Annotated in this window: 109 protein-coding genes, 2 tRNA genes and 1 other RNA gene (2 of these 112 cut by a window edge); 60 read left to right on the top strand and 52 right to left on the bottom strand. The window is 56.1% G+C overall.

Annotated features, from left to right (window positions below):
- Positions 1-759, top strand: partial view of a HAMP domain-containing sensor histidine kinase gene (locus IQ265_RS28855; protein ID WP_228038196.1) — the 3' portion only. It extends 396 nt beyond the left edge of the window; 759 of the gene's 1,155 nt are visible here — the last part of the coding sequence; its start codon lies off the left edge, out of view; the stop codon is at positions 757-759.
- A 206-nt stretch (positions 760-965) separates the two neighbouring features.
- Here IQ265_RS28855 and IQ265_RS20125 read toward each other — a convergent pair whose 3' ends face one another.
- The 3 genes from IQ265_RS20125 to IQ265_RS30700 form a co-directional block, all read right to left on the bottom strand.
- On the bottom strand, positions 966-1,511 hold the full coding sequence (locus IQ265_RS20125; protein WP_194056854.1) for a hypothetical protein: 546 nt from the start codon (positions 1,509-1,511) through the stop codon (positions 966-968).
- 464 nt (positions 1,512-1,975) lie between these two features.
- Positions 1,976-3,820, bottom strand: a complete 1,845-nt coding sequence (gene ilvD / locus IQ265_RS20120) for a dihydroxy-acid dehydratase (protein ID WP_194056852.1) — start codon at positions 3,818-3,820, stop codon at positions 1,976-1,978.
- Positions 3,821-4,050: 230 nt separating this feature from the next.
- Positions 4,051-4,446 carry a hypothetical protein gene (locus tag IQ265_RS30700; protein ID WP_228038195.1) on the bottom strand — a complete coding sequence of 132 codons (396 nt, stop codon included), beginning with the start codon at positions 4,444-4,446 and terminating at the stop codon, positions 4,051-4,053.
- A gap of 563 nt (positions 4,447-5,009) precedes the next feature.
- Here IQ265_RS30700 and IQ265_RS20110 point away from each other — a divergent pair.
- Positions 5,010-5,456 carry a Fur family transcriptional regulator gene (locus tag IQ265_RS20110; RefSeq protein ID WP_194056850.1) on the top strand — a complete coding sequence of 149 codons (447 nt, stop codon included), beginning with the start codon at positions 5,010-5,012 and terminating at the stop codon, positions 5,454-5,456.
- A 135-nt stretch (positions 5,457-5,591) separates the two neighbouring features.
- Here IQ265_RS20110 and IQ265_RS20105 read toward each other — a convergent pair whose 3' ends face one another.
- Entirely contained in the window at positions 5,592-6,398 is an 807-nt protein-coding gene (locus IQ265_RS20105; protein WP_194056848.1) for an SDR family NAD(P)-dependent oxidoreductase, read from the bottom strand.
- Between the two features lie 747 nt (positions 6,399-7,145).
- Here IQ265_RS20105 and IQ265_RS20100 point away from each other — a divergent pair.
- On the top strand, positions 7,146-8,486 hold the full coding sequence (locus tag IQ265_RS20100; RefSeq protein ID WP_228038193.1) for a lipid-A-disaccharide synthase: 1,341 nt from the start codon (positions 7,146-7,148) through the stop codon (positions 8,484-8,486).
- 134 nt (positions 8,487-8,620) lie between these two features.
- Here IQ265_RS20100 and IQ265_RS20095 read toward each other — a convergent pair whose 3' ends face one another.
- Positions 8,621-9,523, bottom strand: coding sequence for an ABC transporter ATP-binding protein (locus IQ265_RS20095; protein ID WP_194056845.1), 903 nt, complete (start codon positions 9,521-9,523; stop codon positions 8,621-8,623).
- 105 nt (positions 9,524-9,628) lie between these two features.
- On the opposite strand from IQ265_RS20095, the gene IQ265_RS20090 reads away from it, so the two are divergent.
- From IQ265_RS20090 to IQ265_RS20055, 8 genes are all read left to right on the top strand, one after another.
- Positions 9,629-10,045, top strand: coding sequence for a nuclear transport factor 2 family protein (locus IQ265_RS20090; protein ID WP_194056843.1), 417 nt, complete (start codon positions 9,629-9,631; stop codon positions 10,043-10,045).
- Between the two features lie 145 nt (positions 10,046-10,190).
- On the top strand, positions 10,191-10,859 hold the full coding sequence (locus IQ265_RS20085) for a hypothetical protein (protein ID WP_194056841.1): 669 nt from the start codon (positions 10,191-10,193) through the stop codon (positions 10,857-10,859).
- Positions 10,860-11,074: 215 nt separating this feature from the next.
- Entirely contained in the window at positions 11,075-12,847 is a 1,773-nt protein-coding gene (locus IQ265_RS20080; RefSeq protein ID WP_194056839.1) for a hypothetical protein, read from the top strand.
- A gap of 259 nt (positions 12,848-13,106) precedes the next feature.
- Positions 13,107-14,360, top strand: a complete 1,254-nt coding sequence (locus tag IQ265_RS20075) for a SpoIID/LytB domain-containing protein (protein WP_228038191.1) — start codon at positions 13,107-13,109, stop codon at positions 14,358-14,360.
- Between the two features lie 172 nt (positions 14,361-14,532).
- Entirely contained in the window at positions 14,533-14,754 is a 222-nt protein-coding gene (locus IQ265_RS20070) for an NfeD family protein (protein ID WP_194056837.1), read from the top strand.
- Between the two features lie 121 nt (positions 14,755-14,875).
- Positions 14,876-15,169 (top strand): hypothetical protein, encoded by a 294-nt coding sequence (locus tag IQ265_RS20065; RefSeq protein WP_194056835.1) that lies wholly within the window; start codon positions 14,876-14,878, stop codon positions 15,167-15,169.
- A 2-nt stretch (positions 15,170-15,171) separates the two neighbouring features.
- A complete protein-coding gene (locus IQ265_RS20060) occupies positions 15,172-15,816 on the top strand; it encodes a sigma-70 family RNA polymerase sigma factor (RefSeq protein ID WP_194056833.1) in 645 nt (214 codons plus the stop codon).
- A gap of 153 nt (positions 15,817-15,969) precedes the next feature.
- Positions 15,970-16,446 (top strand): hypothetical protein, encoded by a 477-nt coding sequence (locus IQ265_RS20055; protein ID WP_194056831.1) that lies wholly within the window; start codon positions 15,970-15,972, stop codon positions 16,444-16,446.
- Positions 16,447-16,540: 94 nt separating this feature from the next.
- Here the strand turns inward: IQ265_RS20055 and IQ265_RS20050 are convergent, their stop codons facing one another.
- From IQ265_RS20050 to IQ265_RS20040, 3 genes are all read right to left on the bottom strand, one after another.
- Positions 16,541-17,239: a cyanoexosortase B system-associated protein gene (locus IQ265_RS20050; RefSeq protein ID WP_194056829.1), complete on the bottom strand. Its 699-nt coding sequence runs from the start codon at positions 17,237-17,239 to the stop codon at positions 16,541-16,543.
- 39 nt (positions 17,240-17,278) lie between these two features.
- On the bottom strand, positions 17,279-18,160 hold the full coding sequence (gene crtB, locus IQ265_RS20045) for a cyanoexosortase B (protein ID WP_194056826.1): 882 nt from the start codon (positions 18,158-18,160) through the stop codon (positions 17,279-17,281).
- A gap of 171 nt (positions 18,161-18,331) precedes the next feature.
- Positions 18,332-19,516, bottom strand: a complete 1,185-nt coding sequence (locus tag IQ265_RS20040; RefSeq protein ID WP_194056824.1) for a DegT/DnrJ/EryC1/StrS family aminotransferase — start codon at positions 19,514-19,516, stop codon at positions 18,332-18,334.
- Positions 19,517-19,863: 347 nt separating this feature from the next.
- Here IQ265_RS20040 and IQ265_RS20035 point away from each other — a divergent pair, with 347 nt between their 5' ends.
- The 5 genes from IQ265_RS20035 to IQ265_RS20015 all read left to right on the top strand — a co-directional run bounded on the left by IQ265_RS20035 (position 19,864) and on the right by IQ265_RS20015 (position 25,160).
- Positions 19,864-20,208, top strand: coding sequence for a Dethiobiotin synthetase (locus tag IQ265_RS20035; protein ID WP_194056822.1), 345 nt, complete (start codon positions 19,864-19,866; stop codon positions 20,206-20,208).
- A gap of 295 nt (positions 20,209-20,503) precedes the next feature.
- Positions 20,504-20,815: a co-chaperone GroES gene (groES, locus tag IQ265_RS20030; RefSeq protein WP_194056820.1), complete on the top strand. Its 312-nt coding sequence runs from the start codon at positions 20,504-20,506 to the stop codon at positions 20,813-20,815.
- A gap of 273 nt (positions 20,816-21,088) precedes the next feature.
- Positions 21,089-22,723: a chaperonin GroEL gene (gene groL, locus IQ265_RS20025; protein ID WP_194056818.1), complete on the top strand. Its 1,635-nt coding sequence runs from the start codon at positions 21,089-21,091 to the stop codon at positions 22,721-22,723.
- 538 nt (positions 22,724-23,261) lie between these two features.
- Positions 23,262-24,410 (top strand): ParM/StbA family protein, encoded by a 1,149-nt coding sequence (locus IQ265_RS20020; protein ID WP_194056816.1) that lies wholly within the window; start codon positions 23,262-23,264, stop codon positions 24,408-24,410.
- 294 nt (positions 24,411-24,704) lie between these two features.
- A complete protein-coding gene (locus IQ265_RS20015; protein WP_194056814.1) occupies positions 24,705-25,160 on the top strand; it encodes a plasmid segregation centromere-binding protein ParR in 456 nt (151 codons plus the stop codon).
- 118 nt (positions 25,161-25,278) lie between these two features.
- On the opposite strand, the gene IQ265_RS20010 is transcribed toward IQ265_RS20015, so the two are convergent.
- Positions 25,279-25,587: a hypothetical protein gene (locus tag IQ265_RS20010; protein WP_194056812.1), complete on the bottom strand. Its 309-nt coding sequence runs from the start codon at positions 25,585-25,587 to the stop codon at positions 25,279-25,281.
- Between the two features lie 230 nt (positions 25,588-25,817).
- On the opposite strand from IQ265_RS20010, the gene IQ265_RS20005 reads away from it, so the two are divergent.
- Together IQ265_RS20005 and IQ265_RS20000 are read left to right on the top strand one after the other, a co-directional pair.
- Complete coding sequence (locus IQ265_RS20005) at positions 25,818-28,118, top strand: FdhF/YdeP family oxidoreductase (RefSeq protein WP_194056810.1); 2,301 nt, start codon at positions 25,818-25,820, stop codon at positions 28,116-28,118.
- A gap of 44 nt (positions 28,119-28,162) precedes the next feature.
- Complete coding sequence (locus IQ265_RS20000) at positions 28,163-28,804, top strand: Uma2 family endonuclease (protein WP_194056808.1); 642 nt, start codon at positions 28,163-28,165, stop codon at positions 28,802-28,804.
- Positions 28,805-28,807: 3 nt separating this feature from the next.
- Here IQ265_RS20000 and IQ265_RS19995 read toward each other — a convergent pair whose 3' ends face one another.
- The 4 genes from IQ265_RS19995 to IQ265_RS19980 all read right to left on the bottom strand — a co-directional run bounded on the left by IQ265_RS19995 (position 28,808) and on the right by IQ265_RS19980 (position 33,564).
- A complete protein-coding gene (locus IQ265_RS19995) occupies positions 28,808-29,644 on the bottom strand; it encodes an SWIM zinc finger family protein (protein WP_194056807.1) in 837 nt (278 codons plus the stop codon).
- A 96-nt stretch (positions 29,645-29,740) separates the two neighbouring features.
- A complete protein-coding gene (locus tag IQ265_RS19990; protein ID WP_194056805.1) occupies positions 29,741-30,118 on the bottom strand; it encodes a type II toxin-antitoxin system VapC family toxin in 378 nt (125 codons plus the stop codon).
- Complete coding sequence (locus IQ265_RS19985; protein WP_347404990.1) at positions 30,115-30,324, bottom strand: DUF2281 domain-containing protein; 210 nt, start codon at positions 30,322-30,324, stop codon at positions 30,115-30,117. Before IQ265_RS19985 ends, IQ265_RS19990 begins: the two co-directional genes overlap by 4 nt.
- A 51-nt stretch (positions 30,325-30,375) precedes the next feature.
- On the bottom strand, positions 30,376-33,564 hold the full coding sequence (locus IQ265_RS19980; protein ID WP_194056803.1) for a DEAD/DEAH box helicase: 3,189 nt from the start codon (positions 33,562-33,564) through the stop codon (positions 30,376-30,378).
- Positions 33,565-33,676: 112 nt separating this feature from the next.
- Between IQ265_RS19980 and IQ265_RS19975 the strand changes: the two genes are divergently transcribed.
- The gene (locus IQ265_RS19975) at positions 33,677-34,327 is read left to right on the top strand and encodes a superoxide dismutase family protein (protein ID WP_347404989.1); all 651 of its coding nucleotides are present in this window, start codon (positions 33,677-33,679) and stop codon (positions 34,325-34,327) included.
- A 274-nt stretch (positions 34,328-34,601) separates the two neighbouring features.
- Here the strand turns inward: IQ265_RS19975 and katG are convergent, their stop codons facing one another.
- Together katG and IQ265_RS19965 are read right to left on the bottom strand one after the other, a co-directional pair.
- On the bottom strand, positions 34,602-36,926 hold the full coding sequence (gene katG, locus IQ265_RS19970) for a catalase/peroxidase HPI (protein ID WP_194056883.1): 2,325 nt from the start codon (positions 36,924-36,926) through the stop codon (positions 34,602-34,604).
- An 87-nt stretch (positions 36,927-37,013) separates the two neighbouring features.
- On the bottom strand, positions 37,014-37,574 hold the full coding sequence (locus IQ265_RS19965; protein WP_194056801.1) for a redoxin family protein: 561 nt from the start codon (positions 37,572-37,574) through the stop codon (positions 37,014-37,016).
- A 726-nt stretch (positions 37,575-38,300) separates the two neighbouring features.
- Between IQ265_RS19965 and IQ265_RS19960 the strand changes: the two genes are divergently transcribed.
- Complete coding sequence (locus tag IQ265_RS19960) at positions 38,301-39,704, top strand: mechanosensitive ion channel family protein (RefSeq protein ID WP_194056799.1); 1,404 nt, start codon at positions 38,301-38,303, stop codon at positions 39,702-39,704.
- 36 nt (positions 39,705-39,740) lie between these two features.
- Here the strand turns inward: IQ265_RS19960 and IQ265_RS19955 are convergent, their stop codons facing one another.
- Entirely contained in the window at positions 39,741-40,304 is a 564-nt protein-coding gene (locus IQ265_RS19955) for a Uma2 family endonuclease (RefSeq protein ID WP_194056881.1), read from the bottom strand.
- Between the two features lie 95 nt (positions 40,305-40,399).
- On the opposite strand from IQ265_RS19955, the gene IQ265_RS19950 reads away from it, so the two are divergent.
- Complete coding sequence (locus tag IQ265_RS19950) at positions 40,400-41,053, top strand: Uma2 family endonuclease (protein WP_194056797.1); 654 nt, start codon at positions 40,400-40,402, stop codon at positions 41,051-41,053.
- 121 nt (positions 41,054-41,174) lie between these two features.
- Here the strand turns inward: IQ265_RS19950 and IQ265_RS30695 are convergent, their stop codons facing one another.
- The 3 genes from IQ265_RS30695 to IQ265_RS19940 all read right to left on the bottom strand — a co-directional run bounded on the left by IQ265_RS30695 (position 41,175) and on the right by IQ265_RS19940 (position 43,051).
- A complete protein-coding gene (locus IQ265_RS30695; protein ID WP_347404991.1) occupies positions 41,175-41,318 on the bottom strand; it encodes a hypothetical protein in 144 nt (47 codons plus the stop codon).
- 214 nt (positions 41,319-41,532) lie between these two features.
- Positions 41,533-42,180, bottom strand: a complete 648-nt coding sequence (locus tag IQ265_RS19945; protein ID WP_194056795.1) for a Uma2 family endonuclease — start codon at positions 42,178-42,180, stop codon at positions 41,533-41,535.
- 142 nt (positions 42,181-42,322) lie between these two features.
- Positions 42,323-43,051, bottom strand: coding sequence for a tryptophan-rich sensory protein (locus tag IQ265_RS19940; protein WP_194056793.1), 729 nt, complete (start codon positions 43,049-43,051; stop codon positions 42,323-42,325).
- 184 nt (positions 43,052-43,235) lie between these two features.
- Here IQ265_RS19940 and IQ265_RS19935 point away from each other — a divergent pair, with 184 nt between their 5' ends.
- From IQ265_RS19935 to IQ265_RS19920, 5 genes are all read left to right on the top strand, one after another.
- Positions 43,236-44,738 (top strand): FAD-dependent oxidoreductase, encoded by a 1,503-nt coding sequence (locus IQ265_RS19935; RefSeq protein WP_194056791.1) that lies wholly within the window; start codon positions 43,236-43,238, stop codon positions 44,736-44,738.
- Positions 44,739-45,349: 611 nt separating this feature from the next.
- Positions 45,350-45,481 carry a hypothetical protein gene (locus tag IQ265_RS29525; protein ID WP_255523725.1) on the top strand — a complete coding sequence of 44 codons (132 nt, stop codon included), beginning with the start codon at positions 45,350-45,352 and terminating at the stop codon, positions 45,479-45,481.
- Positions 45,478-45,708 (top strand): DUF2283 domain-containing protein, encoded by a 231-nt coding sequence (locus tag IQ265_RS19930; RefSeq protein WP_194056789.1) that lies wholly within the window; start codon positions 45,478-45,480, stop codon positions 45,706-45,708. Before IQ265_RS29525 ends, IQ265_RS19930 begins: the two co-directional genes overlap by 4 nt.
- Positions 45,709-45,762: 54 nt before the next feature.
- Positions 45,763-47,040: an SUMF1/EgtB/PvdO family nonheme iron enzyme gene (locus IQ265_RS19925; RefSeq protein ID WP_194056787.1), complete on the top strand. Its 1,278-nt coding sequence runs from the start codon at positions 45,763-45,765 to the stop codon at positions 47,038-47,040.
- A gap of 35 nt (positions 47,041-47,075) precedes the next feature.
- Positions 47,076-47,285 carry a hypothetical protein gene (locus IQ265_RS19920; RefSeq protein ID WP_194056785.1) on the top strand — a complete coding sequence of 70 codons (210 nt, stop codon included), beginning with the start codon at positions 47,076-47,078 and terminating at the stop codon, positions 47,283-47,285.
- Between the two features lie 267 nt (positions 47,286-47,552).
- Here IQ265_RS19920 and IQ265_RS19915 read toward each other — a convergent pair whose 3' ends face one another.
- Entirely contained in the window at positions 47,553-47,987 is a 435-nt protein-coding gene (locus IQ265_RS19915) for a hypothetical protein (protein ID WP_194056783.1), read from the bottom strand.
- A 349-nt stretch (positions 47,988-48,336) separates the two neighbouring features.
- Between IQ265_RS19915 and rsgA the strand changes: the two genes are divergently transcribed.
- The 3 genes from rsgA (at position 48,337) to gntK (ending at position 52,795) form a co-directional block, all read left to right on the top strand.
- Positions 48,337-49,398, top strand: coding sequence for a ribosome small subunit-dependent GTPase A (rsgA, locus tag IQ265_RS19910; RefSeq protein WP_194056781.1), 1,062 nt, complete (start codon positions 48,337-48,339; stop codon positions 49,396-49,398).
- A 473-nt stretch (positions 49,399-49,871) separates the two neighbouring features.
- The gene (locus IQ265_RS19905; protein WP_194056779.1) at positions 49,872-51,224 is read left to right on the top strand and encodes a gluconate:H+ symporter; all 1,353 of its coding nucleotides are present in this window, start codon (positions 49,872-49,874) and stop codon (positions 51,222-51,224) included.
- 14 nt (positions 51,225-51,238) lie between these two features.
- The gene (gntK, locus tag IQ265_RS19900; RefSeq protein WP_194056879.1) at positions 51,239-52,795 is read left to right on the top strand and encodes a gluconokinase; all 1,557 of its coding nucleotides are present in this window, start codon (positions 51,239-51,241) and stop codon (positions 52,793-52,795) included.
- 197 nt (positions 52,796-52,992) lie between these two features.
- Here gntK and IQ265_RS19895 read toward each other — a convergent pair whose 3' ends face one another.
- Entirely contained in the window at positions 52,993-53,172 is a 180-nt protein-coding gene (locus IQ265_RS19895; RefSeq protein WP_194056777.1) for a hypothetical protein, read from the bottom strand.
- Between the two features lie 499 nt (positions 53,173-53,671).
- Between IQ265_RS19895 and IQ265_RS19890 the strand changes: the two genes are divergently transcribed.
- A complete protein-coding gene (locus tag IQ265_RS19890; protein ID WP_194056775.1) occupies positions 53,672-53,989 on the top strand; it encodes an isochorismate lyase in 318 nt (105 codons plus the stop codon).
- A gap of 382 nt (positions 53,990-54,371) precedes the next feature.
- Here IQ265_RS19890 and IQ265_RS19885 read toward each other — a convergent pair whose 3' ends face one another.
- Positions 54,372-54,950, bottom strand: a complete 579-nt coding sequence (locus tag IQ265_RS19885) for a hypothetical protein (protein ID WP_228038186.1) — start codon at positions 54,948-54,950, stop codon at positions 54,372-54,374.
- 324 nt (positions 54,951-55,274) lie between these two features.
- Between IQ265_RS19885 and IQ265_RS19880 the strand changes: the two genes are divergently transcribed.
- Complete coding sequence (locus IQ265_RS19880) at positions 55,275-55,607, top strand: hypothetical protein (RefSeq protein WP_194056773.1); 333 nt, start codon at positions 55,275-55,277, stop codon at positions 55,605-55,607.
- On the opposite strand, the gene IQ265_RS19875 is transcribed toward IQ265_RS19880, so the two are convergent.
- Positions 55,604-56,965, bottom strand: coding sequence for a phospholipase D-like domain-containing protein (locus tag IQ265_RS19875; RefSeq protein WP_347404988.1), 1,362 nt, complete (start codon positions 56,963-56,965; stop codon positions 55,604-55,606). The genes IQ265_RS19880 and IQ265_RS19875 overlap by 4 nt on opposite strands.
- Positions 56,966-57,252: 287 nt before the next feature.
- On the opposite strand from IQ265_RS19875, the gene IQ265_RS19870 reads away from it, so the two are divergent.
- From IQ265_RS19870 to IQ265_RS19855, 4 genes are all read left to right on the top strand, one after another.
- The gene (locus tag IQ265_RS19870; protein ID WP_194056769.1) at positions 57,253-58,287 is read left to right on the top strand and encodes a M42 family peptidase; all 1,035 of its coding nucleotides are present in this window, start codon (positions 57,253-57,255) and stop codon (positions 58,285-58,287) included.
- A gap of 61 nt (positions 58,288-58,348) precedes the next feature.
- A complete protein-coding gene (locus tag IQ265_RS19865) occupies positions 58,349-58,813 on the top strand; it encodes a CBS domain-containing protein (RefSeq protein ID WP_194056767.1) in 465 nt (154 codons plus the stop codon).
- Between the two features lie 284 nt (positions 58,814-59,097).
- Positions 59,098-59,763, top strand: a complete 666-nt coding sequence (gene nblB, locus IQ265_RS19860; RefSeq protein WP_194056765.1) for a phycobilisome degradation protein NblB — start codon at positions 59,098-59,100, stop codon at positions 59,761-59,763.
- 482 nt (positions 59,764-60,245) lie between these two features.
- Positions 60,246-60,695, top strand: coding sequence for an ATP-binding protein (locus IQ265_RS19855; protein WP_194056763.1), 450 nt, complete (start codon positions 60,246-60,248; stop codon positions 60,693-60,695).
- Positions 60,696-60,723: 28 nt separating this feature from the next.
- On the opposite strand, the gene IQ265_RS19850 is transcribed toward IQ265_RS19855, so the two are convergent.
- Positions 60,724-61,023 (bottom strand): DUF6439 family protein, encoded by a 300-nt coding sequence (locus IQ265_RS19850; protein ID WP_194056874.1) that lies wholly within the window; start codon positions 61,021-61,023, stop codon positions 60,724-60,726.
- A 124-nt stretch (positions 61,024-61,147) separates the two neighbouring features.
- Between IQ265_RS19850 and IQ265_RS19845 the strand changes: the two genes are divergently transcribed.
- From IQ265_RS19845 to IQ265_RS19835, 3 genes are all read left to right on the top strand, one after another.
- Positions 61,148-61,519, top strand: a complete 372-nt coding sequence (locus IQ265_RS19845; RefSeq protein ID WP_194056761.1) for a DUF2203 domain-containing protein — start codon at positions 61,148-61,150, stop codon at positions 61,517-61,519.
- A 100-nt stretch (positions 61,520-61,619) separates the two neighbouring features.
- A tRNA-Tyr gene (locus IQ265_RS19840) sits at positions 61,620-61,701 on the top strand.
- Between the two features lie 13 nt (positions 61,702-61,714).
- A tRNA-Thr gene (locus IQ265_RS19835) sits at positions 61,715-61,786 on the top strand.
- A 222-nt stretch (positions 61,787-62,008) separates the two neighbouring features.
- Here IQ265_RS19835 and IQ265_RS19830 read toward each other — a convergent pair.
- The 4 genes from IQ265_RS19830 to IQ265_RS19815 form a co-directional block, all read right to left on the bottom strand.
- Positions 62,009-62,938, bottom strand: coding sequence for a lysophospholipid acyltransferase family protein (locus tag IQ265_RS19830; protein WP_194056759.1), 930 nt, complete (start codon positions 62,936-62,938; stop codon positions 62,009-62,011).
- A 92-nt stretch (positions 62,939-63,030) separates the two neighbouring features.
- Complete coding sequence (locus tag IQ265_RS19825) at positions 63,031-63,501, bottom strand: YchJ family protein (protein ID WP_194056757.1); 471 nt, start codon at positions 63,499-63,501, stop codon at positions 63,031-63,033.
- Positions 63,502-63,562: 61 nt separating this feature from the next.
- Positions 63,563-64,630, bottom strand: coding sequence for a DUF4268 domain-containing protein (locus IQ265_RS30690; protein WP_194056755.1), 1,068 nt, complete (start codon positions 64,628-64,630; stop codon positions 63,563-63,565).
- Between the two features lie 243 nt (positions 64,631-64,873).
- Entirely contained in the window at positions 64,874-65,902 is a 1,029-nt protein-coding gene (locus tag IQ265_RS19815) for a GDSL-type esterase/lipase family protein (RefSeq protein WP_194056753.1), read from the bottom strand.
- Positions 65,903-66,156: 254 nt separating this feature from the next.
- On the opposite strand from IQ265_RS19815, the gene rplU reads away from it, so the two are divergent.
- Both rplU and rpmA read left to right on the top strand, forming a co-directional pair.
- Positions 66,157-66,549: a 50S ribosomal protein L21 gene (gene rplU, locus IQ265_RS19810; protein WP_194056751.1), complete on the top strand. Its 393-nt coding sequence runs from the start codon at positions 66,157-66,159 to the stop codon at positions 66,547-66,549.
- A gap of 55 nt (positions 66,550-66,604) precedes the next feature.
- A complete protein-coding gene (gene rpmA / locus IQ265_RS19805; protein ID WP_194056749.1) occupies positions 66,605-66,880 on the top strand; it encodes a 50S ribosomal protein L27 in 276 nt (91 codons plus the stop codon).
- Positions 66,881-67,019: 139 nt separating this feature from the next.
- Here the strand turns inward: rpmA and IQ265_RS19800 are convergent, their stop codons facing one another.
- The gene (locus tag IQ265_RS19800) at positions 67,020-67,451 is read right to left on the bottom strand and encodes a hypothetical protein (protein ID WP_194056747.1); all 432 of its coding nucleotides are present in this window, start codon (positions 67,449-67,451) and stop codon (positions 67,020-67,022) included.
- A gap of 495 nt (positions 67,452-67,946) precedes the next feature.
- Here IQ265_RS19800 and ssrA point away from each other — a divergent pair.
- Positions 67,947-68,350: a transfer-messenger RNA gene (gene ssrA, locus IQ265_RS19795) on the top strand.
- A gap of 872 nt (positions 68,351-69,222) precedes the next feature.
- On the opposite strand, the gene IQ265_RS19790 is transcribed toward ssrA, so the two are convergent.
- Positions 69,223-70,527, bottom strand: coding sequence for a YegS/Rv2252/BmrU family lipid kinase (locus IQ265_RS19790; RefSeq protein WP_194056745.1), 1,305 nt, complete (start codon positions 70,525-70,527; stop codon positions 69,223-69,225).
- A 55-nt stretch (positions 70,528-70,582) separates the two neighbouring features.
- Positions 70,583-73,039, bottom strand: a complete 2,457-nt coding sequence (locus tag IQ265_RS19785) for a CHAT domain-containing protein (RefSeq protein WP_194056743.1) — start codon at positions 73,037-73,039, stop codon at positions 70,583-70,585.
- A 228-nt stretch (positions 73,040-73,267) separates the two neighbouring features.
- Here IQ265_RS19785 and IQ265_RS19780 point away from each other — a divergent pair, with 228 nt between their 5' ends.
- Positions 73,268-75,415 carry a prolyl oligopeptidase family serine peptidase gene (locus tag IQ265_RS19780; RefSeq protein WP_228038180.1) on the top strand — a complete coding sequence of 716 codons (2,148 nt, stop codon included), beginning with the start codon at positions 73,268-73,270 and terminating at the stop codon, positions 75,413-75,415.
- A gap of 82 nt (positions 75,416-75,497) precedes the next feature.
- Here IQ265_RS19780 and eno read toward each other — a convergent pair whose 3' ends face one another.
- The 5 genes from eno to IQ265_RS19755 form a co-directional block, all read right to left on the bottom strand.
- Positions 75,498-76,793, bottom strand: a complete 1,296-nt coding sequence (gene eno, locus IQ265_RS19775; protein WP_194056739.1) for a phosphopyruvate hydratase — start codon at positions 76,791-76,793, stop codon at positions 75,498-75,500.
- 680 nt (positions 76,794-77,473) lie between these two features.
- Positions 77,474-77,875: a DUF2188 domain-containing protein gene (locus IQ265_RS19770; protein ID WP_228038178.1), complete on the bottom strand. Its 402-nt coding sequence runs from the start codon at positions 77,873-77,875 to the stop codon at positions 77,474-77,476.
- A gap of 174 nt (positions 77,876-78,049) precedes the next feature.
- Positions 78,050-78,970 carry a hypothetical protein gene (locus IQ265_RS19765; protein ID WP_194056735.1) on the bottom strand — a complete coding sequence of 307 codons (921 nt, stop codon included), beginning with the start codon at positions 78,968-78,970 and terminating at the stop codon, positions 78,050-78,052.
- A gap of 464 nt (positions 78,971-79,434) precedes the next feature.
- Positions 79,435-80,568 carry a saccharopine dehydrogenase NADP-binding domain-containing protein gene (locus tag IQ265_RS19760; protein WP_194056733.1) on the bottom strand — a complete coding sequence of 378 codons (1,134 nt, stop codon included), beginning with the start codon at positions 80,566-80,568 and terminating at the stop codon, positions 79,435-79,437.
- A 161-nt stretch (positions 80,569-80,729) separates the two neighbouring features.
- Positions 80,730-82,139, bottom strand: a complete 1,410-nt coding sequence (locus IQ265_RS19755; protein ID WP_194056731.1) for a hypothetical protein — start codon at positions 82,137-82,139, stop codon at positions 80,730-80,732.
- Positions 82,140-82,616: 477 nt separating this feature from the next.
- Here IQ265_RS19755 and IQ265_RS19750 point away from each other — a divergent pair, with 477 nt between their 5' ends.
- From IQ265_RS19750 to IQ265_RS19740, 3 genes are all read left to right on the top strand, one after another.
- The gene (locus IQ265_RS19750; protein WP_228038176.1) at positions 82,617-83,531 is read left to right on the top strand and encodes a potassium channel family protein; all 915 of its coding nucleotides are present in this window, start codon (positions 82,617-82,619) and stop codon (positions 83,529-83,531) included.
- 310 nt (positions 83,532-83,841) lie between these two features.
- On the top strand, positions 83,842-85,968 hold the full coding sequence (gene glgX, locus IQ265_RS19745) for a glycogen debranching protein GlgX (protein ID WP_194056727.1): 2,127 nt from the start codon (positions 83,842-83,844) through the stop codon (positions 85,966-85,968).
- Between the two features lie 707 nt (positions 85,969-86,675).
- On the top strand, positions 86,676-87,659 hold the full coding sequence (locus tag IQ265_RS19740) for a glycosyltransferase family 8 protein (RefSeq protein WP_194056725.1): 984 nt from the start codon (positions 86,676-86,678) through the stop codon (positions 87,657-87,659).
- Positions 87,660-87,789: 130 nt separating this feature from the next.
- Here the strand turns inward: IQ265_RS19740 and IQ265_RS19735 are convergent, their stop codons facing one another.
- Positions 87,790-88,203 carry a Fur family transcriptional regulator gene (locus IQ265_RS19735; RefSeq protein WP_194056723.1) on the bottom strand — a complete coding sequence of 138 codons (414 nt, stop codon included), beginning with the start codon at positions 88,201-88,203 and terminating at the stop codon, positions 87,790-87,792.
- Positions 88,204-88,267: 64 nt separating this feature from the next.
- On the opposite strand from IQ265_RS19735, the gene purS reads away from it, so the two are divergent.
- The 4 genes from purS (at position 88,268) to IQ265_RS19715 (ending at position 90,339) form a co-directional block, all read left to right on the top strand.
- A complete protein-coding gene (gene purS / locus IQ265_RS19730) occupies positions 88,268-88,564 on the top strand; it encodes a phosphoribosylformylglycinamidine synthase subunit PurS (protein ID WP_228038175.1) in 297 nt (98 codons plus the stop codon).
- A gap of 121 nt (positions 88,565-88,685) precedes the next feature.
- Complete coding sequence (gene purQ / locus IQ265_RS19725; protein ID WP_194056721.1) at positions 88,686-89,381, top strand: phosphoribosylformylglycinamidine synthase subunit PurQ; 696 nt, start codon at positions 88,686-88,688, stop codon at positions 89,379-89,381.
- 225 nt (positions 89,382-89,606) lie between these two features.
- A complete protein-coding gene (locus tag IQ265_RS19720) occupies positions 89,607-89,906 on the top strand; it encodes a hypothetical protein (RefSeq protein ID WP_194056719.1) in 300 nt (99 codons plus the stop codon).
- A gap of 106 nt (positions 89,907-90,012) precedes the next feature.
- A complete protein-coding gene (locus IQ265_RS19715) occupies positions 90,013-90,339 on the top strand; it encodes a (2Fe-2S) ferredoxin domain-containing protein (protein WP_194056717.1) in 327 nt (108 codons plus the stop codon).
- Between the two features lie 35 nt (positions 90,340-90,374).
- Here IQ265_RS19715 and IQ265_RS19710 read toward each other — a convergent pair whose 3' ends face one another.
- From IQ265_RS19710 to IQ265_RS19700, 3 genes are all read right to left on the bottom strand, one after another.
- Positions 90,375-90,659, bottom strand: a complete 285-nt coding sequence (locus IQ265_RS19710; protein ID WP_194056715.1) for a hypothetical protein — start codon at positions 90,657-90,659, stop codon at positions 90,375-90,377.
- Positions 90,649-90,945: a BrnT family toxin gene (locus tag IQ265_RS19705; RefSeq protein ID WP_194056713.1), complete on the bottom strand. Its 297-nt coding sequence runs from the start codon at positions 90,943-90,945 to the stop codon at positions 90,649-90,651. The genes IQ265_RS19710 and IQ265_RS19705 overlap by 11 nt, the downstream gene beginning before the upstream one ends.
- Before the next feature lie 205 nt (positions 90,946-91,150).
- Entirely contained in the window at positions 91,151-92,008 is an 858-nt protein-coding gene (locus tag IQ265_RS19700; RefSeq protein ID WP_194056710.1) for a fatty acid desaturase, read from the bottom strand.
- Positions 92,009-92,178: 170 nt separating this feature from the next.
- Here IQ265_RS19700 and IQ265_RS19695 point away from each other — a divergent pair, with 170 nt between their 5' ends.
- The gene (locus IQ265_RS19695; protein ID WP_194056708.1) at positions 92,179-93,498 is read left to right on the top strand and encodes a TetR/AcrR family transcriptional regulator; all 1,320 of its coding nucleotides are present in this window, start codon (positions 92,179-92,181) and stop codon (positions 93,496-93,498) included.
- Here the strand turns inward: IQ265_RS19695 and IQ265_RS19690 are convergent.
- The 4 genes from IQ265_RS19690 to IQ265_RS19675 all read right to left on the bottom strand — a co-directional run bounded on the left by IQ265_RS19690 (position 93,495) and on the right by IQ265_RS19675 (position 95,882).
- Complete coding sequence (locus tag IQ265_RS19690; RefSeq protein WP_194056706.1) at positions 93,495-93,998, bottom strand: DinB family protein; 504 nt, start codon at positions 93,996-93,998, stop codon at positions 93,495-93,497. The genes IQ265_RS19695 and IQ265_RS19690 overlap by 4 nt on opposite strands.
- Positions 93,999-94,011: 13 nt before the next feature.
- Positions 94,012-94,557: a GNAT family N-acetyltransferase gene (locus IQ265_RS19685; RefSeq protein ID WP_194056704.1), complete on the bottom strand. Its 546-nt coding sequence runs from the start codon at positions 94,555-94,557 to the stop codon at positions 94,012-94,014.
- A 29-nt stretch (positions 94,558-94,586) separates the two neighbouring features.
- Positions 94,587-95,336: a YdcF family protein gene (locus IQ265_RS19680; RefSeq protein ID WP_194056702.1), complete on the bottom strand. Its 750-nt coding sequence runs from the start codon at positions 95,334-95,336 to the stop codon at positions 94,587-94,589.
- 222 nt (positions 95,337-95,558) lie between these two features.
- The gene (locus IQ265_RS19675) at positions 95,559-95,882 is read right to left on the bottom strand and encodes a hypothetical protein (RefSeq protein ID WP_194056700.1); all 324 of its coding nucleotides are present in this window, start codon (positions 95,880-95,882) and stop codon (positions 95,559-95,561) included.
- 275 nt (positions 95,883-96,157) lie between these two features.
- On the opposite strand from IQ265_RS19675, the gene IQ265_RS19670 reads away from it, so the two are divergent.
- The 3 genes from IQ265_RS19670 (at position 96,158) to IQ265_RS19660 (ending at position 99,662) form a co-directional block, all read left to right on the top strand.
- On the top strand, positions 96,158-97,630 hold the full coding sequence (locus tag IQ265_RS19670; RefSeq protein WP_194056698.1) for a PLP-dependent aminotransferase family protein: 1,473 nt from the start codon (positions 96,158-96,160) through the stop codon (positions 97,628-97,630).
- Between the two features lie 133 nt (positions 97,631-97,763).
- The gene (locus IQ265_RS19665) at positions 97,764-98,534 is read left to right on the top strand and encodes a class III extradiol ring-cleavage dioxygenase (protein ID WP_194056696.1); all 771 of its coding nucleotides are present in this window, start codon (positions 97,764-97,766) and stop codon (positions 98,532-98,534) included.
- A gap of 108 nt (positions 98,535-98,642) precedes the next feature.
- On the top strand, positions 98,643-99,662 hold the full coding sequence (locus IQ265_RS19660) for a glutathione S-transferase family protein (protein ID WP_194056694.1): 1,020 nt from the start codon (positions 98,643-98,645) through the stop codon (positions 99,660-99,662).
- On the opposite strand, the gene IQ265_RS19655 is transcribed toward IQ265_RS19660, so the two are convergent.
- Entirely contained in the window at positions 99,642-100,559 is a 918-nt protein-coding gene (locus IQ265_RS19655; RefSeq protein WP_194056692.1) for an ion channel, read from the bottom strand. The genes IQ265_RS19660 and IQ265_RS19655 overlap by 21 nt on opposite strands.
- 360 nt (positions 100,560-100,919) lie before the next feature.
- On the opposite strand from IQ265_RS19655, the gene IQ265_RS19650 reads away from it, so the two are divergent.
- From IQ265_RS19650 to IQ265_RS19640, 3 genes are all read left to right on the top strand, one after another.
- Positions 100,920-101,507 carry a TetR/AcrR family transcriptional regulator gene (locus IQ265_RS19650; RefSeq protein WP_194056690.1) on the top strand — a complete coding sequence of 196 codons (588 nt, stop codon included), beginning with the start codon at positions 100,920-100,922 and terminating at the stop codon, positions 101,505-101,507.
- Positions 101,508-101,584: 77 nt separating this feature from the next.
- On the top strand, positions 101,585-102,472 hold the full coding sequence (locus tag IQ265_RS19645) for an NAD-dependent epimerase/dehydratase family protein (RefSeq protein WP_194056688.1): 888 nt from the start codon (positions 101,585-101,587) through the stop codon (positions 102,470-102,472).
- Positions 102,462-102,923, top strand: a complete 462-nt coding sequence (locus tag IQ265_RS19640) for a DUF1772 domain-containing protein (protein ID WP_194056686.1) — start codon at positions 102,462-102,464, stop codon at positions 102,921-102,923. The genes IQ265_RS19645 and IQ265_RS19640 overlap by 11 nt, the downstream gene beginning before the upstream one ends.
- A gap of 81 nt (positions 102,924-103,004) precedes the next feature.
- On the opposite strand, the gene IQ265_RS19635 is transcribed toward IQ265_RS19640, so the two are convergent.
- Together IQ265_RS19635 and IQ265_RS19630 are read right to left on the bottom strand one after the other, a co-directional pair.
- Complete coding sequence (locus IQ265_RS19635) at positions 103,005-103,829, bottom strand: TlyA family RNA methyltransferase (RefSeq protein WP_194056684.1); 825 nt, start codon at positions 103,827-103,829, stop codon at positions 103,005-103,007.
- Positions 103,830-103,840: 11 nt separating this feature from the next.
- Positions 103,841-104,278: a hypothetical protein gene (locus IQ265_RS19630; RefSeq protein WP_194056682.1), complete on the bottom strand. Its 438-nt coding sequence runs from the start codon at positions 104,276-104,278 to the stop codon at positions 103,841-103,843.
- A gap of 138 nt (positions 104,279-104,416) precedes the next feature.
- On the opposite strand from IQ265_RS19630, the gene IQ265_RS19625 reads away from it, so the two are divergent.
- The 3 genes from IQ265_RS19625 (at position 104,417) to IQ265_RS19615 (ending at position 106,820) form a co-directional block, all read left to right on the top strand.
- Positions 104,417-105,217: a FecR family protein gene (locus IQ265_RS19625; RefSeq protein ID WP_194056680.1), complete on the top strand. Its 801-nt coding sequence runs from the start codon at positions 104,417-104,419 to the stop codon at positions 105,215-105,217.
- Positions 105,218-105,345: 128 nt separating this feature from the next.
- Complete coding sequence (locus IQ265_RS19620) at positions 105,346-105,642, top strand: hypothetical protein (RefSeq protein WP_194056678.1); 297 nt, start codon at positions 105,346-105,348, stop codon at positions 105,640-105,642.
- Positions 105,643-105,830: 188 nt separating this feature from the next.
- Complete coding sequence (locus IQ265_RS19615) at positions 105,831-106,820, top strand: glutathione S-transferase family protein (RefSeq protein ID WP_228038171.1); 990 nt, start codon at positions 105,831-105,833, stop codon at positions 106,818-106,820.
- Between the two features lie 11 nt (positions 106,821-106,831).
- Here the strand turns inward: IQ265_RS19615 and IQ265_RS19610 are convergent, their stop codons facing one another.
- The gene (locus IQ265_RS19610) at positions 106,832-108,397 is read right to left on the bottom strand and encodes an endo-1,4-beta-xylanase (protein WP_194056676.1); all 1,566 of its coding nucleotides are present in this window, start codon (positions 108,395-108,397) and stop codon (positions 106,832-106,834) included.
- Between the two features lie 228 nt (positions 108,398-108,625).
- Here IQ265_RS19610 and IQ265_RS19605 point away from each other — a divergent pair, with 228 nt between their 5' ends.
- Entirely contained in the window at positions 108,626-110,317 is a 1,692-nt protein-coding gene (locus IQ265_RS19605) for a hypothetical protein (RefSeq protein WP_194056674.1), read from the top strand.
- Between the two features lie 246 nt (positions 110,318-110,563).
- On the opposite strand, the gene IQ265_RS29520 is transcribed toward IQ265_RS19605, so the two are convergent.
- From IQ265_RS29520 to IQ265_RS19590, 4 genes are all read right to left on the bottom strand, one after another.
- A complete protein-coding gene (locus IQ265_RS29520; protein WP_255523683.1) occupies positions 110,564-110,695 on the bottom strand; it encodes a hypothetical protein in 132 nt (43 codons plus the stop codon).
- Between the two features lie 72 nt (positions 110,696-110,767).
- Positions 110,768-111,022, bottom strand: a complete 255-nt coding sequence (locus IQ265_RS19600) for a Txe/YoeB family addiction module toxin (RefSeq protein WP_194056672.1) — start codon at positions 111,020-111,022, stop codon at positions 110,768-110,770.
- Positions 111,019-111,270, bottom strand: coding sequence for a type II toxin-antitoxin system prevent-host-death family antitoxin (locus IQ265_RS19595; RefSeq protein WP_194056670.1), 252 nt, complete (start codon positions 111,268-111,270; stop codon positions 111,019-111,021). The genes IQ265_RS19600 and IQ265_RS19595 overlap by 4 nt, the downstream gene beginning before the upstream one ends.
- A 56-nt stretch (positions 111,271-111,326) precedes the next feature.
- Positions 111,327-112,429, bottom strand: the 3' portion of a protein-coding gene (locus tag IQ265_RS19590; RefSeq protein ID WP_194056668.1) for a GH1 family beta-glucosidase. Its footprint extends 262 nt past the window's final position; only the last 1,103 of its 1,365 coding nucleotides appear in the window; its start codon lies off the right edge, out of view; its stop codon occupies positions 111,327-111,329.

Below are 112,429 nucleotides of genomic sequence, written 5' to 3'. Positions count from 1 at the left end.
GCGCCGTTAGCGGTGAGAGAGCGAGATATTATCATTGACTCCATTGAGCAAGCTGTCAATGACGCGGCATCACAGTTTTCTCAGACGCTAAGAGATATTCAAGAAATGTTTATGGTAACCCTAACCCATGACCTTAGGGGACCAGTTAACGTTGTCAAAATGGGAACTCAGCTCATTTTGCGTCGATTTGATCGTGGCGATGCCTACTTAGATGTCACCGCCAGAATGATTAGCGCCATCGACCGCATGGACGCTATGATTCAAAATCTACTCGATGCCAGTCGGCTGAGAGCCGGGCAGAACTTAAAGCTCGAATTTGAAGAATGCAGTTTAGATCAGCTGCTGCAAGAAGTTGTAGAAGATCTAAACTTTATCTACGGCGAACGGTTTGTTGTCGTTTCCGATGCTGATGTTAAAGTCAAATGCAGCCACAAGCAAATTCGCCGGGTAGTTGAAAACTTGGCCAACAATGCGATTAAGTATGGTGCGCCCAATGCACCTATTACCCTCACGCTGCGGCAAACCGACTTACAAGTCAGGCTGGTTATTCACAACGAGGGCGACCCCATTCCCGCCGAGGCTCAGTCTATTTTGTTTCAGCAATTTCGCCGAACGACCGCTGCCGAAGATAAGTCAGGCTGGGGACTGGGTTTATTTTTAGCAAAGAGCATTGTTCAAGCCCATCAGGGAACAATTGAAATTAAAAGCGAAGAGAATGAGGGAACGAGTTTTATTATTATGCTGCCTAAACAGGCTTAGAACGTGATTCAAGCAGGATATCGGCAGCATTGGTCACTGTAGGGCGCACTTGCAAAGCCACGTACCAACAGGAAAGATAGCAGTTGCCACCTTATTTTTGTGAATTCCGTATTTTTTAGAATGCAGAAATTAGGTTAATAAAATGTGCCCTGCGATCGCCAAGTGCGATCGCAGGGCACATTAGCTTATACAACTACATCAAAGGCCTATCGACGGTTGTTTGTGCGATCAGCGGTAGTCTTTTCTACGCGATACCAGGCGTCTTGGCTGGCATGTCTGGCCTTATCCCAATGCAGTCGGCTAGTACCATACTCTCGATCGTAGCGCTGTTTTAGATGGGGTTCGGCATCCTGGTAAGACATGCCCTGCTGAGAGTAGGTAGAGTAACCCTCATAGCCAGTACGATAGGCCGGGCTGTAGTCGTCGTAGGTGTAAGCTGAGTCTACGTAGGGGCGAGTTTTGTAGTTGGTGCGCCAGTACTCATCTTCGACCGTGGGGTCAAAGGTTTCTGCCACACTCTTGCCGAGCAAACCGCCAGCGGCGGAGCCAACTACAGCGCCAATGGCACCGCCAATCGGGCCACCTACTGCGACCCCAACAGCGGTACCAATCACGCCGGCCCCGGCGGCCCCAACGCCTGTGCCCACAGGGTGAGAACCCGGCTCACCCGTCACCGGATCGGGATTGCGATCAGGATTCGATTTAGGATCAATGTCGTTGTCACGGTTAATATCGTTATTGTTAATGCTCATTTCATTAATTTCCACGCTAAAAATTTGAGTTCAACCGTGGTTATCAAGGGCAATGACGACTGTTGAACCCTACTGTTACGTTAGTTATTGCTATCTAAAGCGAAATCGTCTAGGGGTCTGAGATTCCCTAAACCTTGGGGATGAATTTGCGAACGCTAGCCTTGTCGGTTGTGTAGCCAAATCGCCAAAACGGTTAGGGCAGAACTAATGCTCCTGAAGCGATGGCTATACGCCATTGCGCTACCCCAGTTTTTAACTGAGACCAAGATTGGTGTCCTAAACGCAATGGCCATCGTTACACTTACAACGCCAGCGTCAACAACTTAACTGACGCTGGCGTTGTAGGGTGATGGAAAACGTGATGAGCTTAGATTTTTAAACTGTTCCTGCTCAACTGCTCAAGGCGATCGCTCGTCATCCGGCAGCGCGCCCGCCCTTGCATCAGGGGTTCGAGCCTGCCCCGGCTACTCCAGCAGCTCCAGGTTGCGAACGCCGCCCTGATCGGCACTGGTAGCCAACAGCGCGTAGGCCTTGAGCGCCGCTGTCACCCGCCGAGGGCGGGGTTGGGCAGGCTTCCAGGCATCTTTGCCCTTAGCCTCCATCGCCACGCGGCGGTTAGCCAACTCCTCCACCGACAGGTCCACATTGATGGTGCGGTTGGGAATGTCGATCAAGACGCGATCGCCCTCTTCCACCAGGGCAATGTTGCCCCCCGCTGCGGCCTCCGGCGAGGCATGACCAATCGAGAGGCCCGACGTACCGCCTGAAAAGCGCCCGTCGGTGAGCAGGGCGCACGCCTTGCCCAGCCCCTTCGACTTCAGGTAGCTGGTCGGGTAGAGCATTTCCTGCATTCCCGGCCCCCCCTTCGGCCCTTCGTAGCGAATGATCACCACATCGCCGGGCTGTACCCTGTCGTTAAGAATGCCGTTAACGGCGGCATCCTGGCTTTCAAAAATGCGGGCCTTGCCCTCGAATACCAGAATGCTCTCGTCGACCCCAGCAGTTTTGACGATGCAGCCGCGCTCGGCCAGGTTGCCATAGAGTACGGCCAGACCGCCCTGGGTGCTGTAGGCATTTTCGACGCTGCGAATGCAGCCCTTTTCGCGGTCTAGATCGAGGGAGGGCCAGCGGGTCGATTGGCTAAAGGCCTGTTGGGTGGGAATTCCAGCCGGACCCGCCTTAAAGAACGTGTGAACGGCTTCGTCATCGGTACGTATGACATCCCAGCGATCGAGGGAGTCTTTCATGGTGGCGCTGTGGACGGTCGGCACCTCGCTGTGCAGCAGCCCGGCGCGATCGAGTTCGCCCAAAATAGCGGGGATGCCGCCCGCCCGGTGCACGTCTTCAATGTGGTACTCAGGGGTGTTGGGGGCCACTTTACAAAACTGGGGCACCCGCCGCGAGAGGCGATCGATGTCGGTGAGGGTAAAGTTAACCTCGGCCTCGTGAGCGGCGGCTAGCAGGTGCAGAATGGTGTTGGTGGATCCGCCCATGGCAATATCTAGCGTCATGGCATTTTCAAAGGCCTTAAAGCTGGCGATCGAGCGGGGCAGCACCGACTCGTCGTTTTGCTCGTAGTAGCGGCGAGTGATATCGACGATGGTGCGGGCGGCGGTGAGGAACAGATCCTTGCGATCGAAGTGGGTGGCAAGGGTGGTGCCGTTGCCCGGCAGCGACAGGCCAATCGCCTCGGTGAGGCAGTTCATCGAGTTGGCAGTAAACATGCCTGAGCACGAACCGCAGGTGGGGCAGGCGGAGCGCTCGTACTCGTCGGCCACCTCATCGCTGATGCTGCTGTCGGCCGCCACCACCATGGCATCGACCAGGTCGAGCTTGTGCTCCGAGAGCTTAGTTTTGCCCGCTTCCATGGGGCCGCCCGAGACAAACACGGCGGGAATATTCAGCCGCAGGGCGGCCATCAGCATGCCGGGGGTAATTTTGTCGCAGTTAGAAATGCAAACCAGGGCATCGGCACAGTGGGCGTTAGCCATGTACTCAACCGAGTCGGCAATAATCTCTCGCGAGGGCAGGCTGTAGAGCATGCCGTCGTGGCCCATGGCAATACCGTCGTCCACGGCGATGGTGTTAAATTCTTTGGCCACGCCACCAGCGGCCTCAATTTCGCGGCACACCAGCTGCCCCAAATCTTTTAGGTGCACATGGCCGGGCACAAACTGAGTAAAGGAGTTGGCGACCGCAATGATGGGCTTTTCAAAGTCCTCGGTTTGCATGCCAGTGGCACGCCAGAGGGCGCGGGCACCGGCCATATTGCGGCCATGGGTGGAGGTTTTCGATCGATAGGTCGGCATGGCTCATCCTAGCTGTTTAAGGGGGTGGTTATAGTCTGGCGCTCAAGCTTAGCGGTACCAACGAGACCATAAACCGCAGTAACTACAATAGCCGACTCTGTAGTGCGATTTGTGGCTGAGAAAACTAACGTTAGCGGGCTCCCGCTCAGTGCTTATCCAAGCGTTTCATCGCCACAGGCTCGACGGGCTAAGGGCGCATCCTTAGCCGAGAGGTTTTTAGGTGGAATAGCTTAGGTCGCGCTTCGCGAAGCGATCTGTTCCGGAGTCGCTCGGCGGCTAATTTTCAACATTTGGTTTCCGCCCTTTTGAAACTCGTAAGCAACCGCTTCAATTTGAATACTAAACCATTGGCGAGGCAGTGAATTGATCACCGACTCAACATAGGGTGAAGGTTGACCATTGAGTTTAATCAAGGGGAAAATTCTTACTTCTGCGGCAACCCGCAGCAGCTCGTAAATTGAAGCAATGTGAAACTCAAGCGATCGCTGCTCTGAGTAAAGAAAGAGCAAATGCGAACAGAGGCACAGCTCAAATTGGTTGTCGGCAAAGGCTAGGCTAGGCAAAGCCTGATCTAGATATCGTCCGGCAGCTTTACCCGCATCGTAGTCCAGCAAAAACGTTTCCATCGCCCCCAGGCGAGCCTGACCAAGCTGATCGGCGCTGTGAAAGTTGTGCCAAACGTATTGACTAGAATTTTGCTTAACCTGCAGAATAATTGGCTCGTAGGTAGCTCGAACCCGCTGCTCAATCTGCTCGGCAGAAAACCGATAAATGGATCAATAGAAGTAACAGAATGCCCTAATCGAGTCATTTCAGCGTTAAAGCTGGCTGGCCCATCGCCACACCCAAGAATAGTGGCGCTTAAATCGGCTTCAGACAGGCTAAACATCGATCGATATTCGTCCAGCGTTCTGCCCCAGGGAACAACATCGTCAAGTTTCACGCAAGATCACCTTGGACCATTACATTCAGCCTAACCTGCCCAATGCCGCTGCAGTGAGTTCTGGCAGCCGCTGTCCCAGCCTGACAAAGCGCAGCGATGACCCAGTACGGCAAGAGCGGCGTTGATTGGCCCCTCAACCTATCTATCGCCAGGCGACGCCAGAACCGGTACCCTTTGTTTGTAGTTCTAGGCACTATTCTTTCAAACAAGTTAAAGTGGTACTGAGTATGAATAACCGCCAATTCTATGGAAGAGCAGGCCGCGATTAAAACTCCAATTACCTCCCTGGAAGATGCCATTGAGCGCTGCCAGGCGCTTGGCATGCGGCTGAGTCGGCAGCGACGCTACATTTTAGAGCTGCTTTGGCAGCACCAGGGCCACCTCTCCGCCCGCGAAATTTACGATCGCCTCAACCAGCAGGGCCGCGAAATTGGCCATACCTCCGTTTACCAGAACCTCGATGCGCTCTCGGAGCAGGGCATTATCGAATGCGTTGAGCGCGCCGACGGTCGCCTTTACGGCCACCTGAGCGACTCCCACAGCCACGTCAATTGCCTCGACACCAACGAAATTATTGATATTCAAGTCACGCTGCCCGCCGATCTGATTCAGCAAATCGAGGCTCGCACCGGGGTCAGCATTACCGACTACCGCATCGACTTCTTCGGCACCACCGCCAGGGCGACAGAATAGGGATTGTACCTGGCTAACCCCCGTTTGGAGGGGCATTGCATGCAATGCCCCTACGGGGTGCCTGTTTTGAGCGGGGTGCTTCCCGGCCGTGGGGTGGGCACTGCCCACCGCTCGAATAGCGCTAAGCAGGTCTGACTAGGTCGAACGCACGGGTCGCCGCTGGGGCTGCCCCGCCCGAGACGGAGCCAGCAGCTGAATCATCGGCTCGACTAGCCAGGGGGCTAGCCGCTGGGCCAGCATCGCCGCGTGGCTCTGCCAACCCACCAAAATTTCGGTCTGCCCCCGCCGCAGCCCCCGCACCATAGCCTCGGCGACCTGGTCTGGCGTCGCAGGCTGCACGCCTCGGAACCAGTCAAAGCCTTTCACCATGTCGGTATCGGTCAGCGAGGGCAGCAGCGCCACCACCCGCACTCGGTGGGGGGCCAGTTCACTCCGCAGGGCTTGGGTAAAGCCAACGATCGCGAACTTAGTGGCTGAATAGGTCGCCATGGTTGGGGCCGCCACCTTGCCCATTAGGCTAGAGACATTGACAATGCAGCCCTCTCGACGGGCCGCCATGCGGCGGGCTACCAGGCGAGTGACGGTATAGAGGCCAATCAGATTGGTAGAAATTTCGGCCTGCACCTGGGGCAGCTTAGCCTGCAGGAATGGGGTTTGATGGGCCACCCCAGCGCAGTTGACCAGCAGGTGCACCGGACCGTGGTGCTGCCAGGCGCGGGCAATAACAACATTCGCTTGAATGGGGTCGGTCAAATCGACGGGTAGCACAATCGCCTCGGCCCCAAGCTGCCGCACCTCGTCGGCAACGGCTTCCAGGCGCTGAGCGTTGCGGGCTACCAGCAAAATGCGCTGCATACCCTGGCGGGCCAGGGCGTGGGCAATGGCGCGGCCAATTCCGCGCGATGCTCCGGTAATTAGAGCGGTTTTTCCGTGAAAAAGCATAGAAACCTCCTGCTGAGTCTGGCGTGTTGCCGTCAGCGTGACTAGAGCTGGGGTGCTGCAGTGCGCCTTGCCAATAAGGACGGTACTAGCAGCACCTGTGGGTAAAATCGGTGCAGAATTTTCTTGAGAAAGGCTGAGTTTGCCTGAGTAGGGGCGATCGCCTGCAAATAGCGGTGTGCTCGGTGCAGCTAGCCGGAAGCCAGGCCGCTGTGGGGCTGTGGGGTCGCGTCGTCACGCGCCGAGTGCAGCCCTGCAGGTGCGGAGCCTTTACCTAACGCGTGAGGAACGGGCGCTGTGCGTTTGGGGCATGGATTTTGCTCTCCTGAGTGAAAGACCATCCGAACCATGACTCAGACGTTAGCACCGGGATCAGAGAGCGACAACAATCCTGAATGAAGTCGGCGAATTGTAACAGCTCTCATCACGATTCTCAGAAACAGCGTTTGGAGAAACATTCTCTGACCGCCAATATTTTTTATGCTCCGCAGAGAATTTCTTTACAGCCAAGTCTTTGGGGATCAGGCCACCTCTATGAGAAGGCCACAGCCAGAAAACCCGATTCTGAGAAAGTTGGCCTGTAGTTTAAATTACGTATTGTTGTATTGCGAAACGTAGAGAGGGCTGGAGCGATAGTTTTGCTGCTGCCCGAGCACAAGCCCTGGCCCCGCACTTTTGGCCCTGCGTCCTTGCCCCCGAAATAGCGTTGGTTCTAGCTAAAATAGGGCGTTGTCAATAGACCCCGATTCTATGGGCTTGGATCAGGCCAATGCTGCCGGGCAGCGCGAGGCATCCTTAGTAGAAATCGCGCCGCCGTTTCCCAGCGATATTTTGATTTTGTCCAACGGGCCGGGGGAAATTTCGACCTGGGTACGCCCGGTGGTCAGGTCGCTGCGAGACCGTCTGCCCGACCCCAGTCAGGTTCGCATCTCGGTGGTGCTGTCGCCCTGCGCCAATGCCTCCGGTCGCGAAGCCGAAATGGCCCGTCAGCTGCCGGGGGTCGATCGCGTGCAGGGGCCAGAGCACTTTTTTGCCTTTTTGCTAGCGGGCAAAACCGCCGAACGCTGGGACTGGCACCCGCGCGGGGTGGTGCTATTTTTGGGCGGCGACCAAATCTACCCGGTGGTGGTGGGCCGTCGCCTGGGCTACCGCACCGTGCTCTACGCCGAGTGGGATGCCCGCTGGCACGGCTGGATCGATCGCTTCGGCTGTATGACCGCCAACATTGTTGAGGCGGCCCCCAGCGAGTTTCGCTACAAGTGCGAGGTGATTGGCGACCTGATGGCCGATGTGCAGGGAGATGCGGTCAGCCGGGAGGCGGTGAGCGATCGCCTTGCCTTAAACCCCGACCACGACCTGATCGGTTTCATGCCTGGCTCTAAGAAAAATAAGCTCAGTATGGGGTTGCCCTTTGCCTTGGGCACCGCCGAGGCCATCCATCGGCAGCGGCCCAACACCCAGTTTGTGATTCCGGTTGCGCCAATGCTGTCGCTAGAGGCGCTGGCTCAGTTTGCCGATGCGGCCCAAAACCCAGACATTCAGCTGATCCAAGGGGCTCCTACCGCAGAGCTGGTGGAGCCAAATTCACCCCTGCCTCGACTGCGTACCCCCAGCGGGCTGGAGGTACTGCTGTGGCAGGCCAGCCCCGCCTACGACCTGATGAGCCAGATGCGGTTTTGCCTCACCACCGTAGGAGCCAACACCGCTGAGTTAGGATCCCTCGGCGTGCCGATGATGGTGCTGCTGCCCACCCAAAAGCTAGAGGTGATGAAAGCCTGGGACGGCATTCCGGGGCTGCTGGCCAACCTGCCCCTGGTGGGCGATAGCCTGGCCAAAATCATCAACAGGCTGGTGCTGCGCCAAATTTATAAGGAAGGAAGACTGTTTGCCTGGCCCAACATTTGGGCCAAGCGCGAAATTGTCCCCGAGCGAATTGGCCCTCTCAAGCCAGCGGAGGTGGCGGCGGAGGTAGTGGGTTACTTAGAGAATCCTGCCGCTCTAGAGGCGATGCGGCAAGCGCTGCGATCGGTGCGTGGGGAAGCGGGGGCAGCTGGCAAGCTGGCGGCGATGGTGATCGAAGAGCTAGGGTGACTTCTGGGAAACTTTCTCCGTCACGGTGGGCAGTGCCCTACAGCGGCTATGGTCGCTGGACCAAGCGGGGATCTGATTTTCTGAGAATCTCCTCAGGTCTTGATACTCCAACTACCGTTCTCAACCGCCATGCCTTATGTCTGGGGCGGCTGTCGCGTCACTTCGAGGTAGACGTGCTCTAACTTGACCGGGCTACGGGCGATCGAGTCGAGGGGAATGCCCTCAAAGCGATCGATTAAGTCCTTGAGGTCGAGCTGTTCGGGCACCCAAAAGGCGAGGTCGCCGCCGTAGGTGCGGTGGGTGTAGCCAAGCCGACGGGCACGGGCGATCGCCCCCTTAGGATCCTTTGTTTCTACTGTGACAATTTCGCGGGCCGGAATGCGCGATCGCAGCTGCTCCAGCGTGCCCTCGGCCAGCAGCTTTCCCTGGTTCAAAATGCCAATTCGCTGGCACAATCGCTCCACCTCGTCGAGCAGGTGGGAGGTCAGCAGCACCGTCACCCCCATCGATTTAAACTGGCGAATCAGCTGCCAGAGTTCTTGCCGCGCTTCGATATCTAGCCCGGTAGTGGGTTCGTCAAGAATCACCAGTTTGGGACGGTGCAGCATCGACGCCGCCATACTCAGCCGCCGCTGCATGCCGCCGCTGAGCCGCTCGACCGGGGTGTGCTTTTGCTCTAGCAGGTTGACCGCCTCCAGGCACACCTCTACCCGCCGCAGGCAATCCTGGCGAGAAAGCCCGTAGAGACGGCCAAAAAAGAAGAGGTTGTCGCTACAGGTCAGACTGCCGTAGAGCAGATTGCTCTGGGGCGTCACCCCCACCAGCGCTTTGGTCGCCTCACCAGCCGGGCGATCGCCAATGGTGACCGAGCCGCTGTCGGCCTTCAGCAAGCCGCAGATAATGTTAATGGTGGTGGTCTTCCCGGCCCCATTGGGGCCAAGCAGGCCGTAGATTTCTCCAGGCTGCAGCTCAAGGCTGAGGTTCTGCAACACCGCCTTAGAACCGTAGCGCTTACAAAGATTTTCAAGCTTTAACATGCAGGGTGCAACTTTGGGGCCGAAGGTGGCTGCCTCCCCCTGCCGTTGGTTATGCTCAAGACAGGAGGCAGGGAAACGCCCCTGTATCTTATCAGTGAGGACTCTATGGCTGGCGATCGCGAACTGGTCTTGGCCACAAACAGCGCCTTCTACCGCTCCTTTGAGAAGAAGGACATAGAAGCCATGGAGGCCGTCTGGTCGAAGGGCATGGGCTGTCTCTGCATTCACCCAGGGCGCGATGCCCTCAAGGGCTGGCCCGACATCCGCGATGCCTGGGAGCGCATTTTTAAAAACACCAGCTATCTCGAAATCGACACCGACATTCTCACCGTCGAGGTCAGCGGCGACCTGGCCTTTGTAGTGCTGATTGAGAATGTGCTGCAAATCAGCGGCAGCGAGGCTGGCCTCGATCGCTTCACCAGTCGCCGTTTGGAGGCGCGATCGATGGCCACCAACGGGTTTGAGCGCCTGGCCGGAAAGTGGTACATGACCCACCACCACGGCAGCCCGGTGGTCGATTGAACCCCAATCTGCCATTTTCGGCCCACAGTCTATAGATCTATCCTCAGCTAGATGCCCTCAAGTTAATTTTTGCCGCTACTTTAGCCCCAGTTAACGTGGAGCCGATATTCTAGGTTTAGATCTTTGGGGATTTTGGAGAACGGCGATGAGTAGTTTTAGCGCTAACTTTACCAATCGCGATTACGAGGTCAAAATTGGTGATTACTTTAGCCGCGGCTGGGAGATTTTTAAGCAAAAAGCCCCGCTGTTTGTTCTATTTACCCTGATGCTGTTTCTGATTCAGGTTGTCGTTGCCATCCTCCCCTATCCGCTGGGGTCGAGAACCGATGAACCCGTGCCTGGGGGCATTCTCAGTTTTGCGTTTAATGTTGTTGCCCCAGCCCTAACCGCAGGCTATTACTTTGTGGCGTTTCAGCTCGCCCGGGGTCGCAATGCGGTCTTTAGCGACTTTTTTCAAGGATTTAACAAGTTTTTGCCTATCTTTCTCACAGCGCTGGTAGCGGGTATTTTAACCGCTCTTGGGTTTGTGCTGCTTGTCATTCCAGGCGTTTATTTGGCCGTGGCGTACCTGTTTGCTCAACCCTTTATCATCGACAAGAGTGCTGATTTTTGGCAGGCAATGGAAACCAGCCGCCAGCTAATTACCAAAAAGTGGTTTTCATTCTTTGGCCTCCTGTTCATGCTTTTCTTGCTCAACGTGGCTGGGGTCATTGTGTTAGGAATTGGTCTGCTGGTGACCGTGCCCCTTTCGTTCTGCATTGTGGCAGCGGCCTACGAAGACATTGTGGGCCTCAACTCGGTAGCCGAAATTTAGTCAGGGGCGCGATCGCCCCAGAACCTGTACTAACGGCCTCAACCTGGCCTGGGTTGAGGCCGTTTTGATTTAGTCTTAGGCATAGAACTCAGTAGGCTATTCCGCAGGCAGATGCGGCTGAGTCGCCACTGGCCGGGCGTCACCAAGTTGCCGCTGAGTCGCCGCTGAGTTGTATTGAGGAGCACCGTCAGCCCTTGGCAGTTTTTGGCAATCCCATGCAGATTAAAACTTGGCGTCTGTCGCCTACGGCGTTTTGGATGGCGGTATGGTTCTTGATCGCCCTGGCCATTCGCCTGTCGTTTTTAGTCAGCAAACCCCTCTGGATGGATGAGGTGGCCACAACCATCTTCTCCCTGGGCAACAGCAGTCGTTCTGTTCCGCTCGATCAGGTGATATCGCTAGAGCAGCTGCTGACGCCCCTGCGGCCGCGCCCAGAGGCGACGGTGGGTTCCGCCATTGGCTACCTGATGCGGGAAGATAACCACCCGCCGGCCTACTTTGCCCTGGCCCACCTCTGGATGAACCTCTTTCCGGCCGTGCAGGGGGTGGCCTCTCCATGGGCGGTACGAGCCCTGCCTGCCCTACTCGGAGCCCTGAGCGTACCGGCGGTTTACCTGGCCGGGTGGCTGGGGTTTCGTTCGGTTTTGGCGGGCCAGATCAGCGCCGCCCTGATGGCCGTGTCTCCGTTTGGGGTGGCGATGGCCCAGGAGGCTCGGCACTACGGTATGGCCACCCTGATGGTCTCGCTGGGGCTGGTCTGCTTTGCCGTCGGGGCCTGGAGCCTGTATGGTGCCGACCACAAAGAACCCCTTACCGCGCCCATTTCACCGGCCTTTGGGCTGCTGTGGGTGGGGGTCAACGCCCTGGCCTTTGCAACCCACTACTTTACGGCGTTGGCAATGATGGCTCAGGCCCTGGTGTTCGTAGCGCTGGCCTGGCACCAGGGGCGATCGCAGCCTCAAGTGCTGTGGCGACGACCCTGGCGACGACTGTACTGGGTCATGCTGGGCACGTTGGCCTCCTGTCTGGTGTGGCTGCCGGTGCTGCTCAACTTTTACGGCAGCAGTCAGTCTTCAAACCTGGCGATTGACCTCAGCCAGCCCATGCGGTGGCTCGATCCGATCGCGCAGATGCTGGTCGGGCTGATCTTTATGGTGATTACCCCCATCACTCACGCCCAGGGCGCGATCGGCATTGCGGCCGTTGTGCTGTCGGTGCTGCTGCTGCTGCCCGTGCTGCTGTGGCTGGTGGTGCGACTAATCAAGGCCAGGCCTCTGGTTAGCCAGTCGGCCTCGGGACGGTTTGGGCTGCTGGTCATGGGCGGTTTTGTGCTGGCGGCGATCGCCCTCTTTTTTGCGGTCACCTATGGCCTGGCAATGGATATCACTCGCGGTCACCGCTACAACTTCGTCTTTCATCCCGGTGTCATGGTGCTGATAGGGGGGCTACTAGCGGTCTACTGGTCAGAAACGCCGGAGACATCGGCCCGTATTCCCTTCACCCCGTGGCGCATTTCGGGGCGGCGCAGCGTGCAGGCCATCTGGGTTGCGGGCCTGGTCAGCGCTCTTTTCGTCGTCAGCAACCTGGCCTTTGCCAAATACTATGCACCAGCCCAGTTTGTTCGCACTGTACAAGCCGAGTCTACCCACCCGGTACTGATTGGCTTTCCTAACCCCATTGAGACAAAACCGACGGTGATCGGCATTGAGTTCCTGAGCATTGGCTGGGAAATTCAGCGCCACTTTAACCCAGCGGCTCCGGAGAGTCAGTGGTCGGTACCGCCCCGTTTTTTCATCTGGGCCTTACCCAGCAACCCTACGGTTGCCCCCGAAACAAAGCTGGCTGACATGCTCTCGACCCCACCGCGCCCCTTCGATCTGTGGTTTCTGCACATCAACTCAGATCTGAGCGGCTATGGATGCGCCCAGGTGAATCAGGCCAGCAGCGGCAGCCATCACTACACCCACTACCTTTGCACGTCGCCATAGCTATTTCTTATGGGTATTCCTATCTCCTAACGCCAATAATCTCAACGCAAACCCCTGCCACAGCAGGGCTTGCAGGCCTAAATTGCTAGGTCAAAATCAGCAATCGGCATCATTCCCCCGGCTGACTGTGATCTCTACCTTTAGGCATAGGTTACGAATGTAACATGACCGACGTATTTATTAACGATTATCCTTAGATAGAACAGGGTGCTGACGACGGTTTTGTTAGCGTAAAGCGTGGAGATTAGGTTAAACCACCATGAGAGAACTCTGGAAGGCTCGGCTGCCAAAGCTGAGGCCAGTGCGCCTCAAATCGGTCAGACTGCAGTCGCTTACTCTCAAGGCGTTGCGACGGTCAAGGGACGGTTCTCAAGGGCCTGCGCCTGCGGACAAGCCTTCCACCCGCATCAAGATATTTAGCGGTCTAGCCTTTGCCAGTCTTTTGCTGGTGCAGGTTTCGGCCTCTCCACTGGGGAACCGAGACAATGACAAGACCGGCACCCTAAAACCCGCCCTGTGGCAAACGACGGGCATGGTGCGCCAGTCGATTGTCGATTTGTACCGGGCGCGGCGGGTGCTAGTGCAAGCGACTCTGCCCCCCGAAACCGCCACCGACGCCACCGAGGCCCCAAACGAGACAGCCAAGGCAGCGGCTACGGCACCCCCCTCGGCTCAGCCCGCCGCCCCCAGCGGTAGCGCTACTCCCCAGGCTAGTTCGCGGTCGGTGCCCCAGCCCTCTGCGCCGCCCGCCCCTGCCGCCGCCAGCAACTTTGACCCCGGCAAAACCATTGATACCAACCTCGAAATGCGAGTTGCGATCGCAAAAAATGCCTCAAACCTGGAGGTAGCCACCTCCGTCGACGGCTATCTGATGGATCTGGGTGGTCAAAATTACTGCAATTTGCCTGCTCAAAGCAGCCTGGTGCTAAAGCCCCAGGGGTCGGGTATGGCCGCCGGCAGCTGCACCCTCTCCAACACGGTGTGGCTAGAACCGGGCGAAGGCGGTTACGTGTACGTGGGCGACAGCTGGTACAAAGGTCGAGTTCTGCTACTGACCGATGGCGCGGGCCTCATGGCCGTCAACTTTGTGCTCATGCACGACTACCTAAGCAGCGTCGTCGGCAGCGAAATGTATGTCAACTGGCCCCTCGAAGCGCTCAAGGCCCAGGCCGTCGCCGCCCGTTCTTATGCCCTGGTGCACCACGTACGCCATGCCCAACGCGCCTACGACCTCGACAACACCCAGCGCTACCAGGCTTACCTGGGCATTGCCAAAGAGACCAACACCACCCAGGCCGCCGTCGCCGCCACGACCGGCGAGTTTATTAGCTACAACGGTGGCATTGTCGAGTCGCTCTATGCAGCCTCCGATGCGATTGTGCAGGCGGCCCACGGCGGCAACGGCATGAGCCAGACCGGGGCGATGGAACTGGCCAGCAAGGGCTACAACTACAACCAAATTTTAGGCAACTACTACCCTGGCACCAGCCTCTCTCGCCTGGTGGTCGAGTAAAGGCAAACGGGCGCTTGCCCTGATCAATCTGAAGGCATCCAATTTGTATTGGTTTTTGTAAAGCTCGCGCTCTTAAGGGTGCGAGCTTTTTGTGTCGAACGTACTACAACATGTCACACATTGGGTTCTGTCGCCACTAGTGAGTGAGGCAAGACAAGGAGGCCCAATCGCCATGAGCATCTCAACACCTCTCAGTGCTGTGCTTGAGCGCAAGTTTTACCCAGGCGTAGGCGTCATTCACTCGGTGGCGCAGCCCGGGTTGAAGTGGGTGGTGCGCGTCAACGGCGTGTACTGGACAGCCCGCGCTGCCCTGTCAAGCTACAGCTTTCAGGCGGGCGATACCATTCGACCGATCGATCGGCAGGGCAACACCCTGCTGATTGAACCGGCCTAGCTACAACCAGTGGCAGGCCGCGCAAAAAGGTTGGCTCAAAACGAGTCACGTTTGGGCACGAAAGCCTACTACCCCGCAGATGGTTCAATTTTTCTACGTCGTTCGTTGAGGACATAGACCGATGGTTGTCAATTTTGCGATCGCAGATGCTGCGGATATACCCGATCGCCTGCGATTTAGAGGCTGGTTTGCCAGCGCAGTTCGCTTTACTCAGCAGGTAATCAATAGGGTAAAGGCCTTCGTCACAACCCAACTTCAGCCCAACTTTGAGAGCCCAGACCCCAAAAAGGATCTGCGCGAACTAACTAACAGTTCTGATTTTGCCCTGGAGGATACTACAGCCCTAAAGCCTATCAACCTTGATTGGTATCAGTTTTTTACCGTTAGCCCCCCGCTCACCCAACGAGGAAACTAGCCATGACTAACGCTACTAATACACCTTTTAAGCAGCCCTCCGGTCAAGGGCCAAACCACGACCTGGTGTACGAGTTCATGGCAGCGGTTAGCTATCTGCTCATGCCTAACGAGTTTAAAGGAACTTCCCTGTATAAGTTTTTAATTCGTTTCGCTAAGCAGTGGCATATTGCCAATGTCGACCTTGATGAGGTGGTAGTTGAGGGCGTTAAGCGAGGCATTGAGTACATTCAAAAGCACGGTCAACCCATAAAAAAGCCTGAGTCCTGGCTACGCCAGGTATGCCTCAATATTCTTAGAAACAAAGTTGATGCCGTAATTAAGGAGGAACGCAAAACCAAGCAGTTGACAACGCTAGCCCACCATGCCAAAAGTCCGCTCGTTGAGTCAGAGCTTATCGAGCAGCTCGAATATCTTGAGATGGCTCTAAATGAGCTTTCTCAAGCAGATCAGGCGCTAATTAGAATGAAGTTTATACAGCGAAAAACTTACGAACAAATTCGCCAGCACTACAAGTATATGGCTGAAGGAGCAGAGGGGCCTGTACCCTCGGCGCAAACCCTTAGAAAGCGCGAATCGCGCGCGCTTAAGCGACTAAAATCGCACTTCTTTAAGCTGTACGAAGGAGGTGCAAGTCAAGCTTCTTGAGTTATCGGCTTAAAGTGGCCGGGCTGTCTTCAACTCATCCGAAATTCACGAATAAAAGGTTGTTTCTTAACCAAACAGATAGTACGTTGAAGTAACCTAGCACTCCGATTGATTAAGTAGTTCATAAGAACGTGGAGCGTTCGACCAAACACCATGAAAACTCCCACTCTCGATCAACAATTCCTTTCTTACCTCAGCCCAGAGCAAAAGGGTCAGGTGTGGAATTACTACCTGTTGATCACAAATCAAAACATGAATCCTGACCAGCAGATCGCCCAAATCTCCCAGATTTGGAGCTGCGCTGAAAAGGATGAACGACTGATGGAATGGCTGGAGTTCATCGATTATTTTTATACCGATGTTGATGAAGGTGACTTACCGTCTTCTGCACAGCGAACTTACCTGAGCGAATACTTGACTGAGAAGGTTGGCCTACCACCCAAAGACAGTAGTTTCTATGCTCCTGTGTTTCTAAGGTGCCCCGAGGGTAAAGGGTACGTAGCCGTTTCAAGAAACTTTGGCGAACCCCATGACTCAGCCAGCCTTCCACAGCAACGATGCAACAACTGCGGCTATAACCTTAGTCAGCATACTGATGTTACAGACGGCGTGTCGCTACCTGAGGCCTGAGTGCCAGGGTACCATCGGGTACCTCAAAACAGTTGAGTCAGAACGATATCTGCCTGCCCTAGACCTTAGGGCAGGCAGCTTTTATCAACGGCAATTAGCTGAACACAGTGGCGTCGAGCTGGCGCTGAACTGACTCTACAAGGTCTATCGCTAAGGGCTGGTAGTCGGCGATCGCCCCCAGAGGCTCCATCGGCAGCAGCACAGTCACCGCCACCCACGGCGTCAGGGTGCGGCGGGTGAGCTGCGACCACTGGTTGGCCCAAAACCAGTGACTCGGTGACGGATGACCACCGCCAGGCAGAGCGTACCACTGCACTACCGCAAAGCTCTGGCGGTCGCCCCAGGCTCGAAAAAATCTTGCGTTGACAGAGCCAACCTGTAGCCGCCGCCGCGACTCAACCCGCCAGTTTTGCGCCCCGGCCAGGTCAATCCACTCCAGCTGGGGCTGGTTGCTGTGCCAGGGTTGGGGGTGCAGCAGCACCGCAAACTGCTGCCCTGGAGCGCTTTGCGCGGTAGACGCTGGGGCTCGATATTCCGCCAGCGTCCAGGTTTGGCGGTTGATGGCAATGGGCTCAGCGAGGGTGAGTTGCCAACCGGGCAGCGGCAGTCCGTCTGTCTGTAGTGCCCGCAGCTGATCGAGCTGGGCCACCTGGGGTGTCGTCGTCCAGGGCCACTGTCCACTGAGGTAGGCAGGCAAAATGGCCATTCCGGCCAGAGCGGTCAGCACAACCACCAAAGCCAGGTTGACCCAGCGGCTGGGAATGAGGCTAGAAGCTGTGGGCTGAGTGGTCATAGGGTGCGATCGCGCTAAACAACAAAACCAACAACGGGTCTACACTGACGACGAGGGCGACTGCACTACCAAGTTAAGGCTGGTTGGCACCCGATTTTGAATTAGCCGCAGCAGCAGAATAATAGTCAGCAACATCAGCGCCGAGTAGAGGTCGCCGCCCCAGCTCTCGTGCAGCCATTCAAAGGCCCCGTCTTGGCCCATGCCGTGGAAATAGCTGAGCAAAGCATTACGCAAAATGTTGCCCACCACGCTAACCGCTACCGTGCCGCCCAAAAACAAGCTGGTTCTGAGCCGCGACCTGTAAACCCCCGTCCAGTACAACAGCATGAGGGCGACGTAGAGGCTGGTAAAGAGCATTTTCAGCCCGGCGCAGTGGGGGGCGACCTCGACCGTTTGACCGTTAACAAACAGGTAAATACTCTCGACCGTGACCGGCACGCCCAGCTGCACCAGCAGAAACCCCGCCACCGAGGCGATGAACTGCTGCAAGGGCAAAATGTAGGGCTCAATCAGGTAGGGCAGCTGGTTTGGCGTTGCCAGCGCCACCAAAACCAGACAAATCGCCTGTAAACGCAGCCCTGCGATCGCTTTTAGGCTCAGGCACAGCCCCACCAGCATGACCGGCAGCGATAGATTCATCCAGTCGGGCAGGCGGGTAAGGTACATCAAACCGGCCAGCCCCACCAACCCCAGCCCCAGGGGATGGCAGCGATTGGGCAGCTCGGCCCAGGCTTTGCGCTTATCCCAAGCGATGTAGGCGGCAAAGGGCAGCCCCAGCAGCCCGTGGCTGAAGTATTCGTGCTGAATGCTGATGGTTTTGTGCAGCCAGCCATCGATCCAGTGCACCAGCAGCGGCCCGTAGAGAATCGCTAGCAGGGCGGCAATCGCTAGATTGGGGGTGAGGTAGCGGCGGGGGAGCATGGGGAGTGGATGGGTAGGCGGGTAGGTGGGTGGGTGGGTGGGTTGATGGGGATAGGAAGGAAATGAGGGGGTGGGGAGGATGGAGTGTGGGAAAGGGAAGGCGGTGGAGAAGATAAATCCAGAATCTAAAATTCAAAATCTAAAATCTAAAATCTAAAATCTCCTCATCCCTCATCCCCTCATCTCTTGCAGGAGGCTAGACAATCGCAGGGCAGAAACTGCTTCCACCATAGCGTCTACAACATAGTCAACCTGCTCAGGGGTCATGCCGGGGTACATGGGCAGCGAGAGAATTTCCTGGCTGAGGGCTTCGGCTTGGGGGAAGTGGCCGGGGCCGTAGCCGAGGGCGCGAAAGGCGGGTTGCAGGTGGCAGGGAATAGGGTAGTGGATGCCGGTTTGCACGCCAGCGGCGGTGAGCTGGGCCTGGAGTTCGGTGCGGCCCAGGGGGCACGTGCTAGTGACGCGCACTACGTAGAGGTGGTAAATGTGGCCGGGGCCAGCGTCGTTGCGTACGGGGAAAATGCCGTGGTCGGCCAGGGGGGCAAGCCTGCGATCGTAGTGTTGGGCCAGAGTATAGCGGGCCTGGTTCCACCCGTTCAGGTAGGGCAGTTTGACGTTGAGTACGGCGGCTTGCAGGGTATCGAGGCGGCTGTTGGTGCCCTGGGGTTCGGTGTGGTAGTACTTGCTGGTGGCTCCGTAGTTGCGCAGCGATCGCGCCGTTTGAGCCACTCGCTCGTCGGGTGTGACGAACATACCGCCGTCGCCTAGAGCACCGAGGTTTTTGCTGGGGTAAAAGCTAAAGGCCGCTCCCAGCCCCAGGGAACCAGCGGTGTAGCCGTCGCGCTGAGCCAGGTGGGCCTGGGCGGCATCTTCAAAAATAATCAGCTGGTGGCGATCGGCTAGCTCCAGCAAACCCTGGGGCGACACCATTTGGCCGTAGAGGTGCACGGGCACAATGGCGCGGGTGCGGGAGGTGATGGCTTGCTCAGCGGCGGCTAGATCCATGAGGGCGGTGGCGCGATCGCAGTCAACCAGCACAGGCGTTGCCCCCGCCCGCAGCACCCCAATTAGCGTGGCGATAAAGGTGTTGGCAGGCAAAATCACTTCATCCCCTGAAGTAATGCCGCAGGCTGTTAGCCCCAGAGCGATCGCGTCGGTGCCGCAGCCTACCCCCACCCCAAACCGAGTGCCGCAAGCCGCCGCAAAGCTGGCCTCAAAGTTAGCTAACGCCTGCCCCAGCACAAAGTCTCCCTGGGTAATGACCGCGTTCATTACCCCTTGAATAGCCTCCTGTAGTGGCCCATGCTGCCAGGTCAAATCCACAAAGGGAATAGTCAGCGGAGAAGGGATGGTCATACGCACCTGTCGCGGTCTGGGTTAACAACTGATATCGGCCAGTCATGCTCAGCTTGCCCTAAACCTAAGACGCCTTATCAACCCGCTAGGAGTCACCAAGCCAAGTTATAGCGATCGCCAAAATGGATTAGACATGACCAATACTCTCGAACCAATGGCTCTACGTCGCTGCGCTGCCTCAGTTTCTGGCCAGGCCCAGGATTGGTGCCCTGAGTGCCATGGCTACCGCTACAAATACGGCTGAAATACGACCCAGGCAGTAAACTGGGGCAGATATCGCTTTGGCTCGATCGCTACCCGTCAGCACGCGCGGGGCTCAATCACCCCACTCAGCTACCGTTATCCCTATGGATTTTGAAACCGCTCAAAACTTTGTGGTGCGCCAAACCCTCGGCACCAGCGACGACTTACCCGATACCTTCATCGCCTGCCTGCGCCAGGGCAAACCGCCCATCCCTGGACAGGTAACCTCTCTTTTGCTCGCCCTCAAAGTGCTGTTTGAGGGGCTCAAAACCGAACCCACCCTCGATCGCACCCTCACCAAAGCCCTGTTCATTCTCTCCTACGAAAGCCGCCAGCTCTATGCCCAGGGGCAGAAGGCGGGCGTGGTTTGGCCGCCCATGCTCGACGAAGACCTGGGGCGAATTGGTAAAGCCGCCCAGTCAATCGTGTTTGGCGAATGGATGGGGTGAGGGGGAGTAGGGGMGYSSRCWMGYMKRCGAGTGGGGAAGTAGGCGAGTGGGCGAGTAGGCGAGTGGGCAGTCAGGCAGGAAGCAAAGCTCCTCGACATCTTTACCTTGCAGTGCATATACATCTACCCGCCTACTCATTTACCCATCCACCCATCTACATAAGTACGGCAAACCACACCTCCCAGAGAATTGCAGAAAAAACTTCCGGGCGGCTAAATTAGCACTCAGGAAGCGTGAGTGCTAACGCATCCTGTCCATTCAACCATTCACTACGCAAACCTTTTGGAGGTACGTTATGGCCGCAGTCACCCTGAGTGTGTCTACTGTGAAGCCTCTGGGCGATCGCATTTTGGTCAAGGTCAGCGCCGCTGAAGAAAAAACTGCCGGCGGCATTTTGCTGCCCGACACTGCAAAAGAAAAGCCCCAGGTGGGTGAAGTAGTGCAGGTCGGCCCCGGCAAGCGCGACGACAACGGCTCGTTCCAGGCGATGGAAGTCAAGGTCGGCGACAAGGTGCTCTACTCCAAGTACGCCGGTACCGACATCAAGCTCGGCACCGACGACTACGTGCTGCTGCGCGAGTCCGACGTGCTGGCTGCCCTCGGCTAGACCGATTTTGGATTTTGGATTGGCGATTTTGGCTAGGTAGGGTGGGCACTGCCCACCATCGACCAGAGCGATCGCCCATCAACCCGAAGGGTGCAACCGCAATGCACCGCTCGAAAAGTGCTTTAAGAAGATGTCTCATCCACTCGAAACATCCCTTTAAGCAAGCTCAGCGGGTTAAGCGAAGCCGTAACGCACCCTAAAAAATCAACCCAGATTCTCAATCAAACGCAGTTAGTTCAACAACTCACCTTTTGTTGGGAGGATTATTTACCGATGGCTAAAACGATTACCTACAACGAAGATGCCCGTCGCGCCCTGGAGCGCGGTTTCGACCTGCTGGCTGAAGCCGTCGCCGTCACCCTCGGCCCCAAGGGCCGCAACGTGGTGCTCGAGAAAAAGTACGGCGCACCCCAGATCATCAACGACGGCATCACCATCGCTAAAGAAATCGAGCTAGAAGATCATATTGAAAATACCGCCGTCTCTCTGCTGCGCCAGGCCGCCAGCAAGACCAACGACGCCGCTGGTGACGGTACCACCACCGCTACGGTGCTGGGTCATGCGATTGTCAAAGAGGGGCTGCGCAACGTCGCTGCCGGGGCCAACGCCATTTCGCTGAAGCGCGGTATCGACAAAGCTACCGCCTTCCTGGTCGAGAAAATTGCCGAGCACGCCCGCCCCGTCGGCGACTCCAAGTCCATCGCTCAGGTCGGCTCCATTTCCGCTGGCAACGACGACGAAGTGGGCCAGATGATCGCCGACGCTATGGATAAAGTAGGCCGCGAGGGCGTGATTTCCCTCGAAGAAGGCAAGTCGATGACCACCGAACTGGAGGTCACCGAAGGGATGCGCTTCGACAAGGGCTACCTGTCGCCCTACTTCGTCACCGACACCGAGCGCATGGAAGCAGTGCTCGACGACCCCTACATTCTGCTCACCGACAAGAAGATCGCCCTGGTGCAGGATCTGGTGCCCGTGCTAGAGCAAGTCGCCCGCTCCGGCAAGCCCCTGATGATTATCGCCGAAGACATTGAGAAAGAGGCCCTGGCTACCCTGGTGGTCAACCGCATGCGTGGCGTGCTGAATGTGGCCGCTGTGAAAGCGCCTGGGTTCGGCGATCGCCGCAAAGCCATGCTCGAAGATATCGCTGTGCTAACTGGCGGTCAGGTGATCAGCGAAGACACCGGCCTCAAGCTCGACAACGTGAAGGTAGACATGCTGGGCAGCGCTCGCCGCATCACCATCACCAAAGACACCACCACCGTCGTCGCTGAAGGCAACGAGCAGCAGGTCAAGGCCCGCTGCGAGCAGATCCGTCGCCAGATCGACGAAACCGACTCCACCTACGATAAAGAGAAGCTGCAAGAGCGCCTGGCCAAGCTCTCTGGCGGTGTGGCCGTGATCAAAGTCGGTGCCGCCACCGAAACCGAGATGAAGGACCGCAAGCTGCGCCTCGAAGACGCCATCAACGCCACTAAGGCCGCTGTAGAAGAGGGCATCGTCCCCGGCGGCGGCACCACCCTGGCCCACCTGGCTCCCCAACTTGAAGCCTGGGCCAGCGATAACCTCAGCGGCGAAGAGCTGCTGGGTGCGCAGATCGTCACCCGCGCCCTCACCGCCCCCCTCAGCCGCATCGCTGAGAATGCGGGCTTCAACGGCGCTGTGATCGTTGAGCAGGTGAAGGAGAAGGACTTTAACATCGGCTACGACGCCGCCAACAACCAGTTCGTCGATATGTTCGAGGCTGGCATTGTCGACCCCGCCAAGGTGACCCGCTCTGGCCTGCAAAATGCGGCTTCCATCGCCTCGATGGTGCTGACCACCGAGTGCATTGTGGTCGATAAGCCCGAGCCCAAGACCCCTGCCGCTGGCGCTGGCGCTGGCATGGGCGGCGACTTCGACTACTAAACCCGCTAACGCAGACCGGATTCGGCCTGCTATACGGTAAGCAAAAAAAGGACCGGCTGATGTTATCAGCTGGTCCTTTCTTGTAGCCAGAAACCACGTTTACTCAACCTAGCTCAAACCTTGAACTTATTGAAGCCGGAAACAATTAAGGCAACAAGCGATCGCCTGAAGTTCATCTGCTTTGCTTATTTCATTATTAATAAGGATGGCGAAAACATTAGATTAAATGAACTTAAATGTATGCCTTAAAGACTCTATAGAGAAACCCTGTGATTTTTTTGACTTGTTTAGAGGTAGATTATACTGACGAGTTGGCGACTTGAAAAGTAATCTAAATGCGTAGCATTGTAGTATCAAAGTGCCACCTGTAATAGAAAAAATTTTCCTGGAACACTTTGTCGGTTTGGGAGTCTTGGACAGTTAACCATCAAGTCTAAAACCCAATTCCCGTCAAAGTCTTCGTAGATTTTGACCTGGCTTTGCTGTGGGGGTACGAGGTTGGTGGTTTTTGTGAAGCTCAATAAAGGGTTCAGAATCAATGACCATGTCACAAGCTGCTTCTATACCGATGAACCAGACACCGCTGGTGAAACCCTCAGGCGATGCCCCAGCCGTGAAAGAAGCCGGTAGTTTACCCAGCTCTATCCTCAGTGTTGATTTAGGGCGAACCTCGACCAAAACCTCTATTAGCCGCGATCCCAACAGAGTTGTCTTTATTCCGGCTAACGTCAAGCATTTGTCAATGGAACAGGTGCAGGGAGGCGCGTTCGAGGCCCGTGCGACAGATCCTCTGTCTGACATTTGGATGGTTTACCAGGGCAGCGGCTATGCAATGGGGCAACTGGCCGAGGACTTTGGCGCTAATTTAGGCGTTGGCCAGTCTAAGGTCAACGACGCCCTGGTCAAGGTCTTAGCCTGCGTCGGCTACTTTCAACTGAAGGATGAGATTTCAGTCGTTTTGGGTTTGCCCTATCACTCCCAGGATCAGTTTGAGCGCGAGAAAGAGCAGTTGATGAGCCTGCTGCTGGGGCCGCACGTGATGAGCTATCGCGGCGAACCTGCCACCATCCACATCAACAAGGTTTGGGTGATGCCCGAAGGATACGGCAGCATTCTCTGGAATGAGGTGCAGGAAACGAAGGACGCCAACGTTGACTTTACCAAGCTGCCAGTTGCGATCGTAGACATTGGGCACCAGACCACAGACTGCATCATGGTCGACAACTTTAGGTTTGCCCGCGGGGTGTCTAGAAGTGAAGCGTTTGCCATGAGCCAGTTTTATGAGCAGGTGGCGGCTCAGATTGAGGGAGCCGATAGCCAGTCTCTAGCCTTGATCGCTGCCGTAAATCAACCCAAAGGCGAACGATTTTACCGTCCTCGGGGAGCCAACCGACCGACCAACTTGGATGACATTTTGCCCAACCTCAAAGAAAATTTCTCGCGGGAGATGTGCAACCGTCTGCTGGCTTGGCTGCCTGAGCGAGTTACCGATGTTATTCTCACCGGCGGCGGCGGCGAGTTTTTCTGGGAAGACATTCAGCGCCTGCTGAGAGAGGCCAAGATCAACGCCCACTTGGCTACGCCCTGCCGACAGGCTAACGCTCTAGGGCAGTACATTTATGGGGAGGCCCAGATGGCGTCGGCCCGTGCGGCTCGTGCTACCGAGGTGGTGGGCGTTGGGCGTTAACTACGTTTGTCTCTTTCTAATTGAAAGTTGATTCGCCTAACCAAAACGGTTCTAAACCCAACCCAAATCCAGCAGTGAGGTTTTGCCGATAGGAAAACTTCAGATCTCGAGTTGAGTGGGGTATATGGCAATCTAAATAGACTCAGGCTGGTAGGATGGGCATCTTGCCCATGCATGCGAGACACCTACCCTACCAGTTTTCGTGATTTGTAGGGATTGCTTTAGTGCGGAAATATCTTTAGGTAGGAAGATATATTAACTCGTGGGTGGCACTATGATTTTTGGACGAAAGTGATGGTATTGAAGTGGTTACGCCAGACAAAAAAGCTGGTTTTGTTTCGTCAAAGCGAGCTTGATCAGCATTTGTTAGCAGCTGTCGAGGCTGAGCTGATGAAACAGCCCGGCTTGAGTTTTAGCAGCCTTTGCAAGGAAGCACTCCACCAGCTTCTGTTAAGTAACCACCCCCGTTCTGGTCAGCCACTGCCTTCCACAGACAAACGAATTGAGAGCCTTGAAGCTCAGTTACTCAGCGTAGAACAGCGGTTTTTTGCCCAAGAGAAAAACCGGTTGGAGCACCTAGAGGCCCAGCTGGCCCAGCTGTCTCTGCAAATGGTTCACTTGATGGGCTCTGGTGCTGCCTCAACCTCTCCGCAACCAGTCTCAGACACACTGACCCGTGGGGAGGAGGTTGAAGCGGTGCCCGAAGATCCTGTTCTGGCGCGCCTAAGTGGCTTGATTGATGACTTTTAGCCAACCTTGCTCTCAATCGCTGCTGCGGGTTGATCCTTTTTACAGGGCCGACGTTTTCTACTACCGGGGTCATCCCAACTGGATTGCGGCCAGTGAAATGCCCCAGTGCGATCGCAGACTATTCGTCCGCTTCAATGGGCACAGTCAGGTTGAGCCGTTCTCTGGGCGCTGGCTGCTCCTGGCGAATCTCTAGCCCATCTTCGCCAAAGCGAAAGCGGGTTTCGGGCTGAGGCTGTTCTTCAAGCTGAATATTCAACTGATTGCCATCGGTGGATAGACTGGGGCGCAGTTCTGGGTTGCGATCTTCTCTCAGGTCGAACTGGATTTGATCGCCAATTTCAAACACTTGAGCCGTTGCTGGAAACGTGTTTAGGGCTGCTGCACCCAAAATGGCAAGGCTGAGCAAACTTTTGTTTAGGTGGTTCATGTCAAGAAACCTCCTTTGCATAACATCTATATTTATTTTGCCAAGAGGAAAATCTTCTGTCTTCTCTCAGAGGGAAGACATCGGCCTTAGGGAGGGTTGCGATCGCGCGCCCTTGGCTGAAACGGTCTACCGGGGGCACTGGCTCAGTCTCTCTCTACCTTCTGGCTGAGTTTCTCGCCCCTAGCGCTCTCGCTATAGTGATAGATGGCGGCTGTTGAGGGAGTTTGACTATGACCGAACGCGATCGACTCGACGGCGACCCTGCCCCCTCAGCCGTGCCACCTGCCCACGGTAGTTTCCTGGCCGACGAATCTATCCCTGCCCCTGCCGTTGGTGGTGGTCTGCCGATAATTGAGTACTGGGCCGAAAAAACGCTGTCGCTCCAGGGGCCGAAGATTTGGCAAACGCTGTTTCACAAAAGCGCCTGTTTGTCGTGCGCCTGGGGCACCGGGGGGCAGAATGGCGGCTTTATCAACGAGTTAGAAGAACCGCTCCAGCGCTGCATGAAAAGCGTGCAGGCCATCTCGTCGGAGCTGCAGCCTGGTCTGGGCGACCACTTCTTCGATCGCCATACCATCTCAGAACTGCAAGCGCTCACCTCTCGCGAGGCCGATCGCCTGGGTCGCCTCAGCTTTCCGGTAATTCGGCAGGCCGGGTCTGACCACTACGAACGGGTGAGCTGGGAAGAAATCTACCAGCTCACTGCCGCTGGCTTTTCGCTGCCACCGCAGCGGATAGCCTCCTACAGTTCGGGGCGATCGTCCAACGAGGCCGCCTTTTTGCTCCAGCTGATGGTGCGGGCGCTTGGCTCTAACAACCTGGCCGACTGTTCTGACCTGTGCCACGCCCCGTCTACGGTCAGCCTCAACAAAGTGTTTGGCACTGGCACTTCGCTGGTTAGTCTAGAGAGCCTGCGCCAGGCCGACTGCGTGGTGCTGGTGGGGTCAAATGCCCCGGCCAACCACCCTCGGCTGATGAATGAGCTGATTGAACTGCGCGATCGCGGCGGCAAAGTCCTCGTCATCAATCCTGTCAAAGAGGTAGGCCTAGCCAAGTTTGGCTCCCCAGCCCATCCGCTGCGGCTGGTGCAGGGCCAGGAGATTGCCTCGCTGTTTTTGCAGCCGATACCCGGCAGCGATCTGGCCCTGTTTGTGGGCATTCAAAAGGTGCTGCTAGAACGGGGTTGGGTGCAGTACGACTACCTCAAGGCCCACACCGAGCACTGGCAGGAGGTAGTGGATCAGGTAGCCGCTACCGAGTGGGAGGCGATCGTCGCTACCTGTGGCCTCACGCTGACGGAGATCGTCGCCGCCGCCGAGCTGATTCACAGCAGCAGGAATGTGGTATTTGCCTGGGCGATGGGCATCACCCACCAGGCCAACAGCGTTGACAACATCTACAGCATTGCCAACACCGCCCTGATGACGGGCAACGTCGGCAAGCCCGGCGCGGGCATGATGCCGATTCGCGGCCACTCCAACGTGCAGGGCTTTGGCTCGATGGGGGTGACGGCCCACCTCAAAGACAGCATTCGCGAGGCGCTGGAGAAACTGCTGGGCAAATCGCTCAAGCGCGAACCGGGCTACGACGCCCGCGCCCTGATCGAAGCGGCGGATGCGGGCGAAGTCGATACCCTGCTGTGTCTGGGGGGCAACCTCTACGCCGCCAACCCCGACCTCACCCAGGCCAAGCGCGCCCTGGGCAACATCGACACGATTGTCTACCTGGCCACCAAGCCCAACCAGGGACACTTCCACGGGCTGGCGCGGCAAAACACGATCATCGTGCCGGTCTACGCCCGGTTTGAGAACCCCCACAAAACCACCGTGGAGTCGGGCAACAACTTTGTGCGACTCAACAGCCCCGGCAAAACCCACCTGAAGGATGCCGACCTGGTGACCGAGATCGACTTTTTGGCGGAACTGGCCCACCGCGTTCATGGAGAAGATCTAATTCAGTGGCGGCGGCTGCACGACACCCGCTATGTGCGTGAGCTAATCGCTCAGACCATCCCCGGCTATGAAAAAATTGGCGCGATCGATGACACCAACGCTGAGTTCACCATTGGCGGTCGCATTCTTCTAGAGCCGAAGTTTCCTACGCCGTCGGGCAAGGCTGCCATGCAGCCTACCCCGCTGCCTACGCTGACGCTGCCCACACTAGAGGACTTTGGCCTCATCCCAAGACATCAGCCCGCTCTGGTGCTGGCGTTGATTACCGGGCGCAGCTACGGTCAGCACAATACTGTGGTCTATAAGGAAGCCGATGAGTATCGGGGAATGCCCCACCGTCACTGTATTTTGATGAACCCCGACGATGCTCGCAAGGCAGGCTTGGGCCAGCACCAGCGGGTCAGCGTGCGGGGCGATGCGGGGCAGCTCGATAACATTGAGATCATTTTTGGGGAGGTGCGATCGGGCGCGGCGCTGATGTTTTACCCCGAGGCTAATGTGCTGATGAAGGCGCGCATTGAGAAGCGAGCAGGCACTCCGGCATACAAACGCGTCCCTGTAGCGGTGTTCTTGCGCTGATTTTAAGATGGGTACACAGGAACGATTGGCCCAGGAGTTCTTCCATGACCGCAGTTTTAGTTCCGCTCCAGCGCCAGGTAGTCTTGCAGGGGGTCAGCTGGGCCACTTACCAAAGCTTAAGCCGCGATTTGGAGTCCGCCCCTGGTAAACGTCTCACCTACGACCAGGGAGCCTTAGAGATCATGGTGCCGTTACCTCCCCACGAAAGCTATAAAAAGCTGATGGGCCGCATGGTGGAGGTCACTACTGAAGAAACCGAGACTGAAATTCGCAGCCTGGGCTCTACCACCTGGAGCCGAGCAGACCTGAGCAAAGGGCTGGAGCCCGATCAGTGCTACTACATTCAGCACGAGCAGGCGGTTCGCGGCAAGGATGAGATCGATTTGACCGTTGACCCACCGCCCGATCTAGCAATTGAGATCGATAACACCAGCAGTTCTATAGATCGCATGGCGATTTATGCGGCCCTAGGTTTGCCAGAAATCTGGCGATTTGACGGCACAGCGCTAACAATATTCGCCCTAGTCAACAGTGAATATCGCCCTCAAGCCGTATCGACCGTCCTACCACTGCTGCGGCAAGATACTCTGCTGCAATTTTTGCAGACTAGCCAAACCATGGGCGAGACTAGCTGGGTCAAAGCCTTTCGCCAGTGGATTAGAGAACAGCTCCGCCAGACCAATTGATCGCTACAGGCGGTCTTTGTTTTTGCTGCGAACGCGATCGTAGAGGCTTTCCATCGCTTCAATGAACGAGTTATCACGAGTCCAAAAGGCGGGGAAATCGCCCTGCTTTTTGACCAAGATGGCGGGTACTGCGGACGGTGTAGCTACCTCAACGGTCTGGGGCAGGCGCTTCTCTCCCTGCCAAAATTCCTTCAGGCTGGGAGTTGCCGCCTCAACAGTTTGGGGCTGGGTGTAGTAGTGCTCGACGGGGTCGGGCGATCGCTGCTGGGCTGAGAGTTCTGCTGAGAGCGCCTGCCCCAAAGGCGATTTGGCCAGCTCAGCTTTCAGCGCTTCCCTGGGCAACCCCCGCAGCTCAAACAGCAGAAACGGGTCGCGATCGAGTTCGGCGGCGATCAGGTAGTAGACTCCGGCGATGTGTTTGCAGGGGTTGCTGTAGTCGGGGCAAGAGCAATTGGTCTTAAAGTCTTTGGCGCTGGCGGGCAGCAGGTTCAGCCCCAGGGTTTTGAAGCTATCTTCGATATTGTCGGGAATTTCGTTGAGCAGCAGCCGCGAGATTAGGCTGGCTTTGGAGGCGATGAGGGCGATCGCAGCCGCCCACTTGGCTTTGCTAATCGGCGCAAAGTCGATGGTGGTGGTGTAGGTTGGTTCTTTTGTCACCCCAAAGTAGGGGTTCACCGACCCGCGCACCTTGGCCGTCACCAGGCCGCCGTCGATCTCAAAGCTTTTGACCTTACCGCCGCTGGCATAGGATCGCCCCCGCTGCAAGCGGCCCGAGTCGGTCAGGCGCTCGATCGCATTGATAAAGTTTTTTCCCCACCAGGTGCGGCTAAAGTTTGCCATCGCTAGCCTCCAGTGCTGGTTTTATTGTAAGTCGAGCTTAAGCGTCAGGCAGAAAATCAGGGTTAAGAGTGGCTTTGACGTCGAAGGGAAATGTAGCTACCAAACAACTTGGCAGTCGTAGCTTTTGAAGATGGCATCGCGGCTAACTATCGCCGTAGATTCAACGCAACTTTGGGCTATAAGCAAGCGGTCAAATGGATCTCGATGGTGTTGAGGCAGTTGCTCCAGCGCCAGAATGTGTGGCAGGCTGATTGCCAATAGCGTTATGCCGTTTTCCTGATGGTGCTCTACAAGATCGGCCAGAGGCATGTTGAGATTGAGTTTGCCTAGCCGAGTTTTGATTTGAATCTCCCACAGCGACACCAGGCTTAATAGTAATTGTGCCTGGCGCATGAGTCTGAGGGTTTCTGCTGGAATTAAGTCGGGTTCTCTGTCCCACCAGATGAAGGTGTGGGTATCGAGGAGGAGTTTCATGGTTCTCCCAGCCAAAACTCGTCTGGCAGGGGGGCATCAAAATCATCGGCCATCCAGTAAGGTATGTCTTTGTGTAGGCCAGGAATAGGCTCTTTGACAGCCATCGGTACCTTATGCCGGAGAAAGGCGGCAAAGTCTAAAACGGCCTGCTGCTGTGCTGGGTTGAGTGAGCGTACCTGCTCTAACAAGGCTTGTTCAATATCCACAATATCTCTCTGGCGTGAAGGCTCTACCCAATTATGGAAGATGTTCAGGCATCATTCCATGATCGCGCTTTTGTTGAGGGCGATCAGTTGTTTGAAGGCGTCGTTGTCTAGCTCTGTCAGCCACGATTCATCGGCACCGACGATCGCACCCGCCAGCTTTTTCTTATCCTCAATCATCTGGTCGATGCGTTCTTCGAGGGTGCCCATAGCGACGAACTTGTGGACAAAGACATTTTTCTTCTGGCCAATGCGAAAGGCGCGATCGGTGGCCTGATCTTCGACAGCAGGGTTCCACCAGCGATCGAAGTGGAAGACGTGGTTGGCCTGGGTGAGGGTGATGCCCACCCCGGCGGCTTTTAGGGACAGCACAAAGATGGCGGGCTCGGTCTCGGGGTTTTGAAAGTCGGCGATCATCTGTTCACGCTTTTGGCGGTTGGTGCCGCCGTGGATGTAGTAGGTGTTGTAGTGGCAGGTGTGGCGCAGGTGGTGCTCTAGGGCATCGCCAATTTCGCGAAACTGGCTGAAGACCAGGGCGCTTTCGCCTTCGGCTACCACTTCATCGAGCATTTCGAGCAAGCGGCTGAGCTTGTGCGATCGCTCGGGTGTAAACTCGCTACCATCCTGCAAAAACTGACGGGGATGGTTGCAGATCTGCTTGAGCTTGGTCAGGGTGGCGAGAATTAGTCCCTGGCGCTGAATGCCCTCGCTGGTTTCGATCTGCTCAGTGACATCTTTGAGCACCGCTTCGTAGAGGGAAGCCTGCTCGGGGGTGAGGTTGCAGAACAGCTTTTGCTCGACTTTGTCGGGCAAGTCTTTGATGATCGATTGGTCGGTTTTGAGCCGCCGCAGAATAAAGGGTTCTACCAGCTTTTTGAGGGTGGCAGAGCGGGCGGGGCTGTTTTCTTTTTGAATTGGCAGCTCGAACTGTTTGCGAAACTGGGTCTGGGTGCCCAGGTAGCCCGGATTGAGAAAGTTAAAAATCGACCACAGATCCATCAGACGGTTTTCGACCGGGGTGCCGGTGAGGGCGAGGCGGTGGTTGGCGTTGAGCTTGAGAATGGCTTTGGTTTGGGCGGTTTTGGGGTTTTTGATATTTTGGGCTTCGTCGAGCACAATGCGGTGCCAGGTGACGCCCTCCAGCAGCTTGGCGTCTTTGCGGGCCAAGGTGAAGGAGGTGATCACCACATCGTGGTCGCGGCAGAGGGCTTTGAAGGCTTTGGTATCTGGGCTGCGATCGCCCCCATGGTGCACTACCGCCTTTAAGTGCGGCGCAAACTTTTCGATCTCGTGATGCCAGTTACCCACTACAGAAGTTGGCGCAATCAATAGCGTGGGAGGAATGGGCTGATCCACTTCTTCGCGCTCTTGAATCAAGCGGGCGATCACCTGCACGGTTTTGCCCAGGCCCATGTCGTCGGCCAGGCACCCGTTTAGGCCCAGATTCTCTAAGTAGTGCAGCCAGGAGAGGCCGCGCTTTTGGTAGTCGCGCAGGTGGCCCTGGAGCTGGTCGGGGTCGGGGGTGAGTTCGAGGCGGGTTTTGTCGCTGAGTTGGGTGAGCATGGCGGCCAGGGTGTCGTCGCGATCGAACTCCACCTCCAGATCATCGTCGGCCTCACCGCTGGTCAGGCGCATGAAGTCGAGCAGGCTCATCTCGGGGTTGGCGGCCTGTTGCTGCTGCCAAAACTCCAGCATTTGCTGCATTTTGTCCTGGTCTAGCTCCATCCACTGGCCGCGAAATTTGACCAGGGGCGACTTGGCTTTGACGAGCTGCTGCCACTCTTGCTCGGTGACGGGCTGATCGCCGATCGCCAAATCGTACTGGTACTGCACCAGGGTGTCGTAGGAAAAGTAGCCCTTGGATTTGTCGCCGCCGCTGACCGATTTGCCCTTGGCTCGCAGCCGCACCTTGGCCCGCTGGCGACCCTTGGGCGTCCACCAGGCAGGGACGATCACTTTGTACCCCGCATCCTCCAGCACCCAGGCGGACTCTTTTAGAAAGGTGAAGGCGGTGTCGAGATTCAGGTGAATGCCGATGGGCTGATCGGTCTCCAGACCACGCCACAGGTCGGGGTAGATGCGGGCGGCATAGCCCAGGTTCATGAGTAAATGCTGCTCGAAGTCATCGCCGCACTGGGCTTTCACCTGCTTTTGCTGCTTGGGACCCATGCGCCAGTAATCGTCGAGGGATACCCTCAGCGATGGGTCGTGCTTGGGGGCGACCTGAAATTGGAGCTGCCAGGGATCTTCTGGTTTGAACGGGTCTTGCAGATGAAAGTAGAGATAAAAGGTCTGGTCGGTCTGGGTGCGGACAATGCGATCGCGCCATCCCTGCCAATGCTGATACCGCTCCAGATCTGCCGCCGATTTGCCCGGAGTCTTGACCTGCAAACAGTCCTGAATCAGGGAATTCTCTACGGTTTTGAGATAGCTCTGGGGCATCGCCGTACCCCGTACCAGGTCATCGACAAAGCATTCTGAAAAGTGGCGGAGGAGGGTGGTGCGATCGTAGAAGGTTGGCGTCTGGGGTGGTTCCTCAAACCCGGCGACGCAGAGCAGGGGCATGTAGTCGGTATAGGTTTGGATGTGCTCGGTGTAGCGATCGCCAATAATTTCCCAGCCAGAATAAATTTCAAATCCTGGCTCTGTTTTTGTCGTCTGTTTTTTAGTCGCTGCCTTGGTTCTCGCTGCTGTGCGCCGGGTGGATGTTTTGGCTGCCGCAACCTGCCGATACTTCAAAGCGGGAATGTACTGATCGCGCAGAATCACCTGCTTAAACGCCTGAGTGTAGTGGTGCCAAAACAGTAGGTCGGCCCCCAGCTGCACCTCCGCCAGGTTGTAGACAGCCAGAAAGTGCAGATTATTCAGCAAACTAATCACATCGGCCAGCACCGGCACCTGGTAGCCATCGACCTGCCAGTACTGCCAGTCAAAGCTGTCTGGAATTTCCGCCTCCAGGTAGCGCGATAGCTCTAAAGAAGGCAGCGGCTGGTCGTCTACCGTGGGCAATAGGAATGTGTGGGGGGTGATGAAGGTGGCGAGGGGGCGGCGATCGGGGGATTTTAGACCCAGTTCATCGGTGAGCACGGGCACCAAATCGGCCTCGGGCAGGTGAAAAGGGTGGGTGGGTGGCGATAACTTACGGTGGCTCTTGGCCTCCGTTTCTACCCATAGATAAAAAGCCCCCGTCTGCACGAAGTCGGCGGCGGGCTGAGGTATCCAGGTGCCGTGGAGAATTTGCATCATTCCATCCCGACAGTAAGGCGAACTGCCTCAGGCAGAGCTGTTTTAGCTCGGGCCTCGCTAGTCAGCATAGCAAGTGCTTACTTTGTACCATGAGAGCCTGGGGGTGTGAGTGCTGCTACGGCCCGACTTTGCTTGGCGATCGCAAGAACTTGACCACAGTGAGGAGAGAGCCGAGCTGGCACTCAACTATGATCAAATCGCAGACGCTACGGATAGTTTTATGCTGGCTTTCCTCAACCGATTCAAGCTTTTTTGTGGGGCGCTTTGCCTGAGTGGTCTGGTGCTTCTAGCTAGCCCTGCCTACGCTGATGCTCTCATTACCCAAGCCGACCTGATCGACAATAACGGCAAAACTATTGGCACGGTGCAAGTCGAGCAGGGACACAAAGGCGTGCTGATCGACATCAAAGCCAAAGACTTGCCCCCCGGCTACCACGGCATGCACTTTCACGCTGTGGGAGACTGTTCAGATCTGGCGGCATTCAAATCGGCGGGCGGGCATGTGAACCCGTTTGATACGCCCCACGGGTTTCGCAACCCCGATGGCCCCCACGAAGGCAACCTGCCCAATCTGATAGTCGCCGCCGATGGCACCGTGGAAGTCGAGCTGTACAGCGATCTGGTAGAGCTAGATGCTGGGCCAGCCAAGCTGCTCGACGACGACGGCACGGCGCTCATCATCCACACCGACAAAGATGACCACTACTCGCAGCCCATCGGCGGCTCGGGCGGTCGCATTGCCTGCGCGGTTATTCAGTAATGAAAGACCCCGCCTCGGTGCCCTAGCTCCGCCTGGGCACCCTAGCTTTGCGGCTCTGCCGCTCGCTTTAGGGGGCAGAAACCCCAAAATGAGATGCACTGCATACAGAGTGGTGCATTGCTGCGCGAGTGCACCCTACGATTGGTTGCAAACTGCTTTGGTTTAGATCGAAACCCGAGAGCGGCGTACCAAGACAAGTTGAAACGCCGCTCTCAGTTTTATATGGCTTCTACCTACGCCCAAGATTGCCGTAGGTAGTGAGCTGACGTTTCACCTAGAAACTCCTGGCGGCGCTCTTCGCCTGCACTGAGCGCAGGTCGTAGCGATCGAGGTTCATCACCTTGTCCCAGGCGGCCACAAAGTCATGCACAAACTTCGGCTGCGAGTCCGAAGCGCCGTAGACTTCTGCCAGGGCGCGGAGCTGAGAGTTGGAGCCAAAGATCAGGTCAACGCGGGTCGCGGTCCACTTTTGTGCGCCGGTTTTGCGATCGCTGCCCTCGAACTCATACTCATCCTCAGAGGTCGCCTTCCAGGTCGTGCCCAGATCGAGCAGGTTGACGAAGAAGTCGTTGGTCAGGGTTTCGGGGCGATCGGTAAAGACGCCGTGCTTGTACCCACCGAAGTTTGCCCCTAGCACGCGCAAGCCACCGACAAGAGCCGTCATCTGCGGGGCCGACAGCCCCAGCAACTGCGCCCGATCGATCAGCAGCTCTTCAAGGGATTCGGTGTGTCTGCCGCTGGTGTAGTTGCGGAACCCGTCTGCGGTTGGCTCCAGGGGTTCAAAGGATTCCACATCGGTTTTCTCCTGGGTTGCGTCGGTGCGGCCCGGCGTGAAGGGCACCGTCACGTCGTGGCCTGCGTTCTTCGCCGCTTGCTCGATGCCCGCGCAGCCGCCCAGCACGATCAGGTCTGCGATCGAAACCCGCTTGCCGCCCGACTGTGAATTGTTAAACTCCTGCTGAATGCGCTCCAGGGTTTGCAGCACCGAGGCCAGTTGCTCGGGCTGGTTGACCTCCCAATCTTTCTGCGGCGCAAGGCGAATGCGTGCCCCGTTCGCCCCGCCGCGCATGTCGGAGCAGCGGAAGGTGGAGGCCGACGCCCAGGCGGTTGTAACCAGTTGGGAGACAGTCAACCCTGACTCAAGGATTTTAGCTTTGAGCGCGGCGACATCCTGCTCGTCAATCAGGTCATGGTCAACGGCAGGGACGGGGTCTTGCCAGAGGAACTCTTCTTGAGGAACTTCGGGGCCGAGGTAGCGGGCGCGCGGCCCCATGTCGCGGTGGGTCAGCTTAAACCAGGCCTTGGCAAACTGCTCGGCAAACTCGTCGGGGTTATCGCGGTAGCGCTGGGAAATCTGGTTGTAAACGGGGTCCATCTTCATCGACATATCCGCCGTGGTCATCATTGGGGCGTGCCGTCTCGACGGATCGTGAGCGTCGGGCACCGTACCCGCGCCCGCGTCACCCTTGGGCTTCCACTGCCACGCGCCAGCGGGGCTCTTGGTCAGCTCCCAGTCATACTTAAATAGGGTTTCGAGGTAGCTGTTGTCCCACTGCGTCGGCGTGGGCGTCCAGGCCCCCTCAATGCCGCTGGTGGTCGCGTCGACGCCAACCCCCGTGTTGAAGGTGCTCTTCCAGCCCAGGCCCTGGTCGACGATGGTGGCCCCCCCAGGTTCAGGACCGACGTGGGTAGTGGGGCCAGCCCCGTGGCACTTGCCAAAGGTGTGCCCCCCAGCGGTGAGAGCGACGGTTTCCTCATCGTTCATCGCCATTCGCTTAAAAGTCTCGCGAATGTCGCGCCCCGAACCGAGGGGGTCAGGCTCGCCGTCTGGCCCTTCTGGGTTGACGTAGATCAAGCCCATCTGCACGGCGGCGAGGGGGTTTAGCAGCACGCGATCGCCCTCGTAGCGCTCATTGCCGAGCCATTCTTTTTCATTACCCCAGTAGATATCGACCTCGGGCTCCCAAACATCCACGCGCCCACCGGCAAAGCCCAATGTCTTGAAGCCCATCGACTCCAGGGCGCAGTTGCCCGCAAAGACCATCAGGTCGGCCCAGGAAATTTTGTTGCCGTATTTTTGCTTAATCGGCCACAGCAGCATGCGGGCCTTGTCGAGGTTGGCGTTGTCGGGCCAGCTATTGAGCGGCTCAAACCGCTGACTTCCCGAACCAGCGCCGCCGCGACCGTCACCAATCCGGTAGGTGCCAGCGCTGTGCCAGGCCATGCGAATGAAGAGCGGGCCGTAGTGGCCGTAGTCGGCGGGCCACCAGTCCTGTGACGTGGTCATCAGCTCGTAGATGTCAGCCCGCAGGGCCGCCAGGTCAAGGCTCTTGAACGCCTCAGCGTAGTTGAAATCCTCATCCATAGGGTTGGCCTTGGCTGAGTGCTGATGAAGCATGTTCAAGTTCAAAGAATTTGGCCACCAGTCTCGGTTTGCGGTGCCAAGCCGAGACTGAGGTCCAGCCAGAACAGGACATTTACTGGTGCTACTGGCTGCGTTAGGTGCCGCAGATGGCGCACCGGCTTCAACATTCTCCGTGCTGCTGGATGCCAGAACAGATGATACAGCCCGCCAGATTTCCATCAGCTTTCCACTCATCGGGAACGGGCATCTCATTTGGCTACTCGTCATAATTTCTTTCCTGCTGTGGTTTAGGTTTGTTTGTTTCTTCTACGTCACTTTTTTCTAGACCGAAAGCATTGTTCGCCACATTTGCATCAACACAGCCATCTGCTCGGGCTTTTCAGCCTCTGGATTGATGTAATGCAACATAGTTTCGGCATTAGAAACTACTGGCATTGCCTCAAAACCCTCTCGTTCTACAAACATTTTTTTAATTACCCCGTCTTTTACCAGCATGGAATAGCGCCAGGAGCGGTATCCCATGCCTAAATTAGAAAGGTTCACCATCATCCCCAGCCCGCGGGTAAAGTCACCATTCACATCGGGAATAAAGCGCACCTGGTCGGCTCCTTCCTCTTGAGCCCAAGCCGCCAGAGAAAATGGATCATTCACCGAAATGCAAAGGATATCATCAACGCCGTTGTCTCGAAATGCTTGGGCATACTCGTTGTAGCCTAACAGCTGAATCGGAGAATACGGGCAGACAAAAGCTCCCAGCACCGAAAACGCCACCACGGTTTTGCAATCAAACAGATCCGCCGTTGTGAGGTCGTATTCACCTACATCTGTAAACATTCGAAACGTTATTTGAGGGACATTATGGCCTTCATGATTGAACAACATTGGCCCATCTCCTTACTCGCATTCACTGCCAGCTAAACCTGCTTAACTGCGAGATCGGTGAGTAGAAATACTACTCAAAAACAGTGACCTGCCCTCATACCTGCCAAAGAAATGGTTGCAGGTCACCACGGTTCAACAACCGTTACCTTAGAACGATAACTCGTGGCCGGTTTGGCCATAGTCTTGCACCTGTGGCCAAACCTGTGCGAGTTTCCTGTGTAAATTTGGGGAGTTTACCTAAGCATTAGGAACTCGAGTCTGCATTAAGTCATACTCACTACGAGTTTGTATGCTGTCAGCTTAAATCAATCAAACCGCGCTTGGGTATAAACGATAAAAGTGTTTTGCAACCTGTAATATCTCTACAAAATAAAATTTGTCTGCTGCTGGTGTAGACCCGAAATTCCAAGCCAAAGCCCAGTACGAAAGCCCTTCAAAGCAGCCTGCTATAGTGCCCGCCGCTCATGACGTTTCCAATTCTCAGCCTATGGGTGGTTCCAGCGGGTACATAGCCTGTGCAGTGATGAGGTAAGCACTTACACCAATTCTTGTTGCTAACGCCACTACGGTCCCCTCGCCTCGCTAGGGCGGCTTCGCCAACAACTCCGCTCAGGGAGCGCTGGCTGAGCGGAGTCAAAGCCAGGGATAGCCACTGCAGGAACTGGCACCAGGGGCGAATGGGGCTGCTGGTAAGCACAGCAGTACGGTCGATTATGGGTTATTAGGATGTCATGGAGAGGCCGGTTGAACCAGGGGAAGGGCAGCATTTTTCAACGAACTTGGTGGTCATGGACAGGGGTAGTTCTGGTTCTCATCCTGATCGCTCCTGGTGCCGGGCTCCAAGCCCAGGACGAGGCCAGCCCCGAAGAGTCTTCCCCGGCACCGGCTTTGCCTGCCCCTACAGAAGCCTTACCTGAACCGAGCGCAGATGAGGTGTTCTTTGCCGATGTGCTGGTGCGGGGCCAGTCGGTGTTTCAGGTAGGCAGTTTGACGGGGATCAGCGCCCGCGATCGCGCCGCCATCATCAACCGCCGCATTGCTGGGCTGCTGAGTCAGGCTCAGGAACTCGAACCCGTCGCCGTACAGGTCGACGACGATCGCCAGATTGCCCTGCTGACGGTGAACAACCGGGTGCTAATGACGGTCACTCAGCAGGATGCCGCCGATTTCGGCCTCACCGTGGAAGCCCTGGCGCAGCAGTGGGGCGATCGCCTCAACGAGGTGCTGGCCCAGCCCAACCTGGCGATCGACGTCTTGCAACGGCTAGAGGGCACAGCGCGGCAGCTGCTGGATGACACAATTGTGCTGCTGCCGTCGCTGGTGGGGGCGATCTTGCTGGTCGGCCTGACCTGGATCGTCGCCAAGGGGGTGCGGCGGGTGGGGCTGCTGTGGGCCGAGCAAACCGAGGGCGATCGCAGTACCGAAATTTTGATTGGTCGCCTCTGCTACGGCGGCGTTTGGGTGCTGGGCAGCGTGGTGGCCCTGGGGGTGCTGGGGCTAAACTTTGCTACCCTGCTTGGCACCCTGGGGCTGACCAGCGTGGCGATTGGCTTTAGCTTGCGCGACGTGCTTAGCAACTACATTTCTGGGGTTATTTTGCTGGCGGCCCGCCCGTTTCGCATTAGCGACCAGGTGGTGATTGGCAGCTACGAGGGCACCGTGGTGCAAATTCAGCTGCGAGCCACCACCATGCGTACCTACGATGGGCGGCTGGTGTACATTCCCAATCAGCAGGTGTTTCAAAAGAGCGTGGTCAACAATACCGACTCTCCTGTGCGCCGCAGCGATGTCGTGGTTGGTATCGACTACGATGCCGACATCAACACCGCCCGCCAGGTGATTACTGAGGCGGTTGCGCAGATTAAAGGCGTCGAGCCAGAGCCGCCGCCGCTGATTTTGGTGCAAGAATTGGCACCCAGCACTGTAAAACTGGAGGTGCGGTTTTGGGTCAATTCTCGCCGTCAGTCGTTTTTGCAGGTGACTTCAGAAGCCTCTCAAGCGATTAAAGAGGGGCTGCAAAAGGCGGGTATCGAAATGCCTACGGAAATCTACACGCTGAGCTTTCGCCAAGGGGCGATCGATACCATCAGCGCGATCGTCACCGAGGGGGGAGACTCGCAAGAGTTTTAAGGTACCTTCCTAAGAGGGGCTGGCGCTGGATTTTAATCAAGGATTCAGCAATTGAGCTGCGGTTAGCCTTTTTGCTGGAGCCAACTCGGTCAGGAGGGTCGAGGTGATATCTGCCTCTCCCTCAAAGATGGCGGTCTCATAGAGACCTTCTACCAGCGTCAGCACCGTCACCTTCTGAAGGATGGGGTCTACAATCCAATATTCAGCGATGCCACGGGCTTCGTACTGCGATCGCTTGTAACGGTAGTCGCGGTCAATGTTTTTCTTTCCGGGTGATACTACCTCCACCACCACACGGGGTGGCGGCATATCGATGGTGACGGTGGAGCGGGGCGCGTTTTCTAAAGCGATCGCCAGTTCGTCTGACAGCACCATCAGGTCGGGTAGCCGCACCGTTGCCCGTGCCCCCAACACCGTTACCTCAGTTTTCATCCGTAAGCACTCTGGCCCAATGCCAGCTTGCAAAAAGTAAGCAAAAAGAATCGACGCAATTCGCTGATTCCGATCGCTCTCTGGCGGCATAACAACAAGTTCCCCATTTTCTAACTCGTAGCGGGTATCGGTGCCATCGTCGTAGGCAAAAAAGTCGTCAAGGCTCATGGGAGTGGTGGCAACGGTCACGGTGTTTTGGCCTCCAACAGAACGAGCAATTCCATTATCGCAGCATAGAATTGAGGGACAATGGTAAAAGGCCTATGGTGAAGCATTCTGCGACAGATACGCTGCTCGCTGCCCCTGGTGAAAACCGCGTAGCTCTGCGTGGAATGGACTGGGTGGCCTATTGCCAGATGCGATCGCTGCTCAACGAGCGCAGCCGAGCCCGCCTCACCTACGATCGCGGCACCCTCGAAATCACCATGCCCTCCGAAGCCCACGAGTTCTATGCCCGCCTGATCGAGCGGTTCATCATCATTTTGGTTGTCGAACTGGGGATGCGGGTCAAAACGCTGGGGTCTACCACGCTCGATCGGGAAGATTTAGATCGAGGGGCTGAACCTGACAATGGCTACTACATTCAGAACCAGCCTCTGGTAGCGGGCCGTGCGATCGATTTAGCGGTTGATCCGCCCCCTGATCTGGTGGTGGAGGTTGACATCAACCATACCGACATTGACAAGAATGCCCTCTATGCGGCGATGGGGGTACCGGAGTTCTGGCGGTTTAACGGCAGGGTTTGGCACATCTATGAATTGCAGGATGGGGAGTATGGGGAATGCGATCGATCCCCCACCTTTCCCATGATTTTCAAAGACGACCTCTACCAGTTTTTAATCACCTGCCAAGCCGATGAAGTTGAAGCAGAAATCAACTTCCGCACTTGGCTCAGAACCAAAATTAACGAGCTTTAATTCATGGAATATAACCTTTTAACCTCTCTCAGGAAATATCGTCCTAGAGAAAACCAAGATCCATTAGAGATGATCAAGGGCTTCTGGAATCTGGTGAAGGATCTCTAGCAACACCTCGCGATCATACATAGATGGCATCTCGCTCAATGCGTTGCTTCAGCACTGGATTCATCGTTGAGCGATACCTAAGAATATCCACAGGGACTTGTAGAACAGTTTGAAGATGCTTTTTAAGATGAACCATGGCAAAGAGATCGGGTGCCATTTCAACTACGATATCTACATCGCTGCCTTCTACAGCTTGATCTCTCGCGACCAACCAAAAACTCCTAGGCGAGTGACGCCATACCTTTCAGCCAAGAGAGGTTTGAGCTGGTGCAGCAATTCTAAGACTTTGCTGCGCTGTAGAGTCTCAATAGCCATAGCACTTCAACGGGGATAGGCAAATCTCTAGTGCGATCTTAGTCTATCGGTAAAGCCTACTTTGTCTGAGCTTTCACCCATTCTCTGACCGATCGCCGCAGAGCCAGCCGCCCCGCCGATCGCTGCGATTCAATCAGCTGAGGCAGAGCGCGAATATCTAATATGGGAAACACTTGGCTTTGCTCTGATGCCTTATAGCGATCGCCTTCCAGCAAATAAATCGTCAGCACACCGCTGTCGTAGCACCAGATTTCGGGTACGCCTAGGCGGACATAGATTGGGAAGCGATCGAGGGATTTGCTGGTGAGATCGACTTCGAGGGCGAGATCGGGGGGCGGGTCGCGGTCTAGATCAAACTCCAGCTTGCCACGCACCAGCGCCTCGTTTTGAAAGTAGAAGCAATTGTCGGGTTCTATGCCCGCCTGCTTGACTTTGCGCCGCCAGGTGGTCGAGCCATAGCATTCATAAGCTTGCTCTAGCACCTCAGCCATATCTCCAATAGCAGTGCTAATCACCTTCTTGAAATATCCCTGCTCTGGCAGGGGGACCATAATTTCCAGGAATCTCTCGTCGTAGGCGATGCGGGTGCTGCGGTGGTTCCCTAGCTCCGCCAAGATGGCTTCGAACTCGGCCCAGCTCACATCGCGCAGCACCAGGCTTTTGCCCAGGGGTACCTCAATTTGACGTAGCTCAAGGGTGACCATGGGTGCTTTCACCAGTAGAGAAAAACAAGCTGCTCGGCAGTCAACCTAAAGGTTAGGTAACGCGCTAGCAGAACCAACAAAAGCTAGGCTGGCGTTGGGTTCTACTTCGTTTCACCCAACCTACCTCTAAAAGATAACCAAATTAGGCCGATACTACTGGATACAAGGGTTCTTGGCCATTCAAGCGCCAGAGGCTGATGCAGAGGGTAGTGGCGATCGCAAGCCACACCAGCGAGGGCAAAATCACCCACCCTGCTAGTGGCACCACTTGAAAATAGCCGACCGTGACCACCACTACCGAGAGCAGCGGCCCCACAATCACCATCGGCACCGCAGCCCCCAAGCGACCTTCCACCGTAAAAATCGTATTCCAGGTGTCGCCCAGGCTGAGGTGCGCCACGTAGAGAATCAGTGGCCAGCTCAGAAAGGTTTGCCCCATCACCGACCACACCAAATAGGCCGAGACCACCCGCAGCACGGCAATGCTCATCCACACGATGGGGAAGGCCAACGGTGGCGGTGCCCAACCCGGGCGCTGAAGCGACTTGTAGCGACCGCTGTTGCGCGTGTTGTCGAGCAGGGAAAAGAGGCGCGATCGCAGCGTCACAAAGGCAAAAAGCGCGCAGGCGATCGCGGTCGTTGCCCAGGGGGCTAAGGCACCCAAGTTGAAGTACCCAAAGGCCACATCCATGCCCCACAGCAGTGCGGTCATCGCGGCCACCTGGGTGATCGTTGCGCCGAGGTAGGTCAGCGTAGCTTTCTTGTCCCATCGGGGATTGGCTAAATCGGTACGGATGGTGGTGTCACGGGTGGCTTCGTTGACACCCATCACCGTGTTAACGCCATTTTTCACAAAGTTTTGATTGCTCATGGGGCTAAAAAGAGTGGTTTATAGAAATGGCTCGGCTCCCCTTTCCCTCTGGCAGAGGGGTTGGGGGTGAGGGAAACCGAGGAGTGGCATATAAGTCAGACCCCAGCCTACCCCTGATCCTAAACCCTACTGAGCGCTGTACCGATAGAGTAAAGAAGGTCTATGGGCAACGGGGGCAACAACAATGGAAAACACAGCACAAAAGCGCGTAGTGGTAGTCGGCGCAGGCTGGGCTGGTCTAGGCTCGGCCTACCACCTGGCGCGACAGGGCTACGCTGTCACGCTACTGGAGGCGGGAGCTTACCCCGGTGGCCTGGTGGCGGGCTGGCAAACTCCCCAGGGTCGTGCCGTCGAGGCGGGCATTCACGGGTTTTGGTACCCCTACCGCAACATTTTTGCCCTCACCGACCATCTGGGCATTCAGCCCTTTACCGAGTGGACGCAATCGGCCCAGTATTCGCCCCACGGTCTGGAGGTCGAGTCGCCGCTGTTTCAGGCACAGCCCTACCTGCCTACGCCCCTGGGTACCTTTCTTTACACCGACTTCAAGCGCCTGCCGCTGATCGATCGCCTCTCGGCCCTGCCGCTGCTGCAGGCGCTGATTGATTTCGACAACTCCAACGAGGCCTGGCAAAAGTACGATCGCATCACCGCCCGCGAGCTATTTCGCCAGTACGGCGTATCGGCCCGGCTCTACCACGAGTCGTTTGAGCCAATGCTGCTGGTGGGGCTGTTTGCCCCTGGTGAACAGTGTTCGGCGGCGGCGGCGTTGGGGATGCTCTACTACTTCATCCTGGCCCACCAGCCCGATTTTGACGTGCGCTGGTGCCGGGGCACGGTGGGAGCACAGATCTTTCGGCCTTGGACTGATGCGATCGAGCGGGCCGGGGGCAAGATTCTCGCCAACCACCGGGTGTCAGATGTGACAGTGGAGAATAACCGGGTGACGGCGGTGGTTTGCGGCGATGAGGTGTTTGAAGCCGATGCGGTGGTGTTTGCCGTCGGCATCACCGGGCTGAAGAAGATTGTGGAGCAGTCAGCCAGTTTGCGGGGGCGTTCTGAGTTCAGCAATATTCGCAATTTGGGTGCGATCGATGTGCTCGCTGCCCGGCTTTGGCTCGATCGCAAAATCGATATCCCCCGTCCTTCTAACGCCTGCTTTGGCTTTCACCCTACGACGGGGTGGACGTTCTTTGACCTCAACGCCCTCCACGACGAGTACCGCGACGAACCGGGCACCGTGGTCGAGGCCGACTACTACCACGCCAACCAGCTCTTGGCGCTGGATGACGACCAGGTTCTCAAGCAGGTGCAGCAGGATTTGGCCGGGTGCATTCCCGCCTTTGGTGAGGCGAAGATTGTCGACCATGCCGTGGTACGCATTCCCCAGGGGGTGACGCACTTTGCCCCCGGCAGCTATCGCTACCTGCTGCCCGCTACCACCAGCTTCGATAACCTGTTTATGGCGGGCGATTGGATTGTGACGCGCCACGGCTCGTGGTCGCAGGAGAAGGCCTACGTGACGGGGCTAGAGGCGGCAAACCGGGTGATTGCTGCACTGGGTCAGGGGCAGCCTGCGGAGATTTTACCCGTGATACCTGATGAGCCACATATTCAAGCACTGCGATCGGTCAATCGATGGGTGCGGCAGGGGTTGCAGGGGTTGCCGCAGTTTTGGTTGCCGTAGCACTTGGTGATCACTGACCGTCCTTGCAGTATCTCAAAGACGCTACACGCCTTTGTCACAGCAGCATTTAGAATGACGCTCATAGCATCGAGTCGGACGAAAATAATGCAGCTACGTTTACAAAGCTGAGATGCACTCTGAATTGAGTCAGTTTTGAAAGATTCTCACGTTTGTCCGCTATTTTGTCCGCAAGATAGCGAATCCATTCAAATCAAACAACTACGCGGCTAAACTGTTGACCTTGTGGTGGCTGTGCTGGCTCATGCCATCAAACTCCAGAGAAGCGGGGGTTCGCAGCTTGCCTTTCATAGTCAGATCAATCGCCTGCCACCATAGCAAACTCCAGCATTCCTTACAGAAATTGTTTTGAGCTGTAGTCATTTGGCCGCATTTACAGCGGGAACGTACTAACCTTGCCATATCTATTTCCTCAGCATTGCATCAACTTATTCATTCAATTTTTGACATAGGCAGCCTTCATTCTGTAGGCTCTATAGGGGTAGTTACGATTCTCTCAAAGGGTGAGTTCGTCATCGCCTTCGACTACTCCCAGAGAACGGTATGAGACTAGAACGGTGTTTTGTGCAGCTGAGAGTCAACAGACAGCATGATTGACGGCAGTTATTCCTGAATATAGCGATCGCGTCCTTGGAGTGATTACGCTAGAAGACGGAGAAACGCTGCACAATGCCTACTTCGATCGCAACTTCCGTTCTCGTCTACAAAAGGGCCTGGAACCATGAAAATTCAATACTTCCCAGATACGGATACGCTGTCGATTCGGCTGAATGATGCTCCTAGCAATGAGTCAGAGGAAATTGCGCCGGATGTGGTGGTTGATTTTGATGAGAATGGCGGTGTTGCAGGTTTGGAGATTGATCTGGCTTCGTCGAAGGTCGATTTAAAGAGTTTGGATTTGAAAGGGCTGTTAATTCCGGAACTGCTTTCAAAAATAGATACAGGCAACTAAATCTTTCTTGCATGTAATTCAACGGACTGAACTGGCGCAGGAGGAATTGCATAAATGTCGAAGCAGCAGTTTGATGTATTCTTGTGTCATAACAACGAAGACAAACCTGGCGTCATCAAAATTGCTCAGCAACTTCGAGAAAATAATATTAAGCCTTGGCTAGATAGCTGGGAACTAAGACCTGGGCTTCCTTGGCAAAGGGCTCTGGAAGAGCAAATCACTCAAATTAAGTCAGCAGCGATTTTTATAGGCCCAAATGGTATTGGCCCTTGGCAAAATCAAGAAATTGATGCTTTTTTGAGAGAATTTACAAAGAGAGAATGCCCTGTAATTCCAATTATGCTCCCGAATGCTCCTGTTGAACCTACCTTGCCCGTTTTCTTAGATGCGATGATGTGGGTTGACTTTCGCCAGACAGATCCTGATCCTTTATCTCAACTTATATGGGGAATAACCGGAGAAAACAGATTAACTCAATCTCAGATCCCAACGAAACGGAGCTGTGACAAGGAAACCAAGAAAATTCTCAGTTCATTTTCCTTTAAACCACAATTAAAAACATTCAAATTTCAATATACAGAGATCAAATCAACCAAGAGAAAAATTTTCCCTTTTGGAAAGAAGTTAGAGTTCTACAAGGTTCAAAGACAAGCAAAATATTTTCTAGAAGATCTCGGAGGGGGGATCGATCTGGAGATGGTTTTACTGCCTAATCCAGAGAAGACTACTTCAGAAGCTAAATCCCAACTAAGCTTCACCGCACTAAGTTCGCCGAAGGACACTGCAGTCTTCATAAGTAAATATCTAATTACTCAAAGTCAATGGAAAGCTGTTTCTCGCTTGCCAGAAATTGGTCAACCATTGTTAGAAACACCATCTAAATTTATTGGCAAAGATTTACCCGTCGAGAGTGTCTCGTTATTTGATGCTATTGAATTTTGCAAAAGGTTATCGAGAAAATCATATTGGAATTATCGGTTACCTACTGAAGCCGAATGGGAGTACGCTTGCCGAGGTGGTACTAAAACTAAATTCAATTTTGGTGATGCCATAGATAATAGATGTGCAAATTTTCTTGATGAAAGATCGGGTTCTCGAACAAAATCAACAACACCAGTAGGGCACTTCGCATATCCCAATCCCTTTGGTTTGTATGATATGCATGGCAATGTTTATGAATGGTGCCTCAATCAAGGCAAAAAACCTTCAAGTGCAATTCGAGGTGGGTCATGGAGAGATTTAGAGGACGGATGCACTTCATCCCATAGGAGTCAAAGGGACGGAAGGGAAAAGTCGGATTTTATTGGGTTTAGAATAGCCTGTTTTGGTTGAATGATTTTTTGATTTAATTACTGGGTTTTGAAAGCATGAATTTCTTTACTTTAGTTCTGATTGTTTTGGCAGGACTCTTTGTTTTCATTGCAGTTCGCAACGAGACTAAAAGGCTAAGAAACAAAATAAGGAAATTTTTCAAAGGTATTGGTGGCGGAAGAAAAACCTATGTCTCAACTTATAAAAAGACTGTTACAGTGCCAGGACACTATAGAAATAGAAGGAAAGGAAAGAAAAAAAGATAGAATCCAAGACTCTCCCTAAAATTCATCAAAGCTGTCATCAAGGTACCGGGTGCCTGGCGCAAGTCCAGGTTTGAAAATACCCCAGTAGACACCTGATACCTTTAAATCAGCTCACCTGTCGGTACCTCAGCAGGTAGCTGAACACTTCGCCCTGCTCCGGGGTGATCAAGATCCCTGATTCTGGGATGGTAAACAGGCGGCTCCGTTCCAGGCGCTCGGCGTACTGGAGCAAGCGATATACACACTACGAATGCAGGGGTTTTTAAATTACGAGATAGGAACGGGAACTAGTTTGCCAGCCCAACGATGGCGACCGTAGCGGTTGAGTAGCGGTCTGCGGCGGCGCTGCTTGGGTGGCCCGGTCAAAATGGCCAGGCTGTAGACCACCAGGTAAACTCCGGCCCAAATACTGTAGGCGTGGATAGAAACGCTCAGCTCGGGGCCGTTGTAGTGGCACATGAGTGTAGTCGACAAATCGACCAAGTAAATGCCAAAGATGGCCCAGCGAATGAACGGAAAACACTTTCTGGCCAGGGGATAGCGAGCAGAACCGATGAAGAAGACCGGATATTGGAGATACATCAGCAAAAAGAACGCCATTGCGAAGACTATGCCGATCGCCGCCAAAAGTGCGTAGTTTTCCCCCAAAGAGTCGAGGGTAATGCCAAGAGCTAACAGCATGGCCGCAGTAACGTTGATCATCGCTATCCCTTAAACAATCACTGGTTTATGTCAGAAAGTGTTCTAGGGGCTAGAGTTCCCCAACCGAGAAATAGTTTAGTCAACTCAGGAAAGTTTGTAGATTTGCTGCAAAGTTGGGCGAGCTGCCGCGATCCCGGCGAGCGCGGCTGTAGTCTTGAGAGTGGACGGTGTCAGTCAAGGACTGGCCTGCCCCGTCAGTAAGCACCAGGTATGAGCACCAGGGAGGTGACCTATGGCTGAGTCGGTATTAGAAGGCAACGTAACTATTCTCTGGCAAGGCTAGGCGGCACCTCTGTGGGTTGACCGCATGAAGCCTTGCCCTACGTAGGCTTCATTTGAGGACATACCCTTGAACTTAACTGAATTAGGCGGGTGGAACACCACCTGCGATCGCGTATTTGCCCCTTGGGCAGAGGCAGGTTTTGAGGCGGGCCGAGTAGCGCTGGAGCATCGCGGTGCCTACCGGCTACTGACCCCAACTGGAGAACTGGCCGCAGAGGTCGCTGGGCAGTTTCGCCACCAGGCCGAGGATAGTCAAACCTTTCCGGCGGTAGGCGACTGGGTGGTGGTGCAGCGGCAGGACAATGCCCACGCTACCATCCATGCGGTGCTGCCCCGCCAGAGCGAGTTTGTGCGCAAAGCGGCGGGCGGCAAAACTGAAGGACAGGTGGTGGCCGCCAATGTCGACACCGTGTTTTTGGTGTGTGGGCTTGACGGCGACTTTAACCTGCGCCGCATTGAGCGCTACCTGGTAGCGGCGTGGGAAAGTCGGGCTATGCCGGTCATTGTGCTAAACAAGGCCGATACCTGCGCAGATTTGGGCGCTCGCCTCGTTCAGGTCGAATCCGTTGCTATCGGCGTTCCCATCCACGCCGTCAGTGCCGCTACGGGGGCCGGGCTAGAGCAGCTCACCCCTTACCTGGGGCTAGGGCAAACCGTGGCGCTAATTGGCTCGTCGGGGGTGGGCAAGTCGACGCTGACCAACCATTTTCTCGGCGTTCAATACCAGACCACCCAGGCGGTGCGCGACGACGACAGTCGCGGGCGGCACACCACCACCGGGCGGCACCTGCTGCCCCTGCCCTCGGGGGCGCTGCTAATCGACACGCCGGGGATGCGGGAGCTACAGCTGTGGACAACCAGTGAGGGGCTGGAGGCCACCTTTGCCGATATTGAGGCACTGGCGGCAGACTGCCGATTTCGCGACTGTCGGCACCAGGGTGAGCCGGGCTGTGCGGTGGAGGAGGCGATCGCGGCAGGCAATCTAGACGGCGATCGCCTGCACAGCTACCACAAGCTCCAGCGCGAGCAGCAGTGGCTCGACCAGCGCCACGATGCCCGCGCCGCCCTCAACAGCAAGCGCCGTTGGAAGACGATCCACAAAGCGATGCGCGATCGCCCCAAGCGGTAGCGCAAAAGTCACCCCACTTAAGGGAGGAATTTTGGTGCGGCATTTAAAGAATTGCGAATGCCGCACCAAAATTGCATATCAGAGTTTATTTTTGTGAATCAAATTCTTATGGCCTAGTTTTTTCTTTTTAAGATGAGAGTTGTCGGCAAAATTTGAGCTTGCCTCCTAAGAAAAATCCAGACTTTTTAGGCTTCTTAAATTTTGTTCTGGGTTAATTTCCCCTTAAGCTCTCAGGCAACATCGCCTCGTCCTTGTGAAAGCGTCTGCCCGATTTCCTGCGTGACCAAGGTTAGCTCGACAGCCACAAAGTCTGTCAAAAAGGACTGGTGGCAGACCCACTCACCCTTTTGTCGATTGACGGTTAGTTAGTTCTAATGTTTCCACAGGTGCGATAGCGGTTGTTAAGGGTTAGCTTTTCTGCAGAAATTTAGTCAAGAAAAATACTTGACCACAAACACACAGGGTTTTCAAAAATGTCTACGTTTTCGTTGTTGTTTATTGCGGTACTGGGCATTGCCCTGCTGCTTTTTCTAGTTATTGTGCTGCGGCTGCAGGCGTTTTTGGCCCTGCTGCTGGTGAGTCTTTTTGTGGCGATTATCGGCGGCATTCCCCCCGCTGAGATTGCTGGCGTAATTCAGGAGGGGATGGGCAACACCCTGGGCTATATCGCCATTGTGATTGCCCTAGGGGCCATGTTTGGCGAGATATTGCAGGTCTCAGGCGGGGCTGAGCAGATTGCCAACTCGCTGGTGAAAAAGTTTGGTGAAGACAGGGCCCAGTGGGCCTTGGGTCTGGCCGGGCTGGTGATTGCCATTCCGGTATTTTTCGATGTAGCGCTGATTTTGTCGATTCCGCTGGTGTATAGCCTGGGGCGACGGACGGGGCGATCGCTGCTGTACTACGCTATTCCTCTGGTAGCGGGCATTGCGGTGGGGCACTCGTTCATTCCGCCGACACCGGGGCCGGTGGCGGTGGCCTCGCTGCTGGGGGCCGACCTGGGCTGGGTGATTCTCATGGGTCTGATTGCCGGTATTCCGGCTATGGCCATTGGGGGCGTATTTTTCGGCAAGAAGATTGCGGGCAAAATTCACCTCGACGTGCCCACCGAAATGGAAGAAGCCGCCCCACCGCCCCAGGGTGTTCCCCTCAAAGAATTGCCCAGCTTTGCCATGGTGATGACTCTGGTCGCCATTCCGCTGGTGCTAATTTTGCTCAACACCGTGCTGGGGGTAGTGCTGCCGGAGGGCAACCCGGTGCGCAGCTGGGCCGCATTTATTGGCCACCCGTTTACGGCATTGACCATTGTGACCCTGCTGTCGTTCTACTTTTTGGGCACGCTGCGCGGCTACACCCGCAACGACATTCAGCGCATTGCCACTAAGTCGTTTGAGCCTATTGGGTTGATTATTCTAGTCACTGGGGCTGGTGGTGTGTTTGGTCGTACCCTGATTGCCACTGGCGTTGGCGAAGCGCTGGCCACCGCTATGGCCGCGTCTAACTTGCCAATCATTCTGCTGGCCTTTTTGATCGCAACGGTGGTGCGAGTCAGCCAGGGGTCGGCCACGGTGTCGATGGTGACGGCGGCAGGTCTGGTGGCCCCGGCTGTAACGGCGGCCAACTATTCGGGGGCGATGGTTGGGGCGATTACCATTGCGATCGCATCGGGTGCCACAGTGCTCTCCCACGTCAACGACTCGGGCTTTTGGCTAGTGGGCAAATTCTTAGGCATGACTGAGAAGCAAACCCTGCAATCGTGGACGGTGATGGAGACCATCATTGGCTTAGTTGGCCTGGGGCTTATGCTGATCGTGGGACTCTTCTTGTAATGACAGTCAAGATAATGGCCGATCAAAACTACATCATTGGGGTCGATATTGGCACCACCAGCACCAAGTCGGTGCTGTTTACCGAGGCGGGCAAGGTGGTGGGCAAAGCCCTGGTCACCTATCCCCTCTATACCCCCGATGTCGCTACCGCCGAGCAGGACCCAGACGAGATCTTTGCGGCTGTAGTCAAAACCGTGCGGGGGGTTATGGAAGCCTACGTGCTGAACCCGTCGCAGGTGTTGGGGGTCTGCTTTAGCGCGGCTATGCACAGCCTGATTTTGGTCGATGCTGCCGGTCAGCCCCTCACCCGCAGCATTACCTGGGCCGATAACCGCAGCGCCGGTTGGGAAAAGCGCATCAAGGCCGATATGAATGGCCATGCCATCTATCGGCGCACGGGCACCCCCATTCACCCTATGTCGCCCCTGGTCAAGCTAGCCTGGCTGCGCCACGAGCGCCCCGACCTGTTTCAGCAGGCGGTGCGGTTTATTTCAATTAAAGAGTACGTGTTTTACCGGCTGCTGGGGCGCTATGTGGTTGACCATTCCATTGCCACGGCAATGGGGCTGCTCAATCTAGACACCCTGACCTGGGATGAGGAAGCCTTGGCCGTAGCCGGGGTAAACGCCAGCACCCTGTCAGACCTGGTGCCGACAACAGAAGTTCTGCAGGGGTTAAAGCCCGCTATGGCAGAGGCCATGGGCCTACGGATCGATACGCCATTCATCATTGGCGCTAGCGATGGCGTGTTATCAAATCTGGGGGTGGGGGCAATTTCGCCCGGTCTGGTGGCGGTTACGGTGGGCACCAGTGGCGCGGTGCGAGCGGTGGTCGATCGCCCCATTACCGACCCACAGGAGCGGCTGTTTTGCTACCCCCTCACCGAGCACCACTGGGTGATCGGCGGCGCAGTCAACAACGGCGGCATTGCCCTACGCTGGGTGCGCGACCAGCTCGCTGACGCCGAAGTGGCCACCGCCAAACGCCTGGGCCAAGACGTGTACGGCCTGTTGACCCGAATGGCGGCAGCGGTGCCCCCCGGTTCGGAGGGGCTGCTGTTTCACCCCTACCTGATGGGCGAGCGATCGCCCCTGTGGAATGCCAACGCCCGCGCTTCGGTGTTTGGCCTCAGCGTGAAGCACACCAAGTCGCACCTGGTGCGGGCGGTGCTGGAGGGCATTGTCTACAACCTTTACCTGGTGCTCAAGGCGCTGGAAGATTTTGCTGGCCCAGCGACGCTCATTCAGGCCACCGGCGGCTTTGCCGAGTCGCCCCTATGGCGGCAGATGATGGCCGATATTTTTAACCGCGAAGTCACCATTCCTGAGCATTACGAAAGCTCTTGTCTGGGGGCCGCCGTGCTGGGCCTCTACGGCCTGGGTCGGGTGCAATCGCTCGATGCCGTGACCACTATGATTGGCGAAACCTACCGCCACCAGCCGATCGCAGAAAATGTGACGGCGTACCAAAAGGTATTGCCCCTGTTCGAGCACCTAACGGTCGTGTTTGAGCGGGAGTACGATGCGATCGCCGCCCTACAAGCCCAGCTAGGCGACATCGATTTACCCTAGCTGTAGGCTGACGCTGCCCACTAATCTATACGAAATTCGATTTGGCAAACCCCGCCTCACGATCAAGCAACCCAGTAGGGGCGTAGCATGCTACGCCCCTGCAAAGCGGGGGGCATTCATTCAGGATTTGATCCTAGACGTAGTCAGACCGATACAATCAGTTGCACGCAAGAGCCAGGGCACACCCTTGGGTTGGGTTACTGGTCTCGCTTCTGCCGATCAAGCACAAACCGCCGCCGTTCTGCTGGGGGCAGAGATTGATAGTCGCCATAAAAGCTGCTAAAGCGCCAAAACTGGGCGATTGCGTTTTGCAAACGCTGGCTCAAGCCCTGAGGGTTGTGAACCGTTTCAGAAATGCGGCTAGAGGTTCTAAGCATGACGGCTCCTTTGCTGTGGTGATGTGGGTTTTGCCAAGCGATCGCGCACCCCAGCCACCCCCAATGCCGCACATAATCGGCCAGGGGGCGACAAATGTTGAGTATGGCGTTCTCTTCTGAATAGCCAGAAAAGACTGGGGAGAAACGCTGCTTGCCTGGGCAAAAACCGCGATCGCTGTATTTAACAGCTCAATTTTCGGTTGTTTTTAACGACCGGAACAGAGGCAGTCGAAGTGAATTGTCACCGCAACAGTTTGGCTTTGCAGAACTGTACGGCAAAAATGGCCTGGAACTGTACTGGTCGGCGGCATTCTGTAGAACGATTGGTATAGATGGGCGATCGCGGCTTATCCTATTGCAAAAGTTGGCCAACACCAGAGAGCAGCCCAAAAATAGACCTACCTAGTAGCAAGTAGCACTGGGTTACTTCACAAGTAGCTTCTTGCGGCACAGCATCGCTCCCACCCCGACTTTCCAAACCAGCCACAGAGCAAATACCATGCGGCCTTCTAACCGTCCCGACCAGTGCCAAACTATGGCCGACATTCGCGCCGAAATCGATCGCCTCGATCGCCAGGTCATTGCCCTCCTGGGTCAGCGCTTCGCCTACGTCAAAGCGGCGTCTAAGTTTAAAGCTAGCGAGACTGAGGTCAAAGCCCCCGATCGCTTGCGGGCCATGCTTCAGCAGCGCCGGGTGTGGGCCGAAGCAGAAGGGTTAAGTGCCGATGCGATCGAAGCGCTCTACCGCGACTTGGTCAACCACTTTATTGCCGAGGAAATGAAGCACTGGCAACAGTCTCAGCCTGAGCAGTCCTAGCGGTCTATCAGTGCTAGAACTTAGAACTGTGGTTCACGACGGCCATTGCGCTATCCCTGCTACGCGGATCCCAAAGGATCACGCCTGTAAACCACTAGATACCTGAATGTCCTCAGGAAAGTCCTCAGGAATATTTTGATAACGTCCTCAGGATTGTCCTCAGGACGTGTTAGACTAAGACCAAGGTTGAAGGGCCCAGGGAGACACCGCCCCCACTGGTGGGTATAGCTCCCGCTGGCAAACTCTTGACGCCAGAGCGGTTAACAACCCGTCACCCCTCCAAAAAGAGAGGTGATGCCAGTGCTACCACCAACATCACCACCAAAGGAAAAAAAGAAAACAACTAACTTGCATTTAGACCAGCATTGCAGTGCTGGTCTTTTTATTTTAAACGCTTTGTGACCTTCCACGCAATTTCGCCGTTTTTTCGATACCCAGAGCGGCTGAAGACAAACCCAGCTTCAGAGAAGCGATCGCCAAAACCCTCCACTTCTCTAGGCGACAAGTCCATTAGCCCAGCCAGCTCGCTGGTGCTAAACAGCCAGCCGTTGCGAGCTGCATTTTCAAGGGTTTCAAAATACTTGAGGGGGTCAGGTTCAGGCCCCATGCCCACCCGGCCTATGACTTCAGAAACAATGGCGCTAATTAATCCACCAAAGTCGCCGGGGGTAGTGGCCAAAGCAGACCCGCTACTCGACTGGCCATTGCCATTATTACTTGGTCGCTTGCGCAGTCCCCGCGCTTCAATAAATTCAGCTGCGCTGCCACCCTGGTTAATGAAGGTATGCAGTTCATCCATGACGCGAAGCTCTTGGGCACCGATATACGATCGCTGCCCTACTTTCTTTGGCGAAATGCCGAGCTGCTCCATGCGTTTGTACACAGCGCTGCGAGCCAGGCTATAGCGGTCTTGCAGCTGGTTAACTGGATACCGATCAATTTCCCCGGGGTTCATCGCCATCCTCTGGACAATCCTCAGGATATTGCTTCAGTATGGCCTAGAAGCCCGTCCTCTGGATAGTCCTCAGGATGATTTTGGTAATCAGCAGGACACGCAGGATCCACGCTGAGCCTCTCAGTGGGTCAGCCTAGCTAGAGAAGCATCGTGAGCAGAATCAGAAGTCATTAGTCGTTTACGTACAAACAGAATAGTTAGATGCAGTCCTGCTAGAAGTTAGCAAGGAAAAATAATCAGATCATGAAAAGAATTGCCGGGAGCTAAGCAACGGCAGACCCAGGCATAAATCTATAGTTCTATAGAGTTGACGCAACGAGATTTTGCTCAATGAGTACAACCTACTATCCGTGGAATGTGCAGGCGCTGGTTGATTGGCTCAAGCTAGAACTGGCTGAGCGTGGTAGTTTGCAACACCTGGCGGCAGCGCTGCAAGTACCGCCCCAGGTACTCAACGGCTGGTTCAAGGGTGTAACACCCACCATTACCCTGCAGCAGATTCGGCACATTGCTCAGTACCGAGGCTGGAGCGTGCAGCAAACCCTCAGATGGCTCAAGCTTAGGTCAACGCACATAGAAGAGCTAATTGCTCAAGATATGCTCAGCGATCGCGTCAGCTGGAGCGAGGCCAAGGCCCTGTGGTTTGGCCCTCCTGCTGCCTAGAAGCCACACTGCTGTTTTTGCTGGGCGATCGCGCCCTGCAGCTGCGGCGTTAGACCTAAGCTAGCGCCATCGTACAACCGCTGAAATTCGCGCTCAAAGTGGGCCGCCACGGTGACATTGTGAATCACCAGCAGATTTTCGTCATTGGTAGTGTTGGCCGCCTGACTCCAATTTTGCGAACCCACTAGCACAGTTGCTTGGTCGAGCACCGCAAATTTGTGGTGCAGCTTGTCGCCCGGCGGTAGCGCAGGCACTCCTACTGTGGCGATGGGGTTAGCCCAGGGCACGCTGCCGTCGCGTTTGCAGTTGTGGTCGGGCAGCGCTACCCCCAGCATATCGAGGCCTTCGCTGTAGCTGCGGTAGGCAAAACTGGGGTCGATCAGGGTTTTGATTGGCACCCCTCGATTGGCCAGAGGCAGCAGCTGGCTGCTAATCGCCTGCTCAGAGAATACAAACAGCGCCAGGTGCAGGCTCTGGGTGGCCTGGCCCAGCGTCTTGGCAATCAGCCCGTTAACGCTCTGCGCCCAAGGCTTCGTCTTTGAGGTCGGCGAAAACTGCACCTCCAATACCGAGCCAGGGGTAGAAACCAGCCCCGAAGCGCGATAGGGCTTTTGCAGACCAAAAAGGCTATCGGGCCGACCGCCAGGGCCGTCGCCCCACATCGCGCTAAATTCTGCTTGATACCGCTGGGCCAGCGGTGGACTGTCAATCACCAACATGCTGTTGGCGTTGCCCCGGCTATCGGGGTCGGCAAAGTCGCCATGGGTGCAGCTCAAAGTCCAGTTCGCCGAGCCTGTGACCACGGTGCGGCCATCGATCACCATAAATTTGTGGTGCATCAGGCCGCTGCCCTTGCTGCCATCGGCGGTGTCATCGATCAGGGGAATGTTGGCCGCAGCCAAAATGGTCAGGGCGTCGCGATCGCGCAATTCCCCATCACTCAGCACCCCGTCCTGGTTGGCATCGATAAAGGCGTACAGGTCGCTGGCCTTCGCCTCAGATTGTTCATCAAGCTGGGCAAAAGCTGCCGGATTGCCCCGTTTCGCCATCGGGGTGCTGTAGGTGTTTTCGACTACCACCCTAACCTCTACCCCAGCCGCCTTTTGCTGACTGAGGGCATGGGCAATTCCCGGTAGCGAAAATTCGTGCACCGCAATATCAATAGACGATTGGGCAGTCGCGATCGCATCGATCACCACCTGCTCCAGGTTATCCCCGTGCCGAGTAATGTGGCGGTAGGGGTCTGTATAGGTCGCCGCCTGGTTTTGATTAAAATACGCACGAATGTAAGGGTCCTGCGGCAGAGGATCGAGCGTGGGCAGTGTAGCCTCGCTGTGAAACTGGCTACTGACTCCCACAAACAGCAGGAGTCCAATCCCAAACCCGATCCCCCAGCGCACCCAAGGAGATTTAGGTAGTAGATGCACAAGCTTGAGAAAGACTTTGTTGTTTTTAGAAAGCCCAAGCGAGAGTCGGAGCTAACGGAGGAGGGGTAAGGATGAGGAGCTGTAGACGCGCAGCGGCTTCCCGCAGGGTGGGGACAAAAGGATGAGGTTGTAGGGAAGGAGTAGATAAGATCGAGAATCAACCCTTCAGAGTTCTTTTACGCTTCATTCTCCTCACCGTCCTTATCTTCATCTACCCCATGCCCTACGACGACCTGTTCAATCAAATCACCGATATGGTCATGTGCCACTCCCCCAGCGGCGCGGAGGACGACATCAATCAGTATCTCACTGACGCCCTGGCCCGTTTGGAGGTAGAGCACTGGCGCGACGAGGCCGACAACATCATTGCTAAAATCCCTGGACGCGACGACAGCCGTGCCATTGCCATTACCGCTCATAAAGACGAAATTGGCACTCTGGTCAAAAGCATCTACACCGATGGCCGGGTGTCGGTACGCAAGCTGGGCGGCTCGTTTCCCTGGGTCTATGGCGAAGGGGTGATGGATTTGCTCGGGGATCATCAGACCATTAGCGGTATTTTGAGCTTTGGCTCGCGCCATGTCTCCCACGAGTCGCCCCACAAGGCCCAGCAGGAGAGCAAGCCCGTCACCTGGGAAACCGCCTGGATTGAGACCAAGCGATCGCCTGAAGAGCTCGCCGCCGCTGGTATTCGCCCTGGCACGCGGGTGGTGGTGGGCAAGCACCGCAAGCAGCCCTTTCGTATGGGCGATCACATCGCCAGCTACACCCTCGACAACAAAGCCTCTTTGGCCATTTTGCTCACCCTGGCAGAACGTTTGAAGGAGCCTCCCGTCACCGTGTATCTGGTGGCCTCGGCCAAAGAAGAGGTGGGCGCGATCGGAGCCCTCTATTTCTCCCAGCGCCACCGCCTAGAAGCCCTAATCGCCCTAGAGATTTGCCCTCTGGCAGCAGAATATCCCATCCAGGCGGGGGAAATACCCGTCCTCCTCAGTCAGGATGCCTACGGCCTCTACGATGAAGGGCTCAACGCCGAGCTGTGTCGCGCTGCCGCCGCACACAACCTGCCGGTGCAGATGGCTATTATCAGCGGCTTTGGCAGCGATGGCTCAATCGCAATGAAGTTTGGCCATGTGTCGCGGGCGGCCTGTCTGAGCTTTCCTACCCACAACACCCACGGCTACGAAATTGCCCATCTGGGTGCGATCGCCCGCTGCGCCGAGATTCTAGAGCACTACTGTAACGACCTGTGACAGCCAACCGGTTAGCCGAGAACCTTTTTAGAATGAAATTAAACGCACTGAGACCAATCCTATGGCCAAAACCGTTGCAGACGTGATGACCCCAAACCCCATCTCGGTGACCCCCGACACCGTGTTGAAGGACGCCATTCAGCTGATGGCCGACAATCACGTCGGTGGCCTGCCGGTTATTAACGCAGACCACAATTTAGTGGGTATTTTGTCAGAATCTGACCTGATGTGGCAAACCACTGGCATTGAGATGCCTACCTACATCACCCTGCTCGACAGCGTTATCTATCTAAAAACTCCTAACCAGTACAACCAGGAACTCCACAAAGCCCTGGGCCAGCTGGTCAAAGACGTGATGACCGATCGCGTTGTTACCATTGCCCCCGATCAAACGCTGCGCGAAGCCGCCCATTTGATGCACGACAAGCAAGTGCGGCGACTGCCCGTGGTTAACAGCGAACAGCAGGTGGTCGGCATTCTCACCCGAGGCGACATTGTACGCGAAATGGCGAATAGCTATACGTAGGCGAGTGAATGAGTGGGCGAGTGGGCGAGTAGGCAAAAGTAGGCGAGTGGGCGAGTGGGCGAGTGGGCGAGTAGGCAAAAGTAGGCGAGCGAATGAGTGGGCGAGTGGGCGAGTGGGCGAGTAGGCAAAAGTAGGCGAGCGAATGAGTGGGCGAGTAGGCGAGCGATGAGCAAAAACTTACCCATCTACCCACTTACCCATCCACCCACCTACCCACCTACCCCTATCGCTGATCCCCAAAATAGTCGATAGTAGATACAGCAGAATTGTGTTCACCTGTACAAATGGCTACTACCCCAGACTCGGTTCGAGAACTGCTCCACTCCGATGACTACGGGGATCGGTTGCGGGCCGTTAATCAACTGCGCGAATTGGCTCCCGAAGAGGCCTTTGAGCTGGTGCAGCTTGCCGCTAACGACGGCAATGCCCGCGTGCGCTATGCCGCTATTAGCCAGATCTCCAGCCTGGGCCAGCAAGATATCGCCACGGTAGAACCGCTGCTGCTGCGATCGCTCACCAGTGACCCCGAACCCGACGTGCAGGCCGCCGCCGCCGATACCATTGGCGGACTAAAGCTGAAAAGCGCCTATCCCGAGCTGGCGGCCCTGTATCACAGCACTGAAGAATGGCTGGTAAAATTTAGCATAGTGGCAGCCCTGGGTGAACTGGGCGAACCGAACGCCTTTGAACTCCTACAAGAAGCGCTGGGCTCTGACAATGAGCTAATTGCTACCGCCGCCATTGGTGCCCTGGGCGAACTAGGCGATCGCCGTGCCCTGCCCCTACTACTCAACCATACCAGCCATCCTGACTGGCAAGTGCGCCACCGACTGGTGCAGGCTCTAGCTCAGTTCTCAGACCCCGAAGCCCAGGCCGCGCTACAGCAGCTCACCCAGGATGAGTCTGAGATTGTGGCCGGTGCTGCCCAACAGCATCTGGGCAACAACTAAAATTCCTTGCTTGAGCCAATCGTGCTCAAGCTACTTAACATTGCGCAACTTTTTCCTCATATTGCGTTTCAAAGCAGCAAAGATCGGGCTTAGGCGCGATCGCTTTACTGTTGTTTGCTCAAAATCTTGGCAGTAATAAATAGAGTTTTGTCTAGGTAATAGAGCCTTAGTAAGGGTGGTTTCGCCTCAGATTAACAACCGTTGACGAGGCCCTGGCAAAGTTTGCTATAGTGAAATAGTGATCTTATTACTACGACCGTGGCGTTCGCATTAGTTTGAGTTCTGGCTTAAACAAACCCCTGCCCCCTGCGGTTGTTAGGTAAACGTTGCAAAGGGTGAAGCACATAGCTTAATTCCAAGCAACACATAAAAAATAAAAATAGTTTATTGGTTGTTAAAGACTGATTTTGATTGATTAATGTCTGTCCCTTTGGTCAGGCTTTCCTACAACTATTCAACTCAAGACATTGGAGATGGCCTGAGTGATTGCAACTTCTCCACCTGCACAGCAGCAAAAGTGGGACACCCTGAGCTTTGTATCCACGCTGTATTTGCAGCCCGTACTAGAGCTTCTGCTAAAAGATGTCCCCCCCCCTTGGCATGCTGAGGTGCGCCTTGGTTTGCAAGAAGCACTCGTCAATGCCGCCAAGCATGGTAACGGCCTTGATCCGGCCAAATGCATTTCGGTGCGGTATACCGCCTCGGCGTCTCACCTGTGGTGGATAATTGCAGACCAGGGCAGTGGCTTTAGCTACCCCTGCGGTTGTGACGAAGCTAAAGACAAAAATTGCGCCTCCCACCCCGGAGAGTGTGGGCGTGGGCTCTACATTCTTTATCAAGTCTTTGATCAAGTGAGTTGGTACAACGACGGGCGCGAGCTACATCTGAGCAAGGTCGTGCGGCAGCCCCGCCGACTGCCGCTGATTCACTAGCGTTTTGTAGCGCGTCTAGTCATTGGGTTTAGTCATCGGGTAAGCGCGTCTTGCGCTCCCCGTGGGTGGGGCAAGGGGGCGCTTGCAGGCTGTGATTTAGCCAACCTGCGGCCTGTTCAACTCGAACCAGGGCTTCTTCAGAATTTTGTTTGAGCAAAAACACCAGCGCTGCCGCCAGTTGTTCGCTGGCTCGCATTCGGCGATCGCGGTTTAGTCGGTGCCAGTCGATCGGTTTAATCGCCAGTCGCTCCGCCAACAGCTGCGCCAGTTCTAGGTCGCTCAGCTCAGCGGCAGGCTTAGCAGCTTGGACTGGAGCCTGAGGCGTCATCGATGGATCAAACGAAAAAGCCATAATTACCGAAACCAGTTGGGGTTAACTAGAAGATATACCCTGCCTTAGAATGCAGCAGAATGCCGCAGGCGAAACTCTTCTCTATACATATTTTGCACTAATGAACCCAGGCCATTGGCGAAAGCGATACCACAGCCAGCGAGGCGCAATTGGCGATACCCCCGAAACTCCTCGTCTAGCCGATCTAATGCAGCAGCTAGAGGGGCTTGAGATGCGCGTGCGCCAGCTCAAAGCTGGGGTTGCTAACCTGGTGCAGCTACAGCAGCTGCAGAACGCGCCCCCAACCGATACCCAGCAATCGGTACAGGAAATAGCCCGGCTGCAGGAAACCGCCGACAACTTTGAGCTGGAGCTGGCCAGCCGGATCGTGAGCTGGCAACATCTGCAAGAACCCTTTTGGCAAGCCGTGCGGTTTGGCGGGCTGGGGCTTTTAGTTGGTTGGGTTCTGGCCTGGTTCATCTATGCCCAATGAGCAAGCCACCCCTTAGGCGCAAAACTTAGGCGCAAAACTTTTTTAGACTGACCAAAACTAATTCCCCTTCCATGCTAGGATTATAAATCGTGGACAGGGCGGGTCGGTGCCCGAGTGGTTAATGGGGGCGGACTGTAAATCCGCTGGCTACGCCTACGCTGGTTCGAATCCAGCCCGGCCCATCCACGACAATTTGCCCTTATAGCTCAGCGGTAGAGCACTCCCTTGGTAAGGGAGAGGTCACGAGTTCAAGTCTCGTTAAGGGCTTTCAAAAATACAGTCTGAGCGACGGTTTAGTGCTGCGGCGTAAGCTGTGGGTATAGCCGCTGCATGAGGGGTTAGGGCGTTCTTTAAAGCAATCTATTGGCGACAGCTATACGCCGGGTTGCTGCTCCAGTTTTGCGGTTGGTTGAACCTACCCTCAGTGAACTAGCTAAGGCTATGTTTGTGTGGCTTTAACCTGCACCGACGTGGCGGGCCGACCTAGCGTTACCAAAACAGGTGGTTGAGCCAGTGGTTGAGCAGCTTCGGTCCCTGGGGTTCTTGGTAGTTGGCTGGCAGCAAGTCCTGAAAGGCCTGCTCCAGGTCGGCAAGGGCGGCGTCGATCGCGGCGCGCTTGGGCCTGGGCTGGTGGGGCACATGCACTGGCGGCCCAAACCGCAGAGTTAGCCGCTTGCGAAAGTAGAGGGTTTTAGTCCCAATAATCGCTACCGGATAGATGGGCACCCCCGATCGCATAGCGTAGAGCACAGAACCTCGCTTGAGCGCGTGCATTTGACCTTCCTGCTCTCCCAGGCGACCTTCGGGAAACAGCATAATACCGTCGCCCCGAGCCAGCAGCGACTGCACCGCCTGATCAATTTGCCGCATTTGCTGAATAGAGCTGCCGTTGGGCACGTGGTCACGGATTGCGGCGGCGAGGGGAACAAGGTCGCCGTGGCCACTGTCAGCGGCGACCATGACGGCGACTTCTTCCTTCCACCAGCGCTCCAGGGGGATGACGCCTCCGGCCCAGCCAATTAGCCAACGCTTCCACCACTTGTTGTACAGCGTACGGGCATCACCCAGGATGTAGTAGTAGGGGTAGGACGGGCAGAAGGCCAACAGCAGGAATGGATCTAAATGGCTGAGGTGGTTGGCGGTCAGCACGTTGGGCTGGGTGGGAATGTGCTCTGGATTCTCAATTCGCACCCGAAAGAAGCTTTTGATCAGGCGGCGCATCACCCAGCGGCGAAACCAACCGCTCACGCGCTGGTCGGCGGTACCTGCCGCGATCGCACTAAGCTCGGTCAGATCGTCGGCAATGCACTGCCGCACAACCGGATCTTGGGAAATGGCTACCCCCTCACGCACCCGATCGATTACCTCAGGCGTTAGCACAACCTCCTCGGCGGGCTGGATGGTAGTGAAATCTGTCATAGCTGCAATGAATGGTGCTTGGCAAATTGTTCTGAGTATGGATGGCCTGGGCGAGGCCAGAGCACCATTGGCGGTAATTCTTAAACATTCCCTCAGCGCCCGTGGCAGGCTTTGTACTTTTTGCCGCTGCCGCACCAGCAGGGATCGCTGCGTTTGGGCACCAGCGGCGGCAGGGCGTCACCATCGACGTAGAACCAGCGCTCTTTCTGACGCACAAAACGCGATCGCTCGTGCACCTGCCCCGGCTTGGGGTCTTCGTAGTAGGCCACAAATTCGACCACGCCCTGGCGATCGGCTATCTGTCCCGCCTCGGTAGCCAGTACCCGCAAGCTCAACCAGCGAGTCGTGGCCACGCTCTGCACAATAGCCGCCCGCTGCCCCCCATACCGCTGGGTAGGGTGATGGGTTGCAATTAAATAGTCAATATCGCCCTGGTGGTAAGCGGTATAGCGCGATCGCATCAGAGCCTCCGCCGTCGGAGCCGACACAGATCCCAGCAAATAGGGCTGGCAGCAACTCCCAAAGATTTGACCACTCCCACAAGGGCAAGCCTCAGCAGACATCGCGCTTATTCACCTACCCACCCACTCATCCACCCATCTACCCGCCCACCCATCCACCCCCTCACCCCCGAGGCTGCGCTGGCAAAATCAGCGCATCGTTCAAGCCGGTGGCTCGATGACGCGGCAGGGGCTGGTAGCTGTTGGCGTCGAGCTGCTTGATGCGGTCAAAGAAGGTTTCATAAAAACGCTCTAGGCAGTCACAAAACCAGGCCTGGTAGGTGGGCCACAGGCTGCGATCGCCCAAATTAACATCCGTCAGGGCGCTGGCCACCATACAGGTCTGATCCCCGGCTCCATCCCAAATCAGCGGCAGGCCAATGTCGTCGGCGATCGCCTCGCGCTCCTGGGCCAGCAGGTGAAAGTGAGGCTGGGCATCAATCCCCGATAGCAGCAGCTCAGTGTAGAGACTGCTGTGGTCGCGATCGAGAATGGCATTGAGGCGAAACCCGGCCCGGGCAATGGCAAACCCCATCGTTGATTCGATCGAGGGAGACCCAGACTTGACCAGACTACCGACGCGATCGAGGCGATCGCACAGACCGCTCCAGAAGTTCAAATTTTCCTGCTGCAGCTCGGTTAGAGGTTCAGGCTCCGGCTCAGCGGGGAGGGCTGCTTCAGCGTCACCGTCAGCGGCTTCGGCCTCTTCGAGTTCGGCATCACCATCGTCCACAGCGCCGCAGACGGGTATAAAGTTCGCCGCCATGGCGGTTTTGCCAATGCTCCACAGCTCCACCGCCACGCCTAAAAACATCGCCTGACTCGTCTGCTCAAGCCAGTCAAAGGTGAGGCAAACATCTTCAGAAAACGATGGAGCCGCCCAAATGACCATCGTCGCCTCTGCTTCCGCAGCCCAGGCCAACAGGCTGCCCAGGTCAGCAGCTTCAGGCGTACCCAGGTGGCCAGCCAGCAGCAGCGGCATCCCGCTCTCGGCTTCTAGCAGCAGGGTGTAGGCTTCAGACAGCACCTCATCTTCCGGCAGCGACAACTCGAGTCCTACAGCTTCGCTCAACAGCTCCAGAGTCTCCGGCTCCGTTAGCCACTGCTGAAAATCGGCCGGGGTCTGCCAATAGTCGGTGGGGTCGAGTTTCTGCAGTCTTCCCAGCTTGGGTTTGGCAGATCGCTTAGGCACGGGTATTCGCTCGAGCAAAGGGCAATAGCTGATCCTATTATGGCGCGGCCCTAGCCCACAAAATCAGGGGAACGCCGGTTCAAGTTCAGAAAGCCTTTGAGGAGGCTGGGTAGCCCATGAGCCTGCTGGCGGGTTTGCTTACTCAACCATCCAGGCCCCTAGAACCATTCAGGCAGGCAGAAAGGATCGATCCTAAGCCCAACAGACCCAGGCAACTTCTAACGGATGTGCGACAAGCGCCGGTTAAGGGCTCACCAGAGCCGCCCGCCAGAGGCTATACCCTTGGGGACTGAGGTGGAGCCCATCGGTAGTCAAGTCTAGGCGCAGCAAGCCCTGAGCATCGCTAAAGGTAGGCTGGAGATCGACAAAGGTAGCCGCCTGGTGAACGGCCAGCGCAGCCAATCGCTGGTTGACGCGCTGAATGCGATCGCTGGGTATTTCCCTCAGCCGCGTCGGCAAAATAGAGTACATCACCAGCTGCGCTTGGGGATGCTGCTGCTTGAGGCGAGTCATCATGTGATAGAGGTTGTCTAGCACCTCGGCCTCGGGCACTCCATTTTTCAGGTCATTAATGCCCGCCATAATATGAATCGTCTGGGGGCGCGTGCCAGCGAAGTAGTGCAGCCGCTGGAGCATGTGGGTCGTGGTTTCGCCCGAGATACTCTGGTTGAGCCAGAGCTGGCCGGGGGGTAGTTCGTCCACGGGTAGCCACAGGGCCAACGAGTCGCCTACCATCACGGCCAGAGGGGCCTCTCCCTGACGGTGCGCCATTGTCGCGGCCTCGGCGGCCAGCAGCCCCTGCCAATCGCTGTAGGTCGGCGATGTAAACGCCCGCTGCCACTGGTCAATGTACCGCTGGGGTACCGCCTGGGCGTATAGCTCACCAGCGGCCAGGGCCGCCGCGCGAAACTGGTAGAGCTGCGAGCCGGTAACAGGTTTGAAATGAGCAGTGCCCAACGCTGGCGAAGGACGGCGGCCCGGGGTCATCACCTGGTCGGGGCTAGGCCAACGGTTGATGGCAGCTTCCATAGAGGGGGTTTGCTGGGTCGTCGCCGGGGCCACCACCGCCATCGTGCGATCGCTCTTAAGGCCATTGGAGTAGACCGCCTGATCTAAGGACTTAGAGAGGTCAGCCTGAGACGGAGACAGCGGCGCGATGGTCGGTGGACTAACCCCGAGGGCCAGCGCATCAGCTTCCGCCACACCAGCCTTTTCCGGCGGAGTAGCCGCGCCGCTCAACATTAGCTGAGCCGCCAAAAGCCAAACATCCATACTTGCACTCCCAATATTTGCGCCCGGTGTAGAACTCCCAGTTTCTTTTCCACACCAAACCTCGACCCATCAGGACAAATCGGCACTTTCCCAAAGCCTTTGCGCCTAACCCCTTGACAGAGCAAGAACCCAGTTGGAATAATAAAAGACTGTGTTTATGCGCTCGGATCAGGTTCCTAAGGCTAACGCCTCCATGCGTGGAGCCCCAGCCTGGGGTCAGTTGGCACCTGTACGGCGGTTATGAGGTAAAAGAAATGACGTACGCAATTGTTGAAGCCGGTGGTAAGCAGCTCCGGGTCGAGCCGGGCCGCTTCTACGACATTGATCGTTTGGCCCTAGAGGTTGACGACGAAGTAACCCTGGAGCGGGTTCTATTTGTCGACAACGAAGGCGAAGCGTTAGTAGGCCAGCCCGTAGTAGACGGGGCGACCGTGACCGGCAGCGTTGTCAGCCACCTGCGGGGCCGCAAAGTCATCGTCTACAAGATGCAGCCCAAAAAGAAAACTCGCAAAAAGCAGGGCCACCGTCAAGAGCTGACTCGAGTGATGATCAATTCGATTCAGGTGAACGGTAAGGCGATCGCAGGCGAAGCCGCCGCCCAAGCAGCCCCGGCCGCAGCAGAAGCAGCCGATGCTGACGCCGAGTAGCCCGGCACCCCCATCTCGCGCTAAATTAAACAGTAGGTAGGTTAAGGACGATACCATGGCTCACAAGAAAGGTACCGGTAGTACTCGTAACGGGCGCGACTCAAACGCTAAGCGCTTGGGCGTTAAGCGCTATGGCGGCGAAGCCGTGCGCGCAGGCAACATTTTGATTCGGCAGCGGGGCACCAAAATTCACCCCGGTGAAAACGTCGGTCGCGGCGGTGACGACACTCTGTTTGCCCTAGTAGACGGCGTTGTTACCTTTGAGCGTCGCGGCAAGAGCGGCAAGAAAGTTAGCGTCTACCCCGCTGCCGCTGCTGTAGCTGCTGTGTAAAGTTAAGTATCATCAAAGACCAGGTGCCCACTGAGCCGATCCAGAGTTCTCTGCATTGTCGCCAGGCCCCTGGTCTTTAGGTTTTTAATAAAAAAGCTCCTCGCTGGCGAGGAGCTTTTTTATTGGTTAGAGCCAGCGACTAGTCGAGGTAGCCCATCAGAATAGAAACCGGAGGATCTACATCATCGTTGTCAGCAATGGGGCGATCGCCGGGCAGCGTGTGAATATCAGCAATGTGTAGGGTGCTCACGGCCACTGGACGGTGCCCAGGCAGCGTGTCGATGGTCGAAATCTCAAAAGTATTAGCGCCAATGGGGCGAACGCCAGCGCGATCGAGCGTGCCTACAACCTCAAAGGTGCCCAAAGCAATGGGTCGGTGGTTGGGCAGGGTATCGGTTTCAACAACTCGGGTGTTGTCAGACAGCACCAAAACGTCGCCGTTGTCAGGGCTGGCCTTCACAATGCCGCCCGTCGAAGCATTGCGCTTAGTGCGGTTGCCTCGGCCAGGGCGGGCAGCTTCTTTTTCGGGGGTATCGGCACTACCGTTGCTAGAGTCGTTGGTCGTGGTCATAGGGGAAAAGTCCTTATTGCTGCAAACAGCCGCCCAAGGGGCGAAATGTTGGGGTAACTATGAAAGGAAGTTAATAATCTGGAGCCTGCTTAGGCGTATGCTGCCGATAATAGGTAGCCCCCGCCTTAAACAGAACTATTAAGTAAATATTATACTTTGATGGTTACCCCATCGAGTTTACGAAAGATTATTAACCCCATAAGGGATTTATACCTGGCAAGGGCTGAATTTTTGCCTGCTTCCCTAAGAACACACGCGAAGGTCGTTCAGGCGCTCTAGCCACGACTTTGTCTAGGGTCAAGGGCTTTATGACATTCACATTTTGCTGTTCAGCAGCCTACCCGACCGTAGAGAGCCAAAACAACACCATACTGCTAAATCCTTGATCCCCAGAGCCAAGAGCAACAGCGCAGGCCACAAACCTGCCCATAGTCGCCGTGTCTATAACCCCCATAGCCATACCAGTGATCTATAATTAAACTAAGTTCACCTTAGGGGGCTGTAACGGTTTCGACGTTTTGACGAAAGTCACGCTGTGATACAGGCCGAGAGGGAGTCTACTCTCGCAAATAAAGGCTCAAAACAAACGTAACTGCGAACACTATCGTTCCTTTTGCTCGTAAAGCTGCACCTGTTGCCGCATAGTCTAAACCTAGTTTAGATCTAACTTAGTTAGCGAGCGTTCATAGTTTGACTCCGTTAAGAGCTATGGACAAACCCCAACGGATGCGTTGATGAATCTCCTCTGGTGGATCCATTGACAAAGACTTAGCCAGAGAATCCCGCCGTCCGGGATAAGTGGCGGTTCCGGCCCTGAGGATTAGACGGGCTAAGCCTGTGAATGAGTGGTGTGTTAATACTCAGAGCGGACACGGGTTCGACTCCCGTCAGCTCCATTTTATTGATTAAGCAGTTTGTGCATTGGGGCGTTGATAAGTCTATCAACGCCCTTTTGCCTTTTATGTACTGGCTTGTTTGCCTAGAGCGCGTTATCAATTCCGGCTAAAGTTTTGATGCCACAGCATTGTCACGCCCGACTCAAAAAGTGGGCTAGGGGCTGTAATCCCTGATTCTTTGAGCATCAGCGGCTAATTGGTAACAGTCTCTAGGGCAGTATCAACCGCCTGTTGGCAAGCCTGAGACGGCGAACTCGCGTTGAGCGATCGATTGTGGGTCATTTGTAGAGCCGTCTTGCCCTTCGCGCGACGGCTATATTTAGCCAGCAGTATAAATTCTGTGTTCGATTATTAAATATCTTTCCATCTAAGAGATCCAGTGTTGGGTCTCTTTTTTCATCTGCCTATACTGAGGAAGCAGCCCGGTCGAAGGTTGTATTGCCCTCAGAATAAGCCATTAAGCGAATGCTATCTCAGCTTCGTCACTATTTATCAAACCTATTCAGAACAATGCGGTTTCCCCTCCTACCCTATCTTTATCAACCCGTTTTTTGTCGAAACTATAAAACCGTCTATAATCCCTGGCGGTTTTGGTATTTGCACCAGGTGCGCTTTTTAGAGCGCTGCTGGTTACGAGAGTATCGACCCGAGCAGCAGCCCAACCCTTAAAACAACACCTTAAATAACTAACGCCAGGGTCTCTAGGCGTGATTATTTAACTCTAGAGACCCTAGGGGCTGTCATCAATGAACTGCTGATGAACCGATAATTAACGCTTACAGCCCCTAGCCTGTTTTTTGGGTCGGGCGTGGCAGCGCTGATGGGACAAGGATTGTGGCCAGAATTGATGACACGCCCTAAACCATCTGCCCTGCTTAGACTGTTGCCAGAGGCGCAAACACCGTCAGCGCTTGGGGCAGGCACTCAAATAACACTGGGTTGGCCTCTAAAATTTCGCCATCAACCACCAGCTTTTGCGGCGGGTCGGTGGTTAGCTTGAGGCGATTGGTGCGCAGGCAGGTAATATCGTCTCGTTGGGTGGGATTGCCCCAGGCGGCGGCAGCCATCAGAGAGGCTAGGGCGTTGATTCCCTGAAGACGGGTGGTGCTGGTGGCGATGGTCACTTCCAGCAGCCCGTCGTCGGGAATGACTTCACCCATTCCCTGGGCCAGGACGGAGGTAGGCGGAGCCACATTGGCTATGGTGATGGCGTTCGTCGTCACCGTAGAGACTTCGCCTTCAATTTCGAGGGTGGCCGTAAACGTTTCAGCGGCAGCCAACTGTCGTACCCCAGAGAGCACGTAGGCTAAATTCCCCAGCTCGTTCTTGAGTTGGCGGCTGGCCCCATCAACCATACCCGCTTCAAACCCTACTCCAGCCAGCAAAATCATAGGAGTATCGTTACAGCGGGCGGCATCGACCACGTGGGTATTACCGGCCAAAATAGTTTCGCAGGCGGCGCGCAGGTTGGTTGGTATGCCCAGCCCAACCGAAAAGGCGTTGGCGGTGCCCCGAGGAATAACGCCGAGTGGAATACCGGTGCCTATGGTAGCTCCGGCTACCGCTGAGACAGTACCGTCGCCACCGGAGGCAATGATTAGGCTACGCCCCATATCGTGCTCATTCTTTGAGAGGATATGGTCAATAATCTCTCGGGCCTGATCGACTGGGTCGAGTTCAGGTTTAGTCATGGTCACATTGACCATAATCTGCGGCTCTAGCACTTCTTTGATTAGGGCCAGATCGGTGTTGGGGTTGCCCTGCCCGGCCACCGGGTTAAAGATTAGGTAGGCGATCCGGCTCTCGGCAATGCCGCGCAGCAGCAGCGTGGCCGATATATCGTTGAGGGCAATGGGGGTGCCCTGAATTTGGCAAGCTCGCAGCACTAACGTAAAGCTGGGAAAGGCGGTGGCGATCGCCCCTGAATCGGTAAAGAAGATAACTCCGGCCACATTGTCGGCCAGAATATGTGCAGCCAGCTCAATGTCGCCTCCCTGGGCAGGGTCTTTGAGGGTTACCAGCTCAATGGTATTGAGATCCCAACCCTGCTCAATGCCCTGGGCTACGTCTAGCGGAGCCATAATTTGAAAGTGGGTTAACACCCCTTGATGCTTCGAGAGCCAGCTTAAGAGGGTGTCTACCTGGGTAGGGTGGGCGAGAAGAGCTAGGGTGCGAGGCATGGGAACAGTTTAATAGTTCACCAATGCTAGCACTCTGCTCTATACGGTGAGGGCGCTAGCTGCCGTCCTCTGGGAGGATATCGGCACTGCTGACGGCTAGCTGTGCAATGGTGGTTTGCCAGTCGCCAATCAGCGTTGGTGACCACAGCCAATGGAGAGCCAGAGCCGTGGGGTTGACCATCGCTGGGGCCAGCGTGAGAGTTTGCAGGTAGTAGCTCTCGGCCTGCTGCTGAAAAGGCGATCGCTCATCAGGCACGAGCGTAATATCGCTTTCGTTTTGGTAGGCCATCGCCAGGCCAGCGTAGGCATTGACTGTGATTGGGTTAGCGACCTGCGGGCTGGCCTCGGGGGCAATATCGCGGCGCTGGGCCTGGTCAATGGCGATCGCCCGCTCCCAGGCTTGAATCGCTTCGCTGTAATCACCCAGGGCGTAGTGGGCAAACCCCAGCCCCACCCAGGCTTCCAGAAAATCGGGGCGACCGTCGGTGGCCATCTGCCAGGCTCGCATGGCGTCGTTGGGGCTGGTGCCAATGGCCGGATCGCTAATCATTTGCTGCCAGGCCAGGCGACCCCGCACGTAGGCGATATCTGGGTCTTGCAGCTGAGGCTCGGAGGCAGTAGCCAAGGCCGACGCGGCAGCGGTCAGGTCGGTGCGGTCTAGCATCTGCTCGATCAGGGTTCTGGCGCTGGTGGTGCGATCGAGGGCCAGAGCATTGATGGCGCTGGGCAGCAGGGCCGTGTCGGCGCTGGCCTGGGTTGCCCCGTCAGCGCTGACCCCAGGGCGATCGCTGGCGATCGGGGGCAGGGCAGGGCGATCGAGCATTGACAGTGTGACAATGGCCAGCCCCAGCACAGTACCTAATCCAGCCAGGCCTAAACTACCCCAGACCAGCAGGTTGGGGGGCACAGACCAGCGCCGCAGAGGCGTTAGAGGCCTGACCGAGGCGGTTTTGTAAGCCGGAGCCGGCTCGGGCGGCGGTATGGCATAACTGGCTTTTGGGGGACTTGTCTCTAGCTGGGGCAGGAGGTTTTCGGTGAGGTCGGCAGCCAGGGGAGCATCGCCAGGGTGGGTTGACGGTTGAGAGAGCTGCTGCACCAGATTGGCCACGGCGGCGTTTGCCCCGGCCACCTCCGGTGGCTCTACTTCTTGCAGCCAGTCGTAAAGGGGCGGAACGGTGGCATCACTGGGGCGATTCGCCAGACCATCGGTGCCTGAATCGCTGGCCTGACGGGACAGTATTTCGGCGGCCAACCCCGATATCTCTGGATCGGTGCTGTAGTCGGGCAGCATTAGGGCGGCCTCCGCCAGGGCGGCTTCACCAAAGTCGTCGAGGCCGTTGAGCGCAGCGGCATGCTCTCTGGCATACAAATAGCCATCGAAGTCGGGCCGCAGGTAAAGCAGCGGCAGCATCCAGAAGGGCTGGTCTGAGCCGTAGGCCGACATCAGCCCCTGGCGCACCCGACTGAGGCAGAGGTCGATGGGGTGCCCCTGGTGCAGGTTGCGGTACAGCAGCTGGGTAAAGGTGAGAGCCACATCATCGGGAATGCGATCGGCCATGGCGATCACGCCTGGCACTCCCCGGTTGACCAGGGCCTGCACCAGGTTTTGGTCGCGCCAGCCCGCCTGGGCGTCGTCCTGGGGGGTGTAGGCCCCGCGGCAGGAGTTAAACACCGCCAGTCGAATGCCGTTGTTGACTAGCAGCCCGGCCAGGTCTTCGCCGCTGAGCCTGTCGGTAAGGCCGGTTTGGCGGTTGACCAGAAACAGGTCACCGCCGGTTTCGCCCGCGTCGCTGTGGCCAGCATAGTGCAAAACCTGAAAGTTGCCCTGTTCTAAGGCCTGCACTAGCTCAGGTCGCCCCGGCTGCTCCAGAATGGTGACCGCTAACGCCAGGTGTCCGGGGTCGGCGGCCTGCAAACTATTCATCAGGTTTTGCACTTCCTGTCGCAGGGCTAGCCGCTCCTGATCGTCGGGGGCAGAAATGGCGACCAGCACGCGCAGAGGAACGCTGGCTGGGGCCAAAGGAGCCATCGCGGCCAGGTCGGATATCGTCTGGCTCTGGTAGTAGCGGCACAGCGTGACGTCGAGGCCGGTGGCCAGGGGGCGATCGTCGCCGTAGAGGAGCTCCCAGGGCAGGCGCTGCACCCGGCTATCCTTAAACCCCAGCCGCAAGCGCAGGGGCTGCCGTCGATTTTGGGCAACGCTTTGGGCAGCTACCCAGCTATCGCGAATGCGCCCCTGAAAAATGCCCTGGTAGAGGGCTTGACCCAGCTGATTCCAGGGATTGTCTAACTGGGAAGAAGGCAGACTGTCGGGGTAATGGACAGCAGGAGCGGTCAATAGAGCGTGCAGCGGGTCTTGAAACAGTGCCTCGGCCTGGGCCAGCCAGGTCTCTAGGGGCCAGGTGACCTGGGCTTCGGCCAGGGGCACCCCGGTGGCTACGGCTTCGGTGCGTAGCCAGTAGGTATCAGCGCCCGATACGGGGGTAATCGAAATCTGGAATTCCTGGGTCACGGCCTGGGTTACGGGCAATAGGGGTAGTCTTCTTTCACGGTAGCTTGCTGAACACATCTCGGGGCTAGGGGTGGCGGGTTGTTAACAAACCCTGGCGCGATCGCCCATTGACTCAGGGGATAACGCTATGATGGCTTGTCTTTTGTCTTTATTTACAGAGACCCAGTGGCAAATTCCTGGCGTAATTCTAGTTTTCTCAGCCGGTTAACCCGGTCTCTCCGTTGCTCTATGTTGCCCACTGGGGTTCGTCAAAAAGCGGCCTGGCGATCGCTCAGCCTGGGCCTGCTAGGGGCTATAGCAGTGGTCGCTGCTCCTGCGATCGCAGAAATCATTCCGGTGGGGCTGGAGGGGCTAGAGCTGCCACCCATGGCAGAGGCCGACCAGGCCCGGCTGGAGGCGCTGCTGGGCGTACAGCAGATCGACGTGCTCAGTACGCTCAGCCCCGATCGCACCACCCTGGTCATCGCCGTTAGCAGTCGCGTTTTTCCGGAGGAGCGGCGGCTACATTTTCTCAACATTCGGACAGGAGAACTGAGCGACGCCCTGGCGCTGGAATACGATTTGATCAGCCCCGATCTGCCACTGCGGTGGATCGACAACGACACCCTGCGCTACGTGCAGCAGGACCCCTACGGGCCGTGGGAAATTATCACCCTGAACCGTGAGACCGAGATCGCCTCGCGCACCAGCGTTTACCCCACCCAGCCCGAGGATGGGGAGGTATTAGGGATGGCCCCGGATTTCTCCAAGTTTGCGGTGCGGGTCTATGGCGAGACCGAAGACATTATCTACATCGTGTTTTTGCCCTCGCTGCGGCGGCTGGAGGTGGCCCGCCTGCCCGAAGATTTAGAGATTCGCCCCCCGTCCTGGTCGGCCAGTGGCAATCAGGTGGCGCTGGTGATGGCCTCGGGAGAAGAGCGCCGCCTGTACGATCGCACCCCCAATGCCGCCAGCCTGGCCGACCCGGTCGTGCAAGATGCCCTGGGTCGGCTAGCCCCCGACGAAAATCCCTTTTACCAGCACAGCACCGTGCGGGTGTTCGACTTTTCGCAGCCCGAGCCGCTGCGGCTGGAGCTGATGACCCCTGACCATGGCGGCGACCCTTTTGCCGAGGCTAGCCTAAGTGCCGATGGCAATCGCCTGTTAGTCAAGCGCTATCGACCGAGCCAGGTGGCTGGACGCCCCTACCCGTCCTATGCATTTCCTGAATCGGCCTATTTTGATCTGTACCACTTAGACGGCATCCGGCTCGATACCATTGCCGCTGACGCCCTGCGGGGGCCAACGGAGTCGGCGGGGCAGTTTTTAGGCGACGACCGCCTGCTGTTTTGGAGCGCTGAGGGGCTGAATCGTCATCTGCATCTATACGACCTGGACACACGCACCCTCACCCCCCTACCGCTGCCGCCGGGATCAGTGGATCCGGCCTCGATCGTAGCTAGCGAGAACGGCAGCACCCTTGTCTACGGGTTTTCGTCGGTGACACAGCCGCCGGAGCTGTTTGCGATTGATCTAGCTGGGGAGGGGGAGCCGCGATCGCTGACGACGATCAACGCCGCTGTAGCCGACAGCAACCGGGTGCGAATGGATGTGGTGAACTTTTCAGCTGGCCAGGATGGGGCCAGCGCAACTCGCCAGGGCTTTTTAATTCAGCCTGCGAGCAGCGCTTTTCCGCCCCAGGGGGTGCCTATCGTGCTGTGGCAGCAGGGAGGGCCAGGGTTCTCGATGACGAATGAGTTTGCTACCGAAGTCGAAATGCCGCTCAACCTGTTGCCCAACTTTGGGCTGGCGGTGCTGGTGGTGCCGCTCTCGGGCCGAGAGGGCTTTGGCCCCGAGTTGTACCGCGCCCTGGCCGAAGGGCAAAACTTTGGCCGCATTGACGTGCGGGAGGGGGCCGACATCATTCGCCAGATGATTCAGCAGGGGTGGACGACGGCGGCCCAGGTGGGGGTAACCGGCTGCTCCTACGGGGGCTACTATACGGCCCAGATGATGGCTCAGTTTCCTCGACTGGTGGCGGCGGCCAACCTGCAGTGCTCTCTGCTCGACACCTTGACCGAGTGGCAGTTGGGTTACTCGTCGCTGCTGTCATACCTGATGGGGCAAACACCGATGGAGGCTCCCAATAGCTATATCCAGGCATCACCTCTCTACAATGCGGCGGCCATGCGCACCCCCGCGCTGCTGTTTCACGGTTCCGACGATTTTCTGCAGGTCGATGTGGCCCGCAACTTTCACGACGCGCTGGAGCTGGCCGACATTCCGGTGACGCTGTACGAGTTTGAGGGGGTAGGCCACAGCCTCTATGGCTCGGGTTATCAGCCCCAGGCGGCGCAGCTGCAAATTGAATTTTTTCGACAGTATTTGCGGCCCTAGAGCACCAGTACAGAAACCCGGTTTCTTGGCCAAAATCACCACATGGTGTTGAAACGGCGACGAAGAAACCGGGTTTTTAGCTCTAGACCAGGGCTTTGCGCTTAAAGGTATCGACGCCAGCGTATTTGGCGCGATCGCCCAGTTCTTCTTCAATCCGCAGCAGCTGGTTGTACTTCGACAGCCGCTCACCGCGACAGGGAGCGCCCGACTTAATCTGGCCGGTCTTGGCCCCCACCACCAGGTCGGCGATGAAGTCGTCGGGGGTTTCGCCCGAGCGGTGGCTAACCATGCAGGTGTAGCCCGCCTCGTGAGACATTTTGATCGCCTCCAGGGTTTCGGTAATCGAGCCGATTTGGTTGACCTTGACCAGGGTCGAGTTGCCAACGCCGTCTTTAATCGCCTGGGCAATGATGGCGGGGTTGGTGACAAAGGCGTCGTCGCCGACTAGCTGAATGCGATCGCCCAGCCGCTGGGTCATGGCCTGCCAACCCGCCCAGTCTTGCTCGCCGAGGCCGTCTTCGATCGAGACGATGGGGAACTGGTTGACCCAGCTTTCCCACAGGGCAATCATGTCGTCGGTGCTCTTGCGGCTGTTGTCGGATTTGTAGAACAGGTAGCTACCGTCTTCCTGATACAGTTCGCTGACGGCAGGGTCGAGGGCGATCGCAATGTCGTCCCCAGGCTTGAGCCCAGCCTTCTCAATGCCCTTGAGAATTACCTCGATGGCTTCCACATTGCTCTTGAGGTTGGGGGCAAAGCCACCCTCGTCGCCGATGGCGGTGCTGTAGCCCGAGGCTTTGAGCACCGACTTGAGGGCGTGGTAGACCTCGGCCCCGTAGCGCAGCGCCTCAGAGAAGGTCGGCGCACCCACGGGCGCAATCATGAATTCTTGAAAGTCAACGCTGTTGTCGGCGTGGGCACCGCCGTTGATGATGTTGAAGCAGGGCACCGGCAGCAGTACCGAATCGGGGCCGCCCAGGTGCACATAGAGGGGCACATCGGCGGCGATCGACGCGGCCCGAGCCACGGCCATCGACACGCCCAGAATAGCGTTTGCGCCCAGGGTGCCTTTGTTGTCGGTGCCGTCTAGGGCCAGCATTTTGTGGTCAACAGCGGCGAGATCCATTGCATCCATGCCCAAAATGGCCGGGGCAATAGTGTCGTTGACGTTGGCCACGGCTTTGAGCACGCCTTTGCCGCCGTAGATAGCCTTGTCGTCATCCCGCAGTTCCAGGGCTTCACGAATGCCGGTCGAGGCTCCGGAAGGCACACCAGCCCGACCCTTTGCGCCTCCCTCCAGCACCACATCGACCTCAACCGTAGGATTGCCCCGCGAGTCGAGGATTTGCCTGCCATGAACCGATGTAATTGCAACCATAACCATTACTCCGTTGGTAATTCCATAGACCGCTGCGAACCCCGCTGTTCTGGGCTGCGTGCGCTGAAGCGTTAAATTGACCAAGTCCAAGTCCAGAAGTGGAGTTTTGCCGGTAGGAAAACTCCAGATCCCGAGCTGGACTTGGTATATCCTGTAGTATCCTACCGGGTGAAAGCCCTCTTCTAACGTCGCTACAGCCACCGTTTAAGCCATTCAGCCCGATGGATTTGATCCCCGCGCGAACGGGTCGGTCATCGTTCGGCTGGCTGACGCTGCTTGAATACTAATGTTTTAAGATTAGTACCTTGGGATTAACACCCTATTAACGCTTAAGATCCTCTCAGGACCAGCCCCCAGCACTAAGCACGGCTACCGTAAAGGCATTGCCAACTACAATGCCCCTGCCAAAAGTCTTGGTTAAGGAATCGATGACAAATGCTGATGGCTTACTGTTGAATGTTCCACAAATAGGCCGTCAGATGGAATAGCACTATCCTATCTGAGACTATTCCGAGGCTTAGTTCCTGTAGCGGTCATGACAAATTTTAAGATGGTTGGCAAAAGGAAATCATCACTATTCTTAGCGATCGCATCGCTTCTTTGCCTTGGGGTTATAGCTTACTTTGTCATGTAAGGACATATAAGGACTGCTGGGCACTGCCCACCCTACTGAAGGCTCTTTAGGAGTAGTCTTCTTCTTCAGCTACTTTGCCCTGTTCGTTGTGAATGCACAGTTCTGTTTTCTGGGCTTTAGCCTTTTCTTGAGCCTTATTGACGACATCTGCTTTTTCTTGCCCCTGGGCAATGCGCTTTTGACCCTGGGTGGCAATCCAGCCTGTGCCATCAGGGTCAGAAACAACGTGAATTGTCTCGCCATCGCCCTTTTCAGATTCTGGGGTAACCGCCTGCCCGGTGGTGCCGCCGGTATTTTTCTTGGCGATTTGTTTGTCTCGCCGTTTGGCCCATTTCTCAGCCTGGGCGGTGGCGATCGCGATCGCCCGTCCGTCTTCATACCCGTCGCCCAAAAGGGCATTGGCAATATCTATCGCCTTCCGCCGCACCTCAGTGGTCAGGTTTTTCATAGATGTTGGATAGCTGTCGTAGGTCCAGGGCATTTTTCAGCAGACTTGGTATCTTTAGGGCTGTATTTGAGATTAGAACTGAGCCAGTTCTGATCACTCACTTAACCATTACAGTCGCACGGTCTAAGCAAAAAGGTCACCCGTCTCCAGGGTGACCAAGCTAGAAGAAATTGATCAATCTAGTGGCTGAAGCTGAGGCTGATCCCAGCGATCGCTGTTGTAGAGATCGACATAGCGATGGAAGAGCTGCATCGCTGGGCTGGCGCTTTTCTTCTTCAGGCGCTGGTTCGTTAAGTGTTTAGGGCTGCGCTTGGCCAGGTGCTGCAGGTAAGGTAAATCTTCTAGCAGAGTCAGACTCGCAGCCAGCAGTAGAATGGCTTTGAGCAACTCCCTGGGCCATCTCAAATCGCTAAACATTTGAATGCATAGGTAGTGCTCTTCGCTGTTCAAAGGAATGACGCTAAACAACACGCGAATGAACTTTTGGCTGTAGGCGGGCACTTTTAGCTCGATTTGGTGGGGCGAGTGAATAGTCAGATCGACATCCACGCTGGGATCGCGCCATAGTCTTAAAACGTTGAAGGGTGAATCAAGCACAGTTTTGAACCGAATTTGCCCGCCTGTCTGAGTTTCTCGAAACTGGCTTACTTTGATCACCTTTAAGTTGCCAAGGCTAAAGCGATGGATATCTTCTAAATGCTTGAGGTTGAGCAGGTGATAGATCTGACAAATGTATGGAAATGGCAATCGGTAGCTTTGCTGAGCAATACAGTTTGAGTCGAAGGGTAAGGTTTCAGCCTTAACCAGGTCTGTGGCGTTAAATGCAGGTAGTTCGGAATTATCTTCGGCTAGACCAATACAAACCCACGCCATTAGCGTAATTAGCCCAATTAAGCAGTAAGAGAGGTCATGGGCATTTACGGTTGGCTGGGAAAAGGCTGAAAGAGCCCGTTCAACAGCGCCGTAGATTAGCGCTGGAATAGCCAGTAGCCAAAGGCCGTAAATGAAAATATTGCGCTTTAAAGTATCTTCAACGGGCGATCGCTGCTCACTGATATGGGTCAGATACGCCTGTAGTCTGTCTGGCTGGAACATGGTCCATCCCCTTTCCCAGAAATGAAATAAAAAGAAATACGTTGCTTAATCAAACGTTAAAATCTTTCTCAATGGATCCCCCTCAACCTTTAGAAGGAGATAATTATTGAATCCACAATTGGGTAGATTGAAAAAATCGCCTAAAATCATCCTCTTGACAATCTTGGGGCGATTGGTAATGGGATTTTCTAAGGCAATGATCAGTAATAGCTGCCGTCTCAAAGTTCAGCCCAATATCAAACTACGCTTAGTAAGCAGACTGCCAATCTTCAGCAGCCTGCTCACCATTTCTATAGTTAGATTTATGCTTCCAAATGCCGGCCTTTTAGCAGAATTATTCCTCTAAATACGTACCGAACATTCCCAACGGTTTCGGTAACGTAGTAATTACTAGGTCGCTCTGTCAAAACTTCCTGTAACCTAAGCCAGATATTCGTGAAGACAGACCAGGGCAGTAGCTTGAGTTACTTCAGTCGTTGAGATGCCGTCTCGGCTTGGTTGACTACTTCGTGGACGCTTAGTTGCCGAGAGGCCATTACCTCTTTGAATAGGTCGGTTGAGAGGGCCTGTTCTACCGGGTAAACGCCTGGGCGTTTGAGCTGGCCTTTGAGTATGAGTTCGGCGATGCTGCCCGTGCCTAAACCGGTTGCGATCGCAGCATTTTCATGGGCAAACGTGCTGACATAGTGAGCAGCCCTGCCCGCCTGCTGCCCCTTGATATCGCAGCGCATTGCTACCCCAGTACCGCTAAAGTGGTCGGTCACATCGGTCATAGAGTGGCTGACGTTGGCCAAAAACTCTACAGTCTGCGGACTGCGAAGCACCGCCGGCGGCAGCCAGTGGGCCATGGCCCAGGTAGCGTGGTTGTAGAAGTCGGGCACCACCCCAAACTTGGTAATCACGCTCTTGACCGGGAAGGTTTCCTGCAGGGTAATGGCTTCGGGCATGTCGTACCAGTAGACACTGGCGCGGCCATAGGGGGGCGGAAACTCCAGCGTTTCTCGCTCGGTGTAGGGCTTTATCGGCTGCCAAGCGCCGTTGAGCCATGCTTCAAAGGGACGCTGCAAGCCGATAAACGTGGTGCGCATGACCGTAACACCGGCCCCGCCAGACCCGGCAACAATATAGCTGAGCTGAATCGACGCGGCCTCGTCTAGAGCCTCTACCCCTTGCCGCACCATGCTGTTTGAAATGCCGGGAAACACGCCCGTATTGATTACCGCCGTCACTCCGGCTGCTTCGGCTTCGGGGTGCATCGCCATAGCTCTACGGGTAAAGCTGCGTTCATCGCTAACGTCGGTGTAGTCAACCCCTTGCTCAATGCAGGCCCGCAAGACTCCGCCATCTCGATAGTGAAAAGGGCCAGCGGAATGAACCACCAAATCAGCCTTCGCTACCGCCGTTCGCACCTCCTGCTGATTTGTCAGATCTAGCACCTGAAACTGTACCTTGGACCCCAACCGCTCTAGAGCCGCCATACCCAACTGAGGATTGCGCCCGGTAATGGTGACTTCAACCTCGTCTGTGTGAGCCAAAATATCGCGGGCAATACTGCCGCCAATCCGGCCACAACCGCCAATGATGAGTACTCGTCGCATAGTTTCGTAGCTAGTATCTACAGGGGCCCTGCCGTTGTCGGAAATGCCGGACAGGCTAGACAGGATCTTCTAGCTAAAGCGTAAAAAAAATTCAGCCCACTGCCATCAATCCTTGGGCAGGAATGGGTAAGGGCTGACTAATTAGCCTCGGTTCAGGTGGCTCAGCTAATTTGCCTGCGCAGAAGTTCAGTGCGGTCAGCCAATGTGTCTCCACCGGCTTCGGCTAGGGCCTTCACATAATTGAGCTTGAACTTTTCTAAGGCGCTGACCAATTTCTGTTCAATATCCTGTCGGGTATTGTGTTGGCTGAGAGATCTAGCCACGGCTTCTCGCAGGTTGTGCTGCAAACGAGCGGTAATTTCTTCTCCTTTTGGGTCTGCCACGCTGTTGGCAATGGTGCGATACAGACCGTGGGCCAAAGAGTGAGACAAACCCTGCTTGACCTGGGCAGACAGCTGCTCTAGGCCAGGCAAATAGCTGGTTTTAGGATAGCCCGGCAGTTGCTCTAGGGTTTTGGCGATGCTGTGCTGCACCAGGTCTTCAATATCGGGTTGAACCTGGGGCAAAATATCCTGCACTCCAACTGTGTACAGTCGATTTGCGATCGCCGTTATTTCCTCCTCCGCCACAATCTCGATGTCACCACTGGTATCCACATTGGGATCAATCCACGAAGCCAAATCCAGCAGTTCACCCTCACGGATAGAGTTTTGCATTTGCTCAATGATCTCAATACCGGCAATACCGGCAATGTCAGCCCCAACGGTCACCACCACGTCGCGCTGCGCCTCAGCGCGCACCGGCTCTAGATTTAGCATGTCAACCTGATACAACCGCAGAGCCACAGGAATAGCCCGCAACCCACGCCAGAACGGCAGCAGCAGAAACAGGTCGTACCAGCGGCGTAACGCGGCTTCTACCCAGGTTAAGTGCGGATTACGCCGATGGGACGCCCGAATGCGGTTGACAATATCGATGGCAAAAATCAGGAGAAAGGGCAAGTCAATCAGCCAAAAATAATCAACTGGCACCCCTAAAGCGGTAATTTTGCGATAGTAATTGGCCGCAAAAAAGGGACGAATTTGACTATTCCAAAATGCCAATTCTGGCTGCCACCCCCGCTGGCTGAGATAATCCGCACTCCAAAACTGCTCAAACGCCGCCTGGGCAGAGCTTTGCCCTGTCCTCTCCTGAAGGGTCTGCTGCAGCGTTGCCAGGGCATTATCGCCATTGGGAGTTGTAAAAACCCGTTCTGTTGCGAGCTGCTGGCTCAAACTTCGCAGGGTAGACAACGAGGCCTCTACTTGCGATAGCTGCAGATTGGGGGCAGCCAGTTGCTGAGCTAAAGCGTCAACCTGGGCCTGGTAAGCCTCGGTTTGAGGATGGGTAACAATGCCCTTAACCGGGTCGTACACGTCAGCAACAACCGGTAGATACTGTCGGTAGACGGGCCGCAGACTGATGTAGGAAAGATCGAAAAATACTAGCCCTAGGTTGATTAGAGCGATCGTGGCAATAATTCGCTCTAGCCTGGGGTAGTAACGCTCGAAGTAAGATCTAAACTTAACCATGGGTGGGGAAAGTAGTCGAAGAGAGTAATCGTCAGCAGCTTATTCAAAGAGCGTATTAGAAGTCAGCAGAAAAACCGGAGTGAGGTGCCGCCACCCGCTTTAAACACCAGCTACTGCCTCTCCAAGTTCTGATTATTAACGCTTCCCATTACCCCAGCATCAACCTTGAGGATTAATTGTCCGCCGGATAGATTAGTGCCCACTCATAACCTGCACAAGGGCAAAAGGGCCTACCTGTGGTGTCTATACCTAGATGGATGAACGATCTGCTGAGGCAGAGCTAGGGTAAGAGCGATCGCTCTACCTGTATCTTCAAGCGGCATGCAATTTTTTCTACAGCTGGTAGGCGTTGGACTTGTTCTAGTGTCGCTGGTCGACATTTTTCTAACGGTATTGCACCCTCGTGCTGAAAATAATCTGCTCAGTATGCTAGTAGCGCGAAGCACATGGTGTCTTTTTCGGGTTGCGGCCCAGGGAATGCCCAAACAGCGCGATCGCATTTTGTCCTACGGCGGGTCAATCACTATCGTCACGTTGATTGGGGTGTGGGTTTTACTACTTTTCATTGGGTTTGCCCTAGTTATTTGGCCAGGGTTAGGTACCGCTATTCAAACTAGCCAGGGAACAACGCCAACCGATTTTGGCACAGCGCTCTACTATACTGGATTTTCTCTTACTACCTTAGGCACAGGAGATCTAGTTCCACAAACCGATGGCCATCGTTTCTTAATGGTCCTCCAAAGTCTGCTAGGATTTTCAATCTTTACCCTGGCACTTTCCTACGTGCTGGCCGTATACGGCGCTCTCACAAGCCGCAATACGTTCGCACTGAAATTGCACTACCGCAGCGCAGGTTCAGCCGATTCAGCAGAGCTTTTACGTCGCCTAGCTACCGGCAATGATCTCAATATGTTAAATCAAAATCTTGCAGACATTGCCCAGAGTCTGATCAACATTTTGGAGCTAAATAACTCTTATCCTCTGCTGCTTTACTTTCGCTATCGTCAGCCTTACTATGCCTTAGCTAGGGTAATTTATCTGGTTATGGACACGGCCACCCTAATCAAAAGCACTCTCAACCAGGACTACTATAGCTCCATTATCCACTCTTCAAATGTGGCAGAAGTTTGGCACGGCGGATTGCACTTACTGAGTGAACTTAACCACCAAATTCTGCGAAAAGAAAAACTTTCACCGCAAGAACTGAACGAGTCGTTTTGGCAAGAGCACTATTATCGCGCCCTAGAACAATTACAGTCCGAAGGTATTAAAACTATCAACGATCCTAAAACAGGAGCTGACATCTACATTTCATTGCGCCATCGGTGGGCTACTGACTTAGCAAGATTAACCGCCTACACTGGTTATCAACCTAATCAAATTTACAAATAGACTACTAAAATCCATCGATCCAGTGCCATTCCTCAGGCCAATCCGCTTACTCAATTCAACAAAAGGTAGCTTGTATAACAGGTGTTAACAGAGCCATACTGGGGGGCTAAGGGCTTTGCAAACCGGTTGAGAAACTTTTCCTACGATGCCTGTATCATCAAGGGTCGCGTCTCTCTCAAGGTAGATCTCTCAAAGGGAAGGCTTTGCTATGGTTCTAAGATAGCCCCAACAGCGAATTTCAAACTAGGGTATGGGCTGTCTTTTTGGCTAATAGTCTCTGTATCCTTTATAAGAAGAAAAGCGTCAACTTATGCATGTTGCAGTTTGGCCTGGTAATGTCTATCCGCTCGGAGCCACCTGGGACCATAAAGGCACTAACTTCGCCCTATTTTCTGAACACGCCACTGGAGTAGAGCTCTGCCTGTTCGACAAAAACGGCGAAGAAACCCGCATTCCGCTGACCGAGGTAAGCAATTTTGTCTGGCACGGCTACCTGCCCGGTATTGGCCCAGGCCAGGAGTACGGCTACCGGGTACACGGCCCCTACGCCCCCCAAGAAGGCCACCGCTTTAACCCCAACAAACTGCTGATTGACCCCTACGCCAAGGCCATCTCAGGAGAGGTCGGCAATGGCCCCGAGCTGTTTGGCTACGACTGGGAAAGCCCTGAAGAAGATCTCTCGTTTTCAGAGTTAGACAGCGCCCCCCTGATGCCCAAGTCGGTGGTGATCGACGAAACCTTCGACTGGGAAGGTGATACCCTACTGCGCACCCCCTGGCATGAGACCATTATCTACGAGGTGCACGTTAAAGGATTTACCCGACAGCACCCCGACATTCCCGAAGAGCTGCGGGGCACCTATGCCGGTATGGCCCACCCGGTCGCCATTGAGCACCTGCAGCGGCTTGGCATTAGTGCTGTCGAGCTCATGCCAATCCATCACTTTCTCTCGCTGCCCGGACATTTAGCAGATAAGGGGTTGCGCAACTACTGGGGCTACGACTCGATCAATTTCTTGGCTCCTTTCTCGGGCTACAGCTCTAGCGGCGTTTTGGGCGAGCAGGTTACCGAGTTTAAGGAGATGGTAAAAGCCCTTCACCAGGCGGGGATTGAGGTGATTTTGGATGTGGTCTATAACCACACCGGGGAGGGCAACCACTTTGGCCCTACTCTGTCACTGCGCGGTGTGGACAACGTCAGCTACTACCGCCTAGTCGAAGACGACCCCCGCTACTACATGGATTTCACTGGCTGCGGTAACTCGCTACACATGCGCAGCCCCCAGGTGCTGAAGCTGATTATGGACAGCTTGCGCTACTGGGTCAGCGAAATGCACGTAGACGGTTTTCGCTTTGACCTGGCCTCGGCCCTGGCGCGGGAGCTATACGATGTAGACCGACTGTCGGCCTTTTTCGACCTAATTCACCAAGACCCGGTACTGGCTGGGGTCAAGCTAATTGCCGAGCCCTGGGATGTGGGTATGGGCGGCTACCAGGTGGGCAACTTTCCGGTCAACTGGTCAGAGTGGAACGGCAAGTACCGCGACACCGTGCGCGACTTTTGGCGCGGTCAGGATGAGACGCTGGGCGAGTTTGCCTACCGTTTGACCGGCAGCCCCGACCTTTATTTTCAAATGAATGGTCGCCAGCCCAACGCCAGCATTAATTTTGTGACGGCCCACGACGGCTTTACCCTCAACGACCTGGTCAGCTACAACGAAAAACACAACGAGGACAACGGCGAAGACAACCTCGACGGCGAAAGCAACAATTCGTCGTGGAACTGCGGCGAGGAAGGGCCGACCAGCAACCCCGAGGTGCTGAAGCTGCGCGAACAGCAGCGGCGCAACTTTTTGACGACGCTCATGCTGTCTCAAGGGGTGCCCATGCTGCTGGGAGGTGACGAAATTGGGCGCACCCAGTTGGGCAACAACAACGGCTACTGCCAAGACAATGAAATTTCTTGGTTTGACTGGCACCTGCCCGAGGGCAACCAGAACCTGATCAACTTTTGCCGAGAGCTGATTTACTATCGCAAGCAGCACCCGGTCTTTCGACGGCGTAAGTGGTTCCAGGGGCAGGCCATCCACGGTATTGGGGTAACCGACATCAGCTGGCACAACCCTGACGGCACCGAGATGCACCAGGACCAGTGGGATATTGGCTACATCAAGTCGATTGGCGTGTTTTTGAATGGTGACAAAATTCCTAGCCCGGGCAGTCAGGGAGAGCGCATTAGTGATGATGACTTTTTAATGTTTTTCAATGCCCACTACGAAACCATTGAGTTTCGGCTGGCTGAGCTGTTTCGCGAATACCAGTGGTTGGTAGAAATCGATACCAAAGAGCCTCGCTTTGTGACCGAGGAACGTATCTTTACCAAGGACCAAGCGATTCCAGTGGCGGCGCGATCGCTGATGGTTTTGAAGCGCCTGTAGTGCGCCTTTCTGATAATAACCCCAAGTTCAACCCCCATTTAAAGCAAAACAAACCCACAGGGAAATGAGTAAAGCTATACCACAAGCTCTTGTTTCCCTGTGGGTAAATATTTTTCTATTCTCAACCAGTAAAAGAAACCAAGAAAATTTTTCTGGGCGGATCTACCAATATGGCAAGCGCCGGCTTTATTAGGGCACTGGGGCACATATAGCGATCGCCAGAACGGTTAGGACATGACTCGTATCCCCTAAAGCGGTGGCTATACGCAAGCCATGGCACTATCCCAGTTTTTGCCACTGGAAGAGGCCGATGTCCTAAGCGCGATGGCCATCGCTATAGTAGCGCTCCAGCATCAAGCTTTTTAACTATCAGTTTGTGTTCTAAGCTAGCCACCAACGCAATACTGCTTGCTGCAGAACCTTCCTTTCGAGGGATATGGTTAACAAAGTGACGCGATATTTTGATGGGATGAGCACACTTTTCAAGTCATTCGCATTAGCTTAAAGGGTACTAAGTAGAGGCAAAGCGCGGCTGAAGCGCCGTTAATTTTGGTCGTCTACTTGCGGACATTCCACTTTTATTTGCGAAACAGAATAATTACACGACTCTTAATGACTGGGCAAAAGCTGCTGATACGAAGGCAATAGCAGCATAGTGCTTGGAAGATAACCGCATATAAACAAATAAATTTAAGGGTAAATTCGCCATGAATTTTTCCACTCAAGAACCTGTTTTAGTCGCCTGTGCGGCAGATAATTTCTTTTCCATGTCTTTGGCCGTTACGGCATTTTCAACGTTTAAAAATCTAGATCCACAACGACAATTAATTCTGTTTATCTTAGATGGTGGCATTAGCTCTACGAACAAGAAAAAGCTGCTGCAGACCCTAAACTCAAACCGTGTCGATGTACGCTGGATTAAGCCTACAAAGGACCAAATCAAAACAACGCTTTTGACGTGTCAGACCAGCAACCACCCAATCTCTGCCTACTACAGGCTTCTCTTACCTACTATCATTCCTCCGCAGTTCAAAAAGGTAATTTACTTAGATTCAGACGTAGTCGTTGAAGGAGATCTTGCCGAGCTTTGGGATCAAGACTTAAAAGGTCAGGCTTTGCTAGCAGTTCAAGACCCGGTTCATGAATACATTGCAGCAGCTAAATACTTTAGCCCTCTACAATTAGAAGATCGAGGAATAACACCAGAACAAAAATACTTAAATTCTGGTGTTTTAGTCATTAACCTTGAAGAATGGCGACGTCAAGGTATCGCTAACCAAGTGCTTAAGTTTATTGGTCAACATCCAGATCTTCCGTTCCCAGATCAAGATGCTATCAACATAATCCTGGCAGGTCAGTGGAGTGAGCTCGACCCTCGATGGAATCAAATGCACGCTGTTCATACTTACAAATCGTACCAGGATAGCCCTTATGACGAAAGCTTATACAAAGATTTGATTCATCATCCGTCTATTATTCACTACACGAGTAGGCCCAAACCCTGGGGAAACAATTGCACTCATCCTCAGGCCGACAGATACTTTAAATACTTAGACCAAACGGCCTGGAGCGGCTGGCGAAACAATGTCATTACTTACAACACGACCCTCATACGCCGTGGCATTCGTCGGATTAAAACAACAACATTAAAGCTATTTAATCGGCTGCTGCCAACGAAATTGCCAACCTAAATACTTGACAGTCGCAAACACAAAATGCTCCTTGTAGTATTTGATATTTGCTCAATGCCTTCTTCTATGGCCCTTTTTTGTATGGCTACGGAAGTCAATTCATCACGAGCGTACAGCATCCGTGATGTGACTAGCCTTGGGAAACCGAAGACTGTGGGGTCGCTAAGCTGCCCTGACAGCGGGGGCAGAGGCCAAAAAATTCAAGCGTGTGGTAGAAAATTTTGAACTGATGGGCCTGGTGCAGGTCTTTTTCGAGGCTGTGAACGGGGCACTCATCGATAGCGATAGTAATGCCGCACTGCAAACAGGTGAGGTGATGGCGATCTTCCTGCGGTAGGCTGTAGAGTGCCTCGCCTGAGGGCAGGGTGCGCATTTGTACTGCCCCTTCTAGCTTGAGGGCATCGAGCGCCCGGTAGACCGTAGCCAGGCCCGTGGTATTGCCCTCCTGCCGCATTTCCACGTAGAGATCTTGGGCTGAAATGGGTTTACTTAACCCTTTTAAAACGGCTAAAACTTTTTCTTGGCTGCGGGTGCGTCGTACCATGCTGTCTCACTCGTACTGCCTCAAGTTTATCAACTGGCCGATAGGGTAGGATGAGGGGTGTCGATTGTTACGATTTTCCCTGCTTTTGGAGTCTGCCGTGCCCCACTACAGTGCCCGTATTTACGTTACCCTGCGCCCCTCGGTTCTCGACCCGGCAGGTACAGCGGTGCAGTCGGGGCTGGCCCATATGGGCTACAGCAACGTGGGGCCAGTTCGCATTGGCAAATACATTGAACTCACCCTGGAGGCCGACTCCGAAGCGGCCGCCAGCCAGCAGCTCGATCGCATGTGCGACCAGCTTTTGGCCAACCCGGTGATCGAGAACTATCGGTTTGAATTGCAAACGCTAGCCACGGCGTGAGGAGGGGGAGTGTAGAGTTCAAAATTCAAAGTGCAAAATTTTGAACTTTGAATTCGTCCCTACCATCTCCTTGTCTCCCCATCTCCCAACTCTCTACCTCCTTTACCCTCCCTTTACTGCCATGAAATTCGGCATTATCGTCTTCCCTGGAGCTAACTGCGATCGCGATGTGGCCTACGTCACCCGCGATGTTCTGGGCCAGCCCACTCGGATGGTCTGGCACGAGGACAGCGACATCGGCGACCTGGATCTGGTGGTGGTACCCGGTGGCTTTAGCTACGGCGACTATTTGCGCTGTGGTGCGATCGCTCGGTTTTCTCCGGCCATGCAGGCCACGGTCGAGCACGCTAACCGGGGTAAGCCGGTGCTGGGCATCTGCAACGGGTTCCAGATTTTGACTGAGGTAGGGCTGCTGCCAGGGGCGCTGATGCGCAACCGGGATATGCGGTTTATCTGCGATCGCGTACCCCTGAGAGTTGAGCGCACCAACCTACTGTGGACAGCAAATTATGCCCAGAATCAGGTGATTACGCTGCCCATCGCCCACGGGGAGGGCTGCTACTACGCCGACGAGGCTACCCTGGCCGAGCTGGAGGCCAACAACCAAATCGTGTTTCGCTACTGCGGCCCTGATGGTGCGGTAGAGGCCAAGCACAACCTCAATGGCTCGTTGGGCAACATTGCCGGGATTTGCAACCGTCAGGGCAACGTGCTGGGCCTCATGCCTCACCCCGAGCGGGCCGCCGATGCAGTGCTGGGCGGCGTCGACGGGCTGCCTCTGTTTGAGAGCCTGGTGCAGGCATTGGTAGCCGCCTAGGGCAAGCTTCGTCATCCCTTTAAAGAGAGCGGTTGATCCGGGCACAAACTTCACAGCCAACCTCGTCACGGCTGTTGAGCTGGGTACACTTAACCCTCAAGGAACCTACTTTGGCCTGGGCATCGTCATGGGCTGAAGCGGGTAGCTGGTAGGCTGCCGTTACGACCAGTCGCTGCTGTGTTGTGCTGCGTTAAACGCCTGGGCCAAGGCTGTAGGAGAAACCCCATGTCAACCTCTGACGAATGGCTCGGTAGCGCCCTGGCCTACCGCTCTGTGGTGTATGAATATTGCCAGCTGGCCCTGCGCCCCAGCCTCGACGAGGCCGGTGCCGAGCGCATGGGCGAAATTTTGCAGCAAGCCGAAGCAGAACCGCTGCTAAACCTGCTAATTGATGAGGCCGACGGCCTAGTAGCGCACCTGCAGCCCTGCCTTGGCGAACAGCACCTACAGCAGCAGCAGCAGCGGCTGCGGGGAGCGATCGACGCCCTCTGGGTAAACGAGCTGTTGGCTACCTGCGGACGGTAGCTGTCGCCTCACCCCTGACTGGCAAGTGGTTTACCCTCACTTTGCGCGACATCCCGCGTTCTCCGCCATCTGTGGCAGGCTAAGAGCAGATGACACCTGAGGCTCCATGACAACGCCCTCTGCTGCTGTTTGCCCAAAGCGCTGGCTGGTGCAGGTGTGCCACCATCGCTCCTGCGATCGCGGTGGTTCGGCGGCGGTGCTGGCGGCCTTTCGAGAACATCAAAGCCCAACGATTCTAGTTGCCGAGAGCGACTGCATGGGCCAGTGCAGCGCTGGGCCAACAGTCAAAGTTATGCCGGGCAATACCTGGTACTGCCAAGTCACCGCCGAGGATGTACCGAGGATTGTGGAGCAGCATTTGCATGGAGGGGAACTGGTGCGCGATCGCCTTCACCCACGCTTTCATCCGCCCGACCCATCCGCCGAACGCTGACGTTGAGCTGATGTTGAGTGGCCCTATGGACGAGGCTAGTGCTGAATAACTTCACCTAGCGCTTCCTGGAGAATGTCATCACTCACGCCATGACGTTTCAAACTGGCCACAAGGGCTGATACCGTATCTCCCTCTAACCGCTCCAGATCAGCCCTTAGCCCTTGACCAATATAGGCTCGGGCCAAGGGCTGATACCCAGAGAACCCAAGCAGCGGAGCAACTCGCTTTAGATCTTCGATCACATCTTCGGGCATTCGAATGGTGATCGTCGTCATGGGCCGATCTCTGTTGAGCCGCTGTTTCAATGCATCAACTTTCATAGTATTCACGTTCCTTACGTGTCGCTTTACGAGCCGAAATCAGCCGAATGGTGTCGTTTTCACGCTCAATGTAGACAACGTATAAAAGGCTCCACCGTCTGTCTAAACCAATAACGGCATCTCGCACCTCATCGTTGCGGCTGGCATCAACGACGACGAGGAATGGGTCAAAGAAAGCTTCTGTAGCTTGCTGAAAAGTCACCCCATCATGATTAATCGAGTTGATCCTGGCCTTCTCGGCATCCCAGACAAAGGTAATGCCATTGAGTGTGAAGTACACATCCATGCTCTGTAATGTTGGCAAGGTGGTGTATTTACACTGTCAATATAGTGTAACCAGCTTGCCTGAGGCTGTTTGGTACTCTTAAGGAACTATAGGGAGCAGTCTTTAAACTTAAGTAGACCCCAAATCTTCCCACGCTCGGTTGGGTGAAATTCAGGGCCAAACTTAATCTATGGGAGAGGCTAGACTTTTTTTGCCAAAATCGATGCTAGCGTTCTTGGGCCACAGCCTCAGTTGGGGGGCGCACTACGCGCCGGGCCAAACCTAGTTTCTCAAGCAGCAGAATGGCGTACCAGGTGACATCGACTTCCCACCAGCGCCAGCCTGCGGGGGCTACGTTGGGGTAGGCGTGGTGATTGTTATGCCAGCCTTCGCCGTAGGTCAGCAGCGCCGTCCACCACAAGTTACCCGAGTTATCTTCGATATGAAAGCGGCGCTTGCCCCACATGTGAGTTGCTGAGTTGATCAACCAGGTCGAGTGCCACAGCACCACGATTCTTAAGAAAACGCCGTAGATAACGAACGACCAGCCGCCCAGAGCAAAGAGGGCGATCGCAATCGGCACTTGCAGCAGCAGAAAGTAGCGATCGAGCCAGCGATAGTAAGGATCGCGGGCAATATCGGGGGCGTAGCGGCGGTAGACTTGGCCGTTAAAAGTGGCCGGGTTGCGGTAGACCAGCCACAGCATGTGGCTCCACCAAAACCCGCGACTGGCGGCGTAAGGGTCTTTTTCGGCATCTTCAGTGTAGAGGTGGTGCTGCCGGTGGCCCGCCACCCAGAAAATAGGCCCGCCCTGGAGCGCCATCGCACCGATGGTGGCAAAAACATACTCCAGCCAGCGGGGCACTTGAAAACTGCGGTGAGTGAGCAAGCGGTGGTAGCCCAGGCAAATGCCAATGCTGCCAAACAGCCAGTGCAGGGCCACCATGACTCCCAGCGCTGACCACGAAAAGAACCAGGGAGCCAGCAGTGCCGCACCGTGAATGACCCCCAAAAAGCCAACCAGGGTCCAGTCAAGGTTAGCGAGACCCAGCTTCGGGGGTGTAGGGTTTAACGTCGTTGTCATACAAGTCCTTTACAGCGGTAGGGTTGGAACCATCGCCCTAGAACCAAACCTGGTCAAGACGATGCGGTAAGCCCTTGCCAATCTCCTGGCGGAGTCGATTGCAAGTGTTGCTTACATTCACAACCATAACAACCCGTTTGGTAAAATGCAAGTGTTGCTTTCTTTTTTCTATGGCAGATCAGCGCAAATCGGCCCGGCAGCGGCTTGTGGATGCTGCCTTTCAGCTTTTTTCGAGTCAGGGGGTGGGGGCCACTACCACGCGTCAGGTGGCCGATCTGGCTGGGGTTAACGAGGTCACCCTGTTTCGTCAGTTTGGTAGCAAGCATGGCTTGCTTGCAGCGGTGATGACGGAGGCGGAGGTGCTGGTCAGCCCTGGCTACCGCTTGGAGCTAGAACCCGTTGGGCAAATTCCCACTGACCAGGCGCTGCGGCATTTCCTGACTCAGTGTTTAGAGACGCTGGACCAGCTTTCAGAACTGGTGCGAGCGGTCATTGGGGAGGCAGGGCAGTTCTCGGCAGCCAACAGTCAGGCTATGGGGCGTGGCCTGCAAACTATTCGCGACTGCGTGGCCGAATATCTGGAGTCGGTTTTGGGCCAGGGGATTGCCCCTGGGTTGCCCCCGGAAGAGGTGGCAGGTTTGGTGATGGCACTATTGCTCGGCTACGCTGCGATCGATAGCACAACCAGTGGCCCGCCCGACATCGCTGATGCGGCTGTAGAAACCTCCGGTCTCTGGCCGAACCGAGCCGCTTTTATCGACAGCGTGGTGAGTTGGTTACTCGGTCTGCGGCCCCAGCCAGCCGAAGATGGCCTTGATTTAAGTCGACCTGGCCTGACCACTAATCACCCCAATACTGAAACCTGGATCGATCTTCCGGCACCCATTGTCCACCAGGTCATGCAGGCGGCTCGCAAAGCTGGTAACCAGACCTATGCCCTGATTTACGTGCTCTGGGGGGCTGGGGTGGCCGCAGCGGAGGTGCCGCTTTTGACCCGTGCCAGTGCCCTCTACGACAGCAGTCAGCACATTTTGCTGGTCGGCCCAAACCACCGTCAGGTGCCCCTCAATCAGTGGATTATGGGTCGGCGCTACGGCACCTATACCAAGAACCCACTGACTCGCTGGCTGAAGAGCCGCAGCGATGGCTCGCCTGCTATGTTTGTGGGGCCAGACGATCAGCCCATCACGCCCCTGCGGGTGCGGCAGCTGTGGGCCGAAGTAACCGCCGATATTGCCTCGCCGACGGGTGCCCCTTTGGCCCTTGAGCAAACCCGCGCCACCTGGTGCGTAGACATGCTGCTGAAGGGTCTCACTCGCCAAGACCTGAGCCTGCTGAGCGGGCTATCGGTTGAGCAACTCGACCCGCTGGTGCAAAAAGCCCAGGCGCGATCCGCATTGGCCCAGGCGCTGAGGCTTGACCAACAATCGGGCTCTGCTTCCAGTAAGCTCAGTCAGCCACCCCCAGCAACCGCTACTGATGGAGATTAGTGGCTCTCTAAGGGCAGCCAGGGTAGGTCGGTAATGCCGGGGTCGATGCCCATCTGGCTCAGCAGGGTGGTGACCTGCCCCCGGTGATGGGTCTGGTGGTTAAACAGGTGAGTGACTAGCAGCCAGGTGGGCAGCAAGCGGTTAGTTTTGTCGATGTTGCTGGTGTAGGCAAAGGGCTGAGCCAGCCACTCAGGGGTAAAGGTGGCGACCCACTCGATCAGCGTGGCATCCATTTCGGTGCGAGCCTGGTGGAGTTCGGCAAAATCGGTGTAGAGGTCTTGACCCAGGTTGGGGCGGTAGTAGGGCTGACCGCTGAGGCGACCTACCCAGGCGCGATCGCCATACAGCAGATGGTTCAAGGTAGCGTGGATAGACTTAAAAAAAGCGCCCCGGTCGGCCTTGCGCTCTGCGTCGGGTAGCTCGGCGCAGCAGGCATAGAGCTTGTCGTTCATCCACTGGTTGTAGCGGGCCATGGTGCGATAGTAGTCGGGGTGGTTCATCAGCAGACCAATACTAGGCGTTGTAGCCTGGCCAAGGGCCAGGCGGTTGATCGGGCAATACCTTTGTCTTAATTGTGGTGTCGTAGAGGATGAAGCCGCGCGACTCGTAGTTTTTGTAGGCAAAGGGACCGTCGAGGCTACAAGTGTGAACCCAAACGCGACGGGTGGCAAGCTTCCAGGCGTACTGCACGCCCACTGTCAGCAAGTGACCGCCAACGCCCTGACCAATGAACTGGGGCAGCAGCCCGAAGCAGGTAATCTCTACATTGCCACTGGACTGTTTTTCTAGCTCGATGTAACCCGCTGGGGTACCCGCGATATAGGCCACCCAGGTTTCAACCTGAGAGCAGATTAGATAGGTGAGCCAGCGATCGCGGCTCCAGCCCAGGCGATCGCACCAGTACCACTGACCGCCCACGCTGGCGTAGAGAAAGCGGCTGAACTCTGGGCAGGGTAAGGTGGCCTGGCGAATCTCCAGGTCGGGGTGCTCGATCAGTTTGGGCCGCAGTTGCGCTGGGTCGAGCATTTCGAGATACCAGGTGGTAACGTCGGCTTGCATAAGTGCAGCAGATCTCCCGATAAAAACGCTTAACTCAGCATAAACGCCTGCCGAATTTGGTCAGCGGTCATAAAGCAGCGATCGGCAGGAAAATCGTCGGCCACGGCCTTGGCCACCTCGGGCAGAGTATTGGGTGACTGCCCCTGAAACCGGCCCAGCACCCCGTAGCTAACCAGGCCCAGGTACTCGCGAATAGCGAGCAGCGATCGCTCACGGTTGCTCACATCGGCAGGCAGGGGCTCAACGTGGGGCATCACCGTAAACCCCAGCCCCTGAAACGTGAGCCAGGCCCGCAGCATGTGCGGGGTGTCGGTAATCAGCACAATTTTTTTCAAACCCCTTGCCCCCAGAGCGGCAGCGGCCGACTCAGCCTCTTGCTTAGTGGTTTTTACACAGACGGCGCTGACCATATTGGGCGACAGGTTGCGCTGATCAATCGCTCTCAGCACGTCGGCCCCCTGGGAGCGACCCATGATTAAGAGGTTGGACGATCGCCCAGCAGCCACCATATCTAGAGCCTTGCCGTAGCGATCGCCCTGGAAACGTTCAGCGCGCGCCAGCACCACCACAGCATCGGCAGACTCGCCAGGATCGGCGGGCACAAAGCTCGACAACAGAGCCGTAGCAGGTACCGAAAACAGCGGCGAGAGCAGAAACCAGTAGGCAGCCATCAGGGCTAGACAAACCGAGACCATCCGCCGCCGATACTTAGGTTTACTTGCCACCATCGCCACTACAGCAACCACCAGCAGAGCCAGGGTTACCTTTTTAGGGTTCATGAACCAGAAATACAGTTTCCAGGTTAATTTCGGCCAGTAATAACCCAATACACTCCGAAGCGGCTCTAGCATGGTGGCGTCCTAGGCAATGAGAAGAGAATAGACCCGAGAAAATTTTTCAGATCTAGCCTACTCATGGGCGCTGTCAATTCAGCATCTAGCCCGCGGGGTCAAGCAAAGTTTACAGATCTATGTAGTCACTGCAAACCCAGAGGTTATGGGCTATTGGTAGTAGCGCTGGTCGGCCCACACCCGCAGATCGTGTTCAGAGCTAAAGGTATGGCGCTGCTGAGTAACCGGGTCGTAAACCACATACACGGTTTGACCCTCGCGATCGCCCCCTAGAACCGACCGGTAACCAATGCGCTTGACCGTCACCCTCAAACTGTTGGAGCCACACAGGTAAACCACCAGGCGGCTGGCCCACGGACACAGTCGCGCTTTTGCCCCAGCCCAAACGCGGCCAATGGCATAGTCAGACTGAGCCGAGCGTTCTAGCGGCTCTTGAATAAGCTCAAGCTGAGCATATAAGCTGTTGGGTTTCATGGAGCTGTCCTCTTAAAAACGGCAAAGGCCTGGGGAACAGCACGAATCGATTCGGCATAGTTGAAGTTTCGTTGATCTGCCCCTAGCCGAACAGAGGCAGTTAGCGTAAATTGTCTTGGTAACAGTTTGATTTCTCGCAACTGTTCTGGTCGCCTTCTCGTCAAACTGTTCCTCCAAAACCAACGAAGCTCCAGAGTTCAAAGTTCAAAATTTTGAATTCTCCAATTTTGAACTTTGAACCTTGAATTCATCCGTCCGCCCATCCCCCCACCCCTATGCCCCTCTCCCCCGTCACCCTCGCCCCCAACCAGGTTCTCTACGAACAGGTGGCCGATCGCCTGCAGCAGCTCATTACCGACGGAACGCTCAAGCCGGGCGATCGCCTGCCCTCGGTGCGCAAGCTGCGAGCGCAGCTCTCGGTCAGCACGTCTACGGTGATGGAAGCCTACCGCCTGCTCGAAGACCGAGGCCTGGTAGTGGTGCGGCCCCAGTCGGGCTACTACGTCAAACAAACGACCCTACAGCTGCCCCAGGAGCCAGCGCCCACCGCGCCCCCCCGCCAGGCTACCGATATTGATATCTCGCTGGCCTTTGAGGTGATTAGCCTGATGCGCGATCCGAGGTTAATTCAGCTGGGGGCGGCGCTACCCGCCCTAGAGCAGCTGCCACTGGCGCAGCTCAACCGGCTGATGGGCAAAGTGCTGCGCGACAATACCTATCTGGCTCACTCCTACGGCACACCGCTGGGGGTGTCAGAACTGCGGGCCGAGTTGGCTAAGCGCATGCTCGATGCAGGCTGCTCGGTACACCCCGACCAGATGGTGATTACCAACGGGGCCAATGAGGCCATTTATTTTTGTCTGCAGGCGCTCACCCAGCCCGGCGACACGGTGGCGATCGAGTCGCCCACCTACTTTGCCATGCTCGAAGCGCTGAAATGTCTGGGCCTAAAGGCGCTCACCCTGCCCACCCACCCCCGCGACGGCATCAGCCTGCCGCACCTGGAAGACGCGCTGCAAACCGGCGAGGTCAAGGCTGTGCTGCTGGTGTCAAACTTTAGCAATCCCCTGGGCAGCTGTATGGATGACCGGAAGAAAAAGCGCCTGGTAGACCTGCTCAATCAGTACGACACGCCGCTGATCGAAGACGATGTCTATGGCGACATCTACTTTGAGGGGGCTCGCCCCAAGGCAATTAAAGCTTTTGATACCGAAAACCGGGTGCTCTACTGCGCTTCGGTGAGCAAAACGCTGTCACCGGGGCTGCGGGTGGGTTGGTGCGCTGGCAGCCGCTACCACAGCGAAATTGCCCGCATGAAATCGATTCTCAACCAAAATACGGCGATCGCGCCCCAGCTGACGGTGGCAGCCTTTTTGGCCAACGGTGGCTACGATCGCCACCTGCGCCAATTGCGCCGCACCTACTACGAACAAATACTGCGGATGCAGCAAGCCATTCGCGACTATTTTCCCGCCGAAACCTGTGTGACGCGCCCCATGGGCGGCCACGTGCTGTGGCTCGAAATGCCCGAGGGGTTTAACGCTATGCGGCTGTATAAAGAGGCGCTGGAGATGGGAATTGCGATCGCCCCTGGCGTCATGTTTTCGGCCTCGAGCCAGTGCTACAGCAACTGCTTTCGGCTCAATACAGCGGTGCCCTGGTCGGAGAAAGTGGAGCAGGCAATGCAAACCCTGGGTCTGTTGGTTAAAAAGCAGCTGGCCGAACAGCTTTTGCGCGAAGACCAATAGATCGAGCACTGCTGCGCGAGCTGTCTCAACATCACATCTGCTGCCACGGCGGCGTCAGCAGCTTGTTGCCTCGCCCACGGAGATGCTATTCTGATTTTAGATAGTTCTAGTTAAAACTATCTGAACAAAAACTATGTCTCCTCTACCCAGTCTGTTTGTTTCCCACGGGGCACCCGACCTGCCGCTGCGCACCGGGCCAACCCAATACTTTTTGCGATCGCTCCTCCATGCCATCCCCACACCCAAGGCGATTCTGGCGGTTTCGGCCCACTGGCTAACGGCACGTCCCACAGTAAGCACCGCCGCGCAGCCGAAAACGCTGTACGACTTTGGCGGCTTTCCTCACCAGCTGTACGAGCTGACCCATCCGGCACCGGGCAGCCCTGAACTGGCAGAACGGGTGGTGGCGATGCTCAATCGGGCGGGGTTTGAGGCCCGCAACAGCCGCGATCGCGGCTTCGACCACGGCGTTTGGACACCGCTAACTTTGGCCGACCCCAAGGGCACTATTCCCGTTGTGCCGCTCTCCATTCAGCCCCACGAAACACCGCTGCACCACTACCAGCTTGGCAAAGCCCTGGCCCCCCTGCGGCATGAAGGTGTACTGATTGTCGCTAGCGGCGCGGCTACCCACAACCTAGGTGCCTTTGACGGTGACTACGATGCCCCACAACCCGCCTGGGCCGTAGCTTTTGATGACTGGCTGACCGAGGCTGTCACCGCCAACGACATCACCGCCCTGCTCGACTATCGCCAGCACGCCCCCTACGCCGCCCAAAACCATCCCACCGAAGAGCACCTGCTACCCATGTTTGTGGCCCTTGGGGCAGGCGGTAGCGGCCAGCAAATTCACTCGGGCTTTACCTATGGGGCCTTCAGCATGGCGGCCTATCGGTTTGATTGATTCTGGATTTTAGATTTTGGATTGTTCACCCCTCCAAAGTCCAAAATCGCCAATCCAAAATCCCGTCCCCCGTTTCCCTCACCTTCCCCTCTTCAAAGGACATTCCCCATGGCACTTGGCAGACTGATTGACGGCAACTGGACGACGGAATGGACTGAGCGCGATGAATCAGGCCAGTTTAAGCGCATGCCCACCCTGTTCCATAACTGGGTAACGGCGGATGGAACCAGCGGGTTTAAGGCCGAGCCGGGGCGCTACCACCTGTACGTGTCGCTGGGCTGCCCTTGGGCGCACCGTACGGTGCTGCTGCGATCGCTGAAAGGACTGCAAGGGGCGATCGGTCTCTCTATTGTGGATCCAGTAATTAGCGACCAGGGCTGGAAATTCTCAGAGCGCCTGGGCAGCATTCCCGACCGCCTCTACGGGGCCGAATACCTGTGGCAGCTCTACACCCGCGCCAGGGCCGACTACACTGGGCGCGTCACGGTGCCCGTGCTGTGGGATACGCAAACCCAAACCATCGTCAACAACGAGTCGCGCCAGATCATTCAAATGCTGAACTCAGCGTTTAACACGTTTGCAGAGTTTCCCGATCGCGACTTCTACCCCGAAGCGTGGCGGCCCCAGGTTGACGCGGTGATGGATGCTATCTACCAGCCCATCAACAACGGCGTGTACCGCACCGGCTTTGCGGCTTCCCAAGCAGCCTACAACGGCGCGGTGACGGAGCTATTCGAGGCGCTAGACCACTGGGAGGAGGTGCTGAGCCAGCAGCGCTACCTGGTGGGCGACCAGATTACTCTGGCCGACTGGTGCCTGTTCACCACCCTGTTTCGCTTTGATTTGGCTTACTACGGGCTGTTTAAGACCAACCTCAAGCGCTTAGTAGATTACCCCAACCTGTGGGCCTACTGCCGTGACCTGTACCAGCAGCCGGGGGTAGCCGAGTGGTGCAGCATCGAGCATGTCAAGCAGCTCTACTACGCTGGCCTGCCCGAGCTAAACCCCAGCGGCATCGTGCCCGCCGGGCCAAACATTGACTACGGGTTGCCCCACGATCGCGTTGGCGGAGCCTCTCTGAAAGAGAATCGCCAGTTTGCCGCCGATTCAGTCGCCCAGGCGGCCTAAGGGGCGATCGCCCAGGGGCATCACCTGGTGAAAGTTGCGGTAATCGATCGATCGCCGCCCGTCGGGGGTTTGGCCCAAAATATCGACAAAGCGGTGGTTCCAAAGAATTTCCTCAGCCAAGAACGAGTGGCGAGCGTGGATGGTCTGCGACAGAGTCTCATCCATGCCGGTGAGGATGATGATGATCTCACCGCCGACCGCTGCCAGCGAGGCTGAGGTTTCGCCGTAGAGCGGGCTATCGGCGGTGATAGCGTGCATGGCCGTCCAGCTAAGGGCAAACAGCGGGGTTTGAGCCCGGACCAGGGGTAAATCGTAGAAGCGGCGGAAGAACTCGCCCTCGGCGGTGGTTTCATCGCGCACCAGGGTCACCCACAGGTGGGCTTCGAGAATGCGGTTGCGGCGCTGGTTGGCGGCCCGAAACATCAGCGTCGGCACCCCGCCGGTAGGGGCAACCACCGCGCACCGGCTGAAGATAACCCGCGATCGCGGCAGCGAAAATCGGGCGAAGCATAGCCCCGTCGCCATCGCTAGCAGCAGCAGGCCGATAAACGCTTCTAAAATTACCAGCCAGTTGGCGTAGTTGGTCTGCGGGTACATAGCCCCGTAACCAATCGAGGCCATTGTCTGCACGCTAAAGAACAGCGCATCTAAAAAGGAGCCGGGGCGGGCGTTTGCAATGCCGCCGTCGCGGGCGAGATAAGCCAGGGCAAACAGCCCATTAATTACCAAATAGGATAACGCCAGCATTAGTACAAACGCTGGCCACGACAGTGTCAGCAACCGATGGTAGAGGTCGCCCCAGGGCGATCGCACCTCCCCTAGCCGCACAATCGTTGGCATTCCACCATCCCGCGCCACAATGCGCTGGGGAGACCGCCGCTTGGGCCTAAGACGCATGGTTAACCGCTTTGCAGAGACAACTACGGCAATCCCTACCATACTCCCGCCTGGGCCAGACCAACGCAACCTCAAAGGCAAATTCCTAGGTGCTGATCAAAATTTTGGAGACATCCGAAGAGCCCGACTCGAGCGCTACTCGTGCGGCTACGCGCGCATTGCTCTACTACTCATACCAAATCAACCCTCCCTGCTCACCCCAATGCCTCAGAACGAACGCCGTTTGCCCCCATAGGAGGACATGACGGTTGGCGAATCGAGAAGTCTCAACAGAAAGTAATGCCCCAGGCTTGCAGAAATTGGATAGGCTCAGCTAGAATTTAATTGGTCAACCAACCAATACTTGTAAAGGGAGGTTCTGTGGGGAGAAAGCCTGGGTCATCTACTGCCAACAATCGCTCGCTGATTGTTTCTGCGGCCTATAAACTGCTGGCGGAGGAAGGCTATGACGCGGCCACTATGAAGGAGATTGCCCAGGTAGCTGGGGTAGCCCCCGGCCTTATTCACTACTACTTCAACAGCAAAGATCAGCTCTTGCAGGAGGTGCTCTACACCGCTGGCGAACGGTACGTGAAAGAGGTAGAGCACTGGTGCAACACGCTGTCTGCACAGCAGCTGCTAGAGACAACTTTCACCGAGCCCAAGCTACGGGTGGCTAACGAACCCGAATGGTTTCGGCTGCGCTGCGAGCTGTTTGCCCTTGGGCTACGCAATGCGAACTTTCACGAGGCTGTGCAGATCATGCTGGCTACCGGAAGGCAGTGCATTGCTCGGCTAGTGCGCCAAATTGCGGGCGATGCAATCGCTAACCCAGAGGCCACGGCGGCTGTCTTGCTAGCTGCGTTTGACGGGCTAGCCCTGCAAAAGCTAGCCGATCCAGCGTTTGATCTTGACAGTGCCTACGAGGTTTTAATGCAGATGTTTATGACCCAGTTGGACAAGTCGTAGGTGTGATGGAGGAGAGTTCTCTTTTTTTGACTATTTTTGGTTGGTTGACCAACTAATTATTAAGGAGGCAGTTTGCTATGGATGTTTTAGTTACGGGCGCGACGGGCTACATTGGCAGCGCAATCGCCCTGGCCCTACAGCTGGCTGGATACAGGGTAACCGGCTTAGCCCGCTCAAACGTGGCGGCGAACAAGCTGGAAGCGCTGGGAGTACGTACCCTAGTCGGAGATCTACACCAGCCCCAAACCCTGGCCCAGGCGGCACACCAGGTCGATGCGGTGATCCATGCGGCATCAACCGGCGATGACCAGATGGCGAGTGCCGAGAGATTGGCAGTTGACACGTTTCTCGAAGCCCTGGCGGGAACGGGTAAGCCGTTTATTTACACGACGGGTACCTGGCTGCTGGGCAACACAGGCGATCGCCTGGCCGATGAGACGACACCGCTGAATCCCACTCCGCTGATTGCCTGGCGGGCTGAGCTAGAGGCCAAGGTCTTAGCAGCACGCGATCGCCACATTCGCACGATCGTTATCCGTCCGGCGCTGGTTTATGGCCAGGGCGGAGGCATTGTGGCAATGCTGGTGGGGGCTGGGCGTCAACACGGAGTTGTCCAGTTTGTAGGCTCCGGCGACAACCGCTGGACGCTGGTACATGTGGATGATTTGGCGCGCTGCTATGTAGCCGCCCTGGGGCAAGCTCCGGCAGGTTCGCTTTTTATTGCCGCCGACCGCCAGGTGCTAACGCTGCAAGAGATTGCTGAGGCCGCTAGCCAGGCCGCTGAGATTCTCGGACGCATTCAGCCGTGGCCAATCGAGGATGCACGCTTGGCCATGGGCGCTTTTGCCGATGCCCTAGCCCTTGACCAGCAGGTGAGCGGAGCAAGGGCTAGAACAACCCTGGGTTGGCAACCCCGAGAAATTTCACTACTCAATGACCTCAAGGAGGGATCCTATGTTGGCTAATGTGTTACTGGTGCTGGCAGTTTTGTCAGCGGGGGTGGTTTACGGCGTCGATGTATTTTTTGCGGTGGTAGGGCGACCGGCTCTGGCCGCGAGTGATGAGCGTGCGATCGCAAACGTCATGGCCCATTTGCACTGGGTTGCCGATGCCCGTATGCCTACCTTTGGTGCCTTGGCGGTGCTGTCAACGGCTGCCGTTGCGGCTATGAACCCCTTAGGCAGCCTCTCTAGTGGGTTAGCGATCGCTGCCCTAGCTGGCCTGCTTGTGCAGCTGGGTCTGTACTTGACGGTGGCCAAACCCGTCAATGATGCCATGAAGGCGGCAACGCAGCAGGGCACCCCCCTCGATAACCCTCGCGCCCTGCAAAACCGATGGGACAGCGTGATTGTCGGTCGCGCGATCGCTATGACTTGGGCAATGGCCTGTCTCCTCGTGACAGGAGCTTTGCATTAGCCCCAGACAGGGAAGGCTGTGGCTCTCAACTGCTCGCTGAGACTCACAGCCTTTTCTATGCAGCTAGCGCAAAGTTGGCCATCAGTCTTCCAACGCAATGCGAGCGCTGACGGCTAGAGCTTTTAAGTCATTCAGACCGGGCGCTGGGGCAGGCGGCTCTGCCTCAGTTTGGCTCAGCCACAGCAGGTACTCAATGTTGCCCGCTGGCCCCAGCAGGGGCGACCAGGTAAGCCCCTGGTAAGACCACCCGAGGGAATGGGCCGAAGCCAGCACGCTGGCGATCGCATCGGCCTGATCGACCGGGTCGCGCACAACGCCCTTTTTGCCGACGCGATCGCGCCCTACCTCAAACTGCGGCTTCACTAGCAGCACCACCTCGCGCGGCGGCACCAGCAGCGCCCAAAAGGCGGGCAGTACCTTGGTCAGCGAAATAAACGACACATCTATCACCCCCAAATCAGGGCGGCGATCGGTTTCGCCGTAGAGTTGCTCGGGAGTGAGATGGCGCAGATTAGTGCGCTCGCGCAGCACCACACGGGGATCCTGGCGCAGCGCCCAGGCCACCTGACCGTAGCCTACATCAATGCCATAGACCAGTTCCGCCCCGGCCTGCAACAGGCAGTCGGTAAAACCCCCTGTAGAAATTCCGCCATCCAGCGCGGTGCGTCCTTTGGGATTAATTGGAAATTCGGCCAGGGCTTTGGCCAGCTTTTCGCCACCGCGCGACACGTAGGGCGATCGCGCCTTCACCAGCAGCTCCACATCCTCGGCAAAGGCCGTGCCCGGTTTATCGACCACGGCGTGGTTGACCTGCACCTCCCCAGCCCGAATCAGCCGCTGGGCCTGCTGCCGCGATTCACAAAGCCCGCGTTCTACCAGCAGGGCATCTAGGCGCTGTTTAGCCATCGGTGCCTCCCCTAGGCGGCGGTGCTGGGGTTGAGGCCCCGGCGTCCGGCGATTTGTTCGAGCTGTTGTTTGACGAGATCGAGCCCGGCTTTGGTGCCCTGCTGGTCGTACAGCTCGCTGGCTTTGAGCAAGGCCTGCACAGCCGGTCCATCGGTACCCATGTTGGCATAGGCCAAGCCGGCGTTGTGAAAGGCTTCGGCGCAGTCAGGTTCGGCCACCATCACCGCCCTAAACTGGTCAATGGCCGCCGGGTAGTGGCCCTGGGCAAAGGCGGTGCAGCCCGCCTCGAACTGAGTTCTAGCTGCGTCACTAGTAGGAGTAGACAACTCCACCACCGGAGCCGGAAAAAGGGCGCTGTTGCCCAGGGGACGGCGGTAGGCCCACACCATTACCCCCATGCCAAAGCCCAGCACCGCCAGCACCACCGATAGCCAAATCACCAGTTCCACAGGGTTTCATCTCCAGTAGGGGCAGGGTTCAGGATAACGGCACGGCTGACTCAGAGCCTTACCGGAAAACCAGTTTCTCAGACTGAATAATCTAACTATAGGACTTGCACTTGACCCCTTAGCTCCAACCTAATAACTATGCGACCTGTTTCAAGGGAAATTGCGTTGGCCCTCAGGGGGCGAGCAGAGACCATCGCCCAGGGCCGATCGCTGGCTATGGCGCTGGTGATAGCGGGCGGTATTGCTCTCGGCGGCTGCGAGCAGGCCACTCCCCCTGCAACCACTGTTGAACCCCAGGGAGAAGCATCGGCGATCGCTCCTGAGAGCCAGTCTACGGCGATCGCCACTATTCAAGCCATTGTTGCCAACCCTGTATCGGTCACCCTGGGCCAGGGCGAGCCTGAACCCGCCCAAGTAAACCAGGCCATGGCCTACGGCGACCAAATTCGCACCGCCGATCGGGCGTTGGCCGAGGTGGGCTTAGTCACCGGAGCCAGGTTTCGCATCGGCGGCAATGCGGCCCTTACCCTGCAACCGAGCCAGCTCCAGCTCAGTGCCGGGCAAATGATTACCTGGGTTGAGGGCACCCTGCCAGAACCCGTCGACATTGTCACCCCCGCCGGAATTGCCGGTATTCGCGGCACCACCGTTTTTGTCAATATTGACGACGACCCCAACGCCCCGGTCGAAATTTTCTCCTGGGAGGGCGAGGTGGCCTTTCGGCTTGCTGACGGCGGCGAGGAAGTAGTTTTGACCAGTGGGGAACAGCTGTTTGTTTCCCCAGGCGAGCAGGATATTGACGCCCTGCGGCAGCAGGTGCAGCCGCTCGATCGGGCCACCGCTCAGCAGCGCCTAGAGGCAAGCCCGCTCATCAATGGGTTTGACCAACCGCTGCCAACGCGATCGCAGATTGAAGCCACCGTCGATGCTTTGCAGTAGCTAACTGAACCCCTACTGCCAGGTCGAGCATTCGTGGCGTTGGCGCGAATGCACTCTGCCGATCGCTCGGGTGCTCTGGCGATCGCCGTTATGATTGAGGCAGCATGTATCGGGCGAAGCCTTTTGCCATGACTGCAACGCCAGAACCGAGAGACTTTCAAAACGAGGTGCTTGAGCGCCTGGAGCGTCTAGAGCAAAGACTAGATGCCAGCGTTGATCGCCTAGAGCAAAAACTTGACACCGATATTCAGCGTTTAGATGAGCGCACCGACAAATGGGAAGAGCGTTTCTTGCAATTGTCGAAAGATAACCTGGCCATCTCGCGCACCGTGATCATTGCAGCCGCCACGGTCGTTATTTTTGGTAGTTTGCTGGACAAAGCCGAGATTTTAGTGGAAGGCGCAACAAGACTGTTGGGTAAATAACACTTACAAGTTAGAGGTTAAGTATGGCCCAAGCTCCCCGTTGCCCCGATACGACTAACGTTGGCCTTTGGCCTAAACGCTCCGTTCTCAGCCTTCCGCTGGGGATTCTTTCGGAGGCCAGAGGACGGCTGGGGTGCGAAACGCTAGGCTAAAGACAGAAAAATGTAAAGAATGACAAAGGAGACCCCATGGGACTGGGCTTACTCGTCAATGGCCAGTGGCAGCAAAAGCGCGACCAGGAAGATGAGCAGGGGCGCTTTGTGCGGCCCGAAACCGACTTTCACCACTGGACAAAGGCCGATGGCAGCAGCGACTTTAAGCCCGAGGCAGGTCGCTACCATCTGTATGTCTCCCTAGCCTGCCCCTGGGCCAACCGCACGCTGATTATGCGTGAGCTGAAGGGTCTCACCGATGCCATTTCGGTGTCGGTGGTGGATCCTTATATGGGCGACGACGGCTGGTTCTTTAGCGACTACCCCGGCACAATTCCTGACACGGTAAATGGGGCAAAGTATCTGCGTGAGCTTTACACCAAGGCCAAGCCCGATATTTCGGGTCGGGTGACGGTGCCCATTCTGTGGGATAAACAGACCGAAACCATCGTCAACAATGAGTCGCGCGAAATCATTCGCATGCTCGACACCGAGTGGAATGACGTTGCCACCACCGACGCTGATCTGTATCCCGACTCGCTCCAAACCAAAATCGATGACGCTATCGACGCCATTTATCAGCCGATCAACAATGGCGTGTACCGGGCCGGGTTTGCCACCAAGCAGGGCGCTTACGAAGAAGCGGTGACCGACCTATTCGATGCTCTCGACCACTGGGAAGGGGTGCTGGGCAAGCAGCGCTACCTGTGCGGCGATCGCCTCACCGAAGCCGACATCTGCATGTTCACCACCCTCTACCGATTTGATGCGGTCTACTACGTGCACTTCAAGTGCAACCTGCGCCGCATTGTTGACTACCCGAACCTGTGGGGCTACCTGCGCGATCTGTATCAGCAGCCCGCCTTTAAGAACACCTGCAATATGGAGCACATCAAGCGCCACTACTACATGAGCCACCCCGGTGTGAACCCGCACCAGATTGTGCCCCTGGGACCGGTAATTGACTTTGAGGAGCCCAGCGATCGCGCCAAACGATTCAGCCTTACCGCTGGCAGCGCCCGCTAGGCCAATTTCCCCTAAATGCCCCAGGCTTTTTTCAACCCCTGGAGGCGGTAGTAGGCGGCCTTGGGCTGGTTTTGGCGGTTCAACAAGCCGCCAAAGGGCCAAAACACGGTTTGGTCTGACAGATCCCACCAGCCCACGGTCTCGATCGCGGGCTTGCTGTAGGCCAGGGTGTAGATCTGTTCCACCCAGTCGGCCTGAATGGCCTCGCTCCAGGGAGCGTGCCATAGGCCCTGGGCATCGCCCAGCTGCGAGTTTTCGTCAATGCCGGTGTTCGATGAGCAGCTCATTTCGGTGATGTGGATGGGTTTGCCCAGGGCGGTGAAGCGATCGAGCATGCGATCGATCTCGAATATATCTTGGTCGGGGTAGTAGAGCTGGAGGCCAATCACCTCGAAGTCGATGTCGGCGGCGAGGCAGGCTTTGAGATATTGCAGAGGGCTGCGCTGGGGCGGGCCGTAAATGGCCACGTTGCGCGCCCACAGGCAGCAGCTGTTGACTACGCGCTGCACGGCGGGGTAGCCTTCCTTGGCAGCATTGCAGGCCATGCGGGTGAGGTCGAGAAACTGGTCTTGGTCGTAGCCCAGTTCGTTGCCCCAGGGGACAATATGGGCCTCATTGATCACGTCGTAGGTGGGGATTCGGCTACCGTACCGCTGCGTAATTTCTACAATGCGCTGATGCAGGGCCGCTTTAACGTGCTCGTAGGGTAGGGGGCGCACCCAGTCGGGCACGCTGACCTCGTGGAACCAAACCAGCGGATGACCCTTGGAGGCAATGCCCGCCTGCCGTAGCCACGCCACCTGGGTATCGACTTCGGTGTAGTTGGGTTGGCCGCGCTCAGGCTCAAAGGGTTTCCAGTAGAAGGGTACGGTGGCAGTGTTGAAAAGAGTCTCAAAGTAGCGATCGTACTCCGCCCCCAGACCAGGGTGACCAAAGGCATTGCAGCCCAGCTTAAAACCCTGGCGCGGTGGGGTGCGGGCAATTCGCTGACGGGCGCGGCTGAGGGCAGCTTCTTCTCCAGCCCAGAGAGCGTTTACTAGGGTGTTGTTCCACAGGGGAATTTGGGTTTGTAGATCGAGGGCCTGGTCGGCCTGGGTTAGGTGGGCCTGGGCGCGATCGAGGCGATCGCGCACCCGCTGAGGAATGCCAAAACCCTGTCGCTGCCAGCGATCGCAGGCGACAGTAACCCGGTGAATGCGATCGCGCGCAAAGGCCCCATTCAGCACCAGCGGAAAATCGCTCGGCGTGAACCCGCGCCCCTGGTTGTCGGCGTAGAGGGTGACATCACCAAAGCCCTCGACGGGGAGCTGAAGAGCGATCGCAAAAGGCACGGCTGGCGGTTGGGAGGTGAGAATGCCGTCCTCTACGGTGCGATCGGGATGGGGAATGGGTTCGTCGTCTAAATCGAGAAAGTAGAGGCGGTTGAGTTCAAAGGTGGGTAGGGGGCCGCCGTTGGGCAGGTAGGCGCGCAGGACCAGCGGCGGCGGGCTGGCGAGAAGGCTGCCTGAAACACGGCCTAGGCCTGAAGCCGCCAGGGCCGTGGTCGTGGTGTAGCGCAGAAAGGGGCGGCGTTTCATACTACTGATCTTGCGCGATCGCACACATTCAGCAACAGGCTACCGAATAGCTTGAGCCAACACAACAGACAAACGTTTATGAAGTTAAGGCTCAATTTTTCCAACCCGGCTGTCTTTACTGACTAGCTGGGTGAAACTAAACCTATCAGCGTCCATCGGTGCCCTGCGAGTTCGTCTGTAAGAATTGCAACTCAACCCTACCTGAAAGTCGATTTCGAGGTTTTTACGATGGCTCAGCACGTCAAGCAACTTGCGAAAATTGCAGCGATCGCTGTCATGGCTACGATGGGTTTAGCGGGTGAGGCAAGCGCCAACAACCCTCAAGATACAAAAGCAAGATTACTGGCCGATATTGCCTTTGAATATGCCGAATTGGGAAATTCTGAGCGGTTGGACGAGGTTTTAGATCAGGCGCTTCGCTCAACTAGAGCGATGGAATTTCAGTGTTTTCAGGGCAACCCTTTAGCAAGAATTGCAGGCAGCTACCTTCTAATAGGGCAGGACGAGCAAGGAAAGCCGCTATTAACAGAGGCGATTGAAACTGCCCAACGCCAAGAAGCAACTGGCTGCAGCGGCAGCGGCACGTCTCCTACAGAATCTTTAGGCAACCGAGCCAAGGAGTACGCAGAAGACGGACACCTTGACCTGGCAATTGAGCTAGGCCGTGGATTGGGCGATCCCCTCACTTTGGCAGAGGTGGCAGGTCATTTGGCCGAGGCGGGGCAGTCTGAGCGTGCCACTGAGCTGCTGAATCAGGCAATCACCCTGGCCCAGGGCATAGATGATCAATATTACAGAACCCAAACGTTGAGTTATATGGCTTATCAGCTCCGAACAGAGGGGCATACGGAGCTGGTGCCGCCGGTATTAGAGCAGGCACTGGAGAGCAACAGCGCCTTTGATCTAGCTCAATCTAGGGAAGCAGCCTCGCTGCAGGTTTCCTCTCTGCTTTGGATTGCTAGAGAGTTGGCTGCCAATGGGGCAGAGTCACAGGCGATCGCCGTGCTCGATCAAGCTATGGCCAAAATTCAGGTACTCTCAAACCAACCTTATCCGCTTGATAGGATTCAGTATCAGGTTGATGTAGCTGTTCAGTACGGTGAGCTGGCCCAGGAAGCCAAAGCCAAAGCCATTTTGGCTGACGCCCTGGCCGAGGCCAAGTCCCTGCCGGTTGATGACACAAACCGCTACCTGGAAAATGCCGTGACCAGAGTTGCAGAGGCCCATGCCCAAATGGGCGACTTTGAGCGGGCGCTGCAGATTGCTGAGACGATTAAAGCTGTGGCAGAGCGGGGGTCGGTCTTCCAGCAGATTGCACTTGCCCAGGCTAGGGCAGGCAACGTAGAAGCAGCTGTAGAACTGGCGCAGATGGGTGGCAGCCGCGGCAACGCAACGCTAGTTGAAATTACCAGGCACTATCTCACAGAAAAACAGCCCGACCAAGCCTGGAACTTTGTCCAGACTTATGAGGTAGAAGGCATTTTAGCTGAGGTCGCGCTTGGCTATGTAGAGGCAGGCCAGCCCGAGCAGGCGCTGCAACTGGTTCAAAGCGACTCATTAGTAAGTTCGATGCCAGCAGCGGGTCAGACCGACCAGGCCCTTCAAATTGCCGAAACTCAGCCAGCCGAGACCCAGCAACTGGACTGGTTACTGCCTGCGATCGCACGCGGGTTTGCCGAACAAGGGCAGCTCGAAACGGCGCTGCAGGTAGCAGAGTCTATTAACGACAAGATTTACAAGGCTCAGGCATTCATTGCAGTCGCTCAAGGCTACACCACAAAAGATTCAGCAGAGCAAGGCAGGCTTCGAAGCATCTTTGCAAACCTGATCGACTTCACGACAGGGCTATTTGGAGACTCGAAGCGGGAAAAAGTCGCTGCGGTGCTAGAGCAAGCAATTGAGGTTACAGAATCGCTCTAACATCCTGCAGCACTTCTAACCCTAATCGTCTATGCCGCTAGCGCAGCACCCCCAACGGTAACAACAGACAGGGCCGTTCCCATCAACTGTCCTGTCTCAATTCTAGTTGGCCACAGGACAGTGCCGTGTGATGGCTACCAGGTAATGCTATCTAGGGGCATCACCTGGTCGTCGATGCTTGGGAACTCATCAAGAATATCTTCTAGGGTAGAAAGTAGTGCCAGCAAGGACGTGGGCTGAATAGGCTCAACGATGAAGATATTTGATGTGGTCGCAGAGGGTACCAGGCTGGCTGCCAAACCCCGAGCCGATCAGTTTGCCCAGTTCATGCCGTTGCTCATTTGTCGCGGTCTGGACAATATTGTAGAACTCGCGCATGGGGGACCTAAGGCAATCGTGACTGTTAATGCTTTCAGATTTCCCCGCTGCGATCGGGAGTTATTGTCTTATTTAGTAGTGGTATCGCAGTTGAGCGATCAGAATTGAGTCGTCTTCAACCTTGTAAACCATGCGGTGTTCGTCGGTAATGCGCCTCGACCAGTAGCCGGAGAGCCCGTGCTTGAGCGGTTCTGGCTTGCCAATGCCCTCAAAAGGCTGGCGCTGAATGTCTTTGATCAAGGTGTTGATGCGGCTGAGGACCTTGCGGTCACTCTTTTGCCAGTAGAGGTAATCTTCCCAGGCGTTAGCTGCGAAAATTAGCCTCACTCCAGCAGCTCCCGCTCTTGCCCACCGCCAGATTCCAGCTCAACCACAGACTCTAGCAAGCGCTTGGCATTTTTGGGGCTGCGGAGCAAATAGGCGGTTTCGGCGAGGGCTTGGTAGTCTTCGAGCGACAGCATCACCACAGACCGAGCATTGCTGCGGGTAATAGTGACCGGGGCATGGTCGTCGCAGACCTGCTCCATAGTTTTGGCTAGATTGCTGCGCAGAGCGGTGTAGGTAATGGTGTCCATTGGCCTAGTACCCCAAAAAAGTACATGTACCAATAATTGTACGTTCTCTCTTTGAGCTACACCACCCGATTTTCTTGCACGCAGCGGGCGTACCAGTGGTAGCTGGCTTTAGGAATGCGCTGCTGGGTGGCGAAGTCTACGTAGGTGATGCCAAAGCGGCGATCGCGCCCGTAAGCCCATTCAAAATTATCCAAAAAGCTCCACAGAAAGTAGCCCATCAGCGGGTAGCCCTCCTGCACGGCCCGGTGAGTGGCCCGCAGGTACTGTTGCAGGTACTGAATGCGATCGAGGTCGAGCACTTCGCCGTTTGGCTTCAGCTCATCCTGGGCAGCGCAGCCGTTTTCGCTGATAAAGACGCGCAGGTCGGGTCGTTGAAGGGTATCGCTGATGTGGCGCACGCCCCAGTAGAGGCTGTCGGGCATGACGTGCAGCCAGGGCATGTGCATGCGCGGATAGCCCTGGGGAAAGGGCATTAGCTCAAAACCTTTGGGGTTGTCGGCGGCCCGCACATACGCCCCGGTATAGACATTAAAGCCCAGGGAATCGAGCGGTTGATGAATCACCTCCAGGTCGCCGGGTTGGATGTCGGGGGCATTCTTGCCCAGGTCCGCTAGCAATTGAGGGCTGTACTGGCCCGTTAGCGCCGGGTAGAGAATGCCGCCGTTGGTGCCCGCCAGCGGGAAAGCAGCCTGGGCCGCAGCGATATCGCCCGGCGTATCGGTGAGGGGGACAGTAGCCAGGTAGTTATCGACTAGCGCTACCTGGCAGGGCTGGGGCGAGGCGGCGCGAATAACCTGGCAGCCCAGACCGTGGGCCAGCAGGGCGTGGTGGGAGGTTTGCCAGACTTCCTTACTGGTTTTGACCACGGTGCCGGGGGCCATTTCGGGAACGTGGCCAACGCCGTAGCCGATGTGGGTAAAGCAAAAGATTTCGTTGAGGGTCATCCAGTGGGTAACGCGATCGCCCAGCTTTTTCACCACTACCGCCGCATAGTCGGCAAAGTCCTGCGCCATCTGGCGACTGCGCCACGAGCCGTACTCGTCTTCGAGGGCCTGGGGGCTATCCCAGTGGAACAGGGTGGCGTGGGGGGTAAGGCCAAACTCCAGCAGGGTATCGACCAGCTCGCTGTAGAAGGCCAAACCAGCGTCATTCACCGCGC

The sequence above is a fragment of the Nodosilinea sp. LEGE 06152 genome (assembly GCF_015207525.1).
In the GTDB taxonomy this organism is placed as follows: Bacteria; Cyanobacteriota; Cyanobacteriia; order Phormidesmidales; family Phormidesmidaceae; genus Nodosilinea.
The sequence above is the reverse complement of the archived record's forward strand: the minus strand, read 5'-3'. Positions and strand labels throughout refer to the sequence as shown.

Coding starts and splice junctions, on each gene's coding strand:
- IQ265_RS19685 (WP_194056704.1), bottom strand. CDS start 94,557: ATGCAAGCCGACGTTACCACCTGGTATCTCGAAATGCTCGACCCAGCG.
- IQ265_RS19865 (WP_194056767.1), top strand. CDS start 58,349: ATGGCCAAAACCGTTGCAGACGTGATGACCCCAAACCCCATCTCGGTG.
- IQ265_RS20015 (WP_194056814.1), top strand. CDS start 24,705: ATGGTATTGAAGTGGTTACGCCAGACAAAAAAGCTGGTTTTGTTTCGT.
- IQ265_RS19940 (WP_194056793.1), bottom strand. CDS start 43,051: ATGAGCAATCAAAACTTTGTGAAAAATGGCGTTAACACGGTGATGGGT.
- IQ265_RS19700 (WP_194056710.1), bottom strand. CDS start 92,008: ATGACAACGACGTTAAACCCTACACCCCCGAAGCTGGGTCTCGCTAAC.
- IQ265_RS29520 (WP_255523683.1), bottom strand. CDS start 110,695: ATGCGCGAGTTCTACAATATTGTCCAGACCGCGACAAATGAGCAACGG.
- IQ265_RS19615 (WP_228038171.1), top strand. CDS start 105,831: ATGGGACTGGGCTTACTCGTCAATGGCCAGTGGCAGCAAAAGCGCGAC.
- IQ265_RS19965 (WP_194056801.1), bottom strand. CDS start 37,574: ATGTTGTTCAATCATGAAGGCCATAATGTCCCTCAAATAACGTTTCGA.
- IQ265_RS19640 (WP_194056686.1), top strand. CDS start 102,462: ATGTTGGCTAATGTGTTACTGGTGCTGGCAGTTTTGTCAGCGGGGGTG.
- IQ265_RS19755 (WP_194056731.1), bottom strand. CDS start 82,139: ATGGTTAAGTTTAGATCTTACTTCGAGCGTTACTACCCCAGGCTAGAG.
- IQ265_RS19800 (WP_194056747.1), bottom strand. CDS start 67,451: ATGACCACGACCAACGACTCTAGCAACGGTAGTGCCGATACCCCCGAA.
- IQ265_RS19605 (WP_194056674.1), top strand. CDS start 108,626: ATGGCTCAGCACGTCAAGCAACTTGCGAAAATTGCAGCGATCGCTGTC.
- IQ265_RS19765 (WP_194056735.1), bottom strand. CDS start 78,970: ATGTTCCAGCCAGACAGACTACAGGCGTATCTGACCCATATCAGTGAG.
- IQ265_RS19960 (WP_194056799.1), top strand. CDS start 38,301: ATGTCATGGAGAGGCCGGTTGAACCAGGGGAAGGGCAGCATTTTTCAA.
- IQ265_RS20010 (WP_194056812.1), bottom strand. CDS start 25,587: ATGAACCACCTAAACAAAAGTTTGCTCAGCCTTGCCATTTTGGGTGCA.
- IQ265_RS19595 (WP_194056670.1), bottom strand. CDS start 111,270: ATGGACACCATTACCTACACCGCTCTGCGCAGCAATCTAGCCAAAACT.
- nblB (WP_194056765.1), top strand. CDS start 59,098: ATGGCTACTACCCCAGACTCGGTTCGAGAACTGCTCCACTCCGATGAC.
- IQ265_RS19830 (WP_194056759.1), bottom strand. CDS start 62,938: ATGACAGATTTCACTACCATCCAGCCCGCCGAGGAGGTTGTGCTAACG.
- IQ265_RS19625 (WP_194056680.1), top strand. CDS start 104,417: ATGCGACCTGTTTCAAGGGAAATTGCGTTGGCCCTCAGGGGGCGAGCA.
- IQ265_RS19890 (WP_194056775.1), top strand. CDS start 53,672: ATGCGGCCTTCTAACCGTCCCGACCAGTGCCAAACTATGGCCGACATT.
- katG (WP_194056883.1), bottom strand. CDS start 36,926: ATGAGTGGAAAGCTGATGGAAATCTGGCGGGCTGTATCATCTGTTCTG.
- IQ265_RS19980 (WP_194056803.1), bottom strand. CDS start 33,564: ATGCAAATTCTCCACGGCACCTGGATACCTCAGCCCGCCGCCGACTTC.
- IQ265_RS20040 (WP_194056824.1), bottom strand. CDS start 19,516: ATGACCATCCCTTCTCCGCTGACTATTCCCTTTGTGGATTTGACCTGG.
- IQ265_RS20035 (WP_194056822.1), top strand. CDS start 19,864: ATGGATTTTGAAACCGCTCAAAACTTTGTGGTGCGCCAAACCCTCGGC.
- groES (WP_194056820.1), top strand. CDS start 20,504: ATGGCCGCAGTCACCCTGAGTGTGTCTACTGTGAAGCCTCTGGGCGAT.
- IQ265_RS19850 (WP_194056874.1), bottom strand. CDS start 61,023: ATGACGCCTCAGGCTCCAGTCCAAGCTGCTAAGCCTGCCGCTGAGCTG.
- glgX (WP_194056727.1), top strand. CDS start 83,842: ATGCATGTTGCAGTTTGGCCTGGTAATGTCTATCCGCTCGGAGCCACC.
- IQ265_RS19680 (WP_194056702.1), bottom strand. CDS start 95,336: ATGAACCCTAAAAAGGTAACCCTGGCTCTGCTGGTGGTTGCTGTAGTG.
- IQ265_RS20125 (WP_194056854.1), bottom strand. CDS start 1,511: ATGAGCATTAACAATAACGATATTAACCGTGACAACGACATTGATCCT.
- IQ265_RS30695 (WP_347404991.1), bottom strand. CDS start 41,318: ATGGCACCCGATCTCTTTGCCATGGTTCATCTTAAAAAGCATCTTCAA.
- IQ265_RS19870 (WP_194056769.1), top strand. CDS start 57,253: ATGCCCTACGACGACCTGTTCAATCAAATCACCGATATGGTCATGTGC.
- IQ265_RS20000 (WP_194056808.1), top strand. CDS start 28,163: ATGACCGCAGTTTTAGTTCCGCTCCAGCGCCAGGTAGTCTTGCAGGGG.
- IQ265_RS19770 (WP_228038178.1), bottom strand. CDS start 77,875: ATGAAAAACCTGACCACTGAGGTGCGGCGGAAGGCGATAGATATTGCC.
- crtB (WP_194056826.1), bottom strand. CDS start 18,160: ATGCTCCCCCGCCGCTACCTCACCCCCAATCTAGCGATTGCCGCCCTG.
- IQ265_RS19935 (WP_194056791.1), top strand. CDS start 43,236: ATGGAAAACACAGCACAAAAGCGCGTAGTGGTAGTCGGCGCAGGCTGG.
- gntK (WP_194056879.1), top strand. CDS start 51,239: ATGGCCGATCAAAACTACATCATTGGGGTCGATATTGGCACCACCAGC.
- eno (WP_194056739.1), bottom strand. CDS start 76,793: ATGGTTGCAATTACATCGGTTCATGGCAGGCAAATCCTCGACTCGCGG.
- IQ265_RS20005 (WP_194056810.1), top strand. CDS start 25,818: ATGACCGAACGCGATCGACTCGACGGCGACCCTGCCCCCTCAGCCGTG.
- IQ265_RS19675 (WP_194056700.1), bottom strand. CDS start 95,882: ATGAAACCCAACAGCTTATATGCTCAGCTTGAGCTTATTCAAGAGCCG.
- groL (WP_194056818.1), top strand. CDS start 21,089: ATGGCTAAAACGATTACCTACAACGAAGATGCCCGTCGCGCCCTGGAG.
- rplU (WP_194056751.1), top strand. CDS start 66,157: ATGACGTACGCAATTGTTGAAGCCGGTGGTAAGCAGCTCCGGGTCGAG.
- IQ265_RS20080 (WP_194056839.1), top strand. CDS start 11,075: ATGCAGATTAAAACTTGGCGTCTGTCGCCTACGGCGTTTTGGATGGCG.
- IQ265_RS19990 (WP_194056805.1), bottom strand. CDS start 30,118: ATGAAACTCCTCCTCGATACCCACACCTTCATCTGGTGGGACAGAGAA.
- IQ265_RS20050 (WP_194056829.1), bottom strand. CDS start 17,239: ATGACCACTCAGCCCACAGCTTCTAGCCTCATTCCCAGCCGCTGGGTC.
- IQ265_RS19790 (WP_194056745.1), bottom strand. CDS start 70,527: ATGCCTCGCACCCTAGCTCTTCTCGCCCACCCTACCCAGGTAGACACC.
- IQ265_RS19880 (WP_194056773.1), top strand. CDS start 55,275: ATGAGTACAACCTACTATCCGTGGAATGTGCAGGCGCTGGTTGATTGG.
- IQ265_RS20085 (WP_194056841.1), top strand. CDS start 10,191: ATGAGTAGTTTTAGCGCTAACTTTACCAATCGCGATTACGAGGTCAAA.
- IQ265_RS19665 (WP_194056696.1), top strand. CDS start 97,764: ATGTCTCCTCTACCCAGTCTGTTTGTTTCCCACGGGGCACCCGACCTG.
- IQ265_RS20075 (WP_228038191.1), top strand. CDS start 13,107: ATGAGAGAACTCTGGAAGGCTCGGCTGCCAAAGCTGAGGCCAGTGCGC.
- IQ265_RS19635 (WP_194056684.1), bottom strand. CDS start 103,829: ATGGCTAAACAGCGCCTAGATGCCCTGCTGGTAGAACGCGGGCTTTGT.
- IQ265_RS19750 (WP_228038176.1), top strand. CDS start 82,617: ATGCCCAAACAGCGCGATCGCATTTTGTCCTACGGCGGGTCAATCACT.
- IQ265_RS20090 (WP_194056843.1), top strand. CDS start 9,629: ATGGCTGGCGATCGCGAACTGGTCTTGGCCACAAACAGCGCCTTCTAC.
- IQ265_RS19950 (WP_194056797.1), top strand. CDS start 40,400: ATGGTGAAGCATTCTGCGACAGATACGCTGCTCGCTGCCCCTGGTGAA.
- IQ265_RS20055 (WP_194056831.1), top strand. CDS start 15,970: ATGAAAACTCCCACTCTCGATCAACAATTCCTTTCTTACCTCAGCCCA.
- IQ265_RS19660 (WP_194056694.1), top strand. CDS start 98,643: ATGGCACTTGGCAGACTGATTGACGGCAACTGGACGACGGAATGGACT.
- IQ265_RS19690 (WP_194056706.1), bottom strand. CDS start 93,998: ATGAACCACCCCGACTACTATCGCACCATGGCCCGCTACAACCAGTGG.
- ilvD (WP_194056852.1), bottom strand. CDS start 3,820: ATGCCGACCTATCGATCGAAAACCTCCACCCATGGCCGCAATATGGCC.
- IQ265_RS19905 (WP_194056779.1), top strand. CDS start 49,872: ATGTCTACGTTTTCGTTGTTGTTTATTGCGGTACTGGGCATTGCCCTG.
- IQ265_RS19780 (WP_228038180.1), top strand. CDS start 73,268: ATGTTGCCCACTGGGGTTCGTCAAAAAGCGGCCTGGCGATCGCTCAGC.
- IQ265_RS20095 (WP_194056845.1), bottom strand. CDS start 9,523: ATGTTAAAGCTTGAAAATCTTTGTAAGCGCTACGGTTCTAAGGCGGTG.
- IQ265_RS20105 (WP_194056848.1), bottom strand. CDS start 6,398: ATGCTTTTTCACGGAAAAACCGCTCTAATTACCGGAGCATCGCGCGGA.
- IQ265_RS19895 (WP_194056777.1), bottom strand. CDS start 53,172: ATGCTTAGAACCTCTAGCCGCATTTCTGAAACGGTTCACAACCCTCAG.
- IQ265_RS19915 (WP_194056783.1), bottom strand. CDS start 47,987: ATGATCAACGTTACTGCGGCCATGCTGTTAGCTCTTGGCATTACCCTC.
- IQ265_RS19930 (WP_194056789.1), top strand. CDS start 45,478: ATGAAAATTCAATACTTCCCAGATACGGATACGCTGTCGATTCGGCTG.
- IQ265_RS19885 (WP_228038186.1), bottom strand. CDS start 54,950: ATGGCGATGAACCCCGGGGAAATTGATCGGTATCCAGTTAACCAGCTG.
- IQ265_RS19945 (WP_194056795.1), bottom strand. CDS start 42,180: ATGGTCACCCTTGAGCTACGTCAAATTGAGGTACCCCTGGGCAAAAGC.
- IQ265_RS19610 (WP_194056676.1), bottom strand. CDS start 108,397: ATGAAACGCCGCCCCTTTCTGCGCTACACCACGACCACGGCCCTGGCG.
- purQ (WP_194056721.1), top strand. CDS start 88,686: ATGAAATTCGGCATTATCGTCTTCCCTGGAGCTAACTGCGATCGCGAT.
- IQ265_RS20110 (WP_194056850.1), top strand. CDS start 5,010: ATGGAAGAGCAGGCCGCGATTAAAACTCCAATTACCTCCCTGGAAGAT.
- IQ265_RS20100 (WP_228038193.1), top strand. CDS start 7,146: ATGGGCTTGGATCAGGCCAATGCTGCCGGGCAGCGCGAGGCATCCTTA.
- IQ265_RS20060 (WP_194056833.1), top strand. CDS start 15,172: ATGACTAACGCTACTAATACACCTTTTAAGCAGCCCTCCGGTCAAGGG.
- IQ265_RS30700 (WP_228038195.1), bottom strand. CDS start 4,446: ATGGAAACGTTTTTGCTGGACTACGATGCGGGTAAAGCTGCCGGACGA.
- IQ265_RS19760 (WP_194056733.1), bottom strand. CDS start 80,568: ATGCGACGAGTACTCATCATTGGCGGTTGTGGCCGGATTGGCGGCAGT.
- IQ265_RS19670 (WP_194056698.1), top strand. CDS start 96,158: ATGCCCCTCTCCCCCGTCACCCTCGCCCCCAACCAGGTTCTCTACGAA.
- IQ265_RS20020 (WP_194056816.1), top strand. CDS start 23,262: ATGACCATGTCACAAGCTGCTTCTATACCGATGAACCAGACACCGCTG.
- IQ265_RS19815 (WP_194056753.1), bottom strand. CDS start 65,902: ATGGATGTTTGGCTTTTGGCGGCTCAGCTAATGTTGAGCGGCGCGGCT.
- IQ265_RS19705 (WP_194056713.1), bottom strand. CDS start 90,945: ATGGATGTGTACTTCACACTCAATGGCATTACCTTTGTCTGGGATGCC.
- IQ265_RS19845 (WP_194056761.1), top strand. CDS start 61,148: ATGAACCCAGGCCATTGGCGAAAGCGATACCACAGCCAGCGAGGCGCA.
- IQ265_RS19645 (WP_194056688.1), top strand. CDS start 101,585: ATGGATGTTTTAGTTACGGGCGCGACGGGCTACATTGGCAGCGCAATC.
- IQ265_RS19925 (WP_194056787.1), top strand. CDS start 45,763: ATGTCGAAGCAGCAGTTTGATGTATTCTTGTGTCATAACAACGAAGAC.
- IQ265_RS20065 (WP_194056835.1), top strand. CDS start 14,876: ATGGTTGTCAATTTTGCGATCGCAGATGCTGCGGATATACCCGATCGC.
- rpmA (WP_194056749.1), top strand. CDS start 66,605: ATGGCTCACAAGAAAGGTACCGGTAGTACTCGTAACGGGCGCGACTCA.
- IQ265_RS19620 (WP_194056678.1), top strand. CDS start 105,346: ATGACTGCAACGCCAGAACCGAGAGACTTTCAAAACGAGGTGCTTGAG.
- IQ265_RS19995 (WP_194056807.1), bottom strand. CDS start 29,644: ATGGCAAACTTTAGCCGCACCTGGTGGGGAAAAAACTTTATCAATGCG.
- IQ265_RS19710 (WP_194056715.1), bottom strand. CDS start 90,659: ATGAAAGTTGATGCATTGAAACAGCGGCTCAACAGAGATCGGCCCATG.
- IQ265_RS19720 (WP_194056719.1), top strand. CDS start 89,607: ATGTCAACCTCTGACGAATGGCTCGGTAGCGCCCTGGCCTACCGCTCT.
- IQ265_RS19655 (WP_194056692.1), bottom strand. CDS start 100,559: ATGCGTCTTAGGCCCAAGCGGCGGTCTCCCCAGCGCATTGTGGCGCGG.
- IQ265_RS19695 (WP_194056708.1), top strand. CDS start 92,179: ATGGCAGATCAGCGCAAATCGGCCCGGCAGCGGCTTGTGGATGCTGCC.
- IQ265_RS19955 (WP_194056881.1), bottom strand. CDS start 40,304: ATGAGCCTTGACGACTTTTTTGCCTACGACGATGGCACCGATACCCGC.
- IQ265_RS19735 (WP_194056723.1), bottom strand. CDS start 88,203: ATGGTACGACGCACCCGCAGCCAAGAAAAAGTTTTAGCCGTTTTAAAA.
- IQ265_RS19825 (WP_194056757.1), bottom strand. CDS start 63,501: ATGTCTGCTGAGGCTTGCCCTTGTGGGAGTGGTCAAATCTTTGGGAGT.
- IQ265_RS20070 (WP_194056837.1), top strand. CDS start 14,533: ATGAGCATCTCAACACCTCTCAGTGCTGTGCTTGAGCGCAAGTTTTAC.
- IQ265_RS19715 (WP_194056717.1), top strand. CDS start 90,013: ATGACAACGCCCTCTGCTGCTGTTTGCCCAAAGCGCTGGCTGGTGCAG.
- IQ265_RS19920 (WP_194056785.1), top strand. CDS start 47,076: ATGAATTTCTTTACTTTAGTTCTGATTGTTTTGGCAGGACTCTTTGTT.
- IQ265_RS19740 (WP_194056725.1), top strand. CDS start 86,676: ATGAATTTTTCCACTCAAGAACCTGTTTTAGTCGCCTGTGCGGCAGAT.